Source organism: bacterium, assembly GCA_036382775.1.
GTDB lineage: Bacteria > Hydrothermota > Tepidihabitantia > SM23-42 > JAOAFX01 > DASVHD01.
In genome coordinates this window covers 1-108,801 of record DASVHD010000049.1, presented here as the reverse complement: position 1 = coordinate 108,801, position 108,801 = coordinate 1, and the positions used below count along the sequence as shown (strand labels likewise).

At 50.8% G+C, this 108,801-nt stretch carries 86 protein-coding genes; 50 read left to right on the top strand and 36 right to left on the bottom strand.

Annotated elements, in window-relative coordinates:
- Positions 1-169: 169 nt before the first annotated feature.
- Positions 170-1,033, bottom strand: coding sequence for an RluA family pseudouridine synthase (locus tag VF399_12940; GenBank protein ID HEX7321248.1), 864 nt, complete (start codon positions 1,031-1,033; stop codon positions 170-172).
- 118 nt (positions 1,034-1,151) lie between these two features.
- On the opposite strand from VF399_12940, the gene VF399_12935 reads away from it, so the two are divergent.
- From VF399_12935 to VF399_12895, 9 genes are all read left to right on the top strand, one after another.
- Positions 1,152-3,767 (top strand): cation-translocating P-type ATPase, encoded by a 2,616-nt coding sequence (locus VF399_12935; GenBank protein HEX7321247.1) that lies wholly within the window; start codon positions 1,152-1,154, stop codon positions 3,765-3,767.
- Positions 3,768-3,989: 222 nt separating this feature from the next.
- Complete coding sequence (gene lolA / locus VF399_12930) at positions 3,990-4,619, top strand: outer membrane lipoprotein chaperone LolA (GenBank protein HEX7321246.1); 630 nt, start codon at positions 3,990-3,992, stop codon at positions 4,617-4,619.
- Positions 4,609-5,928 (top strand): 30S ribosomal protein S12 methylthiotransferase RimO, encoded by a 1,320-nt coding sequence (rimO, locus tag VF399_12925; GenBank protein HEX7321245.1) that lies wholly within the window; start codon positions 4,609-4,611, stop codon positions 5,926-5,928. Before lolA ends, rimO begins: the two co-directional genes overlap by 11 nt.
- 7 nt (positions 5,929-5,935) lie before the next feature.
- Positions 5,936-6,718: a hypothetical protein gene (locus tag VF399_12920; GenBank protein HEX7321244.1), complete on the top strand. Its 783-nt coding sequence runs from the start codon at positions 5,936-5,938 to the stop codon at positions 6,716-6,718.
- On the top strand, positions 6,688-8,310 hold the full coding sequence (locus VF399_12915) for a tetratricopeptide repeat protein (protein HEX7321243.1): 1,623 nt from the start codon (positions 6,688-6,690) through the stop codon (positions 8,308-8,310). Before VF399_12920 ends, VF399_12915 begins: the two co-directional genes overlap by 31 nt.
- The gene (locus VF399_12910; GenBank protein ID HEX7321242.1) at positions 8,307-9,620 is read left to right on the top strand and encodes a tryptophanase; all 1,314 of its coding nucleotides are present in this window, start codon (positions 8,307-8,309) and stop codon (positions 9,618-9,620) included. The genes VF399_12915 and VF399_12910 overlap by 4 nt, the downstream gene beginning before the upstream one ends.
- Before the next feature lie 183 nt (positions 9,621-9,803).
- A complete protein-coding gene (locus VF399_12905) occupies positions 9,804-12,179 on the top strand; it encodes an ATP-dependent Clp protease ATP-binding subunit (GenBank protein HEX7321241.1) in 2,376 nt (791 codons plus the stop codon).
- Positions 12,176-14,374, top strand: coding sequence for an outer membrane protein assembly factor BamA (gene bamA, locus VF399_12900; GenBank protein ID HEX7321240.1), 2,199 nt, complete (start codon positions 12,176-12,178; stop codon positions 14,372-14,374). The genes VF399_12905 and bamA overlap by 4 nt, the downstream gene beginning before the upstream one ends.
- Positions 14,375-14,393: 19 nt before the next feature.
- On the top strand, positions 14,394-15,332 hold the full coding sequence (locus VF399_12895; GenBank protein ID HEX7321239.1) for an OmpH family outer membrane protein: 939 nt from the start codon (positions 14,394-14,396) through the stop codon (positions 15,330-15,332).
- A gap of 61 nt (positions 15,333-15,393) precedes the next feature.
- Here the strand turns inward: VF399_12895 and VF399_12890 are convergent, their stop codons facing one another.
- From VF399_12890 to VF399_12870, 5 genes are all read right to left on the bottom strand, one after another.
- Entirely contained in the window at positions 15,394-15,855 is a 462-nt protein-coding gene (locus VF399_12890; protein HEX7321238.1) for a hypothetical protein, read from the bottom strand.
- Between the two features lie 39 nt (positions 15,856-15,894).
- Positions 15,895-16,443: a zf-HC2 domain-containing protein gene (locus tag VF399_12885; GenBank protein ID HEX7321237.1), complete on the bottom strand. Its 549-nt coding sequence runs from the start codon at positions 16,441-16,443 to the stop codon at positions 15,895-15,897.
- The gene (locus VF399_12880) at positions 16,440-16,964 is read right to left on the bottom strand and encodes an RNA polymerase sigma factor (GenBank protein ID HEX7321236.1); all 525 of its coding nucleotides are present in this window, start codon (positions 16,962-16,964) and stop codon (positions 16,440-16,442) included. The genes VF399_12885 and VF399_12880 overlap by 4 nt, the downstream gene beginning before the upstream one ends.
- Positions 16,965-17,103: 139 nt before the next feature.
- Positions 17,104-17,277: a rubredoxin gene (locus VF399_12875; protein HEX7321235.1), complete on the bottom strand. Its 174-nt coding sequence runs from the start codon at positions 17,275-17,277 to the stop codon at positions 17,104-17,106.
- 58 nt (positions 17,278-17,335) lie between these two features.
- Entirely contained in the window at positions 17,336-17,680 is a 345-nt protein-coding gene (locus VF399_12870; protein HEX7321234.1) for a hypothetical protein, read from the bottom strand.
- A gap of 116 nt (positions 17,681-17,796) precedes the next feature.
- Between VF399_12870 and truB the strand changes: the two genes are divergently transcribed.
- Positions 17,797-18,471 (top strand): tRNA pseudouridine(55) synthase TruB, encoded by a 675-nt coding sequence (gene truB / locus VF399_12865; GenBank protein ID HEX7321233.1) that lies wholly within the window; start codon positions 17,797-17,799, stop codon positions 18,469-18,471.
- On the opposite strand, the gene VF399_12860 is transcribed toward truB, so the two are convergent.
- The 12 genes from VF399_12860 to VF399_12805 all read right to left on the bottom strand — a co-directional run bounded on the left by VF399_12860 (position 18,468) and on the right by VF399_12805 (position 30,211).
- Positions 18,468-18,668, bottom strand: coding sequence for a hypothetical protein (locus VF399_12860; GenBank protein HEX7321232.1), 201 nt, complete (start codon positions 18,666-18,668; stop codon positions 18,468-18,470). The two genes, truB and VF399_12860, sit on opposite strands and share 4 nt — an antisense overlap.
- Before the next feature lie 326 nt (positions 18,669-18,994).
- On the bottom strand, positions 18,995-19,249 hold the full coding sequence (locus VF399_12855; GenBank protein ID HEX7321231.1) for a helix-turn-helix transcriptional regulator: 255 nt from the start codon (positions 19,247-19,249) through the stop codon (positions 18,995-18,997).
- A gap of 285 nt (positions 19,250-19,534) precedes the next feature.
- Entirely contained in the window at positions 19,535-20,521 is a 987-nt protein-coding gene (locus tag VF399_12850; protein HEX7321230.1) for an IS30 family transposase, read from the bottom strand.
- A gap of 375 nt (positions 20,522-20,896) precedes the next feature.
- Entirely contained in the window at positions 20,897-21,622 is a 726-nt protein-coding gene (locus VF399_12845; GenBank protein HEX7321229.1) for a tetratricopeptide repeat protein, read from the bottom strand.
- Positions 21,619-23,472 (bottom strand): BatD family protein, encoded by a 1,854-nt coding sequence (locus tag VF399_12840; GenBank protein HEX7321228.1) that lies wholly within the window; start codon positions 23,470-23,472, stop codon positions 21,619-21,621. The genes VF399_12845 and VF399_12840 overlap by 4 nt, the downstream gene beginning before the upstream one ends.
- Positions 23,453-24,040: a tetratricopeptide repeat protein gene (locus tag VF399_12835; GenBank protein HEX7321227.1), complete on the bottom strand. Its 588-nt coding sequence runs from the start codon at positions 24,038-24,040 to the stop codon at positions 23,453-23,455. The genes VF399_12840 and VF399_12835 overlap by 20 nt, the downstream gene beginning before the upstream one ends.
- An 82-nt stretch (positions 24,041-24,122) precedes the next feature.
- On the bottom strand, positions 24,123-25,190 hold the full coding sequence (locus tag VF399_12830) for a VWA domain-containing protein (GenBank protein ID HEX7321226.1): 1,068 nt from the start codon (positions 25,188-25,190) through the stop codon (positions 24,123-24,125).
- A complete protein-coding gene (locus tag VF399_12825; GenBank protein HEX7321225.1) occupies positions 25,187-26,164 on the bottom strand; it encodes a VWA domain-containing protein in 978 nt (325 codons plus the stop codon). The genes VF399_12830 and VF399_12825 overlap by 4 nt, the downstream gene beginning before the upstream one ends.
- Positions 26,161-27,036, bottom strand: a complete 876-nt coding sequence (locus tag VF399_12820; GenBank protein HEX7321224.1) for a hypothetical protein — start codon at positions 27,034-27,036, stop codon at positions 26,161-26,163. Before VF399_12820 ends, VF399_12825 begins: the two co-directional genes overlap by 4 nt.
- Positions 27,036-27,929: a DUF58 domain-containing protein gene (locus VF399_12815; protein HEX7321223.1), complete on the bottom strand. Its 894-nt coding sequence runs from the start codon at positions 27,927-27,929 to the stop codon at positions 27,036-27,038. The genes VF399_12820 and VF399_12815 overlap by 1 nt, the downstream gene beginning before the upstream one ends.
- A 76-nt stretch (positions 27,930-28,005) precedes the next feature.
- Positions 28,006-28,995 carry a MoxR family ATPase gene (locus VF399_12810; protein ID HEX7321222.1) on the bottom strand — a complete coding sequence of 330 codons (990 nt, stop codon included), beginning with the start codon at positions 28,993-28,995 and terminating at the stop codon, positions 28,006-28,008.
- Between the two features lie 424 nt (positions 28,996-29,419).
- Positions 29,420-30,211: a DDE-type integrase/transposase/recombinase gene (locus VF399_12805; protein ID HEX7321221.1), complete on the bottom strand. Its 792-nt coding sequence runs from the start codon at positions 30,209-30,211 to the stop codon at positions 29,420-29,422.
- Positions 30,212-30,456: 245 nt separating this feature from the next.
- On the opposite strand from VF399_12805, the gene VF399_12800 reads away from it, so the two are divergent.
- The 10 genes from VF399_12800 (at position 30,457) to VF399_12755 (ending at position 41,548) form a co-directional block, all read left to right on the top strand.
- Entirely contained in the window at positions 30,457-31,698 is a 1,242-nt protein-coding gene (locus VF399_12800; GenBank protein ID HEX7321220.1) for a TolC family protein, read from the top strand.
- A 197-nt stretch (positions 31,699-31,895) separates the two neighbouring features.
- On the top strand, positions 31,896-33,185 hold the full coding sequence (locus VF399_12795) for an efflux RND transporter periplasmic adaptor subunit (GenBank protein HEX7321219.1): 1,290 nt from the start codon (positions 31,896-31,898) through the stop codon (positions 33,183-33,185).
- Positions 33,186-33,195: 10 nt separating this feature from the next.
- Positions 33,196-33,960 carry an ABC transporter ATP-binding protein gene (locus VF399_12790; GenBank protein ID HEX7321218.1) on the top strand — a complete coding sequence of 255 codons (765 nt, stop codon included), beginning with the start codon at positions 33,196-33,198 and terminating at the stop codon, positions 33,958-33,960.
- 4 nt (positions 33,961-33,964) lie between these two features.
- Entirely contained in the window at positions 33,965-35,182 is a 1,218-nt protein-coding gene (locus VF399_12785) for an ABC transporter permease (protein HEX7321217.1), read from the top strand.
- Positions 35,175-35,795, top strand: coding sequence for a sigma-70 family RNA polymerase sigma factor (locus VF399_12780; protein ID HEX7321216.1), 621 nt, complete (start codon positions 35,175-35,177; stop codon positions 35,793-35,795). The genes VF399_12785 and VF399_12780 overlap by 8 nt, the downstream gene beginning before the upstream one ends.
- Positions 35,796-35,862: 67 nt before the next feature.
- The gene (locus VF399_12775) at positions 35,863-36,342 is read left to right on the top strand and encodes an anti-sigma factor (protein HEX7321215.1); all 480 of its coding nucleotides are present in this window, start codon (positions 35,863-35,865) and stop codon (positions 36,340-36,342) included.
- Positions 36,339-36,857: a Spy/CpxP family protein refolding chaperone gene (locus VF399_12770; GenBank protein HEX7321214.1), complete on the top strand. Its 519-nt coding sequence runs from the start codon at positions 36,339-36,341 to the stop codon at positions 36,855-36,857. Before VF399_12775 ends, VF399_12770 begins: the two co-directional genes overlap by 4 nt.
- 15 nt (positions 36,858-36,872) lie before the next feature.
- On the top strand, positions 36,873-37,796 hold the full coding sequence (locus VF399_12765; GenBank protein ID HEX7321213.1) for a hypothetical protein: 924 nt from the start codon (positions 36,873-36,875) through the stop codon (positions 37,794-37,796).
- Between the two features lie 193 nt (positions 37,797-37,989).
- Entirely contained in the window at positions 37,990-38,760 is a 771-nt protein-coding gene (locus VF399_12760) for a formylglycine-generating enzyme family protein (GenBank protein ID HEX7321212.1), read from the top strand.
- 19 nt (positions 38,761-38,779) lie between these two features.
- Complete coding sequence (locus VF399_12755) at positions 38,780-41,548, top strand: hypothetical protein (GenBank protein HEX7321211.1); 2,769 nt, start codon at positions 38,780-38,782, stop codon at positions 41,546-41,548.
- Between the two features lie 351 nt (positions 41,549-41,899).
- Here VF399_12755 and VF399_12750 read toward each other — a convergent pair whose 3' ends face one another.
- Both VF399_12750 and VF399_12745 read right to left on the bottom strand, forming a co-directional pair.
- A complete protein-coding gene (locus VF399_12750) occupies positions 41,900-43,546 on the bottom strand; it encodes an NAD+ synthase (GenBank protein ID HEX7321210.1) in 1,647 nt (548 codons plus the stop codon).
- A gap of 97 nt (positions 43,547-43,643) precedes the next feature.
- Positions 43,644-44,792, bottom strand: coding sequence for a T9SS type A sorting domain-containing protein (locus tag VF399_12745; GenBank protein HEX7321209.1), 1,149 nt, complete (start codon positions 44,790-44,792; stop codon positions 43,644-43,646).
- Positions 44,793-44,902: 110 nt separating this feature from the next.
- Here VF399_12745 and VF399_12740 point away from each other — a divergent pair, with 110 nt between their 5' ends.
- The 11 genes from VF399_12740 (at position 44,903) to VF399_12690 (ending at position 58,088) form a co-directional block, all read left to right on the top strand.
- Positions 44,903-45,916, top strand: coding sequence for a M42 family metallopeptidase (locus VF399_12740; protein ID HEX7321208.1), 1,014 nt, complete (start codon positions 44,903-44,905; stop codon positions 45,914-45,916).
- Between the two features lie 34 nt (positions 45,917-45,950).
- Positions 45,951-46,952: a M42 family metallopeptidase gene (locus VF399_12735; protein HEX7321207.1), complete on the top strand. Its 1,002-nt coding sequence runs from the start codon at positions 45,951-45,953 to the stop codon at positions 46,950-46,952.
- A 3-nt stretch (positions 46,953-46,955) separates the two neighbouring features.
- The gene (locus tag VF399_12730) at positions 46,956-47,708 is read left to right on the top strand and encodes a M23 family metallopeptidase (GenBank protein ID HEX7321206.1); all 753 of its coding nucleotides are present in this window, start codon (positions 46,956-46,958) and stop codon (positions 47,706-47,708) included.
- Between the two features lie 6 nt (positions 47,709-47,714).
- Complete coding sequence (locus VF399_12725; protein HEX7321205.1) at positions 47,715-48,671, top strand: GDP-mannose 4,6-dehydratase; 957 nt, start codon at positions 47,715-47,717, stop codon at positions 48,669-48,671.
- Complete coding sequence (locus VF399_12720; protein ID HEX7321204.1) at positions 48,668-49,588, top strand: GDP-mannose 4,6-dehydratase; 921 nt, start codon at positions 48,668-48,670, stop codon at positions 49,586-49,588. The genes VF399_12725 and VF399_12720 overlap by 4 nt, the downstream gene beginning before the upstream one ends.
- 18 nt (positions 49,589-49,606) lie before the next feature.
- Positions 49,607-50,695, top strand: a complete 1,089-nt coding sequence (locus VF399_12715) for a glycosyltransferase family 4 protein (protein HEX7321203.1) — start codon at positions 49,607-49,609, stop codon at positions 50,693-50,695.
- Positions 50,590-52,950: a tetratricopeptide repeat protein gene (locus tag VF399_12710; protein HEX7321202.1), complete on the top strand. Its 2,361-nt coding sequence runs from the start codon at positions 50,590-50,592 to the stop codon at positions 52,948-52,950. Before VF399_12715 ends, VF399_12710 begins: the two co-directional genes overlap by 106 nt.
- Positions 52,947-53,498, top strand: a complete 552-nt coding sequence (locus tag VF399_12705; GenBank protein ID HEX7321201.1) for an LptE family protein — start codon at positions 52,947-52,949, stop codon at positions 53,496-53,498. Before VF399_12710 ends, VF399_12705 begins: the two co-directional genes overlap by 4 nt.
- Before the next feature lie 99 nt (positions 53,499-53,597).
- On the top strand, positions 53,598-54,005 hold the full coding sequence (locus tag VF399_12700; protein HEX7321200.1) for a hypothetical protein: 408 nt from the start codon (positions 53,598-53,600) through the stop codon (positions 54,003-54,005).
- 40 nt (positions 54,006-54,045) lie between these two features.
- Positions 54,046-56,022 (top strand): S9 family peptidase, encoded by a 1,977-nt coding sequence (locus VF399_12695; GenBank protein ID HEX7321199.1) that lies wholly within the window; start codon positions 54,046-54,048, stop codon positions 56,020-56,022.
- Between the two features lie 20 nt (positions 56,023-56,042).
- On the top strand, positions 56,043-58,088 hold the full coding sequence (locus VF399_12690) for a glycosyltransferase (protein ID HEX7321198.1): 2,046 nt from the start codon (positions 56,043-56,045) through the stop codon (positions 58,086-58,088).
- An 11-nt stretch (positions 58,089-58,099) separates the two neighbouring features.
- Here VF399_12690 and priA read toward each other — a convergent pair whose 3' ends face one another.
- On the bottom strand, positions 58,100-60,094 hold the full coding sequence (gene priA, locus VF399_12685; protein HEX7321197.1) for a primosomal protein N': 1,995 nt from the start codon (positions 60,092-60,094) through the stop codon (positions 58,100-58,102).
- 164 nt (positions 60,095-60,258) lie between these two features.
- The gene (gene mgtA / locus VF399_12680; GenBank protein ID HEX7321196.1) at positions 60,259-62,745 is read right to left on the bottom strand and encodes a magnesium-translocating P-type ATPase; all 2,487 of its coding nucleotides are present in this window, start codon (positions 62,743-62,745) and stop codon (positions 60,259-60,261) included.
- Positions 62,746-62,987: 242 nt separating this feature from the next.
- Between mgtA and VF399_12675 the strand changes: the two genes are divergently transcribed.
- From VF399_12675 to VF399_12660, 4 genes are all read left to right on the top strand, one after another.
- The gene (locus VF399_12675) at positions 62,988-63,440 is read left to right on the top strand and encodes a transcriptional repressor (protein HEX7321195.1); all 453 of its coding nucleotides are present in this window, start codon (positions 62,988-62,990) and stop codon (positions 63,438-63,440) included.
- A 70-nt stretch (positions 63,441-63,510) separates the two neighbouring features.
- Positions 63,511-65,019 carry a catalase gene (locus VF399_12670; GenBank protein ID HEX7321194.1) on the top strand — a complete coding sequence of 503 codons (1,509 nt, stop codon included), beginning with the start codon at positions 63,511-63,513 and terminating at the stop codon, positions 65,017-65,019.
- Positions 65,020-65,253: 234 nt separating this feature from the next.
- Positions 65,254-65,808 carry a hypothetical protein gene (locus VF399_12665; GenBank protein ID HEX7321193.1) on the top strand — a complete coding sequence of 185 codons (555 nt, stop codon included), beginning with the start codon at positions 65,254-65,256 and terminating at the stop codon, positions 65,806-65,808.
- Positions 65,809-65,961: 153 nt separating this feature from the next.
- Positions 65,962-67,377, top strand: a complete 1,416-nt coding sequence (locus VF399_12660) for a T9SS type A sorting domain-containing protein (GenBank protein HEX7321192.1) — start codon at positions 65,962-65,964, stop codon at positions 67,375-67,377.
- An 80-nt stretch (positions 67,378-67,457) separates the two neighbouring features.
- On the opposite strand, the gene VF399_12655 is transcribed toward VF399_12660, so the two are convergent.
- The 6 genes from VF399_12655 to VF399_12630 all read right to left on the bottom strand — a co-directional run bounded on the left by VF399_12655 (position 67,458) and on the right by VF399_12630 (position 77,338).
- Positions 67,458-69,413 (bottom strand): DUF4118 domain-containing protein, encoded by a 1,956-nt coding sequence (locus tag VF399_12655; protein ID HEX7321191.1) that lies wholly within the window; start codon positions 69,411-69,413, stop codon positions 67,458-67,460.
- Positions 69,410-69,988, bottom strand: a complete 579-nt coding sequence (gene kdpC, locus VF399_12650; protein HEX7321190.1) for a potassium-transporting ATPase subunit KdpC — start codon at positions 69,986-69,988, stop codon at positions 69,410-69,412. The genes VF399_12655 and kdpC overlap by 4 nt, the downstream gene beginning before the upstream one ends.
- Positions 69,989-69,999: 11 nt before the next feature.
- The gene (gene kdpB / locus VF399_12645; protein ID HEX7321189.1) at positions 70,000-72,030 is read right to left on the bottom strand and encodes a potassium-transporting ATPase subunit KdpB; all 2,031 of its coding nucleotides are present in this window, start codon (positions 72,028-72,030) and stop codon (positions 70,000-70,002) included.
- Between the two features lie 10 nt (positions 72,031-72,040).
- Positions 72,041-73,726 (bottom strand): potassium-transporting ATPase subunit KdpA, encoded by a 1,686-nt coding sequence (gene kdpA / locus VF399_12640; protein HEX7321188.1) that lies wholly within the window; start codon positions 73,724-73,726, stop codon positions 72,041-72,043.
- 116 nt (positions 73,727-73,842) lie between these two features.
- Positions 73,843-74,997 carry a nucleotide excision repair endonuclease gene (locus tag VF399_12635; GenBank protein ID HEX7321187.1) on the bottom strand — a complete coding sequence of 385 codons (1,155 nt, stop codon included), beginning with the start codon at positions 74,995-74,997 and terminating at the stop codon, positions 73,843-73,845.
- Between the two features lie 4 nt (positions 74,998-75,001).
- Positions 75,002-77,338, bottom strand: a complete 2,337-nt coding sequence (locus VF399_12630) for a helicase C-terminal domain-containing protein (protein ID HEX7321186.1) — start codon at positions 77,336-77,338, stop codon at positions 75,002-75,004.
- A gap of 163 nt (positions 77,339-77,501) precedes the next feature.
- Here VF399_12630 and VF399_12625 point away from each other — a divergent pair, with 163 nt between their 5' ends.
- From VF399_12625 to VF399_12600, 6 genes are all read left to right on the top strand, one after another.
- On the top strand, positions 77,502-78,317 hold the full coding sequence (locus VF399_12625; GenBank protein ID HEX7321185.1) for a hypothetical protein: 816 nt from the start codon (positions 77,502-77,504) through the stop codon (positions 78,315-78,317).
- Between the two features lie 63 nt (positions 78,318-78,380).
- The gene (locus VF399_12620; GenBank protein HEX7321184.1) at positions 78,381-79,856 is read left to right on the top strand and encodes an NAD(P)/FAD-dependent oxidoreductase; all 1,476 of its coding nucleotides are present in this window, start codon (positions 78,381-78,383) and stop codon (positions 79,854-79,856) included.
- A 96-nt stretch (positions 79,857-79,952) separates the two neighbouring features.
- On the top strand, positions 79,953-81,071 hold the full coding sequence (locus VF399_12615; protein ID HEX7321183.1) for a hypothetical protein: 1,119 nt from the start codon (positions 79,953-79,955) through the stop codon (positions 81,069-81,071).
- Positions 81,072-81,084: 13 nt separating this feature from the next.
- Positions 81,085-82,899, top strand: a complete 1,815-nt coding sequence (locus tag VF399_12610) for a glycosyl hydrolase (GenBank protein HEX7321182.1) — start codon at positions 81,085-81,087, stop codon at positions 82,897-82,899.
- A gap of 3 nt (positions 82,900-82,902) precedes the next feature.
- On the top strand, positions 82,903-83,706 hold the full coding sequence (gene rhaD, locus VF399_12605; protein ID HEX7321181.1) for a rhamnulose-1-phosphate aldolase: 804 nt from the start codon (positions 82,903-82,905) through the stop codon (positions 83,704-83,706).
- Positions 83,707-83,791: 85 nt separating this feature from the next.
- On the top strand, positions 83,792-84,949 hold the full coding sequence (locus VF399_12600; protein ID HEX7321180.1) for a cysteine synthase family protein: 1,158 nt from the start codon (positions 83,792-83,794) through the stop codon (positions 84,947-84,949).
- 16 nt (positions 84,950-84,965) lie between these two features.
- Here the strand turns inward: VF399_12600 and VF399_12595 are convergent, their stop codons facing one another.
- Positions 84,966-86,384, bottom strand: a complete 1,419-nt coding sequence (locus VF399_12595) for a hypothetical protein (protein HEX7321179.1) — start codon at positions 86,382-86,384, stop codon at positions 84,966-84,968.
- Between the two features lie 191 nt (positions 86,385-86,575).
- The gene (locus VF399_12590) at positions 86,576-87,826 is read right to left on the bottom strand and encodes an adenylosuccinate synthase (GenBank protein ID HEX7321178.1); all 1,251 of its coding nucleotides are present in this window, start codon (positions 87,824-87,826) and stop codon (positions 86,576-86,578) included.
- A 118-nt stretch (positions 87,827-87,944) separates the two neighbouring features.
- Between VF399_12590 and VF399_12585 the strand changes: the two genes are divergently transcribed.
- The 4 genes from VF399_12585 to VF399_12570 all read left to right on the top strand — a co-directional run bounded on the left by VF399_12585 (position 87,945) and on the right by VF399_12570 (position 93,412).
- The gene (locus VF399_12585; protein ID HEX7321177.1) at positions 87,945-89,405 is read left to right on the top strand and encodes a hypothetical protein; all 1,461 of its coding nucleotides are present in this window, start codon (positions 87,945-87,947) and stop codon (positions 89,403-89,405) included.
- A gap of 33 nt (positions 89,406-89,438) precedes the next feature.
- Positions 89,439-90,728 carry a radical SAM protein gene (locus VF399_12580; protein HEX7321176.1) on the top strand — a complete coding sequence of 430 codons (1,290 nt, stop codon included), beginning with the start codon at positions 89,439-89,441 and terminating at the stop codon, positions 90,726-90,728.
- A gap of 175 nt (positions 90,729-90,903) precedes the next feature.
- Positions 90,904-92,151 (top strand): diaminopimelate decarboxylase, encoded by a 1,248-nt coding sequence (lysA, locus tag VF399_12575; protein HEX7321175.1) that lies wholly within the window; start codon positions 90,904-90,906, stop codon positions 92,149-92,151.
- 16 nt (positions 92,152-92,167) lie between these two features.
- Positions 92,168-93,412: a hypothetical protein gene (locus VF399_12570; GenBank protein HEX7321174.1), complete on the top strand. Its 1,245-nt coding sequence runs from the start codon at positions 92,168-92,170 to the stop codon at positions 93,410-93,412.
- Here the strand turns inward: VF399_12570 and VF399_12565 are convergent.
- Positions 93,398-94,381, bottom strand: a complete 984-nt coding sequence (locus VF399_12565) for a hypothetical protein (GenBank protein HEX7321173.1) — start codon at positions 94,379-94,381, stop codon at positions 93,398-93,400. The genes VF399_12570 and VF399_12565 overlap by 15 nt on opposite strands.
- A gap of 579 nt (positions 94,382-94,960) precedes the next feature.
- The gene (locus VF399_12560) at positions 94,961-96,391 is read right to left on the bottom strand and encodes a PQQ-binding-like beta-propeller repeat protein (protein ID HEX7321172.1); all 1,431 of its coding nucleotides are present in this window, start codon (positions 96,389-96,391) and stop codon (positions 94,961-94,963) included.
- Positions 96,392-96,583: 192 nt separating this feature from the next.
- Between VF399_12560 and VF399_12555 the strand changes: the two genes are divergently transcribed.
- Entirely contained in the window at positions 96,584-97,768 is a 1,185-nt protein-coding gene (locus VF399_12555) for a DUF401 family protein (protein HEX7321171.1), read from the top strand.
- A 6-nt stretch (positions 97,769-97,774) separates the two neighbouring features.
- Here the strand turns inward: VF399_12555 and VF399_12550 are convergent, their stop codons facing one another.
- Positions 97,775-98,476, bottom strand: a complete 702-nt coding sequence (locus VF399_12550) for an energy transducer TonB (GenBank protein ID HEX7321170.1) — start codon at positions 98,474-98,476, stop codon at positions 97,775-97,777.
- Positions 98,477-99,165: 689 nt separating this feature from the next.
- On the opposite strand from VF399_12550, the gene VF399_12545 reads away from it, so the two are divergent.
- From VF399_12545 to VF399_12530, 4 genes are read left to right on the top strand one after another with little or no spacing between them, the layout of a single operon-like run.
- Complete coding sequence (locus tag VF399_12545) at positions 99,166-99,657, top strand: 4Fe-4S dicluster domain-containing protein (protein ID HEX7321169.1); 492 nt, start codon at positions 99,166-99,168, stop codon at positions 99,655-99,657.
- Positions 99,654-100,523 carry a CoB--CoM heterodisulfide reductase iron-sulfur subunit B family protein gene (locus VF399_12540; GenBank protein HEX7321168.1) on the top strand — a complete coding sequence of 290 codons (870 nt, stop codon included), beginning with the start codon at positions 99,654-99,656 and terminating at the stop codon, positions 100,521-100,523. Before VF399_12545 ends, VF399_12540 begins: the two co-directional genes overlap by 4 nt.
- A gap of 12 nt (positions 100,524-100,535) precedes the next feature.
- Positions 100,536-102,644, top strand: a complete 2,109-nt coding sequence (locus VF399_12535; protein ID HEX7321167.1) for an FAD-dependent oxidoreductase — start codon at positions 100,536-100,538, stop codon at positions 102,642-102,644.
- A complete protein-coding gene (locus VF399_12530) occupies positions 102,640-103,194 on the top strand; it encodes an RNA polymerase sigma factor (protein ID HEX7321166.1) in 555 nt (184 codons plus the stop codon). The genes VF399_12535 and VF399_12530 overlap by 5 nt, the downstream gene beginning before the upstream one ends.
- 40 nt (positions 103,195-103,234) lie before the next feature.
- Here VF399_12530 and VF399_12525 read toward each other — a convergent pair whose 3' ends face one another.
- The 3 genes from VF399_12525 to VF399_12515 all read right to left on the bottom strand — a co-directional run.
- Positions 103,235-104,818: a M14 family zinc carboxypeptidase gene (locus VF399_12525; GenBank protein HEX7321165.1), complete on the bottom strand. Its 1,584-nt coding sequence runs from the start codon at positions 104,816-104,818 to the stop codon at positions 103,235-103,237.
- 211 nt (positions 104,819-105,029) lie between these two features.
- Entirely contained in the window at positions 105,030-108,125 is a 3,096-nt protein-coding gene (locus VF399_12520; GenBank protein HEX7321164.1) for a C25 family cysteine peptidase, read from the bottom strand.
- 171 nt (positions 108,126-108,296) lie between these two features.
- Positions 108,297-108,801 (bottom strand): T9SS type A sorting domain-containing protein (locus tag VF399_12515; GenBank protein HEX7321163.1); only part of this gene is annotated, 505 nt, incomplete at its 5' end.

The following is a 108,801-nucleotide window of genomic DNA, read 5'->3' as shown; positions in this document are numbered from 1 at the left end:
TAAATTCTTTTACGGTCATCGCCCCGGCTCATGATATGGTATAGACAGTTTTCACTGCGTAATCGATAGGGACGCGCCATACTCTCATTATATTCTTTTTCCTGATTTTGTCAATTACTTTCTAATTTCGAGGGCTGACCCCAATTATTTTCAATCATGAATAAATTAATCAAAGTGTCTCCACCAGCTGTTTCATATCTTCCGGCATGGGCGCCTCGCACGTGACCCATTGCCCGGTACGGGGATGAGTGAACCATATCTGCCGCGCATGGAGCGCGGCCCTCGGAAAAACGATGCTCGACCGCAGCCTGCCCGGAATATATTTCTTCTCCCCGACCAGACAGCAGCCCATCGCGAGAAGCTGAAGGCGGATCTGGTTCGTTCTGCCGGTATGCGGCATGAACTCAACTATGCTTGCGCGGGATAATTTCTTTATCACACGGAAACTCGTCTGGCCGAATTCATGCGTTTTCACAAGGTCGCCCCTGATCACGCCGTCCGATCTTTTTATGTCTCCCTCCACGATTCCGATATAGACTTTTGTCACTGACCGCTGTTTGAACTGACGCTCCAGGTCCTTCAAAGCCTGCACGGTTTTTGCAAAAACGAGCACACCCGATGTTTCGCGGTCCAGGCGGTGCGCCGGAAAGACCGTTTTACCCGTTTTCTTGAGCACGTCGGAAACAGATAGCCCGCGTTCAGAAGCGCTCCGGCACGTGAGATATCCCGCCGGTTTATCGACCACCAGAATATCACCATCTTCCATAAGTATAGGAATAGCCTCGGCTTTCCGCATCCCGGCGTCCTTTTTTTGCGAATCTATAAAAATAACTATTTCATCACCCAAACTCACCTTTCTGGATCCGAACGTCGCTTTCATGCCTTTACACAACACCATTCCTGATTCGACGAGAGCTTTGGCGTCTTTGCGCGAAATGTCAAGAAACAGCGAAACAACGTGGTCCAAGCGCATATCGGCCATGCGGGCAGGGACAAAAAAACGTTTGTGCGGCAGATCTTTACCGTAGACCATTATCAACATGATATACAACCGTCATCGCAAGTCAATGCCAGCGGGATCTTTTATGCCAGGCTATTGACCATTCATTTAAAATGGCTATATTAAAAGAATTAAAGGCAATTGATAATTCATGAACTATCATAGCATTGATATCGGACAGATCCTGGGCGACCTTGATGCCACCCTGAACGGGTTAAACCATGACCAGGCCTCAAAGCGGCTTGCCGAAGTCGGGACCAATGAGATAAAAAGTTTGAAAAAAAGAACGCCGTTTGAAATGCTGCTCGCGCAGTTCAAGGATTTCATGATCATGGTCTTGATCGCCGCGGCGATCATATCAGGCATTGTCGGCGAACCGATCGATACGATCGCCATCATTGTCATCGTCGTCGTCAACGCGGTCATCGGGTTCCTTCAGGAATACCGGGCGGAAAAGGCCATTGAAGCTCTAAAGAAAATGGCATCGCCCAATGCCACGGTCATACGTGATGGCCAGCACCATGTCATTCCGGCAACCGAGATCGTGCCTGGAGATATCGCCTATATTGAAGCCGGTAATATCGTGCCGGCTGACCTGCGGTTGATCGAGAGCTTTCAGTTGAAAATAAACGAATCCGCCCTCACCGGTGAATCGATAACCGTTGATAAACACACGAGGGTGATCCCCGATGCTGACATTCCCCTTGGTGACCGCCGGAACATGGTGTACAAAAGCACCATGGTAACGAACGGACGCGCTATGGGTGTTGTTGTCGCGACCGGCATGAAGACCGAGATCGGCAAGATCGCCACCATGCTGCAGGAGGAAGAAGAAGTAAAAACCCCTATGCAAAAGCGGCTGGCGTCTTTTGGCCGCAGACTGGCGATCGCTTTTCTTGTCATTTGTGCGATCGTGTTCGTGGCCGGCATGCTGCGCGGTGAAAAAGTGACGCTCATGTTCCTGACCGCGGTCAGCCTTGCCGTGGCGGCAATCCCGGAAGCGCTGCCTGCGGTTTCAACTATCGCGCTGGCGCTCGGCGCCAAGGGATTGGTCAAACAGAACGCGTTGATCAGAAAACTGCCGGCGGTCGAGACGCTCGGCTCGGTCACGTATATATGCTCGGATAAAACCGGGACCCTGACCCAGAACCGGATGGTCGTGCAGGAAGTGTTCATCAACGGCCGGGTGATAAAAAAAGGCGAATCCGTAGTCCATGAATTCCCTTATCACGATGTGTATCTGGCGATGGCGCTGAACAACGACGCGCGCAAGGATAAGGACGGTGACCTCATCGGCGACCCGACCGAGACCTGCCTTTATGTCGCTGCCGATGAAGCCGGCTTTAATAAAGAACAACTGGCTGTAAAATACCCGCGGCTGGCCGAGATTCCGTTCGATTCTGACCGCAAATGCATGACCACCTTCCACCGCACGCCCGAGGACCGGATCGTATCCTATACCAAGGGCGCCATCGAAGTGCTCATGAATAAGTACAAGAAAATCCTCACGGCGAAAGGCATCGTGGTAGACAAGGATAAGATCCATGTAATCAACGAAAAAATGGCGGCCGGCGGACTGCGCGTACTGGGGATCGGCATGCGTGAATGGGACCATGTCCCCGAAGATCTTTCACCGGAATCGGTTGAACGCGATTTGCTCATCCTGGGGCTCATCGGCCTCGAAGACCCGCCGCGGGACGAAGTGAAAAATGCCGTCGAGTTGTGCAAGACCGCCGGCATCAAACCGGTCATGATAACGGGTGACCACCCGATAACTGCCCGCGCCATCGCCCGCCGGCTGGGTATCATTGATGAGGACTACGACATAGCCGAAATATTGTCGGGAAAAGAATTGCAGGACCTGTCGCTGGAGGAATTCGAAAACCGGGTGGAGCATATCCTGGTGTACGCGCGCGTGGCGCCCGAACAGAAACTTAAGATAATCAAGGCCCTGCAGGACAAGGGGCAGTTCGCGGCGATGACCGGTGACGGCGTCAACGACGCGCCGGCGCTCAGGCGGGCCGATATCGGCGTCGCCATGGGCATTACCGGCACAGATGTGGCAAAAGAAGCTTCCCATATGATCCTGCTCGACGACAATTTCGCGACCATCGTCAAAGCGATCAAAGAAGGCCGGCGGATCTTCGATAATATCAGGAAATTCATTAAATATGTCATGGCATGCAATTTCGGTGAGATCTGGACGATCTTCCTGGCTCCCTTTTTCGGTATGCCGATCCCGCTGCTGCCGATCCATCTGTTGTGGATCAACCTTGTCACCGACGGCCTTCCAGGTCTGGCAATAACCGCAGAGCCGGCTGAAAAAGGTATAATGCAGCGGCCGCCCCGGCACCCTCAGGAAAGCATCTTTGCCCAGTGGCTGGGTTATCATATTTCCTGGGTGGGGTTGCTGATGGGGTTCATCTGCATTGGCACCCAGGCTTGGTCGATACACATCGGTGACGCGCACTGGCAAACCATGGTCTTCACGGTATTGTGTCTGAGCCAGATGGGGCATGTGCTCGCCATCCGTTCGGAACGGGAATCGCTCTTTACGATCGGGCTATTTTCCAACCTTCCGCTACTGGGCGCTGTCGCACTTACCATTGTGCTCCAGTTAATGACGATCTATGTACCGTTCTTAAATCCGTTGTTCAGAACGCAACCCCTTTCGCTGGAGGAATTAGGCATATGCCTGCTGTTATCCTCCGTCATTTTCTTCGCGGTCGAGATCGAAAAGATCTTTAAGAGAGCTAAAAAAAAGTAACCGGCGCTCTCAAGATCACAGTGATAACATGAAGATGACATTGATATCTCTATGGCGTTTATCGCTGCACTGATATTTGTGTCCTGTTTCATCAGATTGGAGTTTAATAAAAAAACGGGGTAATCTGCCTTGAATCACTGTCAGTTGACATTCACCGAGTTATATATAGAATTACCCAGCAACGCTTTATTTCATGATTAAGATTATGAAAAAGGAGAAAAAATGAACACAATAATATCAGGTATTAAATGCCTGGCTATTTCCGGATTAGTCTTGCTGTCGGCTTACGCCCAGACCATGGATGAAGTGATCGCAAAAACAGTAAAAAGATACGATAATCTAAAAACTTTTCAGACCGAATTCACGCAGACCCTATGCGATGAAGCGGCCGGGATGTGCAGCATTTACGAAGGTAAGCTGTCTTTTCTGAAACCCAACTTTTTCCGCATGGAAATCGAGAAACCGGCGCAAGTTTATGTCGGCGACAGCGTTTCGCTATGGATCTACATGCCGGACAAAAAAAAGGCGATCCGCCAGGCCATTGGCCAGATACCATTCGCGATCAATCCCAACATGTTCCTGGAAGACTACCAGGAACACTTCAATGCGGAGTTTGCCAGCGCCGATGACGGCTATGAAATAACGCTGAAACCCAGGGAAGAGACCGAAATATACTCCATGATCACCCTGCTTATCGATAAGAAAAAATACGATATCATGATGATATCCATCATCGATGGCGCGGGGACCGAGAACAAGTTCGTCTTCAGTAACACGCGCATCAACAAGAATATTTCCCGCGACGTCTTCCTTTTCCAACCGCCTGAAGGAACCGAGATAATTGACCAGTAGCTCAAGCCGCAGCAGACTCCACAATCCAAAACCGACTAGAACCGGACCCGGCCGGGTCCATTTCATTTCTCTGGGTTGCGCGAAGAATCTGGTGGATTCAGAACGGCTGATCGGCGCCATGGGTAAGTGCGGCGCGGTCATGGCGCCGCGCCCGGCGGATGCGGACACGATCATCATCAACACCTGCGGTTTTATCCAGCCTGCGGTCGATGAGACCGAACAGGAGATCGCGCGCGCGCTGCGCCACGGGGGTAAAAGCGTTTACGTATACGGCTGCGCGGTGAACCGTTTTGCCGGCGCGCTTAAAAAGAAATTTCCAGAAGTGACCGGGTGGTTTTCGATCGAGAAGAAAAACGATTTGCTCAGAAGCCTGGCGTCGGATACCGAAGAATCAAACGTCCGCTGTCTGACCACGCGGGGGTATGCATACCTGAAGATCGCCGATGGATGTTCCAACCGCTGTTCATACTGCACCATCCCCGCGATCAAAGGCCCATTTCGCAGCGTTCCGAGCGAAACGATCGTCCGTGAAGCTCGCGAGCTTGTCCGGCTGGGAGCGAACGAACTGATCCTGATCGGACAGGACACGACGCGCTACGGACTGGACCTGTACGGCAAACCCATGCTGCCGGAGCTCCTGGCCGCGCTTTCCAGGATCAAGCAGGTCAGATGGCTCAGGATCATGTACGCGCATCCAGCATCCATAAATAATGCGGTGATCGATGCCATCGCGAATAATCCTAGGATCTGCAAATATCTTGACTTGCCTATCCAGCACATCAGCGACCGCGTTCTGAGATCAATGAACCGCGGCGTCACCCGGCGTCAGATCGAAACTCTGTTGACGCGTCTTGAACGGATAAAAAATATCGCGCTGCGCACTACGGTCATGACCGGGTACCCCGGCGAGACCGATAAAGAATTTGAAGAACTCCACGCCTTTTTGAGCCTTGGGCATTTCGACTATGTCGGCGTTTTCCCGTATTGCCGTGAGAGTGGAACGCAAGCCTCGCGGCTGTGCCAAGTTCTAAATGATGTGATCCAAACCCGATATCGCAGGCTTTTGCGGCTCCAGCAGAAATTGCTGACCGCGGCAAACAAGCGCCGGCTTCACATGACCTGGCCGGTGCTGGTACACGACCGGGACGGGAATTACATCGGCCACGCTGAATTCAACGCTCCGGACGTTGACAGCCGGATATTGTGCAGGTCCAAAAAAATGGCATTTGGCAGATTTTACCAGCTGAAACTGACCGCTTTAAAGGGGACAGACCTTTATGGCCGGGCATCCAAAGGCAACAAGGCCTGAGATCAATATGATTTTTAACCGCGGCCTGCTTTCTATCCTTGTGCTCGCGTCATTCTGCGGGGCAGTTGAGTTCCCGCTTGACCTGTATGGCCGCGCGCACTTCGGTAAATACTTAAACAGCGACACCTCGCTCTATTATCTTGATGTCTCGACGGATTTCTACTGCACCGTGATGCGTCACCGCTCGGCGTCGGTGTTCATCCGTTACCGCGACGATCTGGACGTTGCCGGATCGCCCCAAAACGGCGTCCTCTTCGACCCGCGGCGGCTACACTACTATTTCGTCCTGGGAACCGAGTACCGCTGCGCGCCGGCACTGTTTACCCTGTATTTCATGCACGACTGCGTCCATCTCATCGACGTCGAATCGGGGATAAAACCGATCTTCAACCGTCTCAAGCTTTCGGCCGGCGCCCCTGATTTCCAGGTAAGCCGCGAAATGAGGACAACGCAGAAGATCCTCTGGCAACTGACGGTGGGATGGTATCCCGGCTGGCAGTACCACAGCTGGTCGATCAATTCCGGGGCCGATTACAAATGGGATGCATTCGGCGACCTCCGGGTCGGACTGATCAAAGGAACGAATTATGCGGTCCGCTTTCTGACCACGCTTGGCGCGGCGATCGCCGACAGTAGCAATTACTATCAAACGACCGTAGGCGCCGAATGCTGCTACCTCAGCGCGCGCGGCAACGCGGCTGGTCTGAATCTGACCTATACCCTGTATAATAACGATCCGATAAAAAGTACGGACAAATTATGGCTGCTCTCGGCATTCTTCCAGTTCTAGTTCTTCTCCTCGGCTCGCAGACCGGGGAAACGGCCTATGAGCTTTACAGCATCGGCAATGATCTCGAGCTTGCCGGGAATGCAAAGCAGGCGATCGAATATTACGCAAGAGCGCTGGCGATCGATCCCGGAGCGACCGAGATCTACCTTACGCTTGCCAATACTTATTACAAGATCCAGCATTACGACGACGGTATCCAATGGGCAGAGCGAGCCTTGCCCTTCAATGGCGAAACGGACAAGATCTATATACTCATCGGCACCGGGTATATCGGAAAGGGTGATTATAAAAAAGCCCTTGAGGCATATCAAAATGCGTCTTTGGCGAAACCCGATGACATCGAGTTGAAAGCGGCGATCGCCACACTTTACGAAGTCAACGGCGATCCGGTCAAGGCGCGCCGGGTGCTTTCCGACATTCCCGATGAACAAAAGACAGCCGATGTATACAATCAGCTCGCGGAGATAGCCGGGCGGCAGAAGGATCACACCGGCGCGGTCGATTTCTACCGGCTGGCATACGGCGCTGACAGCATGGATATAACAGCCCTGGTCGGAGTGGGCACGGGCTTTGACCTGCTCGGGATCAAGGACTCGAGCATTTATTACTACGAAAAAGCCGTCAGTCGCGAGACCCTGCTCACGGTCAGGAAAAGACTCATCGACCTGTATGCCGATACTGAGCAGTATGAAAAACTGATTGCCGCGGCCCGCTTGTTGCTCCAGATCGATCCGGGCGAGACCTCGGTGCGCAGGAACCTGGGCTACGCGCTGTTCAAAACCGGCCTGGCCACCGAAGCCCTGAAAGAATTTCTGTTGACCTCCCGGCTGGAACCGGACGACACGTACTCGCGGTTCTACGTAGCGCGCATCTATCTGGAACAGGGCAAATACCTGGAGGCCAAAAACGAAGTATTGACAGCGCTCGGTATCAATTCTGACTTCATAGAACTATGGGTGTACCTGGGATTTATTGCCATGGACCTGAAGGAATACGGGCTGGCATCCGATGCTTTCAACGAAGCCGCCCACCGCGGCGGCGATCTTGTCCAGATCTACTACCTTCAAGGCGTTATCGCCGAAATGCAAAATATGGAGATCGAAGCTTATTTCGATTACCAGAAGTCGCTGGCTATCGATCCCCGTACGATCCCGGCGCGGGAAGCGCTTGCCAACCTTTGCGACCGCATGGGGCGCAAAAATGAGGCGTTCGATCATTTCCGGAAGATCATCGAGATCGATTCCGCCAGCGCGGTAGCGCTCAACTACGTCGGCTATACATACGCTGAACGCGCGGAAAGCCTGGCTTGCGCTCTTGAGCTCATAGAAAAAGCGCTGTCGTTCGAACCGGATAACGGTTACTACCTCGACTCCCGCGGGTGGGTCTATTTCCAGATGCAACAATACGACTCGGCCCTGGTCGATATCGAAAGGGCCGTATTGCTGGTCGAAGACGCCGTCATTTTGGCGCATCTCGGTGACGTGCACCTTCGGCTGGGCAATATCGATAAAGCCAGGGAAGCTTATCAAAAAGCCCTCAATGACGATCCCGGCAATAAGATCTTGTTGCGGAAACTGCGTCAGGTGCAATGAAAAAAGTCAGCGTGCCGTCAAAGAATCCGGCTTCCCGACACAATGACCAGCAGCCGTTCGTAATGGAGCCGTATCGTGTCAAGGTCATAGAACCGCTGTCCTTTCTGACCAGAGCACAGCGCGTCAAGATCATCAAAAAAGCCGGATTCAATACATTCCTGGTCCCGGCTCAGTCGGTATTGATCGACCTCATCTCGGATTCCGGGACCGGCGCCATGAGTTCTGCGCAATGGGCGCGAATGTTCGAGGCCCGCGAGGATTTCTCTGGCCAGACCTCAAGCGCGGATTTTATCAAAACCGCCCGGGAAATTACCCGCCTGCCTAATATCCAGATCGTTCATCAGGGACGGGTTGCCGAAAACATTTTGTTCAGGGCTTTGCTGAAAAGCGGCGAAATGGTCCTGTCAAACACGCATTTTGAGACCACCAGAGGGAACATTGAAACTATGGGGTGCTCGGCGTGCGACCTTCTAAAGCCGGAGCCGCCGTTTTACGGCAATTTCGATATCGAACGCGCTCGGCGCATGATCAAGAAAACTCAAAAGGTCAGGGCGGTGATCATGACCATAACTAATAATATAAACGGCGGGCAGGCTGTGGCGTACGACAACATCAAAGACACGGCCGCGCTGGCGCGCAAACACGGTTTGTATCTCATTCTCGACGCCTGCCGGTTCGCTGACAACGCTTTCTTGAACAAGGAATACGAGCGCAGGCCGGAAAGCATCCTGCGCCTTTGCCAGCAGACTTTCGGACTATGCGATATCGCATACATGAGCAATAAAAAAGACGCGCTTACCAACATCGGCGGGTTCATCGGCACCCGCGACCACAGGCTCTTCAGCCGCATCCAGCACGAGATCATCAAGCAGGAATCATATCCGAGTTCAGGCGGTATGGCCGCGCGTGACATCGCGGCAATGCGGAACGGTCTATTGGAAGCGGTGAATGAAGACTTTATCCGCAGCCATATCGCGAGCCTGCGCTATTTTGCGGACCGTCTTCGTAATCACCGCGTCAGGATCTTCGAGCCGGTCGGTGGTCACGGTATCGTGGTCCGCCCTAAGGGCGCGGCGAAGTACGCGGCTTTCGCGCTGGCGGCAAAAGTCTTCACCGAAACCGGTATCCGCGGCGGCGTCTTCAACTGTGAATTCCGGCTCGCCTTGCCTCGCCGGGTCTACACGACGCGTCACCTTGAATACGCGGCAAATGCGATCGCCGGTGTATATCACAAGGATTTGCCGGTCCTTAAGTGCACCTGTGAACCACCTCATTTCTTTAACTTTTTTGCCCGATTTACGCTATCGTAGTTACCAACGCTTTACATTTCAACCCATTGTGTTGTCTAATCTTATATTATATGAAGTTCTTGAAAGTGAAGATTTCTGGATTTTTTCAGAAATCTCTGTGCCCCTGCTTGACAGAAGTACTATTTTATATACAATGTTGTACTATTAAAAGGAGCTATTGTGCAGGAACGTTTTACTGAAAGAGTGAGAAAAATCTTACACATTGCCCGCGAAGAGGCTCTGCGATTCAGGCATAATTTCATCGGTACTGAGCACCTTCTTCTGTCCATGATCAAGGAAGGAGAGGGCGTCGGGGCGATGGTTCTGATAAATTTGGGGATCGAACTGAATGAACTGCATAAAAGCATCGAAACTTCCATGGGCGTGGGCGTCAGTTCAAAGATGGACGTCACCCTTGGCAATGAAGCCAAGGTGTGCCTTAATTACGCCATGGAAGAAGCTAAAAATTTTGGTCATTCCTACGTTGGTACCGAGCACCTGCTCCTGGGAATCATCAGGACCGAAGGCAGCCTGGGAACGCAGATACTGGAATCGATCGGCATTGATTACGAAACCGCCAAGAACGAAATAATCCAGCTGCTCAGGCCAGAAGGGGTTGCCGCCGGCAAGAGCAAAGCCAAGAACCGCGGTTCTGCCCTTGAACTTTTTTCGCGCGACCTGACCCAGATGGCGAGGGATGGCAAACTTGACCCCATCATCGGCCGGGAAAAGGAGATCGAACGCGTGATCCAAATCCTGTCGCGCCGCAAGAAAAACAACCCGGTGCTGATCGGGGAAGCCGGCGTCGGCAAGACCGCGATCGTCGAGGGACTGGCGCAAGATATCATCGCGCAGAATGTTCCCGATTCGCTCTATGATAAACGGGTCATCGCCCTCGACATGGCATCGATCGTCGCCGGAACAAAATACCGGGGGCAGTTCGAAGAGCGCCTTAAAGCGGTCATCACCGAAGTGACCAAGAACAAAGATATCATTATTTTTATCGATGAGCTCCATACGATCGTCGGGGCTGGAGCTGCGGAAGGTGCCATCGACGCTTCCAACATGCTGAAGCCGGCACTGGCGCGCGGCGAGCTCCAATGCATCGGGGCGACCACGCTTGAGGATTATCGCCGCTATATTGAAAAGAACGGCGCACTGGAACGCCGGTTCCAGCCCATTATCGTCAATCCTCCGACCGTGCAGGAAACGATCGGCATTCTGCATGGTCTAAAAAAGAATTATGAAGACCATCATCACGTGACCTACAGCGAGGAGTCTTTGCAGGCCGCTGCGTACCTCTCGGACCGGTATATCACGGACCGGTTCCTGCCGGACAAGGCGATCGACGTCATCGACGAAGCCGGCGCAAAGGTCAAACTGTCCAAGGTTATCAAGGATCCAAAAATTCTGGAACTGGAAGCAAAACTCAAAGAGATCAAAGAGAACAAAGAGCGCATGGTCATCGAACAGAAGTACGAAGAAGCCGCCGAACTGCATAAAGAAGAACAAAAAATACTGGAACAATTAAAGAAAAAAGAAACTGTCCTGTCCCCCACGCGTCCGGCGGTCGTCGAGGAAGACATCGCGTTCGTCGTTTCGCGGTGGACCGGCATCCCGGTCTCCAAGATCGAAGAGAAAGAATCCAAACGCCTGCTCAAGATGGAAGATGAACTCAGGAAAAAGATCGTAGGACAGGACACGGCGATCGCGGCCATCGCCAAAGCGGTAAGACGCAGCCGCGCCGGGGTGAAAGACCCGAGGAGACCGATCGGTTCATTTATTTTCCTGGGTCCTACCGGCGTTGGAAAAACAGAACTGGCGCGCCGGCTGGCCGAATTTCTGTTCGACGATATCAACTCTCTGATCGCCCTTGACATGTCCGAATACATGGAAAAATTCAACGTCTCCCGCCTGATCGGCGCACCGCCGGGGTACGTGGGCTATGAAGAAGGCGGCCAGCTCACCGAAAAGGTGAAGCGCAAGCCTTATTCGGTCGTGCTGTTCGATGAAGTGGAAAAGGCGCATCCCGATGTCTTCAACATCCTGCTCCAGATCCTCGAAGACGGACAGTTGACCGATTCATACGGACGAAAAATTGACTTCAAGAACACCGTGATAATCATGACCTCGAACATCGGCACGGCCGAGATCCAGCGGAATGACGGCATTGGTTTTACCAAAATCGACAATGCCCTGTCCCACGAAAAAATGAGCGACCGCCTCATGGAAGAGGTCAGAAAACTTTTCTCGCCTGAATTTTTAAACCGGATCGACGAGATCATCGTCTTCCGCCAGCTCAGCAAGCAGGATATGATAAAGATCGTTGACATCCTCATCTCCGAGGTTGAAGAACGGCTGCACGAGAAGAAAATGATCCTGGAGCTCGATGAGTCAAGCAGGGAACTGCTCGTGGAAGAGGGATTTAACCCGCAGTACGGCGCGCGTCCCATCAAGAGAACTATCCGCCGCCTCATCGAAGACCCGCTTTCCGAAGAGATCTTGAAAGGCAATATCAAGGACGGCCGTCACATAAAACTGGTCCGGGTCGGGGACCGATTAGAGTTCAAGACAAAGTGATACTCGCATACTTTCTTTTCGCTTACACTATCGCCGATATCAGGGTAGAATCCCAGTGGACGGATAAATCGCTTATCCTGCAGACGATCGGCTGCAAGACGGGCGATGAATTCAGGGACGCGATGATCCCCCAGATTATATACAGCCTCAATAAACTGCGGCTCTTCAATGGGATCGCGGTTGATACGACGATCGTTGCCGACGGTATTTTCATTGTCATAAGGATCGACGAAGCACCGTTCCTGGCCGGCGATCCTTTATTTTACGGCAACAAAAAGATCAAAAGCAAGGACCTTCTCAAGCGCTGCGAACTAAAATCGGGCCAGATCCTGACCGATCGCGTCGGGTTCAATGCCAAGCGCAGAATCATCGATCTTTATGAAGAAAAAACGTACTATAATACCGTTGTCCGCGACAGCGTTGTCGCCGACACGTCGAACCGGGTCTCGCTGGTGTTTGTCATCGAAGAAGGAACGACACTGCGGATCGGCAAAATAACGATCGACGGGAACGAGGCCTTTTCCGACAGCAAACTCAAGCGTAAAATGTCGACCAAGGAAAAAGGGTTCCTGCGCAGCGGCAAACTCAACAAAGAAAAATTAAAAGAGGACATCGACAAGATCTCGAATTACTACAAGGAAAACGGTTACCTGGACGTGCAGATCGAAGAACCGCAGATCACAGCGGATAATAACCGGCTGGTCATCGCGATCACACTCACCGAGAACAGGAAATATTACGTCGGCGATATCACTTTCAGCGGGAACGAACTGTTCACGACACCCCAGCTGATGAAAGTGCTGCAATTCACGACGAACGATGTTTACGACATGGCCATGGCGCAGAAGACCTTGCAGGATATGGGATCATTATATGCCGATGAAGGTTATATCTACTGTTCGATCGGACCCGTGGAAACAGTCCGGGACAGTATCGTTGACATTGTATACGTCATCCAGGAAGGATCGCCCGCCAGCATCAACCGGGTGATCATTACCGGCAACTTGAGGACCCGTGAAAAAGTCATCCGGCGCGAAATCGTCACGATACCGGGCGAACGCGTGCGCCAATCACAGGTTTTAAGGTCCATGCGTGAAGTCTTCAATCTCGGTTATTTCGAGGATATCAAGCCGGCGACCGGTTCTCCCGATGACAGCGGCAATGTCGACGTTATCTACAGTGTCAAGGAGAAGGAAGGCGTGGGTTCGGTCGGCGCCGGCATGGCTTATTCTGCGCAGGATAAGATCACCGGCTACATCGAACTTTCGCATCCCAACATCTTCGGCCGGGGACAAAGGATCTACACCAAGCTGGAAGTCGGCGGCAGGCTGACAAATGTCCAGCTGGGTTTCACGGAACCGTGGCTCTTTGACACGCGCACCTCGGTGGGTGCAGAACTTTACTACACGAATCGGTTGTGGGATTACTATACGAAACGGGATATCGGCATGGCAGCGAACTTCTCTTTCCCGTTTTATCTGGACTACACCCGTTTGGGTTACACCTTCCGGATCGAACGGACACAGATCTTCGACATTGCCGGCTCGTACTCGCCCCCTTCGAGCGGTTACAGCCTGTACGACGACACCATTCCGAAATGGACGGTGGGCAACAGTTTCGGTCTGACCCGGGATACACGGGATTATATTTTCAATCCTTCGAGCGGCTCATTGTTATTGCTCCAGAGCGAGTTCGCCAAAAAGTTCCTCTTTGCCAATATCGACTATAACCGGGTGACCTTTGAGGCGCGCACGTATTTCCCGCTATTCTGGAAATTCATCCTCGTGAACCGCCTGAGGACCGGTGTGGTTACCAGCGTCGATGAAGTCCCGTACTACAAGCGTTTTTACGCAGGCGGGGTCGGCGAGGACGGCGTACGCGGCTACCCCGACCGGTCACTGTCACCCACAGACGACGGAAGGACCGTCGGCGGAGACGCCATTTTTGTGAACAATCTCGAAGTGAAACTGAAGCTCTCGCAAGGGCTTGCTTTCCTGTTGTTCTATGACATGGGGAACGCTTTCCCCTCGTACCGCGATATCAATCTTTATAACCTGTCGCGCGGCGCGGGCGCGGGCGTCCGGATCGAGATCCCGATGATGGGTGTCATCGGTTTTGACCTGGGTTATGGATTTGACCGTGATCATCCGGGATTTGAACCTCATTTTCAGATCAATCCCTTCGGTATATTTTAGTCTAACAGGAGGCGTATCCATGAAAAGATGGGCACTTATTTTCATCCCGCTTTTGATGTTTTCCAAGGAAGCAAAGATCGGCTTTGTGGAATCATCAAAGATATTCGCCGAATACCAGGCAACAGCGGCGGCTAACAGCCAGTTCAACATGTTCGTCAGCACGTACCGGGAGTCGGCGGCGGTCCTGCAACAGAACATTGAAAAAATGAAGTCCGAGCTCGAAGCCCAGAAACTCCTCCTGTCAGAAGAAGCGCGCCTTAAAAAACTGGATGAGATCGAAACGTCGACGCGTACCTATAACCAGTTCCTGCAGGAGGCGTTCGGTACCGACGGCAAGATCGAACAAAAAAACAGCGAATTAATGGCACCGCTGTTGAAAAAGATAAACGATGCGGTCACCAAGATCGCCCTGCAGGAAGGCTTTTCCATTGTTCTCGACCTCTCCCAGGGCGTATTTTACGCATCGAGCGAACTCAACATCACCGACATTGTCGTCAGCGAGCTTAACCGCGAATTCGGACCTGCAACCGTACCCGGCAGCGAGATCAAGAAAGCGATCGGGATATTCCCGCTGCGCGAGGAAAACACGGAAGCCATGACGACGGAACTCGGACAGAAATGCCAAACCGAACTCTACAATGCGCTCAATGCTTATTCACAGCAGTATAAGATCGTGAGCAGCTCGACCATCAGGGCGGAGATCGCCCGCCGCCAGCTCGGGCGGAACATCGATGACGGCCAGGCGCTGAACATGGCGCTCACGCCGTTGCTTTGTGATTATATTGTAACCGGGCAGGTGACGAAGTTCTCGACAAAGATCGATTATACGCTGACGTTCATCGACGTCAGCACCAAGCAGGAGATCGACAAGCGCGTGAACAGCATCACCGATGACATAAAACTCCAGGAAGCCCTTGCCAACGACCTGCGGGCAATGATGTCAAAGCTCAAAGAGTGACCGCCGCCGTGCTTGAAAAGGTTTAGCTCGTTCAGACCTTTAAAACCGGCTCCGCTCGTCGTTATTTAGGCGGAGACGGTCGGTGTTCGCGTACCGCTTTTATAACCTCCCTTATCTCCCGCTCAAATTCCTCCTGGAAAATAAGGAACCGCGCCTGCTGCTGCGGTGACAGGATATCGCGCATTTCATCCATGACTTCGGCCTGAGCCTGCTGTTTTTCATCCTGGCTGTTCTTCAACCGGTCGATCACGACAATAAGCTCCTTATCGGCGGCGTTGTTTTTTAAGAGCTCCTTGAGCTCCTTGATTATCTCAAGGCGTTCCTCGAAAAATTTCTGCTCTGCCTTCCTGATCTCGTTGAGCTTGGGGAAAAATTTGACGGCCTGTTCCGTTGTCAAATCCAGCTCCTGCGTCAGACGGTACATCCTGACTTTTTCGATGATCTCGCGCGGGTCGTCCTTATCCGGTGGTCCCTGAGCGAAGACTAAACAACCCAGCAGACCGATCACAATCAAACGCCACATAGAACCTCCTTCCTGATCTTATGACTGAAATTGCCAATATCATATTTTGCCATATTTTTCATTGAGCTTTTTGACAAGCTCGCTCCTTTCGGTTTCGCTCATCTCGCCGATATTCTCGTCGATATCGGTCGTGACATAGTCTTCCAGTTCTTCAAACTGCGCCGTCAGGTCATTATCCACGATCTTTGACAGAACCAACCGGCTGACATCAGCATCATGCATGAACCCGGACATGTCGACCGATATCTCGACCGTATCCCTGGCTTTCCCCATTTCGCCTATCAATACGAAAACAAATACCGCGGCGGCCGCGGCCGGAACCAGAGCTGCCGGGAAAACCCACCAGCGCAAAGGTTTTTTCTTTTCCGGCGTCTGCCGGACGCGCACCTTAAGATCTTCAAAGTAATTGCTGTCCGGCAATGGCACTTCATCCAAACTCATGATCTCAATGACTTTTCTGTGTTCAGCGCATTCGCGCTGACAGGAAGGGCAGGCATCCAGATGGCGCTGGAACGTTTCCCTTTTTCCGGGATCGAGCACGCCATCAGCATAATCGATGACGAACCGGCTGAAACCGCACCTACTCATAACCATTCCTTAAGGTATTCACGGAGTTTTTTGACCGCCTGATGGTAATGGGCTTTAGCAGCACCGGATGTAATGCGCATGATCGCTCCGACCTCGGTGAAGGTATGACCATCATAATGATGCAATATGAAGGTCATACGCTGTCTTTGGGGAACTTTCTCAAGCGCATCATCGACGGCGATCTTCATGCGTACTTTTTTATCCAGGCTGCAATCCGTGACGGGATCTCCTGCGGCAGCCTGCGCGTCCCGGTTCTGTTTCCGATGGAAAGAAATGCACGTATTGACGGCGATGCGATATAGCCACGTGAAGAATTTCGACCGCTCATTGAATCGCCGGATATTATGGTAAACCTTGATAAAAACATCCTGGGTGAGCTCGCGTGCATCCGCGTCGTTCCGGGCGTAGCGGAAACAGATCGAATATACCGGGGTTCGATATTTATCAAAAAGCAGGTCGAATGCTTTTTCATCACCTTGTTTAAAATCAAAAATAAGTCGTGCATCATCAACACCGTTCATTAAAGTTAGACGATCCTGGCGGTTCAAAGGTTTAACCCCCATGCCAACCTGGTTTTAGCCCGTAGGATCTTATGATATTTGGTACGGAAATACGTGCGTTTTACGGTATGAAGCCTTGAATACCTCACATTGGGTCTATTTAAAACTCTTCCTCGGCATAGGGTTCAAACTGGTCTCGTTCAGCTCCGCATTCGGGACACACCCACTCTTCAGGGAGGTCCTCAAAGGCTGTCGTCGGTTCGACACCATTGTCTGGGTCACCAAATTCAGGATCATATATATAACCGCAGATGGTGCACTGCCATTTTCCCATGAAATCCTCCTTTTGGTTCCCAATTGTATTTAAAAAAAATTTATTGTCAAGTACAATATCAATAGTGATACGGACACATAACCTTACCGGTCTCCCGGTCGTACCGATAAGGCTCACGCGTGACCGGGCAGAAAAGACTTTCACCCTCCAATTCCGGGATATCGGTCAGCCGTAGCGGATAATAACCGCTGTCGGCGTTGAACATTGCGACCGCGGTCGAAAATTTTCTAACCTTACTCAGGCATTCGATCCCCTGAGCTCTTGGGATCGCGGCCTTGATTTCAGTCCCGCGGTCCCGCCTATTACCAGTGAATAAAATAATGGCCGTGACGATCAGTATCAGCGACACGATTAGCGAGATCGCGATCGAAACGTATGACATGCCCCGTCCGCGTACCGCCATGCAGCATTATAGTATTTAATCAATGTTTGTCAATCTGCTAATGCCCCGGGCAGTTCTCCATGAGCCGCCGGGCAACGCCCCACTTGCAATCACGCGCTGTTTTGATACAATGACCCATGGCTGATTTGCCAGACGATGCGATCGTTCCGGTCAACAAACCGATCTCATTCTCGACTTATGACCTGGTCAGGATCTTTAAGAGGGAAACGGGATTCCCTCACAAGATCGGTCATGGCGGCACGCTTGATCCTTTTGCCACGGGTGTCGTGCTCCTGCTCCTGGGCAAAGCGACCAGCCGGTTTGAAGAGATCAGGACCTGGGAAAAGGTCTACCTGGCCGGCATAAGGCTGGGAGCAGTATCGTCTACCCAGGATATTGCCGGTCAGATCGAAACTGCAGAGCGCTGCGATCACGGATCCATAAACAGGTCGAGTATTAGTAACATACTTGAACGCTTTGTCGGAAGCTTTGTTCAAAAAGTGCCGGCCTATTCTGCGGCCAAGCATGAGGGTGTTCCCATGTACAAACTCGCCGCCAAGGGTGTGGCGGTCGCTAAATCCAAGACCGTTACCATTATGTCAATTGAGATCGTCAATTTAAAATGGCCGCTGCTCAGCATCAGGGTGCGGTGCACCGGGGGCGTGTATATCCGGCAGCTCGCCGCCGATATCGGTGAGGCGCTGGATCTCGGGGGTTTCCTGTATTTTCTGGAGCGTGAAAAAATCGGTGAATATACGCTCAAGGACTGCGCGAGCATTTCTGAATTCAGGACAAAATACGCGTCGGTTTAGGAAACCGCCGCTCTATCCTGCTGAGCTACAGTGGTTGCACTTAATTTCGACACTTTTTGCATCTTTTCTGCACTTTTTCTGTGCATCAAAACAGCTTGTGCCATGTCTGTGCCACATTTTATACCCATATTCAACCTTAAAAAGGCATACCGATTTTGCCCTTTTTTGGCAGTCAGAGCATTCTTTTGAACCTTCATTTTTCTAGTCATGTCCAATGAAATACTATATTCCTTAATGTTGGAAAGTCAACGAGTCAATTAAGAAAAAAGGGGAGACAAGCTTATAATGACTCATCTCCCCCATGGATTTTTACGATTCATAGAGATGGTTTCAATTTCTTCAGCTGCTTGTCTAAGTTGGATTAGTCACGAATTGTGTTGACAATATAAATTTGCTTAATTACGGGAGTCAGTTTGCACCAACGCGCCTTTCTCTCCTTGTGCTGACTTCCCACCAAAACCCATGGTAGCACACAGAACAACGGTAACTGATAGAATAGTTTTAACAATGTAAATCGAAATATTCACTCAGCCTGTCTCATCTTCAAGAATTGTTTAATTTTCAGCATATTCCTTTTGCTCGGCTCAACCCTGCCCTTCTCCCAGTAAGTAACCGTATCTGTGGACACGCCAATGAGCTTGGCGACATCCTTTTGAAATAACCCCATGTCCATTCTCTTCTTTTTGAGCTTCTCCCCGATTGTTTTTGGTTTTACCTGGTTTCCTTTGGGATGATATTTCGGGCGTTTTACGGTAATATGAAGTTTCGGTTTTGTCAAGAAATTGCAATGAACCCCTGCCCGTATGTTGCCTTTTTTTAACAAAGTTTTATTTATTCCGCAACTGACGGAAATAATGAATTCAGATAATTAACGCATTACTACTCCACGGTGCGATTTGTTTAAGTGTTGAAAAATCAAGCATTTTTGCCATCGTCATAGTACTTGTGCCAAAATATAATAATATTCTCATTGGCACGTACTATTAAATTATGGCAGGTTATCATTTAACTGATGCCAAGAATTTATTATTAAGAATTATAATCCTAATAAATGATGCCACATTCAACCAGTAAGTGCAACACATGATAACTGTCGAGAGACTTCAAACGGCGTTCGATAAGCCAGGCATTTTCGCGGCCTGGAATTTAGCCGATTTTCGATGGCCATGATCCGATCCTTGCGCATTTTACTTAAATCCGTCCGTTTTGGCAAGTACCGCCGGATCAAGCCAATTAGGTTCTCGACCGTTCCTTTTTCCCAGCTATGATACGGATTGCAGAAAAAGGACATCGTGCCCAGCTTTTGGTTGATCCATTCATGTTCCACGTTTTCATGGCCGTTATCATAGGTGATGGTATGCCGGAGATCAACCGGATACGCGCCCAGCATCCCCGAAATCGCCTGGCGGACAGCGGCGGACGTGGTCTGCCGGATCTTGCGGATGCGCACTAGCCGGCTGGCCCGGTCGCCCAGCACCTGTAAGGCCGCTTTACTCTGGCGGGAGATCACCGTATCCGCCTCCCAGTCGCCTGCGCGCTCCCGTTGCGCCACCCCGGCTGGCCGGACGGCAATGGCGACGCGGTTCGGGATGTGGCTCTGCTGGTGCTTACGGCTGTGGCCCCGGCACCGGCGTTTCTTGTTATGGCGGACCAGGTACCGAATAAGCTCCCGGTGCGTGGCATAAATATACTTGTAAATCGCCTCATGGTTGATCCGGACATCCGGATGGTCAAGTGGCAGGCGGCCAGCGATCAGCTCGGGCGATAAACCCGCCTTAAGGCCTTGCACCACATAAGCTTGGATGATCGGGCTTTTGAGACGAGCCCGGATATGTGCGGTGCCCCAACGGCCTTGCGCTCGCTCCTGCGCCTTATGGCTGAGATAATACCACTTACGGATTTCCGGAGCGTTCCTTTGCAGCTCCCTTGAAATGGTCGCTTTATCCCGGCCTAATTTCCCCCCAATTTCCCGTAACGAGCACCCTTGGGCCTTATAAACCGTAATCAAGTCCCGTTCCTCCTTGGATAAGTGCTGGTAATGTGCTCCCATAACGCTTTGACCTCCTCAAACCTATTATATCCATTATTGCCAAAGCGTTGCACTTGCTCATTGAACTCGTGAAAAAAATGAAACACCAATCAAAATTTTCGAAAAAATCGGAACTATAGTGTGCCATGTTCCCCGTTGTGTGATTGATCATAATAATGTAATGGGACTATAGTACGCCATGTTGGCCCGTAAAAAGTAAAAGGCTTAATAGATGAGATTGCTTCGTTCCGTGTAGACGGAACTCGCAATGACCCCGATTAGACACTTTGCATCAAACGGGGCAAGCAGGGAGAGATGACAGAAGCGGGAAACCAGTGACCTTTGGTATGTGAGACCAACGCTCTATTCGAGGAGAAGCATTTTGTGCTGGACTGATTAGGGATACAGGAACTCGACTGTCTGAGCATTCACCCAGCCGCCTAACCCGCCCGGCAGCTGGATCAAAAGGTAATCACCGCGAACGTCTTTGACCTGCATTTCAGTTCCATCGTGGAGTAATAGGATTTCTTTATATTCGATCCCCGGTCCGCTCATAGCGTGCGCCTCGCGCGCGATGACAATGGCATACATGCCGGATCGCTCGCCGCGCCACGTGACAAACCCGGCTCCGAAATACATGAATGCTATGAAAAGCGGGATTACCAGGTACGCGAAGATCCTCTTGCGCAAGGACCGGTAGAGGGAAAAGGCGACCGCGCACAAAAGGGCTAGGATCGCGGCTGCCGTGAAAGATTCACGATACGAAAAATAATGCAGCCAGCTGGACAACAGATCGGCGAGCGGGCTGACCGCGTTGGCCGAGCGGTCCAGCCGGTATTGTCGGGCGAACAGCAGGTTGTAATTGATGTCGGGATCACGGGGCGCTAGAAAATGGGCGCGCCGATAACTGGCGACGGCTTTGCCGATGTCTCCGGCCTTGAAATAGGCATTCCCAAGGTTGTAATGCAGGACCGCAGCATTTAAGCCCTGGAGGGCTTGCGCATACGACGCGACCGCGCCTGCGTAGTCCTTCTCGGCAAACGCTTTGTTTCCCTGGTTGTAAAGTTCCACCGGCGTCACAGCCGCGGTCAGCAGGGCAACGCACATCGCCAAGTCGATCATAACGCTTTCAGCAGTTTCTTTGCTACTTTGAACAGCTCGCCCGGGTCCTTTGTCGCCGTGATGGCCGGTGAAAACCTGGCCTGGTCGCAATGGTCGATGATGTCAAGGAGCTGCTGCAGACATTGCGGATCGATGCCCTGCTGCACGCAGGCCGATTTGAGCCGGTCCCGGGTCAGGGCGCCGGTCTCCAGGTTGTAGCGGTCGCCCAGGTAGTTTTGGATCGACTGGGATAGGCAGGCGTAGTACTCATTGACCTGCTGTTTCTTTAAATGGTGCATGACCTTGGTCAACCATTTGTTCAATGCCCTTTTGCACTGAGCCCGCCGGGCATAAGCGCGGTCACCGGCCAGCCGGTCCTGCCGGTTCCGGAAAAAGAGCGCGGCCGCGATGAATGCCGCCGAGATCCCGTAGAGGATCCATAGCCGCGGGTCGGAGTCAAAGGATTCGTTTTGCAGCGAGGGCGCGTCCGGTTTGGTGAAGCGGATATCCGTGCCGAGCACTTTTAGTCCGCCCTGGTTGTCGGTAAGCCCTGCCTGTTTGGTCCCCGTTGCCACGAATACGAGTTTTCCAGTTTCCACGGTCTTGTAAGAGCTGCTCTTAGGATCAAAATACGCGATCCGGATCGAAGGGATCTCATAGTTACCGTCGGCTTGCGGCAGGATCGGATAGCGGAATTCATTCGTTCCCTTGATGATATCATTGGCGGTCTGGATATTTTCCTTCACTTCAGGCTCGAGGATCCTGATGCCAGGTATCGAAGGGATGTGCGGCTTTTCGATCAGCGGGATGTTCCCGGTTCCGTTTATCACCACTTTAAGGTCGATGGGCTCTCCATTGTCAGAGGAAGCGCGGCTCAACGATGCACTTATCGCGAAGGAACCAACGCCGCCGTTGAATTCCGGGGGTCGGCCCTGTAAGGGGAGGGGCAGGACCGTGATAGTAACCGGCTTTGATTCGACTGTGACATTCTGTATAGTCCCGAAAACGTCAAAAAAATCGCGTGGCGGCATAACGACCGCGACGACGATGCTTAAGGGATCGACGATGAGTTTACCTGAAGACATTGGGAATAAGGCGCTTTTTCCTATGACCGCGACATCATAGGGTTTGTTGTTGTATGTTAAGGGCTTGAAGACTATCCTTCCCGATGTGAGTAGCGGTTCAACCCAAAATCCATTCAGGGTCGGCATTTTTGGCGGGCTAAGATCATTGATATTCCGCCGGCTATAAAGATTATACTCTGCCGTGACCTGTTCCCCTTGGTAAACGGTCTTCTTGCTGACCGTGGCAATGACCATCAGTTCGCCTTCCAGCGACGTGCCCGGTTCTACCGGTGTCGTACCTGGCGGCGCGACCGTTGCCGGCGGACCGCCCGTAGATCCCTTGATAACCTGGACCGCGACCGGCTGTGTTTCATAGGTTTTACCATCGTACGTAAGCTTGCAGACACCGATCGTAAAATTTCCTTCTTTGACCGGGCTGAGATAATAGACAAAGCTGATCGAACCCTGCTGGGTCATTTTGCCGTTGATGAACTGGATGCTGGTCGATTGGGAAGACGAACGGTTGGTGACGGTAAAATCCTGCGTGGACGGCAGTTCCGGCGTCGGGATGTTGCCAATGTTCTCGCCGCATACGGTCACGGTGAGCACGACCTGTTCTCCCAGTCCCACGGTTGAGCGGTCTACCGATGCCGAGAAATTGAGCTCCGCAGCGACCGCGAAAACCTGTAGTAAAATCGCGGTTGTCCAGATTTTAAAAAATTGTGATTTGGATATTTGATATTGTTTGGGATTTAGTGCTTGGGGTTTGGAATTTGCCATCAGGATTTTACCAGTCTTTTTCCACATGTTCTTTCTCGATCGGTTCTTTCTTGTTCTTCATGTTCTCTTTTTCGCGGTTCTTCATTGCCTGGATTAGCCGGTTCGCTTCATCCTTGCCGATCTGGTCCGGCTGTGGCTGCGCCTGACCCGGCGGATTCTGTTGCGGTTGCGGCTGCTTCTGCTGGGTCGAATCGCCCTGTGGCTGGCTCTTCATCTTGTCCTTCAGCTGCAGGCAGAACTCAAGATTTTGTTTCGTTTTGACATCGCGCGGATCAAGGATCAGGGCGGTCGTGTACGAGTTTATGGCGGCGTCAAGCTGCTGTTGTTTGAACTGGCAGTTGCCGATATTAAAAAAAGTGTTTGCCTGCGATCTTTTGTTTTTAGTCATGAGCGCCAGTTGGAATTCGCTTATCGCCTCTGGTAGTTTACTCATTTTGTAAAGAGCGCGGCCGATGTTATAGTGAATATCGGTGTTGTCAGGTTCCTGAACCAGCGCTTCCTGGTACTTCTTGTAGGCTTCCTCGTAACTGCCTTTTTTGTAAAGGGCGTTGCCCCGGCGCATGCTGGAACCGACATCCCCATTGAGTAGACTCAATGGGAATGCCAAAAACCAAATCCCCAATACCAAATAAATTTCAAATTCAAAATCCCCAATTTTCAAAAAGGATTTCAGGTAGTTAGACATGTGCGTTTCTCCGCAGGCCCGACCGGATCAAATTCTTGATAAAGGCCGTTGCATGGTCTGGTAACCAAGGCCCGCGCCGGTCGCTGATAAAGAGCCCGGCGAGGATGAAAAGAAACGCGGCGAGCAGGAAGTATTGATAGCGCTCGATATATTCGACGTATTCGCCGCCGCCGATCTCTTTTTTCCTCATCCCTTCGAGTTCGTTGAGAAGGCGGTTTATGTAGAGACCGTCGCTCCGGTAATATCGGCCGTTGCCGGCCTTGGCAATGATCATGAGTTCCCGGTCGGCAAGTCTTGAGATCACGATATTGTTTTCCCTGTCCTTCTTGTACTGGGTAAGGTTACCCTGGGCGTCAGTGACCGGTACCGGCGCGCCTTCGAGCGTGCCCATGCCGATCGTGAATATCCTTATACCCTGGCTAGTTGCGTAATCAACTGCCGGGAGCGGGTTGCCTTCAAGATTATCGCCGTCTGTAATCAGGATCAGCGCTTTGTGGGCGTCCTCCTTGGGGTCGAACAGCGAAGCGGATACGGCCACGGCTTTTTCAAGGTTTGTGCCGGGACGGGGCACCGTGTTCGGGTCGATAATATCCAGAAAAAGTTTGGCCGCTTCGATGTCCGTGGTCATCGGGCACATCACGTAGCAGTCGCCGGCGAACGCCGTGATGCCGACCTGGTTGGTGGATAGGTTGTCAAGCAGTGCAGACAGGTCGGTTTTTGCACGCTCGATCCGGCTGGGCTTGATATCCTGGGCCAGCATGCTTTTTGAAGCGTCGAGTGCCACCACGATGTCAATGCCCTTGCCCTTGTAGATCTGCAACTTTTCACCCCACTTGGGACGGGCCGCGCTGATCAGCAGGCATGCCAGTCCGGCAACGATGAGCGCGTGTTTTAACCACCAAAGCCAGGTATTATAAGATGCGGTAAGCCCGGCGATCAGCGGCCGGTCGATGAAACGCTCCAGGCGTTTTTTCTTCCGGTGATAGCTGATCGCGAGGAGCGCTATGATCCCGGGTACAGCCAGCAAGAGGTACAAAAATTGGGGAGCGCCGTATTTCATGGTAGCCTGCGCAGCAGCGCCGAAGATAAGAACAGCGCGATTCCCAGCAGGATCACGGCAGGGAGCATGAAAATCCCGGCCCTTTCCTGGTACAAGGTATGTTTCGCCACCTTGAAGGTAGTCGGCTCCAGCTTGTCGATCTCATCATATATTGCTTTCAGGGCATCGCTGTCAGTTGCCAGGAAAGCTTGGCCGCTGGTGAGCGCGGAGATCTCATTGAGCATGTTCATGTCAAGGTCAACTTCCACCCGCGCATACTGCTTGCCGAAGACCGGATCGTACACCGGTATCGGCACCGGTCCCTTTGAACCGACACCGATGCAGTAGATCTTGATGCCGTATGCTTGCGCCAGCTGCGCCGCGGTCAGCGGGGCGATCTCGCCCGTGTTGTTCAGACCGTCGGTGAGCAGAATTATGATCTTTTCCTTGGCTTTGGAATCTCTGAGCCGCGCTGCCGCTGTTGCCAGGCCCATGCCGATGGCGGTCCCGTCCTGGATGATCCCCAGGTCAACGCGGTCGATAAGATCAGTGAGCACTTTGTGATCGGTGGTTAGGGGGCACTGGGTCAATGCCTGGCTGGCAAAGATGACCAATCCAATACGGTCGCCAGCTCGTTTGCTGACAAAGACCTTGGCGCGTTCCTTGGCGACATATAGACGGTTGAGCGGGCTGAAATCCTCAGCCTGCATCGTGCCCGATATGTCGAGGCATAGCATTATATCCACACCTTTAGTTTCCTGTTCCTCGTAGATGCGGCCTTTCTGGGGCCGGGCGAGCGCAATGACGATCAGGACGAGGGTGGCGGTGTAGAACGCCAGCGGCATATGCTTGAGGACTCGGCCGCGCCGCGCTGCGGTTTTAAAAAAATCCAGGTTCGAAAAGCTGATGCTGCTTTCCTTTTTTGTCAGCTCCCAGATGACCAGGAGTACTATGGGCACGAGTAGCAACAGGTATGCCGGATGCGCGAAACTCATGCGTCCGCCTTTTCAGTCTGCGGCTTTGTTCCGTTTACCAGGTCCCGCGCCACGATGACCGCGCGCGCCAGTTCTTCGCCCGGTGGCATTACCTTGGCGTACTTGATGAGATCGGCACGAGTGAAGAAGGCGCCGAAATTATCGCGCAATCCAACCCCGCGCAATTTGAGATTATGCAGGATCTCGGTGGTCGTCTGCTCGGCCGCGCTGAATTCGAACCGCCGTTCCAGGTACCGCTTGATGATCTCGGTAAGCGCGTAATAATATTTCTTGACCAGTCCTTTGCCCGTCCATTCCTGCCAGGGCAGCGCGTCGATAGCCTTGAGCGCTTCATCCCAGGGCGGTACCGGCGGTTCAGCATGAACCCTTGATCTCCTGATATTTTTCCAGAGCCTGGACCCGATGATGCCCAGGGCGGCAATGCCGATGGTCAGCGCCATGATCACGAGCAGCGCGTAATTCGGGAATTCGACCGCGGGTTTGAGATCGTTGATGTCTTTCATCCCGGCTGGGAGCACGCTGGCGATCGTCACTTTTACGGGATCGCTGCTAAGCGTATCCACGATCGTGTCGCGTTTGACCAGGAACCTGATCGGCGGGACCATTAGATCGCCGGTGCTGAAAGCTGCGGTCCTCAGCCGGTAGGTGCTGGTGACCGTTCCTTTTTCCTGCACGATCTTGTTCCTGGTGTCAAGAATGACGAATGGCGTCAGCGAGTCGGCATATGGTCCGGATATGCTCTCTGCGGCATCATATTTCAGGGTCAGAATTACTTCAAAGGGATCACCGATGGTAAGTTTCTTGTGCGCGTAAGACGGGGAGAGCTGGGCCGAGATATTAGCCGTCATCAATAACAGTACGAGCATGGTCATTAGCGATATCTCCTCGCCCGGGCCTCAAAGAACGAGCGAAGCTTGTGCGTGTAGTCCTCGGCCGTGCCTAAATCGATTGTATCGATGCTCAGCGACCGGAGCAGCTGGTCGCGCGCGTCAAAACGGGACTGGTTGTACGCGCGGAAACCGTCGATCAGGTTCTGGTTGGACATGTCGACGGTCAATATCTGACCGGTTTCGCGGTCCTCGAGGTCGACCAGGCCAATGGCGGGAATCGCATGCTCCAGGGGATCGGTGATGCTGATGACCACGAGATCATGACGCCGTGCTGCTACTCCCAGCGGGATGCGGATGGTTTCAGTCCGGAAACCATCACCGATAAAATCGCTGATGAAAAAAATGATCGCCCGGTGTTTCAGGATATGCATGAGGAATTCAAGTGCCAGGCCCGGGTCGGTGCCCTTGTGCGCAGGCTGGAAATAGAGGATATCGCGGATCAACCGCAGAGCATGAAATCTGCCTTTGCAGGGCGGGATATACTTCTCCACCTGGTCCGTGAAGAACACAAGGCCGACCTTGTCATTATTTTTCACCGCTGAAAATGCCAGCGTCGCCGCCACTTTGGCGGCCTGTTCGATCTTGAACTGACCGCGTGTGCCGAAGTGGGCTGAACCCGAGGCATCAACGCACAGAATGACTGTCAGTTCGCGCTCTTCAGCGAATTTTTTGACGAACGGCTTTCCCATGCGTGCCGTGACCTTCCAGTCGATCGAGCGGATGTCATCGCCCAGCAGGTATTCACGGACATCAAGGAATTCTATGCCCGTACCCTTGAAGGTCGATTTGTACTCGCCGGCGAAGACAGTATTAACGATCTTCTTGGTGCGGATCTCGATCTCGCGGATCTTTCGGATGAATTCCTTGGAAAGCATAATGGCGAATTATACGAATGGCAACAAATCTATCGAATTCGTGTTATTCGATGTCATTAGTTCCATTCGAAGAGTTTCATGGGACTTCCACGCCGGCCAGGATTTTCTGGATGACCGCATCGGTTGTTATCTCTTCTGCTTCCGCTTCGTACGTCAAGATAATGCGGTGCCTGAGAACATCAGGGGCCAGTTCTTTGATATCTTCCGGGATTACGAAGCCCCGGCGTTTAAGAAAAGCCATCGCCCGCGCCGTGGTCGTAAGATATATGGACGCGCGCGGCGATGCGCCGTACCGGATCAGCCCGGATATTTCCTTGAGCCCGTATTTCTCTGGCTCCCGGGTCGCGAATACAAGTTCCACGATGTAATCCTTTATTTTCTGGTCGATGTAGATCTTTTTGCAGAGTTCGCGCGCGTTGATTATCGCTTTTGGGCTTATGACCGCTTCGATCTTTGGCTCGCCCTGGACCGCGATCCGGTCGACGATCACCTTCTCTTCATCTTTGGTGGGGTAGGTAATGTTGACCTTCAGCAGGAATCGGTCGATCTGCGCTTCAGGCAGGGGATAGGTGCCCTCCTGCTCGATAGGATTCTGCGTGGCCAGGACCAGGAACGGGTCGTCCAACCGGTACGTTTCCTCGCCGATCGTGACCTGGCGTTCCTGCATCGCCTCCAGCAGCGCGCTCTGAACCTTGGGCGGCGTCCGGTTTATCTCATCGGCCAGGATCAGGTTCGAGAAAATCGGTCCCTTGCTGGTCGTGAACTCGCCCGTTCGCTGGTTATAGATCATGGTGCCGACGATATCGGCGGGCAGCAGGTCCGGCGTGAACTGAATGCGCTGGAACCCGGCTTTGATCGCCGCGGCCAGCGTGCGAACGGCGTAAGTCTTGGCGAGCCCGGGAACCCCTTCGATGAGGATGTGACCGTTGGCGAGCAGACCGATGAGCAACCGGTTGATCAGGTAATTCTGGCCGACGATTGCCTTGCTTATTTCCGCAGTCAGAGTCTGGACAATGATGCTTTCTTTCTCGATCTCTTCATGGATCTTTTTGATCTCGTCCTTGATTTCTTCCATGACAATCAGCTCCTTTCTACCTTGCAGGTCGATGACAGTAATGAAAACGCTTGATTACAGTGATATGAGAAAACAAAATAAAATGGCGTTTTCCCAGGCGATTATTCAATTCACGCGACCGTATAATATAATTTGATTATATTCATTTTGACACGGTTTTTCAATATGGGTTTAGTCCAATTCGGCGTCAACCCGCTGGCACCCCTCCGGCAGTTGACGCTGAGCAGATTTTGGATATAACGATGTGTGCGTATCCAGAACCTGGCGTTTGTTCTATTAATACTCACTGTTAACTGCATACCTAAGTGTTGAACATCAGCGACCATTGGAAAAGTCAAGGGGTAATTTAGTAGAGGTGTTATGTTTCTGCGTAAATCGGACATTTTGCCCGCACATTATTGGAGACTTTTCAAGTTTACCGACCATATTCTTTTTCTCTCAGCGCCTTATTATATAACCGACGCCGCTCGATTGTCAAGGCCTTCTTTTCCGACCGTAACTTAAGGATCTCCTCCTTCCGCCCCAGATAAACATCCAAAGGACTTACGTTCTTTAACGCGGTATGCGGCGTCTGCGCGTAGTTTGTGATCGCCGCATCGATCCCCTGCTTCAGTTCCTCCGGCGAGCAGTACACGATCAGGCAGACATGCGCCTTGATCGACCGGTGGAAGCGCTCGATCTTGCCCTGGGTCTGGGGATGATAGGGCGCGCCGAAGATATGGGATACGCCATGAGCGTCCAGGTACTCGGCCAGAACAAACGACGTGAAGCCGGGGCCGTTGTCCGATAAGAGCTGGGGCTTGCGACCGTCCAGGAGATGCCCCAGGATCCAGGCGTTTTCCAGAGCCTTCTCGAAGACCGTGCTGATGCTGAACGCGGTCTCGTCCGGTAGCAGATCCCAGGCCAGGGGATTGCGGGAGTGGTCATCCAGCACCGTGATCTGCTTGTAAAAACCCCAGTTGACCACGAAGTAATGGGTCGCATCGCACTGCCAGATTTCATCCACTGCTTGGGTCTTATGCTGCCATTCCTTCTTGGCTGGCAGGTCCTCGATCGGCAGTTCTTTGCGGAAACCTTCGAGCACGATCCGGATCTTCTCCTCGGCGGTGAACCTGCGCTCGGTCGCCTTCCGGACCCGGCGGATTAATTTGGCCGTGCTGCCCGGCGGTGTTTGTTCTTCAACCGCGGTGTTGGTAACTTCGTCCATAAAACCTCCTCAAAGGGTATAATATTATACCCGGGTTTATGGCCGGTTCAACCTCTCAAGTCTCCAACTAATAAATGTATTTTGTCCAATGGTCGCTGAAACAGAACAATATTGCCCAACACCTGCGTTAAAACCTATTCGGTAGTTCTAGCGTCTAACTAAATGATATGAAACAAATTACAGCAAGTTTTTAACAATAATATCAGTCTAATAGATATTAGATTAGCAGAAATTATTATGAAATAATGATGATATTTTTACTGTCATTTTTAGCAATCGACTCTTTATCTTTAGCGCAGGTCGTTGATATTGCCTTATCTCAGAGTCCGATTTACTATGAATCGAAAATTGCTCTAGATAAATCACGGATCCAATTCTATCAGGCGTTTTCAAATCTTCTGCCGACACTATCCGCAACCGCCGATTACACAAGTTCTAAAAGCGATGGTTCCGAGACCAACTTATATTCAGGTAAGCTGACACTTACGCAGCCGGTTTTTGACCTTGATATCATTAGTTCGATCCTTGTTAGTCATCACCAGTTGAAGAGTACTAATATTCAACACGCAGCGGATATTTCAGGACTGGTTCTGGATGTGGAGAAAGCCTATTACAACCTTATCTATACTAATGGATTATTGAAATCATCAGAGACCGCGATTAAAAGGGTCGACGAAAACAAGCAACTAATCGAGACAAAATATAGAATCGGTGCGGCATCGAAATTTGACGCGCTGCAGGCAGAAGTATCTTACCTGAGTGCTTTACAGGACCAGGCTAAGGCGAAAACCCTTCAGATCACTGCCCAGGAAGAACTGAAAACGCTTCTTGCCACGGACAACTACATCTATCCTATTGATACTCTATCACCGCCGCTTACTTTTGAATTACCTTCGATTGATTCGCTTGCGGCAGTGCTTGTGGAGGTAAATAACAGCATTCATATTGCTCAGGAGTTAGAACATGTGGCACAATTGGATTTAATATCATCTTATCTGGCCTTCGTGCCGAAAGTATCGCTATTTTATGGCTACACATATACTAGTGATGAACTGGTATTTGATTTCCAGCAGTGGAGAGGCGATGCCATTAAAAACTATGGGATCAGTGTCTCCTTCCCGATTCTCGAAATAAAGTCACTTATTTTTAACAATCTCAATGCACGGAAAGAGCTCCAGCTTCAAAAATTTTCAAAAAAGCGGATTATATTAGAAAGTGAGAAATCTTTGCATACCGCTTATTATGGCTTGCTCGAAGCTCATGATCGACTGCAATACGCGTCCAAAGGCCTAGACGCGGCTACCGAAGCAGCAACCATCGCCAGACAGCAATATGCCCTTGGTCTTGTTTCATTTCTCGAGCTGTTGACGACTGAGGACAATCTAAATGCAACCGCGGTTGCACTCGCCTCGGCGATAAGTGATTTCCATGTACAAAGGGCTACTCTATCATATCTCTTGGGCGAGAAAGTGTTAAACAAGGACTAAAAATGTTTGTCTACATTATTTATTCTAAACAAGGATTCTCAGAATCACCGATTAAGTTAGAATGTTGTTGTGAAATTCAATCCGCTCTGGAAGTGGCTGAAAAATTAAAAGCAGAATATTATAATGTTGTCATTGCACAAGAGGTCGCTGAATATCGTTGCGGGGTCAAAATTAGATAAGGAGAAAAGATGATACACATGAAGAAGATAAAAAGAAGAACATGGATTATCATTGGCATCGTCATACTAGTGATCAGTATCGCTTTCTACGTGACGATAAAGAGGCGTTCAAACAGTTTTTTACAATACACCTTCGCACCGGTCGAACGGGGCGATATCGAAAATACAATATCCAGTACCGGCACACTCAGTGCAAAAGGCACGGTCGAGGTTGGCACCCAGGTTTCGGGCACGATCGACAAAATTTATGTGGATTTTAATGATAAAATCCGTAAAGGGCAAGTTTTGGCGGTGCTGGATACTACGACATTGGCCGCTTCGGTCCGTGATGCTGAAGCCAATCTCCTCAAAGTACAAGCTCAGCATGATCTTTCATTGACAAAATATGAAGATGCGCAAGAACTTTACCAAAGCAATTTAATATCAGAGATTGACTTCAAAACGGCAAAAACCGATTATGAAGTTGCCCATGCGGCATTGTTATCTGCCCAGGCAAATTATGAGCGCGCCCGCGTAAATTTCAAATATGCGGTCATTCGCTCACCCATCGATGGAACCATCATTAATCGGAATATTGAACCGGGTCAGACTATGGCCGCAAGTTTTTCAACCCCCACGCTCTTTGTCATTACCAAAGACCTCTCTCAAATGGAAATACATGCCTATGTGGATGAAAGTGACATTGGTCAAATCAAAAAAGGACAAGCAGTGCGATTTACCGTAGATGCGTATCCGGATGAGACATTTAACGGCACGGTCAGGCAAATCAGACTCCAACCGGAGACGATCCAAAATGTGGTCAACTATACCGTTGTGGTGGATGCCGCAAATGATAAGGAATTGATGCTCCCGGGGATGACGGCCACGGTGGATTTTATCGTTGAGCAGAGACAGCACGTGCTCCTCATTTCGAATGCGGCACTTCAGTTCCAACCGACTCAAAAAATGCTCGCTGACTTTCGAAAGAACATGCGGGAAAAAATTGGCCCACCGCCCGATTCGATAAAGCAGGAGATGAAAAACAGGTTACCGCAGGGCGGATTTCCTGGGATGGACGCACAATCTCAAGAAGAGCTGCCCGAGGATGCTGCAATGTTATGGTATTTTGACCATAAGAATACATTGAACATGATGCCCGTCCGTACGGGTGCCACCGATGGCAAGAATACCGAAATCGTTGAGGGGCGAGGTATTACGGAAAGCATGGAATTTATCAGTGGTATTGCGCAGCAAGGAAAACCTAAGGGTACTACAACAAATAATCAGCAGCAAAAGAATCGTGCGCCGGGACCGCCGCCCATTTTTTAAAGGAGTATCAATGGATACTGCCGTGATCAGGATGGAAAAAATAGTCAAGTCTTACGACCTGGGTAGCATTATGGTGAGGGCTCTGCAAGGTGTTAATTTAACGATAAAGAGCAGTGAGTTTGTTGCTATCATGGGCGCTTCGGGTTCGGGCAAATCTACATTGATGAACATTATTGGCTGTCTTGACCAACCGACTTCGGGCAATTATTACTTTGAAGGCATGAACACCAACGTCCTGTCCCGCAATGAATATGCGGACATACGAAACAAGAAAATTGGATTTGTTTTTCAAGGTTTTAACCTGCTGCCCAGGACATCGGCCCTGGAAAATGTTGAACTGCCCTTATTTTATGACCGGACGGGTAGGGTCAAAGACCCAAGAAAGAGAGCTATCGAAGCTTTAGATCGGGTCGGGTTAGGGGACCGTATTGGCCACAAATCTAACCAGCTTTCCGGTGGTGAACAACAGCGTGTGGCAATCGCCCGGGCACTTGTGAATCAACCGTCAATTGTACTCGCCGATGAGCCCACTGGAAATCTTGATTCCCTGACATCAATCGATGTGATGTCGGTATTTCAGGAACTCAATGAACAAAAAATCACCATCGTTGTTATAACGCATGAGCCGGATATCGCTCTTTACGCAAAAAGAATCATTACCTTACGCGATGGCATTGTGCTCCAAGATGCCGTTGTGCAGGAACAACGCAATGCTTTGTCGAACCTGCAAAATCTGCAGCAGGAAAAAGAGAAAATACGCGCGGGGATAGCATAGGACTATGAACTGGAAAAATATGCAACTGATCGCCTTAAGAAGCATAATGAGAAACCGGATGAGAAGCCTGCTTACATCCTTAGGCATTGTCATTGGTGTCTGTTCCGTGATTGTCATGGTTGCAATAGGCCAGGGATCCCAGCGCAGAATAATCAACGAAATCGCGTCGCTCGGTACCAACCTGCTCATGGTCAGACCCGGAACAAGCCGGGCCGGTGGCATTAGTCGAGGAGTCGGGAGTCAAAACCGCTTGACGCTGGACGACGCTGACAAGATTGCCAAAGGATCACAATATGTCAAAGCTGTATCCCCAATGATTAACATTAGTGCTCAGGTGATTGGCGGCGGTAATAACTGGAATAGTTCAGTCAATGGCGTTTCCGCTGACTATCTTGAGATCAAAGATTGGGATCTGGAGAGTGGCGAATTCTTTAATGATAAAGATGTTCAAGCAAGAAAAAAGGTCGCCATCCTGGGAAAAACGGTCGCCGATGAACTTTTTCCGGGACAGGATCCGATCGGCGAAAAGATCCGCATTCAGAACACGCCGTTTACAGTCATGGGGGTGTTAAAACAGAAAGGACAGAGCTCATTTGGTATGGATGCGGATGATGTGATACTGGTACCTTCCACAACCGCTTTATACCGGCTCAAAGGCGGGACTTATATCAACATGATCTTTGTCAGTGCGGTTTCATCGAAACTTATGGATGCGGCTGAAGAAGAGGTCAGCCAACTGCTTCGCCAGGCTCATCGAATAAGACCAGGAGAAGATGATGACTTTTCAATTAATAATCAGACAGAAATAATGGCCATGGCATCCTCGATATTTAAGACATTGACCTTGCTGTTAGGGGCAATTGCCGCGGTATCGTTGCTGGTTGGTGGTATCGGAATAATGAATATCATGTTGGTCTCGGTAACGGAGCGCACGCGAGAAATCGGCATACGATTATCGGTTGGCGCCCGCAGTTTTGATATTTTGACTCAATTTCTTGTTGAGGCAGTTGTGCTCAGTTTGAGTGGAGGGTTAATCGGGGTGCTCGCCGCTTTTGGTCTGACCTTTATCCTAAACACATTTGTCAAAATGAGCACGGTCATTTATCCCCTGACCATTTTTATGGCGGTTACATTCGCCGCGGCAATCGGTATATTCTTCGGTTTCTACCCTGCACGAAAGGCTTCAAATCTCAATCCCATCGATGCCCTCAGGTATGAATAACAATAACGACACTCACCGCAATGAAGATACAGATGCACAAACGGTCAAAGAAGTAATGCAAGGGGATGAAAATGCTTTTGAGCGATTGGTAAAGAAATACCAGCAGCCGGTTTTTAATATAGTCTACCGGTACGTGGGGAATTATGATGATGCAGAAGAGGTTGCCCAGGAAGTCTTTATGAAAGTATGGCACCATGCCAAGGGTTTCAAGGGAAAATCTAAGTTTTCGACCTGGCTCTTCCGAATTGCAGTAAATCAATGCCTGGACCACCGGCACAAAAACAAACGTCCAGTTGAATCACTTGATAACATAATACAAAAAGAAATAACTCCGGAATCGCTCAAATATGAACGTAATGCTGAACTTGAAAGCAAGCGAAAAATCGTGAGAAAGGCAATTGATGAATTACCAGAGAGACAGAGAATGGCGCTTGTTTTATCCAAGTTTGAGGAAAAACCATACAAGGAAATAGCCCAAATCATGGGCACATCCCTATCATCCGTGGAATCCCTGATTTTTCGAGCTAAAGGTAATTTAAAAAAGAAATTACTTCCGCTTAAGGAAAATGGTAAGATCAAACCCCGCATCTGCAAGGATGCATTATTGTGCTAGAATTCAGGTGTATGGTGAATCGCAAGTTTTTGGAAAATATCACAGTCAAAATAAGTAGGAGAAGAAAATGAAATGCGCAAAGATAAGAAAAAGACTTTCTGCGTTCATGGATGGTGAAGTATCTGAAGAAGAAAAACTGCAGATTTCGATACATCTGGAGTTTTGTGACCGGTGCCAGCAGGAACTGGTTGAACTAACGCAAGTTGCGGACACTCTCAGTCTTATCGAAAAGGCACAGGTCTCCCCATATTTCATGGCCCGATTAAATCAGAGGATTGCTGAAGAAAAACCAAGACGTCATGTCTACTGGTCACTTTGGGAGACAATAAAGCATGCCGTCATCCCGGTTACCGCTGCTGTCCTGGTTATTTTCTCTTTTGTATTAGGTCATAGTTTGGGAAAAGCAATATGTCAGACAAAGATCACAAATGCATCAAAAGCCCAAGCTGAATTGACTAATCTCATGGGCATTTCTTCATTCGACAGACTCACCGAAGGTTCTTTGACTAGAACCTACATTGATTTGGTGAGCGGGGAGGAACAATGAGCAAGAAACTTTTAATTATCATACTCCTTGTTTCGGTCGCCATAAACCTGGGAGTCATTTTTACATTTGGTTATAATCTATGGCAGGAACACAATTTTCGAAGAGGCCACGGTCCGGGTCCGGATATGATGGGTCCGATGCCAGACTGGCGGCATAGCCCCTTGCGATACGAACTCAACCTCACTGATGAACAAATTGAGAAACTAAATATCATACAGGAAGAGATGCAGCCGATAATGTCTTTGTCGATGCAGGAAATGTTGAAAACCAGGAAAGAACTGGTCACCCTATGGATGGAATCTGAAACCGATTCCACTAAGGCCGATTCCCTGTTTCAAAAGCTGACCACGGCGCAGATCGAAATGGAAAAACAGATGCTGACGCACCTCAAGAAAATAAGCGAGGTGCTTACTCCGGAACAACGAAAACGGCTATTTACATTTTTCGAGAGAGGACCGATGTCTCCCAAGATGGCACCCGGGGCAATGAGGCCGGGTAAAGGCGAAATAAGATAAAGGAGAATTCAAATTATGAAGCACAGTCAAAATAGATACTATCACTCCGGTGCTGATGGCTATCCATTATCAGCGCATGCGACAGCAAGAATCTATCATGTTATACGATCGGCTGCAGTTTTTTCAATCTTATTGGCGACTGGATGCGCCCAGCCGATCGAACTCAGCAGCCGATGGCGGGATTGTGATATTGCCATTGGTGAAATCGATTCGGACTGGGGAATCGCCACGATGTATGTTCCAAAAGCCAAAATTGCGGTGACGATGATTAATGATGAAGAATATCTATATGTACGTCTCGCTTCAAGGGATCGCAGCGTGCAAGCTCAGGTGATGGGCATGGGCCTTACATTATGGTTTGATCCACGCGGTAGTAAGGGCAAGACATTCGGAATCCATTTTCCTCTTGGAAAACAAGATTCGGATATGCCTCTTATGACCGGAGGCAGGGAAGGCGATCCGAAAAAATTTGAAGAAATGCTGCGAGAGACAATGAATAAACTGGAAATTTTGGGTCCAGGTAAAGAGGAAATCCGCAGGATGTCAACCGGAACCGCCGAGGCGCAAGGACTGAATATCACAGTAGGGATGTCGAAGGGCAATCTTATTTATGAATTGAGAATTCCGCTGACTCAAGACGAATGTCACTCAATTGCGGTGGGGATTAATCCCAGTGACACTGATACAATTAAGGCAATTGGCATTGGGTTCGAAACGCCCGAGTTTGACATTAGTAAAATAAAGAAAAGGACAGAATCAGAAGGAGAAAAGCCGGAAGGAATGCCGGCTGAAGGAGGTTCGGGTCCGCCACCAGGAGGCATGGGTCGTATGCCTGGTGGCGGGGTGCCTGGTGGCGGACCACCTAGTGGAGCTAAACCCGAGCGCCTTAATGTCTGGACGGTTTTAAAATTGGCTTCACGGCCATCGACTGCTGAATAATTCCTACATGTCATCGCGAGCTCGCATGATAACTATACTACTCAGCACTCTCGTGTTGTTTCCCGCCAGAGCTTCATTAACAATTGATGAAAAAGTCGAAAATATAAGTTTTTCTATTACTTCCTTTAATTTCTTTAGAAAAAACACCAAAGGATATGAAGAATATCGATATGAGAAGGATAGTACGATCTTTGTGAAAATACCGGCTGGTGAATTTTGGATGGGTTCATGCCCAGGTAATGGAGAAGAAGACGAACATCCGCAGCATAAGGTGAATCTTGATGAATATTACATCGCAAAATACGAGGTGACAAACGAGCAATTTGAGAAATTTATCATAGAAACCGGCTATAAAACCGATGCTGAAAAAAATGAATATGGATTTGTTTACAACGGCTACAAATGGGAATCTAAAACCAATGTAAATTGGCGTTATTACTATTCAAAAAGCCGGGAGAGACATCCGGTGGTCATGATCTCCTGGAATGACGCCAAAGCCTATTGTGACTGGGCAGGATTACAGTTGCCAACCGAGGCAGAATGGGAGAAGGCAGCAAGAGGTACTAATGAACGTGAATACCCCTGGGGTAATGAATGGTCTCCATCAAAATGCGCTGCGCTTGGAACAGACATCGGCCTGCTGAGATCAAAACCCGGCTATATGGATATGGGTGGCGGTCACAGCACAATACCGGTTGGTCATTTTATTGACGGGGTTTCTCCCTACGGTTGTTATGATATGGCAGGCAATGCCTGGGAGTGGTGCGCAGACCGGTATGATTCCTGCTATTATTCATCCAGTCAATATTGTAATCCGACCGGACCCTTGACCGGCGGTTACCATGTTCTCCGGGGCGGGTCGTGGCAGGCGGTGTCCTGGAACTGCCGTTCGGCGTTCCGGATCTGGTCGGTACCGCACTTCCAGCGCTCGATATATGGGTTTCGTGTGGCGTACTCCCTATAGCATAGCCCAGGAGTCTGACATGCCAAATATCATATACTGTATTGTTATACTTGCTCAGACCTTCGGACAGAACAAAGTCCAGTATAAGGATCTTAGCTACCAGATCCTCAGCACTGAGCATTTCGACATATATTTCTCGCAAAGTGGCAGTGATCTCGCAGCATTTGCCGAAGAAGTTCTCGAGGGCGGATATGCGATGCTTGCCGAGAACCTCGGTATTGAAGTCGGATTCAGGATACCCGTAATTCTGTATAATTGTCCCAACGATTTTTCCCAGACAAACGTAACCTTAGAACTGATTGAAGAATCCACCGGGGGTTTTACAGAAACGCTGAAAAACCGAATGGTCATTCCATTTACCGGTGATTACGAAGACTTCCGGCATGTTCTGGTCCATGAACTCAGCCATGTTTTTCAGTTTAAAATTTTCTTCCCGTCGAAATTAGGGGCGATTCTCTCCGGCGATCTTTTCTACTCGATTCCACTGTGGGCAATGGAAGGATATGCCGAATTTTCATCAGTAGGGTGGGACATGGAAGCCGATATATTCATGCGCGATTTGATAATGAACCACGAGGTGATACCCCTTCCTGCGTTAAGCGACTATAATGGGTATATTATATACAAAGAGGGCCAGGCATTTTATGCATACATTAATGACAGGTACGGTCCGGAAAAGGTTGGCGAGTTCCTGCACGCTATCAAGACAAAAGAGAATCTTGACGCGGTTTTCATTAAACTTTTTGGCGTAACGGCCGATGATTTTAACAAACAGTGGATCAGATATTATGAAATGAAATATTTCCCCAAGATAAAGCTGCAGGATAATTTTGACAACTTAGCGCGGATAGTATACGACCACAAGAAGACTAATTCCCTTTACAATACGTCGACCGCGATTTCTTCCAAAGGCGACAAGATTGCATTCATCAGTGACCGGTCAGGGGTTGCTGAAGTTATAATTGTATCGAGTATTGATGGCAAGGTGCTTAAAAACCTGGTAAGGGCTGAATATTCCTCTGGGTATGAAGGTCTGCATCTTTATCAAGGAGGTCTTTCCTGGTCTCCGGACGATGAATATTTGACCTTTTCGGCGAAATCAAAGGGTAAGGATGTTCTATATGTTTTCAACGCTCAAAATGGCAGCCTTCAAAAAAAATGGGAGTTTAACCTGGATGGAATCTATTTGCCGAAGTTTTCCCCTGACGGCGAGCAAATTGTTTTCTCGGGATTGAAAGATGGCTACTCAGATATTTACCTTCTGGATATAAAATCCGGTGCAGTCAAGAAAACAACCGATGATGTCTACACTGATAAATATCCGAGTTTTTCTTCCGACGAGAAGATGGCATTCGTTTCTGATCGTCCTGATTCCACCGAAGAGTATGACTATGGCAACTATGCTGTCTTTACTTGCGCTAATGGCATTATTTCACGTTTAACTCCAAGAACAAGTTACGTGGCATCACCCTTCTTTAATCCGGAGGGTGGTATATTTTTCGTTGCTGATTATGATAGTGCGTATAATCTTTACTGGTTTTCAAACGACAGTCTTAAGATCATTAAAAAAACCGATATCCTTACCGGTATCTACTACCCGACAATTTCAGCAGATGGCACCAAAATCGCCTTTTCCTACTTTAACGATTTTGGTTATGACATCTGTGTGGTCAAAGAACCGTTGACAAAAATGGATGAAAGGGAAACGCCGAAAGACATGATAGGGGAATTTGCTTATGATAAAACCGCATTGGATAATGAAATGGTCAAAAATTATACACCAAAATTTACCGTTGATTATTTTTCACTGGGCGCCTCTTATTACTCATCAATAGGGGTCTCAGGACTTTGCGAAATTGGCTTAAGCGATATCCTGGGCAATCATCACGTCGAAATAGCGTTTGATCTCTATGGAGACCTGCTGAATTCTGACATGCACCTAAATTACTGGTATCTTAAAAAGAAAATGGACTTTGGATTTGGGTTGTTTCAATATCTTAATTATTTCAGTGAGGGCTATGATTTATTTGTTTGGAAATACGTAGGATGTGGTGGGATCATGCAATACCCATTTGACCGATTCTTTAGAGCTGAATTAGGACTCTACGCTTTCAAGATCTATGAATCTCGGTGGGTAAACTATTTCCCATGGTACTCTTCTGATGTCTGTATTGAAAATAATTACAACTTCTTTTATCCAAGCATAGCATTTGTTTGGGATAACGCGAAGTGGGGTCAAACTGGTCCGAGTGACGGGCACCGGGTGAGACTTGAAGGTTACGCTACTATATGGAGTGATTTTAAAATTAGAAGCTGCGTATTAGATTACAGAAGATATTTCCGATTATCACCACGGGCGAGTTTTGCCGTGAGATTAGTGGGTGTAACCAGTTTTGGCCCGGATGTTGAGCACTGGTCAATTGGTGGCTCGTATTCACTTCGGGGTTTTGATAACTATGCCTTCGGTGGTTCGAAATTGGCGTTTGCCAATTTTGAGTATCGATTTCCTTTTATTGACCGTTTAAACATTGCCTTTCCCCTACCACTAGAGTTCAGAAATATTCGGAGTGCTCTTTTTGCTGATTTTGGTGGAGTGTACACAGACTCATTTGCAGTATACAATACCAGCGGCGGGTTTCACCTACAGGATCTTAAAATGGGTATCGGAGCAGGGTTAAGATTCGATTTTCTGTCGATGATATGGCAATTTGATGTTGCTCGGGCATATAATTTTCAGGAATTCACTGATGACTGGAAATTCCATTTTATTATTGGCTCAGAATGGTAATGACATGTCGTCCTTAATCATCGTATTACCATTCAATGGCCGTTGGAATATTTCCATTATGTGCTTGGCGGTTTACTACTTCGCTATATCAAACCCATAAATTCAGAAAAATCAGGTATTTTTCACCCTGGTGCTAAATCTGTGCCATCTTTTCACCAAAATACATTACCATAGACAGAATTCACGGTAATAGACAGAATTGTGCAAACGCTGAACTGGATTTCATCCATGCGATTTTCAATGATTTTTAGGGAGTTTGAAAAAGTATTGAAATCGGTTTATCTCTCAACACAAATTTCGAGACGTGCCGGGAAACCGCTGCACTATTCCTTTAAAAATTATGAAACAGAGTTACGTTGTGATCATTGCCGCGACCGGCATCCGGCGGCCGGCACCGAAAGCCTTCGATGTTACTTTAAGTCCGGGCGCCGCCTGCAGTCTTTTATACTCGCTTTTATGGACCGCCCGGACCACCCAGGCGACGGTTTTGGCGTCATACCCGAGTTTGACGATCTCATCCACTGATTTTCCCTCTTCGACATAATGCTGCAGTATCGGGTCCAGGACCTCGTAGGGCGGCAGAGTGTCCTGGTCTTTCTGGTTAGGGCGGAGTTCTGCCGAAGGGGGCTTATCGATGACCTCCTGCGGTATGATCTGGGACTGACGGTTCACGTGGTGAGCCAGCCTGTAGACCATGGTCTTGGGAACATCCGATATGACCGCCAGACCGCCGCTCATATCGCCGTAAAGCGTGCAATAGCCGACCGCGATCTCGCTTTTGTTCCCGGTCGTAAGCACCAGATGACCGGACTTGTTCGATATTGCCATGAGAATATTACCCCGGATACGCGCCTGGACATTTTCCTCGGCGACACCCATGGGCGTATTCGCGAACTGCTCCCGCAGTGTCTTGAGGTATGAATCAAAAACGCTCATTATCGGTATGATCTCATATTTTATGCCCAGGTTGTTCGCGGTCTTCCGTGAATCCTCGATGCTCCCCTTGGTTGAATATGGTCCCGGCATGGTCACGCCCAGGACATTGGATGCACCGATCGCATCACGGGCAATGACCGCCACAAGTACAGAGTCAATGCCGCCGGACAGCCCGATGACCGCCTTTTGAAAACCGCATTTTCTCATGTAATCGGAAAGACCCAGCACCAGTGCGTCATAGACCGAACTGATACGGTCGCATGGCTCGTACCCCCTGGGGTTACCGGCCTGCGCAGTATCGATCACACTGACCGACTCCTTAAAAGACGGCAGTATCGTGATCACGCCACCGCTGCTGTCCAGACACATGGACCGGCCGTCGAAGACCAGCTCATCATTGCCGCCGATCTGGTTGACGAACACAAAGGGCTTTTGGTGCTTCTGGCAATGACCGCGTATCAGTTTGTACCGGACTTCCTCTTTTCCCATGCAGAAAGGCGACGCGGCAATGTTAATCATCATGGTCGCCCCCTTTCCGGCCAGCTCGGCGACCGGATCGCGGGCATATATGCTCCTTGGCCAAAGCTCAGGGCTGTTCCACGCATCCTCGCATATTGAAAGCCCCAGTTTTTCGTTCTTGAATGGCATCGGATCAGCCGGCGGTCCCGGATCAAAATACCGTGCTTCGTCAAAAACATCGTATGTGGGCAGGAGGACCTTGCAGTGCATTCCGATCTTATGACCCCTGAAGACAAGCAGGCCGGCATTATACAAACCCCGTCCTGTATCCTGACCGGTCATTTGCGGCGCGCCGAAAATGATGCCGGTTTCCGGATAGCCATTCGATATCTTGACGACCTCTTCAACCGCGTCCTGCGCTGTTCTTACAAACCAACTGCGCTCGAGCAGGTCCTGCGGCGGATACCCCGTTAGGAACAGTTCCGGGAAGACGACCAGATCTAACCTTTCATTTTTGTACCTGTTCATCGTTTCGATAAGCCGGGCAAGGTTGCCCTTGATGTCGCCGACCACCGGGTTCAGTTGCGCCAGCGCCACTTTCATAGAAAGATTATAGTAATCACTGATGAGTTGTCAATATGCGCCGGGCTTCCCGCGTCCCACTCTGGGACATGATCCGGATCCTGACCGGTCACGCTTTTCACCTGGCCAGGACAACCGGATAAAAAACCTTTTGATTTAAACAGATAAAATAGACGCCGTTTTCTAGCTTGGACAGGTCAAGCACGGCGTGACTTGCCGCCAAGCTCTTTTGTATATTGTTCATGGGAACGATCCGGCCTGTTCTGTCAAAGATCACAAGATCAGTGCCGGGACCGATTGCCCGTGGTTCTAGATAGATCAGACCCGATGTAGGATTTGGCCAGAGATTCGTCGCCAGGGATCCGGTTCCATTGCGCTGCGGACCGGGGATCAACACTTCTTCGACCGCGATGACCGAGCCGACATAGATCGAACCCGAACTGCCGTTCTCGCCGTCACCGTATCCGCCTGTGCCGCCGCTGCCGCCATCAACGCTCATTGCAAGGTCTGTGGTGTCAAGCACGGTGCTGTATAGCAATTTGATGCGGCCACCACCGGCCCCGCCGCCGCCCCCGAACGACGCGCTGCCGCCGTATCCGCCGTCAGCGTAAAGCGATGACAGGTGGGAAGTCAGGGTATCTGTCCTTATCAGAATGCCTCCCCCAGAACCGCCGCCGCCGTCTTCCATTGAAGCATCCGCCCCATTCGCCCCGTTTGCCATTATGCCTGATGAATCAATGATAACCCGGCGCGCCTTCAGATAGACCCTGGCGCCTCCGTTGCCTCCCCACCCTTCAACCTGACTGAGCCTGCCCGCACCACCGCCGCTCCCCCGCTCGATGATCGTATCAATCGGGTCACCGTATGATGGACCGCCGATGCCGGGGTTCGTGTCACCGCCATCACCGCCGACTCCGCCATATCCGGCACCTCCGCCTCCGCCGCTCGTACCTGATTGACCGGCGCCCGGTCCCCAGCCGTCAGAATGTGAGTTAGTTCCACCAGGAAAGCCCAATCCGGTCCCGTAGATCATGGATGAATCATGAATATGAATAGTATTTGCATGAAGCATTAACCATCCGAGCGTATCCGCGCTCACGGCACTGCCGGGCCTTACTCTGAGCCGGCCGCCGTTTACTAAATGGACTTTCAGATTGTAGTTGTGAACCCCGCAGATGACCAGACTGTCGTTGTTAGATACAAGCAAACTGTCTGCATCCTGGTATACATAATTGAATAGGCAACAACACAGCAACAATATTGGCATAATACCTCCCATGTTCTAGTCTTATTCAATATACCGCTTTTCAGGCCTCTGGTCAAGGTATGAAACACCCCTTATGTTGACTTTTTTTTGCTAATATATATAATATTAGCATGCTCAAGGAGCTATCCGAGCTTCCCGGCGTCAGCGGTGACGAACATCTGGTCAGTGATTACATCAAAAATGCGATCAGCGGCCATGTTTCGGAGATCACCGAGGACGACTATGGTAATCTGATCGTCCGGAAAGGGGATCCTGCCCGGCCGCGCATTATGCTGGCTGCGCATATGGATGAGGTAGGATTCATGATCACGGGCATAGAAAAAAGCGGCCTTTTAAAATTCAAAACCATCGGCCTGAGCCCGCAAGTCGTGCCGGGTAAGAGGGTGATCATCGGCAGGAACAAAGTTCCCGGCGTTATCGGGAATAAGCCGATCCATCACAGCAAAAAAGATGATTTGGAAAAAATACAGGAAATAAAGACTTTAAGCATCGATATCGGAGCGAATTCGAAAGAAACCGCTCAAAAGATCGTGGAGATCGGCGAGCTGGGTACATTTGATACGGAGTTCCGAGAACAGGGCGATATCATATACGGCAAGGCTTTTGACAACCGATTGGGATGCTACATGCTGATGCAGATGATACTGCAGACAGACCTGCCGCTTTACTACGCTTTCACGGTACAGGAAGAAGCCGGTCTGCGCGGCGCGCGGATCGCCGCGTACCGGGTGTCCCCGGATCTCGGGATCGCGGTGGATACGACGAGCTCCGGCGAGTGGCCGTCAGAAAAGGACGTGCCGTTGTATCCGGTGCTCGGCAAAGGACCGGCCGTGACGATCACCGATTCGTCGCTCATCTGCGACCGGAATCTGGTACGGCTGATTGAAAAAACTGCCGCTGATCATAACCTGCCCTACCAGATAAAACGACCCATGATCGGCGGTACCGACGCCGGGCCGATCCACCTGACCAAGGAAGGGGTCCCCAGTGCGGTGGTCGCGGTGCCTGCGCGTTATATCCACTCACCCATGTCCATTGCCTCCAAAAAGGATGTGGATACCGGGATCAAGCTGCTTTCATTATCGGTCGAGAACATGCTGAAGGAATACGCGGTCAAGAGTTAGCCCTTTGCACAAAAAACAAGAAAAAGGAGCGCACATGACCCTACTGGACACTCTCTGCACGGCATACGGCCCGTCAGGGCGCGAAGACAAAGTGCGTCAGATCATAGAAAATGAGGTTGGGTCTTTGGGTGTGGAGATCAAAACCGACCCCATGGGCAACCTCATATGCCGCAGATCACCCAAAGCCGCCCGCGCGCGTGGCAAGAAGATCATGTTCTGCGCTCATATGGACGAGATCGGTGTTATTGTAACGCATATCGACAAAAACGGCTTTTTGCGATTTACCGGCGTAGGCGGTGTTTTTCCGGAACACATCCCGTATCAGCACGTGATCTTTGAAAGCGGCTTGACAGGTGTGATCGGCCTGGAACCCCGCCGGGATCAGACCAAGCCGTTGCTCCTTGAGAACATGTATATCGATATCGGCGCCCGCGACAAGGACGACGCGCTGAAAAACGTCAGGATCGGCGATATCGCGGCATTTAACCGTTCTGCGTCGCGTATCGGCGATCGGTTCACCGGCAAAGCGCTGGACGACCGCGTCGGATGTTTCTGCCTTATTGAAACGCTCAAGCGACTCAAGAAAAACGATAACGACCTCTATTTCGTCTTCTCGGTGCAGGAAGAAGTCGGCCTCAGGGGCGCCCGGACCGGCGCCTACGCCATCGAGCCTGCGTATGCGATCGCTGTTGATGTTACCCTTACGGGCGACGCGCCGGAAGCCGAAAAAATGGAAGTCGGCCTTGGCAAGGGGACAGCTATCAAGGTCAAGGACAGTTCGTTCATCGCCCATCCTGTTGTCAAAGACAAACTGGTCAGTATCGCCGACCGGTTAAAGATCCCTTACCAGCTCGAAGTATTGAACCGCGGGACAACGGACGCGGCCGTGATCCAGCTTATTAAAGAAGGTGTCGTGAGCGGTGTCGTCAGCATACCCACGAGATATGTCCACACCACGTGCGAGACATGCGATCTCGGAGATGTGGACTGGACCATCAAACTCATTACCGCGGTCGCCGAGTCCGGTCTTGAATAGAGCATGAAGCAAGGACTTTCGATCGTAGTGACAGCGACGGACTCCCAGGGGTCCCGTCACTTTTTCATACCCCGCAAGGGACTTTACCTCCTTGGCGCAGCGGCTTTTATAATAATCATTATCCTGGTGGTCGCCACGATCAGCTACGGACGCCTTTCTTACAAAGCGGTGGAAGCCGAGGTCCTGCGGAAACGGAACGCAGAGATCGAAAAGGAATTCGAAAAGATAAACGAGATAAAGAAAAACCTTGAGATCGTCGAACTTAACAATAAAAAATTGAAGACGATGCTCGGCATCGAAAAAACGCCCGAGGTGGTCCAACCGATCATCTCCGTTACGCGCGAGGCGGTCGTGCCGTCTGAATCCCTTGCCGGTGATGACAAGAACATCCCCGCGCTGATGCCGACCAATGGGCAGATATCCAAAGCTTTCGAGATCGGCCATGAGGCCCTTGATATCGCCGCCCCTCTTTTCACACCGGTGATCGCCACGGCCGCGGGTACGGTCACCGAAACCGGCTGGGATTCGCTGTACGGAAACTATGTCATCATCGAGCACAGCAGGAATTATTCCACTCTTTACGGCCATCTCAATTCCATTGTCAGTGACAAAAAACGCACCGTCAAACCTGGAGAAATGATCGGCACGGTCGGCTCATCGGGGAGGTCAACATCGCCCCATCTTCACTATGAGATCCGATTCCGGAACACAAGGGTCGACCCGATGGCTTATCTTCCCTATTTTTTTGAAAAGTGAGGTGAAATGAAAATATTAATAACAGGCATATCTGGCTTCGTGGGCAGTCATCTGGCGGAGTATTTACTGTCGCAGGGCGAGCACAAGGTATTCGGCACAATAAAATGGCGCTCCCGGCTTGACAACATTGAATCCATCCGGAACAAGATTTCCCTGTGTGAATGCGACATCAAGGATGCGTTCGCGCTGCGCACGGTCCTTACCGAGATCCAGCCTGATTATATTTTCCATCTTGCCGCACAGAGTTATGTACCGTTCTCATGGCGCGCGCCCGTGGAGTCAATGCACACCAACGTGATCGGAGAGATTAACCTCATGGAAACGGTCAAAGACCTGAAGTTAAAATCAAGGATCCACGTCGCCGGTTCCAGCGAGGAATATGGCATGGTTCTGCCGTCGGAGGTGCCCATCACCGAAGAGAATCCATTAAGACCGCTCAGCCCTTACGGTGTAAGCAAAGTCGCCCAGGACCTTCTCGGCTACCAGTATTTCAAAAGTTACCACCTGCATGTCGTGCGCACCCGCGCCTTCAACCACACGGGACCGCGGCGCGGCGACGTCTTCGTGACTTCCAATTTTGCCAAGCAGATCGTGGAGATCGAAAAAGGACTCCGGGAACCGGTGATCAAGGTCGGTAATCTCGACGCGGTCAGGGATTTCCTGGACGTGCGGGACGTTGCCCGCGCTTATTTCCTGTCCCTTGCAAAGGGCGAGGCTGGAGAGGTCTACAATATTGCCTCTGGTAAAGGCTACAAGATCAAAGAGGTGCTTGATAAACTCCTCGCCCTGTCAAAGGCGAAGGTCAAAGTCGAGCAGGATCCCGAGCGGCTAAGACCATCGGATGTCGAGCTTTTGATCGGTTCCGCTGAAAAGTTCAAGACCGCCACCGGCTGGCAGCCTCAGATCCCTTTTGACACGACCCTGCGGGATCTACTCGACTACTGGCGCGAACGGGTATCATGAAGTCGATCCTGGTGACCGGCAGCGAAGGTTTTGTCGGCAGCCATTTAGTTAAAACGCTGAAAGAAACGCTGTATAAGATCGTTCCGGTATGCCATCCGCTCCTGGTCCCCAAACGCGGCCGATATGTGCCCCTCGACATCACCAATGCCGAGTCGACCCGGGAAGTCATGAAGGCCTACAAACCGGATATCGTTTTTCATCTTGCTGCGGTCAGCTCAGTAGCCAAATCGTTCAATGACCGGCCGCTCACTTACAGCACCAATATCATGGGTACTTTGCACCTGCTGGAAAGTGCAAAACAGCTGGACAAGCCGGTCCGGTTCTTTTTCGTCTCGACCTGCGAGGTTTACGGCGGCGGTGAGAACCTTACGGAAACCGCGCCCATTGTACTGAAGAACCCGTATGCGATAAGCAAGTACGCCGCTGAACTGATATGCCGCGACGACGGGGTCGAGAATATCGGGTGGATCATCCTGCGCCCGTTCACTCATACGGGACCCGGGCAGGGTGACAATTTTGTCCTGCCGACCATTGCCCGGCAGGTAGTGGAGATCGAAAAAGGGAAACGTCCACCCCTGGTCGAGATCGGCAACACCGAGATCACGCGTGAATTTATGAACATCGGGGATATTGTCAGCGCCTATAAATTATCGGTCGAAAAATGCCAGGTCCAGGAGATCTATAACATTGCTTGCAGCAAAGGGCACACGCTGGGCCAGGCCATCCAGATCCTCCAGAGCGTCTCGAAGAAGAAATTCGAGGTCAAGGTGGACGCAGCGAAACTTCGAAAAGTCGATATCCCGGTCTTGACGGGCAATGGCGAGAAATTTTCCCGCACCGCCGGCTGGCATCCCAGGATCAAGTTCGAAAAAACCCTGGAAGACCTCCTGAACTACTGGAGAGCGCAGGTCAGATAGTCAAAACTGCATGCCGGCATGAACATCCTTATTATCAATTGGCAGGACTGGCTCAACCCGCTGACGGGAGGGGCGGAAGTGTATTTGTACGAGATCTTTTCGCGAATGGTGAAGAAGGGTCACCGGATCGTCATGCTATGCAGCCGCGCGCGCGGGCAAAGTCGACAAGAAGTGATCGACGGATTTGAGATATTCCGTGTCGGCCGGCGGGGAAATTTCAATTTTTTTGCCCCCCTGGCTTTGCGGGCGCTTTTGCGCCATCAAAAGATCGACGTTATCGTTGACGACCTCAACAAGATCCCGTTTTTTTCGCCTCTGTACACCCGCAAGAAGGTCTATGCTTTGCTCATGCACGTATTCCGCGGCACCATTTACCGCGAGACCAATCCGCTGGCTGCGTCCTATGTTTTTTTCACGGAACGGCTGATCCCTTTTTTCTATCGCAATTCTTGTTTCATAGCTATTTCAAACAGCTCCGCATCTGACCTGAATCATATGGGCGTCAGGAACGACATTAGCGTTGTCCAGAGCGGGATCCCGAATATCCCGTCCCAGGCGGCCATCAAAAGGATCGCCGGTCTTGTCGTTTATGTCGGCCGGGTCAAAAGATATAAATCCATCGATCACTTTGTGAACATGATCGCCCGCTTGAAAAAAAATAATGACGTGAAAGCGATGATCGTCGGCGACGGTGATGCACTGCCGGATCTGAAATCCCTGAATCGGAAACTCGGAACCGGGATCGAATTCACTGGTTTCGTGAGCGAGCGTGAAAAGTTCCGGATATATTCCAGCGCCATGATCGTGGTGCAGCCATCCATAAAGGAAGGCTGGGGGCTCACCGCCATCGAAGCCCAGGCCTGCGGGACCCCGGTGGTTTGCGCCGATTCTCCGGGCCTCAACGAGGTGGTGGCCGACGGCAGAACCGGATATCTATATCCTTACGGCGACATCGAATCCATGAGCGCCAGGATCAAAGATCTTTTAACCGATCATAAAAAGTGGCAGGATTTTTCATCGGCGGCGAAGACATGGTCGGCCCGGTTCTCATGGGATATCGCTGCGAACAAGATGGAAAAGATCCTGATCCAAAGCTTGTCATCATGACGACAATGGCGCCGTTTTTAATCCTGTGTTCGATCGCGTTCGCGCAAGACGGAGCTGCCGACTATTTTACCGCGCGGCATAATTTCGAACAAAACAATTACGCCATTGCCCGGTCATTCTTTGAAGAATTCATACGCGAACGTCCCGAAGATATCCTTGTGCCCAACGCGCGGTACTACTTGATCCGCATCAGCCAGGCTGACGGCAACACCACTGAGATGCTCGCGCAGGGGTTCCAGTACCTTCAACGTCAATTTTACGGTGAACGCCGGCAGGAGGTCTTCAACCTCATGCTTTCGGAGTTGATCGATCAAAAGGCATATTTATTGGCGTTTGACTGCCTCAAGCGGTACGACTACCTTAAACCGGATTCCACCCTGCTTTGGGAGATCTGCCTTCATCTCGTCGAACAACCGCTTTACAGCGACAAGATTTGGCCTTATTGCCCGCGCCAGGATACCTTCAAGTTCCTCCGCGCACAAGCGATCGTGGACCCGACCGAAAAAGCGGAGCTATATGGACATATCAAAGGGATAAAAGGTGAATTATACTTGACCGATTTTTTTCTCGGATTCGGCGACACCCTTAAAGCATACGATCTCTATAGAAAGATCACCATGGAGAGCATGAAAATACCCCTGCCCTTACCCCTCCTCTACCGGGCGGCAAAAGTAAGTCGGTTGTTTGACGCAGACTTGTTCAAAAGCCAGATCGCCGAGTTGTCCATGAGCGCTGACTTTTCCCGGAAGGCAAAACTGCTCAAAGCCCTGCAAACGGGCGTCCTGGAAACCGAGATTACGCCTTCGGATCCTGAAGAGACAAATATGCTTTTGCAATACTACCGTCTCGATACGGTCGCTGTCGGACTCCCCGAAGATATTGATCGCGAAGGGTTGTTTGCCGACACCACCAATTTCTTGCAGAATATTCAGATGCTGCGTAAAAAATACCGCGATGTTTTTTCGCTGGATTCGCTTTATGCCGAGGCGCTACTTGAACAAGATTTGTACCAGGACGCGTACAATGTTTTGCTAAAATACGGCAAATACGTCAACGTTAAACCATATCTTCGACGCGTAAAAACGTATGCCGACTTTTACTACCAACGTTATGAACAGGCACTCTGCAATGTGCTCATCATGCAATCCAGGGACCCAAACCTGCTTTATATTGCGGCCCGAAGCAAGGAACAACTCGATCAAAACCCCCTGGACCTGTACGCGAAGGTCATGGAACTCGCCGGTGACACCCTGCTCAAACGCAAAGCGTTCAATAACTATTTAAAAAGCGCCTACAAGTATCAGCGGTACCAGACAATAGCTGGTTACGATCCATCATATTTCACAACCGCCGACGATAAGTTGTTTGAAATCTATCTCTACAGCCAGGTACGCACCGGCAATAAAGCAAAAGCCGATTCGTTGTTTGGAAGCTTCGTAAGAGAGTACAGCATGGAATTCACGAAAGATTATGTAAACGCTTATGGAGAATACCTTGTCGAAGGCAAGAAATACGACCTGGCTATCAGCTACTACGATAGCATAATGCAATGCGCGCCTGGTTATCTCACAGATAAAATGTCCTATAATTATGCATTGTCACTGTTCATGAAACAAAACTATACTGCCGCGGAGTCGCTTTTCCATCTTATTTTTACCCAATACAGGAATAGCGATAAATACGCTGCCGCCGCGTTCAAAATCGCCACTATTAAGTACGTTAACGGTGACTTTGATTCGGCCGGGTTTTACTATCATATCGCCGGCGCTGACACGACGCTTAAGCAGAACGCGCTGCAAAACGAGTTGATCGCGTACAAGAAATCCGAGGACTGGAACAAGGTCATCCGGTCGGGCACGAACCTGCTTGCCATGCTGCCGGATGATGCCGGCGATGAAACGCTGTTCGAGATCGGTTACGCCTATCTCCGCCGGGCTGATGCCCCGCGCGCCATCGAGTATCTAAAGCGCGCGATCGCTGTCAAACCCAGTCCTGAACACCATTACTGGCTGGCCGAAGCGTACCTGGGCCGGGGTGATTTTATCCGTGCCCTGTACCATTACCAGGCGATCGTGGCCGATTTTGCCCGGGATGAGATGTGGATGCCGACTGCCGAGTTCAAATCCGGCCTCGCCCTGGAATTCCTGGGCGAAGTGGAGCAGGCACGGGCACTTTACCGGGATCTCATCAAGAAACGCGGGGTTGCCGACGTTTGGGGTGGTGAGGCTAAAAAAAGATTGGAACTGATTAAATGATAAAAAGACCGCAGGAAACGCAGGATCATGTTATTTGCAGGAACCGTCAAAGGATACAAAAATTCATTGGCCACATAGCTGTCTACTGTTTACTTTCCACCGTCTATTGTCTCCTCAGCAGTTGCTGCGGCTACACTACCCGTTCGCTCCTGCCTGGCTATATGAAAAAAGTGAACATCAAGCTCTTTGATAACCAGACGATCAAAGCCGGTCTGGATGAGCTGGCAACGCTGGCTGTCAACGATGCCTTCCGCAGCGGTTCCGGATTGCGCATAGTCGATGAAAAACAGGCGGATCTGGTCATTGAGGGATCCGTGACCGGCTATGACAAAGAACCATATATTTACACGGGTTCGACCAGTGTTTCTCAGTATAAGATTACGGTGAGATTCTCGGTTCGCTGCATTGATCAGATCACTAACGACGTCTTCTGGGAAGGGGAAGTTTCTGAATGGACGATCTGCGAGAACAATGAAGATGAAGGCATCCGGGATGCAATGCGCAAGACCGCGGACCGGCTGGTAACTGCCATCCTGACGAACTGGTAGCATGGAAACACTGATTGACATTACGCGCAACGGCGTGTACTATAATAATATTAGGTTCATGCGGCAAGCATGGATCAAGTATCGGCCAAGGAGGCTTACGTGAAAAAAATCCTTATTCTGGGGACGCTCGCGCTTATCGCGGCGGCCTGCCAGCGCAATCCCCTCGTTGGGCAATGGGAACGGTATGGCGATGACGCGGCGGGTTCGATCGTTGAGGTTGAAGGTTCCGGTGGCAAATTTTTCGGCAAGCTTGTCAAGGTCTCGGGCGTTCTGGAGCGGCTTGAATTTGAAGAAAACGACATCAAATGGCGCGACATCGAACTGATGGGCGCAAGCAAATGGAGCGGCCAGGACCTGATTAAGGAGATTGATTCAACCGGAGCGATCGTGTCGGTCGGTTATAAGGATGTTTATTTTGTCCTGATCAACGATTCCGAACTCGAAGTGCGCTGGTTTGCCAAGGAAAAAGAATTCGTCGGAACCGTTCAGCGCTGGCGAAAATTGTGATGCGACATTGCCATAATACTGCAATAAGACAGGAAAGCAGATGACCAAAAAAAACGTACTCATCGATGACCTGTACCGAATCCGTTACCTCCGGGAGATCGCGCTGTCACCGGACGCGGACCGTATCGCTTATACCGTCGAGTGGATGGACAAGAAGAAGAATAAATACTTTTCCAATCTCTACGTGATTGATAGCCGCGGCAAGGTGCGCCACTTTATACGAGGCGACAAAACTGTCGGCAGCCCGCAATGGTCGCCGGATGGCTCATTGTTGGCTTTTCTTGCCACCGAGAAAGAAAAGACAAACCTGTGGGCGATACCCGTCAATGGCGGTGAAGCCTATCAGATCACCGATGCCAATGGCTATTTTGGCACTTATCACTGGATGCCCGACGGTAAAAACATCATTTGCGAATTCACCAGGAAAGATGAAGACAAGGATCGGATCACGGAGAAAGGCAAACCGCCTTTGTTCTACTATATTACAAAAGCTTTCTATAAAGAAGATAATGTCGGAATACTGCCGGCGGACAGAACGCATATCTGGAAGGTCAAAGTCAAAAATGGTGTGATGACACAGCTGACCTATGGACCGAACGGCGACAGGGAGCCCGGTATTTCACCAGACGGATCCGCGATCGCTTTTGTTACTAACCGGAACCCGGATTACGAAGAAAAATTCCTATACCTGGATATCTACGTCATCGACCAGGATGGAAAGAACGAACGCCGTATTAATACGCTGACCGGACCCAAAGGCGCGCCGGAATTCAGCCCGAGCGGGACCCATATCGCGTTTATCGCCCGCGGATATCCTGAAGAACACGTTGGCTGGAGACAATGGTCCATCTGGTACGCACCCTTGCGGGCTGGAAAATCGGTCAAAATCACTCCATCTTTTAAAGACGCGATCGGCGATGATATTATCGATGATTGCGGGCATTTTGCACGATTTCGTCTGCGTTTTATCAATAACGGCAGGTCCCTCGTATTCCCGGCGACCCAAACAGGCCGCACCTTGCTCTGTCGCGTAGATATCAGGAAGCGCACGGTCGAAAAATACATTGATCCGGGCAACCGGATCTACGCGTACGACCACGACGGTGAAAATTCATGCGCCCTCGCGATCAGTAATTACCGGGACCCCGGAAACCTTTACCTGTGGCGAAGCGGCGTGCTCATGAAAATGACCGACATCAACCTTGAGTATGCCAAGCGCCGTAATTTCTCGGTACCGGTCCAGTTCACGTACAAAGGTTACAAAAACCATCAAGTCCAGGGATGGCTCATGAAACCAACGCGTACTGATCATGGTAAAAAGTACCCGCTCTGCCTTGAGATCCACGGGGGACCGCACGTTGCCTATGGCCAGTCGTTCTTTCACGAATTCCAGGTGCTGGCCGGACAGGGCTACGCGGTTTTTTATTCAAACCCGCACGGCAGCACCGGATATGGCGAGCGGTTCGCCCGGGAGCTGCACCTGCGCTGGGGGAAACCTGATTATATCGATCACATGAAAGCCATCGCCGCTTTAAGAAAATACAAATTCATCGATTTTAAAAAAATGGCCGTGATGGGCGGCAGTTACGGCGGTTTCATGACTAACTGGATCATCGGTCACACCGACATCTTTAAGGCTGCCATTTCCATGCGCAGCGTTGTCAACATGTTATCTTTTTTCAACACTGATTTTGGTTTCGATCTTCACAAAGAATTTGTCGGCGACCTTTGGAAGAAGAAAAATTTCCGGTTCTACTGGGACATGTCGCCGCTGAAATACGCTCCCAGGATAAATACGCCCCTGCTCATCATGCACAGCGAGCAGGACCACCGCTGTCCGATCGGGCAGGCCGAAGAACTGTTCACGGCCCTGAAGATCCTTAAAAAGAGCGTGGTCATGGCGCGGTTCCCCGAGGAAAGCCATGAGCTTTCCCGGCATGGCACGCCGAGGCGACGCGAAAAAAGACTCGAACTCATGCTGCGATTCCTGCGGCAGCAGCTGACGAAACGAAAGTGAAAAAAAGGAGACAATAGTCCGTGCAGCCGGACCTATCGATCATCATTGTTAACTACAATGTCAAGCACTTCCTGGAACAGTGCCTGATGGCGATCGAGAAAGCCCGGCACGGTCTGCAGGTCGAGATCTTCGTCGTCGATAACGCTTCGGTCGACGGCAGCCAGGGATTGCTGAAAAAGAAATTTCCCTACGTTAAACTCATAGAGAACCATAAAAATCTGGGCTTTTCAAAAGCCAATAACCAGGCGCTGCGGCAGGCGAACGCCGCTTATATTCTGATGCTGAACCCCGACACGCTTATCCAGGAAGACACTCTGATCACGTTGAAGAAGTTCCTGGATGAGCACCCACAAACCGGTGCTGTCGGCTGCAAGCTGATAAATCCGGATGGTACTTTTCAGATCGCCTGCCGCCGCAGCATCCCGACCCCGTGGATCGCCTTCACCAGGATCGTAGGTCTAAGTAAGATCTTTCCTAAAAGCCCGGTGTTCGGCAAGTACAACCTGACGTACCTGGATCCCGACTTGCAGCACGAAGTTGATGTCCTGTCGGGTTCGCTGATGATGGTCCGCAAGGATATCATCTCACGCATCGGTTATTTCGACGAGGACTACTTCATGTATGGCGAGGACATCGACCTGTGCTACCGGATAAAGAAAGCGGGAATGAAGGTTTTTTACGTTCCGACCACGAAAGCGATCCATTACAAAGGCGAAAGCACCAAAAAGGGCGAATTCCCCTTCATTTCCAACTTCTACACCGCCATGCTTTTGTTCATCAATAAACATTTCAAGAACCACTATTCGATCGTGTTGAAACTACTCCTGATCGCAGGCATCTACATACGGGCTGCGGTGGCCTATCTCTATCTAATGTTCAAAAGTCTACTGCCGTCACTGATCGATGCCGTATTGGTCGTTGCCTGCATTTACCTGAGCATCAAGATCTGGCTGCCGCATTATTCTCTGGAACGGTTTGGCGTCATATATCCGATCTACACCGTCATCTGGCTTGTCAGCATGTATCTGGCCGGTGCCTACCATGCGCGGGGCAAGTATCATATAAAACCGGTGCTCAACGGCACCTTATTTGGACTTCTGCTAAACGCGACGTTCACCTATTTTTTCAACCAGTTCGCATATTCGAGGGTCGTTGTAATCATTTCATTCCTCTTGATAACCGCCGTGCTCAGCACATGGCGCCTGCTCTACCGCGTGCTGATCCCTCAGGCCATGAAACACTCCCTTTCCAAGTTACGACGTGTCATTATCGTCGGCGTCGGCAAGGAAGGCGAGCGCATCTTGAAAAAACTCAGGACGCGACCTGATCTGCCGTTCGAGATCTGCGGCTTCGTTGATTTTGACGAGAACAACATCGGTAAGGAGATCGACGGTACCGAGGTCCTTGCAACGACCGAGAACATAAAGGACCTTATCAGGGTCGAAAAGATCGATGACATCATATTTTCCAGCGACCGGCTGACCAACGTGCAGATCCTGGAAACGATAGCAAACGCCCAGGGCAGCGGTGTTGTTTTCCGGATCGTACCCCATAAACTCGAATTCATCATCGCCAAATCCGTGGTTGATGAGTTCGATTCGATGCCACTGCTTGATTTTCTTAATGTCTACGATCCCGTCGATTCGATGGTCAAACGGTTCATTGATATATTCGTCTCTTTCCTGGTCTCGACCGTGACCGCGCCTTTAGTTCTGATCAACTGGCTCATCGGAGCCAGACTCATAAGCGACCGGATCATCACGGAAAAGGGACAGATCAAAGAGATCATGCAGTATAAAAGAGGAATCCCCTTCCTTAAGAACGTACCCCTATTCTGGCATATTTTCAAAGGAACGATCAGCCTGGTCGGTGCAGAGTATATTAATCCGCACACCACGACGCGCCGGCCTGTTTACAAATCAGGGATAACTGGTTTGAATCAACTGCGGGCTAAACAAAAGAAGAAACAATTAACGCAGCAGGAAAAAGATTATTATGATCTTTATTATCTCAGGAACCGATCAGTTATTACAGACCTGCAGATCCTGATCAAATCGATATTCTGATCCGGTCGCACTTAGCAAATATCCAGAGGATCGACATCGATCTCAAGAATCACATCCCGCAGGTCAATTTCTCTCAAAAATTCAATCCTTTTCCTGTTAAACTTTGAAAAAGCCTTAAGCAGAATAAATACCCTGAAATCATCTCGTATGCGGTAATAATACGAATTGTTTGGACCGTAGATCTTCAAACCCTGTACATTCTGGATCCGTTCATACAAACGTCGTGCTTCATGCCAAACGCGTTCCTCCTTTTTCCCTTTCAGTCTTAACAAAACAAGTTTGGTATAAGGCGGAAACTCAAGTTCCTTTCTTAACTGCATTTCCTGGGCGAAAAAGTTAGGGTAATTTTGCAGCTGCCCGAAAATGATCGAGTACTGTTCCGGATGAAAGGTCTGGACGAGTACAGTGCCGGGCTTTTCTCCCCTCCCGGCCCGGCCCGCAACCTGTGTCAGTAGCTGGAATGTCCGTTCCCCGCTCCTGAAGTCAGGTAAGTTGAGAACCGTATCGGCGTTGATCACGCCCACGAGCGTCACTTCAGGAAAATCGAGCCCTTTGGTCACGAGCTGCGTGCCGATCAGGATCTGCGCTTCGCCGGTCTCCAATGTGTGCAGGATCCGGTCCGCTTCTCCCCTCTTGCGGACCGAATCACGGTCCATGCGGACGGCAGAATAGGGCTCGTCATCAGGCTGCCTGGGCATACGGTTGATCAACCGCCGCACCAGTTCCTCTATACGCTGGGTCCCGGCCCCTTTATAAAGCAGTGTTTTCTTCCCACACCGGGGACAAACCGACACCAGGCGGCTGCGGTGGTCGCAGGTGTGGCAGGATAGATATGACGGCTTGCCTGGTCTGGCGCTTCGGTGACTGACCATGGGCAGCTTGCAGAGCGGGCATTGCGCGATAAAACCGCAGTTCGGGCATATAAGATTGGGCGCATATCCCCGGCGGTTCAAAAAGAGGATAACCTGTTCGCGGCTCGAGATGGTCTCTGCCAGCTTCTGCTCCAGGCGGCTGGAAATATATTTGTGATGCTCGTTGCGGACATCAATGATCTCGATCACTGGCATGGGTCGGTTGTCGATCCGGTTTTCCAGCTTCAATAACCGGTACTTCCCGACCGCTGCGTTGTGAAACGTCTCGATCTGCGGCGTCGCGCTCCCAAGCACGACGCTGATCCCTTCGATGCTGCCTTTCATCACCGCCGTATCCCGCGCGTTATACCGCACGGTCCGCTGGTGTTCCTTGTAGGACTGGTCATGTTCCTCATCGACGATAATGATCTTGAGATCTGGGATGGGCAGGAAGATCGACGAACGGGGACCGATCACCACTCTATAGACGCCGTTCTTTATCATATTCCATAGCGTTCTCCTGGCGTTCGCGGTCAGCGAGGAATGGATCGTGGCCGCCTGGGTGCCAAATCTTTCGGCGAAGCGGTTAAGCAGGAGCGGGGTCATCGATATTTCCGGGACCAGGACCAGCGCACGGCCTCCATGCTCCAGCACCTCCTGCACAGCTCGGATATAGACCTCTGTTTTGCCGCTGCTCGTGACACCCCAGAGAAGGAATGTGCAGTATCTATCATTTCTCAACGCGCCGGTGATCTCGTCCAGCGCCTGTTTCTGCTGGTCGGTAAGTTTGAGCGTTTTATGCCGGTCGACAGTCGGTGGAGGTTGCTGAGTAATTGTGTGTTCATCCGCGGCATCCATGTCAAGCACACCGGCCGGCATAGCGAGGGTCATGACCTCGCCCAGCGTTCCCATATAGTATTCGGCGATCCACTGGTACAACTTTATCAACGAACCGGACAAGAATGCGGAGTGAACTACGCTTTTGATGCTTCTAATACCCCGCACGCTCCGGCTGACATTGGTCCTGACTACGATGCCGTGGCGGTCCTTCTGCCTGAGCGGCACGAGAACCAGGTCGCCGACTGCTATTTTCTCATCGGTCTCGTAGGTCAGAAAATCGAATTTCGTCTTCGGGATCGCGACGTCGACCAGCATTGGTTATTACTGTTTCCTTGCCAGTTCTGCCATCGGTTCCGACGGAACCACATCGTCTTTTTTTAGCGATATAAACATTTCACGTTCTCTCCATTTAGTATATTGGATTGCGGAATAAAGTCAATCGTAATACCCATGGATCACTGTAATAGATTTTCGTTACCTTAAAATTTAACCGCTTTGTAAAATATTTTTTTTATTATCTCCGCGATAATGATATAGAGAACCATTACGATCCCCAATAATATAAGAAAAGAACTGGGCAGCGGACCAAAACCGAACAATTTCCCAATCGGTGTGAACGCGATAAGAAAAGCAATCCCAATGACCATGAAGGTTGCAAATATTAGATATGAACCGGGAATACTTTTGAAAAAAGGCTTGCGGGTCCGGATAACCAGCACGATCACCGCGGCTGATACGATTGACTCCAAAAACCAGCCGGTTCGGAACTGGGCCGGTGATGCCTGCAGCATGAATAATAGAACTCCAAAGGTCAAATAATCAAATACGGAACTCAAAAGTCCAAAAACGATCATGAACTTGCGGATGAAGCTGATGTTCCAGCGTCTGGGTTCATCGACCATTTGCCTGTCGACGCGATCGGTCGCGATAGTCATCTCCGGGAAATCGGTCAATAAATTAAGGAGCAAAATCTGTTTAGGCAGCAGGGGCAGGAAACGCAGAAAGACAGATGCGCCCGCCAGGCTGAACATATTGCCGAAATTAGCGCTCGTTGCCATGAAGACATACTTGAGCGTATTGGCAAAAGTGCTTCTCCCTTCCTGAACACCCTGGCTGAGGACCCCCAAATCTTTTTCTAACAGGACAATATCAGCCGCATCCTTGGCGGCATCCACACCGCTGTCAACTGAAATGCCAACATCAGCCGTATGGAGCGCTGAGACGTCATTAAGACCGTCGCCGATAAATCCGACTACATGGCTTGACTTCTTGAGTGCCAGAATGATCCGTTCTTTTTGATTTGGTTCAATTTCGGCAAAAACCCGGGTATCTGACACAACCAGAGTAAGTGCCTCGTCGGTCATTTGATGAAGGTCTGAGCCGGTGAGGATTTCAGCGTCTCCCAAGCCTATTTTTTGAGCCATATTGAAGGCAACAAGCCGGTTATCGCCGGTGATTATTTTAAGCGTAATACCCAACTTTTCCAATTGCCCGATGGTCTCAGCGATTTGAGGTTTGGGCGGATCAAAGAACACGATCAAACCAAGGAAGATCATGTCGGTTTCGCTTTCTTTGGTAATGATCGTTTGTTCGCCCATAAGACGATAAGCAATGCCCAATACGCGATTACCGCGATTACTATAGGTTTCGAATAGTTTTTGGATCTGGTCCTGCACCCTTGTCATATCTACAATTCCCTCTGCCGGGACCTCGGCCGAGGAACAAATAGCCAGGACATTCGCAAGCGCGCCTTTGGTGATCATCAGGTGAGTTTTATCTTTTGACAATAGAATGCTGAGTCTTTTGCGAACGAAATCGTAAGGCACCTCGTCCAGTTTTCTGCAGTCCGAGATGTCGAACTCTCTTGCCTTACGTATTGCTACATCAATAGGATTGGCTAAACCGGTTTCAAAAGAAGCGTTGAGAAAAGCATAAAAAAGTGCTTTCTCACTATCCTGGCCAATTACATTAAGACCGGCGTTTAACTCCACAACGCCTTCAGTGAGCGTGCCGGTTTTGTCGGAACAGAGCACGTCCATGCTCCCGAAGTTTTCAATCGAGGCGAGACGCTTGATAATTACTTTTTTCTTAGCCATAGCTTTAGCCCCATGGGCAAGGTTCACGCTGATAATGGCCGGTAAAAGCTGCGGCGTCAAGCCAATAGCCAAGGCCAGAGAGAAGAGAAAAGAATCAAGGACGGGCCGGGCCAAAAATACATTGATGGCGAAGATTGCGATCACTAATAAAAGCGTTATCTCCATCAATAAATAGCCGAATCGCCTTACCCCGCGTTCAAATTCGGTCTCGGGCGGCCGCAGCCGCAGCCGCGCGGAAATTTTGCCGAATTCGGTTTCTTTGCCAGTATAAACAACGACGGCCCGGGCTGTTCCGCTGACGACATTGGTACCCATAAGAAGCGTGTTTACTTGCGGCCCGGGCAATGTTTCCGAGGTCAGCTCCTTAGCTTCCTTTTCAACCGGATAGGTTTCGCCGGTCAAAGTTGCTTCATTAATGAACAGGTCTTTCGATTCCAGGAGCCGGCAATCTGCGGGGATCACATCACCGGCTTTAAGCAAGATAATATCGCCCGGGACAACCTCGTCGATCGGGATTTCTTTTACCTGACTGTCGCGCAGCACCTCAGGTTTTATTTGAACTACCGACAGCAATTTTTCTACTGCCCGGGACGCTCCCCGCTCTTGCCAGAATCCCAGGAACCCGCTTACCATGACTATTATCAAAATGATCAGGGCATCGATGTGCTCATGCAGAAAGTATGACAACAATACGGCAAAGAGGAGGATAAGGATGATCGGACTTTTAAACTGGGAGAGAAAAATGGTGAGGTCGTCCGGCCGCTTTTTTGTTTTTAGTAAATTTGCCCGATTACCGGCGTAGCGTTTTTGGGCTTCCTCACTAGTGAGACCTTCCGGCGCCGTTTTTAGTTGTTGCAATAAATCGCGCAATGATAGGCGCCCAAATTCTTGTATGCCTTCATCCATGTTTTGTTATCTTTGCCCTTTCCAGTATTACAGAGCGGAAACGTTTTTTGGCATTTCTAAACATTTTTTGTTATCGTATTATATGAGCTTTTTAAATAAAGTCAACCTTTTAAGAAAAATACACCTGTCATGCATTTCACCCCTTGACAAATTGAAGTAATTACTATATAATAGCAGGTATTAATAAGGAGATCGCTGACGCTGAAATGGATATCGATATAAAAGAAAAGCTCCAGGCGTTTAAAAAATGCTGTCATGGGCATGGTTTGAGGATCACGCCGCAGCGTATCGCTATTTACAAAAAGCTGTCAGCATCCGACAAACACCCTTCGGCGACTGAAATTTACAGGCAAATCAAAAACAAGTTCCCGAGCGTTTCTCTGGGGACCGTAAACAGTACTCTTATCACATTCACAAAAATTGGCCTTGCGCGCATTGTAGAAGCATCCGGGGATCCCAAACGTTTTGATCCCGATACTAAACCGCATCATCATTTCCGCTGCCTTAAATGCAGTAGAATAATCGATTTTTATAATACAGCCTACGATAATATCAAAGTTCCTGAGGAAATCGCAGAAAAATGTTTCGTTTCAAGAAAAAAGGTGTACTTGGAAGGATTATGTGATAGGTGCCGCAATAAGGCGAAAGCCTGTCCATGATACGCCCGAACAATTGTTTATTTCTTGTCTCTTCTGTTTGCCAAATAAATAAAATATAAGGAGGTATACCATGGCAAAAGAACAAAAAAAACTGACTACTAATTTTGGGAGACCGGTCGATAATGACCAGGACAGCATAACCGTCGGTATCCCAGGACCCACCATACTTGAAGACATCCACCTTGCCGAAAAACTCGCCCACTTCAACCGCGAACGGATCCCCGAGCGCGTTGTGCACGCTAAGGGCGCGGGCGCGGGCGGATATTTCGAGGTCATGCATGACGTTACGAAATACACCCGGGCAAAATTCCTGTCCGAAATCGGCAAGCGTACCGAAGTTTTTGCCAGGTTTTCCACGGTCGGCGGAGAAAAAGGCTCGGCGGATACAGCGCGCGATCCCCGCGGGTTTGCCGTAAAATTATACACGGAAGAAGGAAATTACGATATAGTAGGCAATAACACACCAGTTTTCTTTATCCGCGATGTCATCAAATTCCCCGATTTCATTCATACCCAGAAACGCAATCCCGCTACGAATGCCAAAGACCCGGATATGTTCTGGGATTTTCTCTCTCTTACCCCGGAATCAATACATCAGGTTACGATCCTCTTCTCAGACCGCGGTACGCCTAAGAGTTACCGCCACATGCATGGTTTTGGCGGTCACACCTTTAAGTGGTGGAACGCGAAAGGTGAATATTTCTGGGTGAAAATTCATTTTAAGACTGCGCAGGGCATCCAAAATTACAACCGGCAAGAGGCGTCACGCCTTGCCGGCGAGAACCCCGATATCGCGACCGACGATTTATTTCAGGCGATCAAACGTGGTGAATATCCGGCCTGGGACGTGCAGATCCAGATCATGAAATCCGAACAAACCAAAGACTACAAGTTCAATCCCTTCGACGTGACCAAGGTTCTGCCCCACGGCGATTTCCCGGTCATTCCGGTGGGCCGCATGGTACTCAACCGGAACCCGCAAAATTACTTTGCCGAGGTGGAACAATCGGCTTTTTGCCCTGGCAACTTTGTCCCGGGGATCGGTCCTTCTCCCGATAAGATGCTGCAGGGTCGGATCATTTTCTATCATGACGCCCATCGTTACCGTCTGGGTCCAAACTACCACTTGATACCGGTCAACTCGCCAAAAGGAGTCATGGCCAATAACTATCAGCGTGACGGCGCTATGCGGGTGGATGAAAACGGCGGCGGTGGTCCGAATTACTACCCAAACAGCTTTGAAGGTCCCCAACCACAGCCGGAGATGGCAGAACCGTCACTTGAATTTTCCGGCAAAGGCGCCCGGCAACCTTATGTCCATCCCAACGACGATTTTGTGCAAGCCGGTGACCTCTATCGTAAAGTCATGACCGATGAGGACCGGGAGCACTTGATCGGGAATATCGTTGACCATTTAGGTAAGGCGCAAAAACGTATTCAGATCCGCCAAACAGCGCTTTTCTACAAGGTTGATCCTGAATACGGAACCAGGATTGCACAGGGATTGAAGCTTGATGTAAAAGAGGTTGAGCTCCTGGCGAAAATGTCACAGGAGGAGCGGGCGAAAGCGACTAAATAATACCGGTTAAGTCTTTGATTTTTAAAAATACCGTTAATATTTCGCCTGGTGTCAGGAAATAGATTACCGTTTTTATAGTTCTTGTATCTCTGACCTTCGGCGCCCTCACCGGGAAGATCAATTTAATACTTGACAACCAATGAATTTGTATTATACTTAAGTATATTTGTTATTTAAGGTTTTTAAGATATTGGTAATGGATAATTTCACGTTAAACGACCAAAAGGAGGATGTATGGTAAAATCCATGGCAGCCCTGCTCGTAGCTGCATGTTTTGTCAGCGCGTCCAACCTCACAGTAAACGGCGACTTTGAATTGCCTTTTACTACCGGATGGATCGATACCGCCAGTAATCTCACGGCGACTTTCACTCAGGCGACCACTTTTGATGCGGATCCCAACTATGAAGCATGTGTCGAGGTCGGCACGGCCGCGGGTTATGCTACATTGCTGCAAGTCGTCGAACTGCCGTCCACTAATGTCAATTTCTCGGTCAATGCCAAGCTTTACGCTTACGATAACCACGCGAGCGCGTGGACCGGTGCCGCTGTGGTGCTCACGTATCTAAACAGATTCGGCAGCCGGATCGGTTCTACCAGGATCTGTGCGCGCTCGACTGAAAATCCATGGGTGAACACCTCAACCATGCATATCATTCCGGCAGCCGATTCATTGTGGCATGCCTACGCCTTCAATATCAATACCGAACTTGGCAATCTTCCGGGTATCAACCCCTCGGACGTACAGCAGATCGAAGTCTCGCTTTTTGACACTACCTACCACTGCTGAGGGGCGACCGAATCGGCGAAGGTCTTCGCCGACGACATCATCCTTGACTTCACGGTCAGCGGAATCTACCTGTACAACCTCAGCGAGACGGTCCACGATCAGGCCGGAAATAATAACGGGTACCTCGATCCGGGCGAAAATGCAAACCTGACCGTGCTGCTGAAGAATTACGGCACAGCACAAGCGAACAATACCGCTGGCACGCTCGCTTCTTCATCACCTTATGTCACGGTCAACGATAATGCCGGTTCCTGGGGCAACATCCCGGCCGGCGGTACGGTTGAAAACCTGAGCAATCCGTTCGGCGTAACGCTTGGTTCTTCAACTCCCCTCGGCGCGGTCATTGATTTTTCGATGATCATCACGTCCGCGCTGCGATACCAGGATACACTTTACTTCAGCCTTATCGCGGGTGGCCCGGGTAACGACTATATCACGCATGACTGCGGTAATGTTAAACTCTCGATGACTCGCTACGGCACGCTGGGTTACATGTCGGCTTACGCACCCATTGCCGGCGATGGATTTTGCTACCCGGTTGCCAGCGCAAGTCATTTGTTCTATGGCACGTTCGCAGTCGGCAACGCGGCGACATACTGCATTGACCGATATTTCAAGGGCGGGACCTGTGACGACGACTGGCATACTTCCAGTGTACCCGATGGTTCAATGAGAATGAGCGAGCCGGGCCCGGGCAGTTATGATGAATACGCGACCGGTCAGTTTGACGACTCTGGTCATCCGTTCTTCATAGGGCTAGCGTGCGAGCAATCTTCTTGGGCATATAATGATCCAACAGCCAACGACTTCGTGACGGTCCGCTACTTGCTGCGCAATGGCGGCAGCGCGACCATTACTAATCTCTACGCGGCTCTGTTCATGGACTGGGACGTCGGTGTTGCAACAAGTGATCAGGGTTCATCTGATCCCGTTCGGAAGTTAACCTGGCTCTTTCAAAACACGCCTTATGTCGGTGTGGCTATACTGGACCCTCCCCGGACAGTCCCCGCTGCCAACCTGTCGATGGTTAGCCATTTGGTCTACGTCTACCCGCTAAATGGATTGCCCGACAGCATGATTATCAAATTCATGAACGGAACTATCCAGCAGCCGTCAACCGACACGATCTACGACTGGACGGCGTGCAATTCAAGCGGTCCATTCACATTAACGCCTGGTCAGACCTATATAGCAGCATTTGCCGTGCTCGCAGGCGATAATCTTTCGGACCTGCAGGCGAACGCGGATACGGCATACAACCGTTACTGGGGTGCGATCGGCGCTGAAGAACACAAAGCAGCAAATGCGCCATCATCGCATATCAGGATCATTCCGGCGATTACGCGCAATAAGAACTGCGCGGTCTGCTACGATTTCCAGCATGAAACGCCCGTGTTGATAAAAATTTACAACTCTACCGGACAGGTGATCGCCGAGTCAGATCATGGCATGTGCCGGGGCAGCAGTGAGATCTCCATCGACATGAAGCCCTTTGCGCAGGGTATCTATTTTGTGGCGGTTCAAACCGACCAAAGCGTCACTACGTCCAAGATCATCTGGCTAAAATAACCAGCGTTTCAACCAGAACAAAAAGGGGGCATGCGCCCCCTTTTTGTTTGCATTTTTACACGCCGTCAAGAAGTTAAGACTCAGTCAAAATCCTTAAGGCTTAAAGCAACGATGTTTAGAAATGACTCGAGCAGCTGCTGTTTTTCAAACGTCAGCATGGATTGGGGATTATGGGGTTTGATCGCCAGTATGCCCAGCACCTTGTTCTGATAGGTCAAAGGGTTGAACTGCCAGAGAGATGACACCAGGGTGCCCGTGCCAAAACCAGCCCGTTTTTTGTTTTGAAACGACCACTGGGCAATCCCTGTCTCACGCTCCCCAAAAGCGCATTTGGGATCTGATTTGCAGCTTATGGCTATTTTGTTATCGCCCGGCAAGAACAGTACGGTTTCGGTTTCGAAAAGCTCCGATACATTCCGGACGATGCTCTGGCGCAATGCCGGAAGATTCCCGGTATAAAGTAATTTCCTGCTGAATTCATACAGCATCTGGATAAATTTCTCCCGGCGTTTGGCATTTTCGCCCTGGCGTTTGACGATATCTGCCAGGATACTCGCCACCACGCCGGCAAACAGCAGAATAGTAAAGGTCAGTAAAAACCGGATATCGCTAATGGCGAACGTATGATAAGGAGGAACAAAAAAGAAATTGAAACAGGCTACCGCAAAGACCGATGCGAGAATGCCGCCGGTCAATCCCACGGTAATACCGGTCAGAACGATAGGAATGATATATAGTAGCACAATGTCATGCGTATTCAAAACATGGCGCAGCAACAATCCGATCCCGGTCGTAATGGTTATGCTTGCAACGCTAATCAATATGATTGCGAAATTGAAGCGCTCATTTTTCTTCGCCTGATGCGATTGTGAATCCTGACGTTGGTGTGAACCGGGAACGACCAGGACCTGAATCGGGTCGCTTTTTTCCACAACATCGCTGACGATCGATCCCTTTATCAATGCCTCGAATCTTGAGCGTTTCGAAAAACCGACCACGATCAGCGATACATTTTTGGCATGCGCGAACGCGATGATTTCATTTGCCGCATCATTACCGCTCAATCTGGTGATTCCCGCACCCAACGTCTGCGCCAAATTCAGATTTTTATCTAGCTGTAACTGGTCGCTGGATTTCAATGGTGGCAAGCGCGGTGATTCGACATAGACCGCGAACCACTCGCATTGCAACTCATCGGCCAGCCGCTGGGTCGTACGGATGACATCGGCCGATGAATAACTGGGGCTCACGCCGACCAGCAGCCGGGAACCGGTCGGGATAGCCGTTTTGATGCCCTGTTCGTGCTTGTAGTCCATCATGTCGCTGTCGATCCGGTGCGCCGTGTAACGCAGCGCGATTTCCCTTAATGCCAGCAAATTTGACTGTTTAAAGAACCTGCGCATCGCCACCTTGGCTTTTTCGGGAATGTAGACCTTGCCTTCCTGTAAACGCTGCAGCAGTTCTTCGGTTGGCAGGTCGACAAGCTCGATCTTATCCGCCATTTCCAGGATCCGGTTTGGAATCGTCTCCTGCACGCGTATGCCAGTGATGTGGTACACCAGATCGTTTATGCTCTCCAGGTGCTGGACATTTAGGCATGTATAAACGTTTATGCCGGCGCTGAGCAATTCTTCAACATCTTCATAGCGTTTATCGTGCCTTGATCCGGGCGCGTTGGTGTGAGCAAGTTCATCGACCATTACATATTCAGGCTTCTGCCGCAGTACTTCGTCCAGATCCAGTTCCTCAAGCATGATCTTCCCGTACGGGATCTGCTTTTTATATATCACCGGGATGCCGGATAACAAAGCGTTGATTTCATCCCGGTCATGGGTTTCTACTACCGCGATACGTACATTGTGACCAGCCGATATCAGGTGCCGCGCTTCGTGCAGCATGCGGTATGTTTTTCCGACACCGGCCGCGTACCCAAAAAAAACTTTCAAGTAACCGCGTTTTCTATCATGCTGCGCATCTTCCTGTTTGATGCGCTTCAGCAGTTCATCCGGATCTGGGCGTTGATGTTCATCGTTCATGGCTGCTTCCTTTTATTTGTCATTTCATAATCATCCAATGCTAAATTCAATTTGAGCACATTAACGCAATGCGGTCCGAAAAAAGGTTTTTCTGCATTTTCTATAACTAACGACCGGATCAAGGTCTCATCAAGACTCCGCGCCTGTGCTATCCGGGGGATCTGGGTCATGGCCGCTTCAATGCTGATGTGCGGATCCAGGCCGCTTGCCGAAGCGGTTACCAGATCCGGCGGGATCGATCGAAGTGATGAAAGTATTTTGAAGTGCGCATCCTCCTGGATTCTCACGTTCACAAGTTCTAGCCATTTTTCCGAAGTCGGACCTAAATTCGACCCGCTGCTTGAACCGCCATCGTAATCGCAAGCCGATGGACGTCCCCGGAAATACCGCTGGCTTAAGAATTTCTGACCGATCAGTTCCGAGCCGATGATTCTACCTTTTTTGATTATCAAGCTGCCATTAGCCCGGAAGTGAAAAACCGCCTGCGCAATACCCGTGATCATCAGAGGATACACCAATCCGAGAACCGCGGACATTAACGCGAACAAAATTAGTGCCGCTTTTAGTGTTTTCATTTTTGCCGTCTTTATACCAGATGCAGGAAAGTCAGCATCAGGTCAATGATCTTGATACCGATAAACGGCAGGACCAGCCCGCCCAGGCCATAGATCAAAATATTCCGCGTCAGCAGTTCAGATATCGACTTGACGCGGTATTTTACGCCGCGCAATGCCAGAGGGATCAGCATCGGAATGATCAGGGCATTAAAAATGACCGCCGACAGAACGGCGCTTCTGGGGGTTGCCAGCTGCATGATGTTCAGCACGCCCAGTACCGGATACGCGGCGGCGAATAAGGCCGGAATGATCGCGAAATACTTGGCCACGTCATTGGCGATGCTGAAGGTGGTCAATGCGCCCCGCGTTATCAGGATCTCTTTCCCGATCTCAACGATATCCAGTAGTTTTGTCGGCGAGGAGTCGAGGTCGACCATGTTCGCGGCTTCGCGGGCGGCTTGCGTGCCGGCATTCATGGCTACGCCCACGTCGGCCTGTGCCAGCGCCGGCGCATCATTGGTGCCATCTCCGATCATGGCGACAAGGTAGCCTTCCTCCTGGTATTGACGGATCGCCTTGAGTTTCGTCTCCGGCTTCGCTTCGGAAATGACATCATCCATTCCAGATTCTGCGCCAATCGATAATGCCGTATACAGGTTGTCGCCGGTGATCATGATCGAGGTGATACCCATTTTCCGCAAATGCTGGATCCTCTGGGCAATCCCTTCTTTGACCACATCCTTCAGTCGTATTATACCCAGCACGCGGCCGTTTTCAGCGACCACGAGCGGCGTATCGCCATCGGTTCCGATATCATCGGTGAGTTGTTGTATCACGTCCGGCACCGAACCGCCATGCAATTGTACAAACGCTTCGATGGCGTCGGCTGAACCTTTCCTGATCTCACGTTTGCCGATGTCGACACCACTCATCCGGGATTGAGGCGTGAACGGCACAAACCGCGAGTTCTGGGGAGCCCGGATATCACGGCCGCTGACCTGTAATTCCCTTTTTGCCAGTACGAGTATGCTCCTGCCCTCAGGCGTCTCATCCGCCAGCGAAGACAGCAAAGCCGATTCAATAAAGGTAGTTTTTTCCAAACCAACCGCCGGTATGAACTCGCTCGCCATCCGGTTGCCCAGGGTGATGGTGCCGGTTTTATCAAGAAGCATGACATTCACGTCACCAGCGGCCTCGACCGCCCGTCCGCTCAAAGCGATGACATTGTGCTGGATCAACCGGTTCATTCCGGCAATGCCGATCGCCGGCAGTAACCCGCCGATCGTAGTCGGCATCAGGCATACGAGAAGCGAAACAAGAACGACAACTGAAACAGCTACGCCCATATACCGCGCGAACACCGGAAGCACTACGACCACGGTAATAAACAGAACCGTCAAAACGATCAGCAGGATCTCCAGCGCGATCTCATTGGGCGTTTTTTGGCGCTTGGCGCTTTCAACCATCGCGATCATGTGGTCCAGGAAAGTATCCCCGGGATCGGTCGTAATGCGCACTTTGACCGTGCCGGAAAGGATTTTTGTGCCGCCGGTGACGCCACACCGGTCACCGCCGGCTTCGCGTATCACCGGCGCAGATTCACCCGTTATCGCCGACTCGTCGACCAGGGCCGTCCCCTCGATGATATCGCCGTCACCGGGGATTGTCTCATCCTCATTGACCAGGATAATGTCTCCTTTACGCAGGTCAAGCGCGGAAACGACCTCGATCGTTTGTTTCCCATTCACCAGTTTCTTCGCGTCCAGCTTGACCCGCGACTGGCGCAATGAATGCGCCCGGGCTTTGCCATGGATTTCAGCCAGCGCTCCGGCGAAATTGGCAAAAACAATAGTCAACCACAACCATAGGCTTATTTGCAGTTCGAATCCGAACCATTTTCCCATAATCCCGTTCTGGACCATGAAATATGTCGTTATGAGAGCCCCTATCTCAACCACGAACATCACCGGATTTTTCCACATCCTTACCGGATTCAGGTTTATTAACGACGCCCTAACAGCCTGTTTGACATAATTCGGATGCCATATCGACTGGTTCATAATTCACCGCTCAATGATACATCAGAAAGTGTTCAAGCACAGGTCCGATCGAATAAAAAGGGAAAAAGGTCAAAGCCCCGACGATCACAATAACGGCTATGACCATGACTATGAACAGTAAACCGGTGGTGGGAAATGTCGCCGGCGTGACCGGAACGGTCTTCTTATTGGCCAGTGATCCGGCCACGGCGAGCGCGGGAAGGATCGTGGTGAACCGGCAGATCAGCATGCCGAAACCAAGAAGAATATTATAAAAAGGGGTATTGGCGCTCAAACCGGCGAACGCCGAACCGTTGTTTCCGCAGACTGATGAGGCGGCGTAAAGGATCTCGGACAAACCATGACTGCCGGTATTGTACAAACCTGCTAAACCGGCGCGCGTCATCAGCGCGATCCCGGTGATCACCAACAGCACGATCATCGATCCGAGCGTCGCAATGGCAGCCATTACCATTTCAAAGGGTCCGAGTTTCTTGCCCAGGTATTCGGGCGTCCGCCCGATCATCAATCCGGCAATGAACATGGACAAAAAGATATAAAAGATCATACCGATAAGACCCACGCCCACGCCGCCAAATATCACCTCCCCGATCCCCATATTGAACATATAGACAAGCCCTGTCAATGGATTCGCGCTGTCATGCATGCAGTTGACCGAGCCGTTGGACGTCACCGTCGTAGCCATGCCCCAGAGCACCGAATGCAACGTTCCAAACCGCATCTCTTTGCCTTCCATGCTAGACCCATGACTAACGCCTGAATGCCCCAGAAACGGATTTCCCTGATACTCTGCCAGCAGGACGATGGCCAGGCCGACGGCGAACATCACAGCCATCAAGGTAAAAATCGCTTGCCCTTGCTTTTGGTCTTTTACCATATAACCAAAAAGAAAAACACATGCGACCGGCAGCCACAGGATGGCAAAAGTCTCGAAGAAATTCGAAATCAGATTTGGGTTCTCAAGGGGATGCGCTGAATTTGCGTTGAAAAATCCGCCGCCGTTTGAACCCAGCTGTTTGATCGCGACCTGTGAAGCGGCCGGACCGACCGCGATCGTCTGCTTGACGCCTTCGATCGTTTCCGCGATTACCGGCGAACCAAGCGTCTGCACAACCCCCTGCGACGCCAATAATACGGACATTACGATAGAAAAAGGAACGAGTACATAAAGCACAACCCTTGTTAGATCGACCCAGAAATTCCCGACAAACTTGGTATTTTTGCGAATAAATCCCCGGCCCAGAGCCAATAACGCGGCAATGCCCGTAGCCGCCGATAAAAAATTCTGTACAGTCAGTCCCAGCATCTGGGTGAGATAGCTCATAGTCGTCTCGCCGCGATAAGATTGCCAGTTTGTATTGGTCACAAATGAAATGGCTGTATTCAGCGCGGTGTCCCAGCGAACCGCACCAAGATGCCCGGGGTTTAATGGCAACATTCCCTGCACAAGCTGCAGAAAAAACAGAAAGACCAGACCCAGGCCGTTAAAGACCAACAACGCCAGAGCGTAAGTTTTCCAATCCATTTCCTGCGAAGCATCGATCCCGGCGATCCGGTAAACGCCTTTCTCAATCCGGACAAACCATGAGAAAAACCATCTATTGTTATCCTGGGTATCAGGCCGGTCAAGCAAAACGCGTGCCATGTATTTGGCGACCGCAATCCCCCCGACGACTACCGCGGTACCAAATATCAAACAATATAATATGTTATTGAACATTTTATTCCTTTAATTAAAGAGCCATTATAGTCCGATCCAAACAGAAGTCAACAGACATAGTTCATCGCATTTTTCCTCTTTATTTATGTTTTTCATATCCACTTCAGCGTTCTGGCGATCCGGTCGCGATCCATGATAACTTTGGGCGAAAGACGCAGGCAGATCCAGCGCCTGCTTGTGATGATGCGTTTCATCTCCGATGTCAGGACCTTCATTCGGTCGATCGCAGAGCGGTCCAGACTTCTCTGCCTTTCCGCGCGTTTTCGCCAGTGACCGGGAGGCACGGGGATCGTGCGATCGGCCGCCAGATCGTCGCCCTGCGTCACTATTCCTTTCTCGACCACGATCACCCGGCGCTTGTATTTCCTGTTGACCCGCTCGGTCCACGCCAGCGACGATTCGGCAAGCAGCGAATACCAGCGCAGTCTCCTTATCTCCCAGGTACTGTAAACGATCCTCGATTCGACCGCCTTTCGGATGACCGCCGGAGTAGTCAAAACCGGCTGTTTATTGCCGCATATTTTCGCCGGCGTGTCTTCATTTTGATTTTCATTTTCATCGCCATCTTTTCCCCCGGAAACAGATGCGGCAAGGCGGTCACGCAGCCATAGCTCTTTGCCCAACAAGACGATCCGCTCTCCATAGGAACCGGGACCGCGCAGCGCGGTCAGGTATTGATCGCAGAACTCGCTCCAGGCTATTTCAAAATTCGCGGAATATTCAGCATACCTTGCCGGGATCATACGCAGCAGAAATTCGATATCCTCCGCCGGGCGCGCTTTCATGCCGGTGATCAGGTTCTTTACGATCGTCAGCACTTTGAACACGACTGGTGTTGTGACCGGTCCGATCGTGCACTTATTGCCTGGTTCGGGGCGGTACTCAGCGAGATCGCTGGAAGCGTACCACATTTGCTTATTCTTGTCCCGCAGCGCGATATTATAAGCAGGCGACAGCTTTTTGATTTCGTCAGCTTCAAGCACCGCGGCCTCAAGGACCGAACCCGTGACCGTATAATCTATTCTTTTAACCTTGGATGCCATTCTGAAAATGTGGTCCGCGTGCCTGTCCCCTCTTGTAAAATAGCTGCGGACCCTCTGCCTTAGGGACACTGCCTTGCCCACGTAAATCACGATGCCGCCCGCATTTATCATCCGGTAGACGCCCGGCCTGTCAGGCAGGTCACGCAGGATCTTATTATCGATCACGGGCAGGAAAAATTTGAGTTGTTTACGCGATAGCGCCATGATCCTACTGGTGCCAGAAACCTTTTATTATCATTTCAATATCAGCGACGCTGCTTACGCTTTTCGGCTGCCACTCGTCCGGCATCATTGACCGGTACGGTTCCCCGGCATACCGGGTGTCAATCAGCAAAACCACGCCCTGATCCGTTTCTGAGCGTATCACCCTTCCCGCTGCCTGCAGCACGCGGACCATGCCGGGGACCTGATATGCAAAGGCAAACCCGGAACTGTCCTTTTGATCATAATATTCCTTGATGATCTCGCGCTCAAGCGACAGCTGGGGCATGCCGACGCCGATAATGGCGGCGCCGGCAAGACGATCACCCATCAGGTCGATGGATTCGCTGAAAACACCGCCCATAACCGCAAAACCGATCAGGTGATCGACCGGTTCATGGCTGAATTGCGTTATAAAGCGTTCGCGCTCATGCTCGGTCATGTTCGGTAACTGCACCAGGGTCTTTATTGACGCATGTTCCTGCGCGAATATCGTGTGCACCATGTGCATGTATTGATACGAAGGGAAAAAGACAAGATAGTTGCCTTTTTTTTGCTCGATCATGGCGCTGATCGCGGCTACGACCTGGTGCTTGGTCCAGTCACGGTGTTTGTATAATGCCGATATGCGGCTCGCTATCAGCACGCACAGCTGTTCTGCGGGGAACGGCGACGGCAGAACCAGGGACTCAGCGTCATCATGGCAACCGAAGGATGTCACGAAATATTCGGTCGGGGTAAGAGTACCGGAAAAGAATATTGCGCTCAGGCCGCGTTGTAATCCTTCAGCGAGGTGCCGCGCCGGATCAACGCACAGAAGCTTCACGCTGACATCTCTTCCTGGCGCAGAAAAGCATGTGGCGTATGTTTCATCGTATCGTTGCGCGATCTTTAGAAATGCCTTCGCTTCAAAATAGAACTCAATAAATTCCTGTCTGAATATCGCCGGCTGATTCAATACCAGCCATTGCTCCGAGCGATCCGTAAAATCGCCGAGCAGCGCGCATAGTTTTTCCGGTTTGTCCTTCTCCGCAAAAGCACCCTGCTGCTCCACGCACCGTTTTTTTACCGACCGCAACCAGGTGTTGATCCTGGTCAAAGAACGCGTCACGGCTGGCAGCTGGCCGTGCAGCGCCCTTTTGACCGCAAGCACCGATCCTTTACTGAGTTCGGAAGAAAACATCTCCCGACCACGATCGACCAGATTATGCGCTTCGTCAACCAGGAATATGCAGTCGTCCTGACCCTCCGCAAAGAAACGGCGCAAATAAACGCGCGGATCGAACACGTAGTTATAATCGCAGATTAGAATATCGACCCATAAGGAAAGTTCCAGGGCAAATTCGAAAGGGCAGAGATCATGTTTTTTTGCCAGGGTCAATACGTGTTCGCGCGTCAACGCATCACTTTCAAGCGCATCGCCCGCTGCACTCTTCAAACGATCATAAAATCCGCGCGCATAAGCACATTCCGCGCCATTGCATACTTTGTCCGGGTTGAAACATACCTTCTCCTTTGCCACCAAGCTCAAGGATTTTAGCCGCAATCCCTGCTGCCGCAGGACGTCGAGTGTGGATTCTGCGGCTGCCCGACCCGTGGTCCTTGCCGTCAGGTAAAAAACGCGGGCTATCGAGCCCGCTGCCAATGCCTGTAAAGCAGGGAGCATTACTGCCACTGTCTTCCCGATGCCGGTCGGCGCGTGGATAAGAAGCTGTCCGTTCGCACTGACCGTCTCAGCCACCCTATCGATCATCGTTTCCTGGCCCGGGCGAAAACCGGCAAATGGAAAACGCAAAGCCTGGATCGATGCGTCGCGCGTATCGATCCAGGCTGACGTCCGGTCCGCCCATGCGGTGTAATTTAGCACCAGGGATTCAAAAAAGACCTTAAGGTCATTGACGCCGGCCGTTCGCCTTAATTCCCTGATCTCCCGTGTTTCGGTGCTGTAATATGTCAGCTGGATCGTTATCGTCATCAGATTATGCTGCAAGGCGTAAATATAGGCGTAGCATTTGACCTGTCCCCAGTGAAATGGGTTATCAGTTTCTTCCAGCCTGCGCAGATCTCTGGCTGTTGTTTTAACTTCCTCAATGACGACCGCGCCATTTGTCACGGAAAGGCTGTCGATCCGCCCGGATATCATCAGCACGTAGTTATCGCGTTCAATATCGTGCCGCACCGGAACTTCATACTGGGATTCAGCGCCCCGCGACCGTTGGATCTTATTATGCAGGTAGACCGCATCTACACCGGGCAATGTCCCGAAAGTGGTCAGATCAAGGTCGCCGGAACGGAGGGAGTATTCCACGAGGTTTCGTACCGATAGATGCAGTCTGTCTTTCAACCATCACCTCTTGATATCGGCAGTCCGCCACGTGATATAGACCATTAAAGAGATCCGGTATTTTATTGTACTTACTTTTCCATGCCTTTCAAGCCCGTGTCATTGACAAACAGCAATTTATGATTAAAATTAACGAATATAACAAGCAAACAAAGGAGGCTTGATGAAAAAACTACTGTGCTTGGCAACCGGCATCGCTCTCGTCTTTGTCAGCTGCGGTGGCGGAGAACGCGCGTCCATCCTGGCCTATATACAGGTCTATGAGGCTGGCACGGATACAATCGTAAAGGACTTCGGAATTGATATGTACAAGTACAACGGATTCAAAGAAATCCCGCTCGTTACCCTAAACGATGATACGGTTCATATCCCTCTTGATATGTATTACGTGGGAGTCACCAGCTTTGATTACAACGGCGAGGCGCCATGGCTCAGCACCGGCGCCGAGTGCAGGTTTAAAGCGGATTACGGCGAGGGCTCGGGCGAAGCCAAAGACACAATCCCGGCCGAGTTTCAGATCAGCAGCCCGGATCCAGGATACATACTGACCCAGGGCAGCAACCTGTCTATCGCCTGGGGATCATCCAACGGCGCGCAATGGTACTGGCTGTACGTGGATATCTCATATTACTACATGGACAATTCCGGCGGATTCGATGATTTCGACCTAGAACTGGACACCATTATCGAAGGCACATCGTTCACGCTGCCCGCGAGCCGTTTGTTCCCTTCTGACGTGGATACGGTGCTGTACGGCAGCGGCTACGTCGATATCGAGGCATATTCCGGTCCCAAAATAGTTGCCGGCGAAGAAGGCAATATAAAGGGCAGCGCGGTCGGATTTTTCTGGGGGATCTACGCGCCGGATGCGGTTGGTTTCGGGATCGAAGCGCCGGCCAATGCCCCTCCCGATGATCAGCGTCAAGAAACCTTTCAGAAACATCTCAAGGTCCTTAGCGACTACGCGGCTGAAAACTAACTCTGGTAATGATCATGCATATAAAGGGGGGCGATCAGCCCCCCTTTTTTTAAGGAGTACTCCATGAAGCAGATCGTCATCATCGGCGCCGGCATCGGCGGGCTCACCGCCGGCAACCTGCTCGCCAAGAAGGGACACAAGGTCACCATCTTCGAAAAACACGCGGCGCCGGGCGGTTATACCGCCGGTTTCTGGCGCGATGGGTTCTATTTCGAAAGCGGAACGCTGTCGTTCGAATCATCAGCCGCGGTTTTCAAAATCATGAAAGAGATCGGCGTCTTTGATAAAATCAGATTCATTCGACAGGTGACCACTATCAGAACGCATGCCATGGATGCGGTTTGCCGCAATTTCAGAGATGTTAAACAAGCCGTGTACGCGGCGTATCCAAGGGACGAAAAAAAGCTCGACAAATATTTCGGTGACATCGACATGATGATGGGTACCCTGATGGCGGTCATGGGACCAAATTCCCTCCTTGGCTATCTTGCTTATCCCGTGAACGTCGCGAGGTTCCTGTACCTTTACTTCAAATATAAGAATGAAACCGTCACCGACTTCACCGCCCGTTATTTTGACCCCGGCAGCGACCTGAACCGGTTCTTCAATAGCCTGGGTTATCCCGATATGTCAGCCGCCATCGTTCCCGCCGCTTATATGTCCTTTTTTGACGACTACTGGACAGTGCAGAACGGCATGCAGTCCTGGGCGGATGCGCTGGCTGATAATTTCAGGCAACAGAACGGTGAACTGCTCGTAAATTCGCCGGTTGATAAAATTCTGATTGAGAACAATCGGGCGGTTGGGGTCATTGCCAAGGGCAGGCGATATCCTGCTGATTTTGTCATATCCTCATGCGATTATAAAAAAACATTTCTCAACCTCCTTGACGATCCCGCGGCGCTGCCCCCGGATTACCGCGACCGGATCGCGGGGACCGCGGTATCCGAAGGCATATTCGTGGTTTATCTCGGGCTTAGGCTGGGCAACGAAGAACTCAGGCGCCATATGAAATCTGCCCACGTTCACCTGCATGACGCCAGTGCCGGTGCGGATATCCGCGATTCCGACGACCTGGAATATTTCAGTAAAACCTCGCTACTGCTTTACTCACCTTCCCTGCACAGTGCCCGGCTCGCCCCGGAAGGAAAATCGTCGCTCATGCTCCAGACCATGGCGCCTTTCCACTGGCTCAATAACTGGGGCGGCGGCGACAAAAAGCAGTATGAAGATCTAAAACAACAAGCGAAGAAAGCAATGATCAAAAAAGCGCAAAAAGTCATCCCGGACCTGCCGCGGTATATCGAAGTCGAAGATGCGGCCACGCCGCTGACCTTTGAGCGTTATACCGGGAATACGGATGGCGCGACCTCGGCCTGGAGCTGGAACCCGAAGAATAAGTTCTATGGCGATTTCATAAGCGTCAATATCAACACGCCGTTCAAAAACCTGCTGATCGGTTCCTGCTGGTCATGCCAGATCGGCGGGGTGCCCAGCGCGATCACCGCGGCCGTCAAGTGCGCCAAAAAGATCGGGTAACACCGGATCATAACCGACGGATGCGGTCAGCCTTGAAATTATCGGTCTTGTGACGGTTCATTGACTTAACGTAAAATGTTGATATAATTATCTGCAATGAATCTTCAGGTAGAACGCGTCACCGACAAGAAGCAACTTGATGATTTTATTATGCTGCCCTGGAGCGTATACAAGGGCAACCAGTGCTGGATACCACCCCTGATCAATGAAGTAAAAGAAACCCTGTCATTGGAGGAAAATCCTTTCTGGCAGCACGCCCGGCGCGAACTCTTCCTTGCCACCGACAATGGAAAACCCGTCGGCCGGATCGCGGCGATCGTTGATGAAAATCATTTACGGTTCCATGAAGAGAAAACCGGCTTCTTCGGGTTCTTCGAATGCATCAATGACCAGGAGTGCGCGGATGGGTTATGGAAAAAAGCGAACGACTGGCTCCGGGGAGAAAAAATGACCATCATGCGCGGCCCAACCAACCCCAGCATGAACGACGAGAACGCGTTCTTATTGGAAGGATTTGATCTGCCGCCAACGGTGATGATGCCTTATACGCACAAATATTATCTTGATCTGGCCGATCAGCACGGCTTGAAAAAAGCCAAAGACCTGTACGCGCTCATTAAGTATGCCAAGGATGGGATCCCGGCCCGTATCGATAAAATGATCGAACGGATAAAAACAAGGACCGGTGTAACGGTCAGGCATTTCGACATGAGAAATTTCGAAAGGGACGCTCAATTTCTAAAAGATATTTATAACGCAGGATGGGAAAAGAACTGGGGATTCGTGCCTATGACCGACGCTGAAATGAATCTCGCTGCCAAGAAATTAAAACAATTCGTTGATCCTGAACTTGTGCTTTTCGCGGAAATGGATGGCAAGCCCGTAGGCGTAACCGTCACCGTTCCCGACGTCAACCAAGTGCTGAAAAAATTGAATGGTCGTATGGGGCTTCTGGAAATGCTTAAATTTTTATATTACAAACGGCGGGTCACGGGCGTTCGTTCTCTGATTGGTGGTGTTCTGAAGGAATACCGCGAAACCGGCATTATCGCGGTCCTTTATTATGAATCGGAAAAGGCGAATATCCGGCTGGGTTATGATTGGTGCGAACTTGGCTGGAACCTGGAGGATAACGATTTGATAAACAAGTTTGACCTCGCGATCGGTGGCAAGATCTATAAAAAGTATCGCATATACGAAATGACGGTCCAATAACGATGCCTTAACATTGCAGACTTCAATATCACTATACCGGAATTCAAAACCCTACACCCGGTGGTGGTGGTTCTCCGGGCAAATACGCAAAAAGGATATCGTAGACCAGCTGCGGTGGCTTAAAAAAAACGGCTTTGGCGGCGTGGAAGTTGCATGGGTATATCCTTTGCCGGATTCCCGGCCGGGTCCCCGGTGGCTGTCCAGGGAATGGACCGAACTGGCGGCCTTTACCAAACGGCGGTCGACCGATCTTGGTCTTGGCTGTGATTTTACGTTCGGCACGCTCTGGCCCTTTGGCGGCTCCAACGTGCGACGCCCAGACGCGGCGTTGACCTACCGGGGATTATCCACCCAGCGCCTCGACCGGTCATGGGAAATGCCGCACTCGAGTCCGGGTTACATATTGAACCATCTCAGCCGAAAAGCGCTTGGCAATTACTCCCGCAAAATGGCGGCGGCGCTGAAACCGGCGCTGCGCGGAAAACCCTCTGCCCTGTTCTGCGATTCATGGGAGGCCGATACACACGGCTTATGGGCCAGGGGTTTTGATAAACGATTCAGACGGGTTTACGGATATGATGTGCGCGGGTACATGCCCAGGATCGACTCATATCCTGATGTCCGCTATGACTACCGGAAACTACTTGCCGATTACGTACTCAACGAATTCTACCGGTCCTTCACAAAGATCTGTCGCCGCTTGAATTCTATTTCGCGCGTCCAGTGCCATGGCGCGCCGACCGACCTTGTAGCCGCATATGCTGCGGTCGATGTGCCGGAAAGCGAAGCGATACTTTTCGACCCGTCATTCTCGCGGTTCGCGGCTTCGGCCGCTGCGCTCAGTGATAAAGCAATAGTTTCAGCCGAAACATTCACTTGCCTGTACGGATGGAAACCGTATCCCAGGTCCGGTCCGTACCATAAAATGGAAAAGATCCGGGACCTTAAACTGCTGGCCGATGCGATGTTCGCCAATGGCATTAATTTTATCGTCTGGCACGGCATGCCGTTCAATCCCGTCGGGAGTTCGAACGAATTTTATGCCACGGTCCATGTCGGTCCTGACAGCGCTTTTGCACCTTGCATCAAATCCTTCAACAAGTACCTGAAGCGCATCAGCAGCATGATGAGGCGCGGCAAGGTCTACACAGATATTGCTGTCTACCTCCCGCTCGAGGAAGCGTGGATGAAAAATGAGCTCCCGGCGAAACTTCAAAAGATCAGCAGCCGGTATTACTGGGAACATCAGGAGACCAAAATACCTGAAGAACTGAAGGGCTTTCAACCATTATGGATATCGCCGTATTTTCTGCGTCAAGCCGATTACCGGCAGGGCAAACTTCGCTGCGGCACAACGATATTCGACATGCTGTATATAGCGGCACAATACCTTGATCTTGACATGCTGCGCCATATCCTCAGACTGGCAAGACGCGGCTGCCCGGTCCGTTTAAGAACGGTGCCGCACCAGCCCGGGCACATTAAATCAGTTCGCTATGGGCGCATGATCGGCGAGTTGTTATCCCTGTCCAATGTCCGGCGTTCGTTTCAAGGATTACGCCGCCCGGTCCCTTTGATCCAGGGCAAAGAGATCCCCGAATTCTGGGTACGGCAGGTTAAGAAAAAGTTGTTGATATTTTTCGCCCACCCTATGACCAGGAGCATCACTTATCCAATGCCGTACCAGCGTCCGGTCAAAAAAATATACCGCGTGCCATTAACGCTTAACTACAACGGACGGCACCGGAAGATCACCCTTAAGTTTAAGCCGTACCAGTCGATCATGATGAGCATAAGCAATAAAGGTACAGTCCTGATAAGGAGGTAGTGAATGCGAATCAGCCGGAAATTGAAAAAAGTTATCCAGGACGTCGCCGTGGTCGCCCAATGGCTGTGGATGAAAGGATGGGCTGAGCAGAATGCGGGGAATATTTCGGTTGATGTTACCGATATGATATCGGCGCGGCCAGCAGGTCGTTTTAAGTTATTCAAACCTTCTATGCGCATTGATCCGGCACTTTCGCAGCGGTGCCTTCTTGTAACCGTTGCCGGCTCGCGCATGCGCGATATCTTAAAAGCGCCAACCAGGAACCTCATGCTGATAAAGTTGTCAGCATCCGGTAAAAGATACACCTTGTTATGGGGCGGTAACGGCGATAAGTCGCGGCCCACGTCGGAGATCGACAGCCATCTTGCCGTACACGCGCTGATGCGCCATGAACACAAAAGCCAGAAAGTCTTTATGCACACCCATCCGATCCATCTCATCGCACTTAGCCATATCCCCGATTACGCCGTCAGTGAGAAGGCTCTTAACGATCTGCTGTTTTCGGCCCATCCGGAAGTAGCGATCGCCCTGCCTGAGGGCATCGGACTGGCGCCATACCGGTGCCCGGGAACCAAGGAACTGTCAGCCGTGACCATGTCAGCTCTGACGCGGCACCGGGTAGTTCTCTGGGAAAAACACGGGTGCGCAGCGGTCGGTGACAATGTCTTCCAGGCATTAGATCTCATCGATGTGGCGAATAAAGCTGCGGCGATATATCTGCTTTGCCGGGCCTCGGGGAACAAGTTCCAGGGATTGACCAAAAAACAGATCGGGGATGTGATAAGGCGGTTCGTTCCGGATTCTTAAACACGGTGAAGGTTATTTTTTGGTGCCTTGCGATCCGATCCGGGCTTTATTGACTCGGAGCGTAATCGGGATATAATTAAACCACATGCCTAAAAGGAAAACACCAGTCGGAAAAAATGTTCGGGTACAAAAAGAAGCGGGCTACACTGAAATATGCAAATCGAACTCAGTGGCTGAGACTTTCGGGAAACTTCGCCACCTCATCGGGAACACGCCGTTGCTGGAACTCCATTTCATATACCGCGGCGGACCGCGTGTGGTGTACGCCAAGGCCGAATACCTGAATTTTACGGGCAGCATCAAGGACCGCATGGCACTGCATATCCTTAAACGCGCGTACGAAAAGGGTGCCATCCATCAGGGCGACTGCATTGCCGAAGCTACCAGCGGGAACACCGGTATCGCTTTTTCAGCGATCGGCCGGTGCCTCGGTCATCCGGTCGTTATTTTCATGCCCAACTGGATGAGCCACGAACGGATCGAATTGATAAAAAGCCTGGGCGCCGATATCCGTCTCGTAACCCGCGAGCAGGGCGGTTTTCTCGGCAGCATCCGCCTGACCGAAGAACTGGCAAAGTGCGAACATGGTATTTTTCTGCCATGCCAGTTTTCCAACGAAGCGAACATTGAAGCTCACGAAACCACGACCGGACCTGAGATCTGGTGGCAGCTCGCATCCCGGCAGTTGCAGCCCGGTGCGTTCGTCGCCGGTGTCGGCACGGGCGGAACGATCATGGGCGTAGGCCGGTATTTCAAACGGATGAAGCCGGATGTAAAGATCCACCCTCTGGAGCCGGCTGAATCGCCCACCCTCTCGACGGGTCATAAGGTCGGTGTTCACCGGATCCAGGGCATATCCGACGAATTCATTCCAGCGATCGTCAAACTCGATGAACTGGACGGCGTTGTCTCTGTTTGCGATGGCGACGCGATCCTCGCGGCACAGAAGATCAGCGCTCAGCTGGGGTTAGCAGTCGGCATATCATCAGGCGCGAATTTTCTTGGCGCTCTAAAGATCCAGGAACTCATGGGCCCCGGGAAAATTGTCGTCACGGTCTTCGCCGACGACAACAAAAAATATCTGAGCACCGATCTCATGAAGCAGGAACCGGTCAAGGATGGATACCTGACGCCGTCGGTGGAATTCACCGGTCTGCGCGCCTTGAAAAGGGATTGCCACGTGTGTTGCGACGGTGAAGACTGCTTTCAGCGGCAGCTGCGTGACCAGAGAAAATCCGGTTAGAACCGTTCGCAGACCGCTATTTAAGAACCGTAACCTTCTTAGTTTCCCGTAAAAACTCAGTTTCCAATTGTATAAAATAAACGCCAGCAGGAACCTTTCTACCGACCTCATCGGTACCAGACCATGTGATTCGGTTAAATGGTTGAATTCCGCCAAACTGCTTGGCGGATAAACGGTTAAATTGCTTCACCAACCTACCGGTCGCGTCGAATATCTTGAGGCAGGGCAAACCTTCGGGTTTGCGTAATCGAGCAAGGCTAAAGCCCCGCTGTGCGGGATCATGACCTTGCCCTGCATGGTTACTGGATCCGGTAACATGGATCCTGTATCGGATATCAATCCTTGTTCTGAATGGATTTGGATAAACAGAGAGAGCCAGCGATCCGATCTCCCGCTCTTTTGCTTCAGCGACGTTTGTGGGATCCGGACCGATCTTGATTACATAGGCATCATTTTCACCCGCGCCGAATGAATTGGTCACGCCGGCAATAATATATCCGCCATCGGAGGTGACCTCAATTGAATAAGCGCAGTCCGTGTAATCGCCGCCATAGAACTGGGCCCAGTAATTAAGCCCCATTGTATCGGTTCGCGCAAGATACATCTCAAAACTGAAATTACCGGCATAAACATAGCCGCCGGTCCGTACGGAGCGCACAGCGTACGCGCAATCGGCATTCAAACTGCCATTACATTGGATCCATTCTTCATTATACAACGAATCCAATTTCACTAAAAGGAACTCATAATCCAGAAGCGAAAAAAACGATGTCCCTGAGATTATATATCCCCCGTCCGACGTGGACTGGATGCAATATCCCCGATTATCCGCTAAACCGCCATACGCCCGCGTGCACAGCGATTCGCCCTGCGCGTTTATCCTGACCAGATAAAGGTCGCCCTGGCCTGCGCCGAACGAATTCGTCGTACCCAGGACTAAAAATTCTCCGGCAGCATTCTCGGTAAGCGAACGAGCGTAGTCATTGTCAGTTCCGCCGAATGTACGCGTCCATACCGTGTCACCAGCGGAATCGGTCCGCACCACATAAACATCAAGGTAACCGGCACCGAAGGAGCGCGTGCTGCCCGCAACAATATAACCATGATCAGCCAGTTCCATGACATCAAAAGCCTGCTCATCTAAAACTCCGCCATAGACCCGCTGCCATAAGGCATTGCCGGTGGCGTCTGTCTTTACCAGAAATACGTCACTGCCGCCCGCACCGGATGATCGTGTTGATCCGGCAATGACAAGACCACTATCAAGTGTCTGCGCTAGCGCATATCCTTGATCATCTTCTGAACCACCATAAGTCTTGGTCCACAGCGTATCACCGTTAGGATTGATCCTGATAAGATACATGTCAGAACCACCATTACCCCATGATGCGGTTGAACCCGCTATGGCATAACCACTGTCCTGACATTCCATCACACAACGGGCTTCATCGCTGGCTGCGCCGCCGTAAGTGCGAGTCCACAGGGTGTCCGACCCCTGTGCGTGTAAAACATTAGGGATCAGGAAATTGGAATCTGGAAGTGGGAATGTAAGTAACAGAACGAACAAAATCAAGAATATCTTGCGATACACAAATATCCCCTTGCTATTATTTTTTTACCTAGAGTTTATTGCCTAACTACGACCGCTTCGCGGTCGGCCCCGACAGAAACACGGGTTATTTTCAGACCGGTATAATGTTCTATCAGCTTAATATAATCCTTTACTTCTTCGGGAAAGTCGTTGAAATTACGCACGTTTGTCAGATCCATGTTAAAGCCTGGCACTTCCTCGTAAACAGGTTCAAGTTTATCAGCAATGAACGGGTCAAATTCCGTTGCATTAGCATATCCAACTGCGATCTTTATCGTTTTCAAACCTGAGAGTACATCAAGCTTGGTCAGGAAAAGTTCGCGGGCGCCGGTCAACCGGGCCGCATATTTCACTACCGAGGCGTCGAACGCACCGCATCTCCTTGGCCTTCCGGTGGTTGAACCATACTCGTTGCCGCTGTCCCTTAAAGCCTTGCCACTGGCTCCGGTATCCTCGGTCGGGAAGGGACCCTGCCCAACCCTGGTCGTATACGCTTTTGCCACACCGATCACCCGTTCGATCGCGTAGGGCGGGATGCCCAGACCGATCGAAGCGCCGCCGCTGATCGTATGGGATGAAGTCACGTATGGGTAGGTTCCGAAATCAACATCAAGCAGCGCACCCTGGGCGCCTTCAAATATAATCCTCTTCTTGCTGTTTATCGCGTCAGTGAGATATTTCGAATCATCGACGATCATCGGTCTTAACTGTTCGGCATAGTTGGAATATTTGTCATAGATCTCCTCGTCGGAGAGGGGCTCGGCATGGAAGATCTCCATGAGCATCAGGTTCTTTCTTGATATATTGGCCCGGAGTTTGGTCTTGAAAGATTCGCCGTTGAAGAGATCGCCAACCCTCAAGCCGATCCGCGCGTATTTATCCTCATAAGCGATGCCGATCCCTTTTTTTGTCGTACCGATGCCTTGTTTGGATTCTTCCTTGATCTTATCGATCAGGATATGATAGGGCATGATCAAATGACAGAACCTGGAAATTTTAATGAATTTCTCGGCATCCGGCACTTGCTTTTTGATACCTGAAAGCTCTTCAAAAAAAACTTCAGGATCGAGCACGCATCCCGCGCCAATGACGCCCACGACATTCTTGTGCAGTATCCCGCACGGGATCTGATGAAATACTATTTTCTGACCACTCAGCCAGACCGTGTGACCGGCATTGGAACCGCCCTGAAAACGCACGTCGATGTCGCAATCACGCGCCAGGTGATCGACGACCTTGCCTTTTCCTTCATCACCCCATTGCAGTCCGACAATAGCGGTATTCATATTTTCTTAACCTTTCCATCGTTATTCTATATAAGCCCGCTTAAATGTCAATACCGCACAAACTCTCTTGACTTGTCTTTTTTTTTAGTGTAATATTTATCCTTGAATGGAGGTTCGCGTGGCATCCTTTGACGAAAAAGTTGAGGACCTGGTTTTAAAAATCGAAGAAAACAACAGCTGGCGACAGCAGGAATGCATTAATCTTATAACATCAGAAACAAGTGCGAGCGCGCTCGTCAAACTATGCGAGATATCAGACCCCTCGGGCAGGTACGCGGAGCACCGAACGATGAAGGGCGAAGAAGTCTATTTTTACCAGGGCATTGATTTCATCCGCGAAGTCGAAGAAAACTTACGGCGCGAAATGGCGCTGTATTTTGACTGCCCGAGCGTCGAGCTACGGCCGGTCAGCGGACAGATGGCGAACGAAGTCGTCTTCAAGGCGATGATGAAATTCATTAACCGGGGGAGAAAGGAAGGCGAGCAGTCCCGGCGCCTGAAACTGGTCATGAACAATGATCTGAACAAGGGCGGGCATTTGAGTTCCCAGCCCATGGGCGCGCTTTTCAATTTTGTCGAAGAAGACCCCGCTACTGGCAAGGAAAACGTCATCAATTTCCCCATCCGGTCCGATAACCTTTACAGGACCGATGCCAACCGCCTGAAAGAACTCTTGAAAGACAAAAAGCCCGAACTGATCGTGTTCGGCAAGAGCATGTTCCTGTACAGGGAACCGGTGCAATTCGTTTACGATATCGTGAAAAACTGGGATCCAAGACCGGTGATCATGTACGACATGGCTCACGTGCTCGGGCTCTACGGAGCATTCCAGGAACCTCTCAAGGAAGGCGCCGATATTGTCACGGGCAGCACGCATAAGACATTTTTCGGTCCCCAGCGCGGCGTCATCGTATCCACGATCGTAAAAGAAAGCCCCTTGTCCAAACTCTGGATCGAAATAAAAAACCGCGCTTTCCCGGGCTCGACGAGCAACCATCACCTTGGCACGCTGCTTGGCCTGCTGATGGCGACCTATGAAATGAACGCTTTCAAGCAGGAATACCAAATCCAGGTACTAAAGAACGCCAAGGCCTTTGCGCGCGCCCTGAAGGATTCCGGCGTTGACGTGCAGGGCGACACCGCTGACAGCTTTACCGAAACCCACCAGGTGATAATCCGCGTCCGGAAGCACGGCAGCGGGAACGAACTGGCCCGCCGGCTGGAAAACAACAACATCATCACTAACTACCAGGCTTTGCCCGATGATGAAAGCTTCCTGGATGCAAGCGGCATACGAATGGGTGTCCAGGAAATGACGCGTTTCGGCATGAAGGAAGATGATTTCCAGCCCCTGGCCGGCTTCATCGCCGACGTGCTGATCAGGGATAAGACCGTTAAGGAAGAAGTGAAAAAACTCCGCGGCAATTTCCTGCATATGCAGTATTGTCTTCCGGCCAAGGACGCCGCTCCCCTGGCGGCCCGGATCTTTGCGAGTCTATTCCCGGGCAAGGAATTTTTTGAACTTTTTGTCGACAATCTCAGCGCTAATGCAAAGAAGATGTTCGCGTCCTATCATTGACCTGCTGGTTCTGTAATCACGGCATCATAATCCATGCGAGCGCTGCTCGTTAATCCCTGGGTTTACGATTTTAAGGCGTTTGATTTCTGGAACAAACCCATGGGGTTGCTGGCAGTCTCGAGCATCCTTAAAAGATACGGGTTTAAAGTCGATCTTATCGATTGCATGGACCGTCGCAGCCCCTTTTACAGCACGAATACGCGCACCGATGCTTATGGACGGGGAAAATATATCTGGGAAGAAATAGAAAAGCCGGATATCTTCAAACATATCCCCCGGCGGTACAAGCGATATGGCATGCCCTTAGACGTTTTTAATAAAATAGTGAGGGAAATAAAACAACCGGACGTGATCTTCGTGTCATCGGCGATGACCTACTGGTACCCGGGCGTGTTCCAAGCGATCCGGATACTGCGTGACACCTTTCCCAAAACCAAGGTCATTCTGGGTGGTATCTACGCCACGTTGTGCGAAGCCCATGCCGTTAAATGCTCGGGCGCAGACCGGGTCATCCCCGGCCCGGCGGAAAATTCTCTGCCGGCCTATCTGCGGTCCGAAGGATACATCACCGGGCAAGCGCAAGAAGGATCAACATGGGTGATGCCGGATTTCGACCTTTACCGTGGACTCAACTACGGGGTAGTCCTGCCGTCCCATGGATGCCCTTTAACCTGCAGTTATTGCGCGACATACTTCCTGTCACCTGGGTATCAAACCGCACCCTGGCAGGCGATCTGCGACCAGCTGGCCGGGTTCGCGACGAGAACTGATAATGTCGCGTTCTTCGACGATGCCCTGCTCTTCAACAAGGACTTTGCCGTAATCCTGATTAATATTATCGATCGCCGCATCGAACTGAACTTGCACAGTTCCAATGGGCTGCATTGCCGGTATGTCGACGACCGTATCGCGCACCTTATGTACCAGGCGGGTTTCAAGACCATTTACCTCAGCCTGGAATCCATTAATCCCAAAACCCAGAAAAACACGGGCGGCAAGGTTTACACCGACGAATTCGAACGCGCGGTGACGGTCTTTAGAAATGCCGGTTTTTCCAAAAGACCGATGCACGTTTATCTTCTGTACGGCCTGCCCGGTCAGGATCACAAAGAGATCGTCGAATCGATACATTACTGCCGCAAACTTGGGGTTCGGCCTCACTTGTGCGAGTTCACGCCTATCCCCCACACTGACGAATATGAAAAAACCGGATTCGGCGAAAATGCCGATCCCCTTTATCATAATAATTTTTTCTATACCTGGTACTGGCCGGAGGCGAAACCCGAGATATACCGCCTCCTTAAAAGGGAACTGAGTGAATAGGGGATGGGGGAATACCGAAGGAGTTAACTCGTAAGAGTTTCAAAAAGCCTTACGGCTTAAATCCCGGGGATTCGGGGATGTAGGACTTTGTGGATAGAGGGATACGGGGATAGAAAAAGCAGGGCTAAAGCCCTGCCCTACTTGATTTCAAAGAAAAACTATATATATTTACGCCATGAATTATTTTAACTTCCGTCGCGGCGATCTCTACTGCGAGAACATTCGGCTGCTTGACATTACGCAAAAACACGGCACGCCATTGTATGTTTATTCGTATAACACGATCGTCAAGCACTACGAGCACATTATCAGATCGTGGCAGCCGTTGAAGATCATTATTGCCTATTCAATGAAGGCCAATTCCAACCTGGCCATTATTTCCATTTTGCGAAAGCTGAACAGCTGGATAGATGCGGTGTCTCAGGGCGAGATCTTCCGCGCGACGAGCGCCGGTTTTAAGCCCGAGCGCATGATCTTTGGCGGCGTCGGCAAGTCCAGGGAAGAGATCGAACACAGCATCAAGGCCGGGATCTTCATGATCGTTGCCGATTCGGTCGATGAGTTAAAATTGATCGATAAACTCTCAAAAAAATACCGGCGGCGGACGAGGGTGAGCATCCGGGTAAATCCGGACATCGACGCAGTCACGCATCCTTATATCACCACGGCGGTCAGGGAAAGCAAATTCGGTATCCCCATCGCCAGGGCACCGTTTGTTTTCAAGTTCGCAAACACCCTCCCCTATCTCGAAGTCGCCGGCGTCCAGCAGCATATCGGCTCGCAAATCATCGCGCTCACGCCCTTCCTCGAAGGTCTGAGAAAATTAAAACGTCTGGTCATTGGCTTAAAACGGGCCGGTATTAAAATAAAGTACCTGGATATCGGCGGCGGCATCGGTATCAAGTATAAAAAAGAAACGCCGTTCACCCTGGAAGATTACGCGCAGACCATAACCCGTATTATCAAGGACCTTGACTGTACCGTCATCCTCGAACCAGGCCGGGTTATCGTCGGCAATACCGGTGTTTTGATCACCAAAGTGCTGTACGTCAAGAAAGGCATCAACAAGAATTTCGTTATCGTCGATGCCGGCATGAACGATCTTATCAGGCCATCCTTGTACGGCGCTTACCATGAGATCGTCCCCCTGAAAAAAACAAAGGGAAAGATGATGGCGGACATTGTGGGACCGGTGTGTGAGTCAGGGGATTTCTTCGCCAAGAACCGCCGTATCCCCAAATTAAAAAGCGGTGATCACCTGGCTGTTATGAGTGCCGGCGCCTATGGGTTCTCTATGGCATCCAATTATAATTCGCGGCTCAGACCGGCCGAGGTCCTGGTACGGGATCACCATATGTACCTGGTGAGGAAACGCGAATCTTACCCTGATCTTACCAGAGGCGAGATCAGTTACTGGTTCTGATCCCAAAGGGGATAATATGAGGATCGTTGTTAAGTTCGGAGGCACAAGTCTGGCTACGGCCCAGCACATAAAGAACGCGGCCCGAAAAATTGGATCGTTGAAAAAGAACGGCCATGAAGTCGCGGTCGTGGTTTCGGCGATGGGTAACCAGACCTCAGAGCTGATGAAACTGCTGCATTCAGTGAATGATAGAACAAAAGATATCACCCGCATCACTGAAGTTATCGGCATGGGTGAAGTGATCAGCGCAAGGCTTATGGCGTTAGCATTGAACGAGAGCGGCGCGCCAGCGCAGGCGATAACGCCTGATTCCGGCAACTGGCCAGTACACGCCCGGGTCGTCGGCAAAAAGACGATATCCGCGGATAAAATCAACCAGGAAGGGATCGCGATCATCGATATGACAAAAACCGCTGAAGCCTGCGTGAGACATCTGGTGCCGTTGCTGAAGAAGAAGATCATTCCGGTGGTCTGCGGGTTTCTTGCCCGGGATGAAAACAATGGACTAATCGCCATCGGCCGCGGCGGCAGCGATATCACCGCAACCCTGCTGGGGCGTTGTTTAAACGCGGATAAGGTCATTATCGCAACTGATGTGCCCGGCATTATGGCCGGTGATCCCCGGCTCGTAAAGGTCAATCAGCACCTTAGAGAGATAACGGTCAAGGAAATAGAATATCTATCGCGCGGTGGCGCGCGGATCATACACCCTTCAGCCCTGCTTTATAAGCTGCCATCCCAGAAGGTCATGATCGCGGACTACAGGAGCGTCGATATCAACAGCGGCGGCACCGAGATCGTCGGTTCAGTCGGCGCCAGCGTGGTGACAACCAGAGAGACCCTGGCGTTCATCACGGTCGTGGGCAGGAAATTCCTTGCGACCGCTGGCTTGGTCCAGAAGATTTCCAGGCGGCTAAGCGAAAGAAAAATTTCCATCTACGGAATATCGCTAAGCGAGAATTACATTGGACTATACGTGGCGGAAAAGTTCGCCGAACAGGCATATCATGACATCTACTCGATAACTCATGCGGAACCGCGGTTCCGCGCCGTTTCTATTAGAAAAGGTGTGAACCGGCTTTGCGTGACAAGTCAGAGTTTTATCGAGGAACCGGGCGTCATCGGCCGTATCGGCGATCTGCTGGCGTTGAATAATATAAACATCATAGAAATGAATACTATCCAGTCCGACATTACCATCTTCCTGAACAAATCAGACGCCAGGAAAGCTTCTGATCTTTTAAAGTCAGTTAAATTTTAGCCGGCCGGCTGCCTTGAGCACTTGCAGGGCGTCAACCGTCACGTACAAGTTCATTTTCTTTTTACTGGTTCCGCCCCAGTCCACGCATGATATGTTGCTCCCCACTGGTTTAACCGCAACCGAGTAGTATCTCGACTCTGCCGGGAACCCTCCGTCTGCAAGCCTTTTTGACTCCAGCAGGTCAAGGGCGTCACTGCACGCCGGGTGTTTGATAAAATCCGCCTCGGCCATCACTTTGAGCCCGAAAAGAATGTCATAATGCCAATAACATGGATAATGCAGGAGCAGAAAATTCTTGTCCATTATCGAGCCGTCTGCTGAACGTTTGAACAGATTCCTTTTCAGGAAGACACTCGCGGCTTTTTGAGCAGCCTGTTGCGTCTCTTTGCTGCCGGTGATATCCGAATGCAGGGCCAGCGCCCGAAGCGGGATCAGCGTCTCCATGAACGACGATTTTGAAGCTCCGGGTCTTCTGTCGCAATTCCAGCCGCCGTCAGGCCATTGCCACTTAAGCAGATTCGCGACCAACTGTTCTGAACGTCCGTCATCTAATCCCAGCTTGAGTATCGAATAGAGCGCATTGCCCTCCTGGGAACCGCACCGACGCGCCCGACCACGGATCACCGGAACGCTGTTTATATGGTTGTCGCATAGCCACGCTTCAAGTGTTTGGTCTCTCAGCGGCCGCAGTCTCTTATCACCTGGAGGATAATCAAGGTCGGCGAGGAGCGCCAAAGTCCAGTGACTGCCGATCCATTTTTTATAGGCGTGGAAAGGTATCTTTCCGCTCTTACCTCGGACCGACAGCAACGTTTTAACCAGCCCCGATCTTTTCATCTTCTCTTGCAATTCCCGGTTCTCAGGCGATAACGGGTCTTCTGCAAGCACCCGCGTACGTACCTTGAACGCGATAAAGGGGTTAGGGGATGATTTCAGTTCATTGATAACGTTGTTATATTTATACAACATATGTTCGTTATATTATTTTGTAGTCTTAGAAGAAACTCCCAGGGCAGAACTCGAATCCGCCACCTGATTGGATGCTGAGCCTGTCGAAGCACTCCCCGGGCAGGACTCGAACCTGCAACCCTCCGGTTACATTGGCCTCTGATTTTCACCAGAGAATGGACTATCTCATTTCCGATACCCAGCGTAGAGTATTACGGAATCGGGCGCTTCCCTTTTTATCTAAAAGGTACTTCCTTGCGGAATAGTCTCTGCACCTTCCCATGGTTTTATGCGAACCTTGGGCTTGGCTCAGGATTGCCATAGTTAGCGAACGATCCGCTAGCCTTAGGTTTCCCTGAATTCACCCGATTTTTCAATCCGACTTTCATCGGAAAGCTGCAAATTTTATTACAGCCGGATGCTCTACCATTGAGCTACCGAGGATGAGAATAGTATATATACAAGATCCCTAAAGTCAAGGGTTGCAGGTTCGAGTCCTGCCCGGGGAGTTTTATTTTACTCCCCCTCCTCCCCCTTTTAAAAGGGGGATTAGAGGGGGATTTGCATTCTCAGCGATTTCAGAATCGATACGAATATTATTTATTTGTTATGCTCGGCGTTGCCGCCCCACATATACCAGCCATCATCCTTGGCGTCGCCGGTGTTGATCCCGTAAAGCATTCCGTTATCGCAGGAGACGAACACCATGCCCATGGCAACGGCCGGCTGGAAACTGACCGGGCCGTCGACCTTTTCCTTCCATTCGGTCTTGCCGTTTGAGGCATTGATGCTGAAAACTTCGCCGTTTCCCGACCCCAGGAAAAGCTTGCCGTTGGCGAACGAAGGCGGGGAAAAGTATCTTCCGCCGACGCCTTCAGTGTTCTGATCATAGGTCTTTGACCATACTTTCTTACCGTTTTCTATATCCAGGCACTGGATCTCGTTGCCCATGGCATTGTATGATTGCTTGTCGCGCACGACCGGTCTTGATCCCTGGTAAGCCCAGCAGCCTACGACCGAACCCTGCCCCACGTTATTTTTTGCCTGGTCGATCTTGGCCGAACCGGGCGCGCTGCCAAACCCGACGCTGGCATCAAGTTCTGCCTGCACGCCGGTATTGGCGCTCTGCCTGCCGTACACGAGATACTCAGCCTCGCGCCTTGCCCATAAATCCTTTTGCTGCTGGTTTCCGTTCGCGTTGTCCAGCGTGGCGACTCCTTCATACTGTTTGGTCGAATCCTTGCTGATGTTCACCGCTTCCCTTAACGTCACGAAGATCCGTTCATCGTAAATGGTCGGCGCGCAGGTCGCGTTCTTCTGCTGCGACCAGATCAATTTTCCATTGTCTGTGGCGTACCGATAGACCGTGCCGTCAAAGCATGTTATGTACACGGATCCTTTATCAATGATCGGTGCCGATATCAGGTCACCGGCGATCTTGACGTCCCAGACTTCTTTGCCGCTGAAGAGCTTCATGCAGCCAAGGTGATGAGAACCATCAGAACCTGGATATGCCATGTATACGTTCTCATCGTCCAGGGCCGGCTGGCTCATCAACGGATCGCCCAGCCATTTTTCCCACACTTTTTCGCCGGTTTTTGCTTTGAGGACGTAAATGATGCATGATTCAGTATTGAACACTACGTATCCCTTCTTCACCACGGCCGCGGTCGGTCCATCATCGCCGGTCTTGAACATCCAGGCGACATGTCCGGTCTTGGCTTCAATAGCGTAGAATTCATAACTGCCGTACCCGCCGCCAACAAATACCAGGCCGTCATCATATGCGACTGTGGCAAGAGGACGGTTACCCGGGATCTGGATCTTCCAACCGCTCCGGCCAGATAGAAATTTAACTTTTTCCGGTTGCGGATAGGCTGAGACATCGTTATTGTTGTTATTGCTGTTATCATTTTTGACTTCCTGTTCAGTCTGCGATTCGTTGAGCATCGCCTTTTTTGGTATATCCTCGATCTGTGAAAACCCGATACATATCAACGCGATACCGATAAGAATAAAATAACGCTTCATATTGGCCTCCTTGATATATGATAATACAGCGCTTCCAGTAATGTATTCCATAGATCTTGAATAAAGTATAGTTAACACCTGGTAAGAGTCAACCCCGCTGATGTCTTGATATTACGGCAGTTTTGGATACAATAAAGGCGTTATGACATCAAGTTTAATAAATAATTGCATTCAGCGGGGATTTATATAAACATGGTGGTCTTTGCCTGGATCGGTTTTGTCTCCTCGTTAGTTCTCGTTATCATTATTGCCCGTAAAAACCTTCCTCTTGCGCTTTTGTGTGGTACGATCGTGCTTGGTCTTTTTACCCTACCGTTCGTAGAACTGGGGAAAGCAATGCTGGGACCATTCCTTGACCTATCCGTCCTCATCCTTGCGCTGGCGGTCGGTTTCATACCCATGATCGGCGGGGTCATGAAAGACAGCGGGCAGATGGATAACCTGGTAAATAACCTGAGGATCGGCAAGCGCGGCATCATGGCGCTTGCGCCCGCGCTTATGGGTTTGCTGCCCATGCCGGGCGGAGCTTTGTTCTCAGCCCCGGTCCTCGAGAAAGCTGGACAAGGGGTTGCTGATGATCTGAAAGTCACGATCAATATCTGGTTCCGACACCTTCTGATCCTGGTATATCCCCTGAGTTCCGACCTGATCGCGTCGGTCAAGATCGCCAACCAAAACCTTTACGTTACGATCGCGCATTTCGTGCCCGTTTTCATTATCGCCCTGATCCTCGGATATGTGTTTTTTATCAGAAAGATCCATGGTTCAATCGCCTATACGGGCGCTTTCTCCCTGAAAAACCTGCTCGTGCCTCTGGTGATAATCATGGTCGCTCCGGTCATTGATTTTACTTTCAAAATCATCCCCGTCTTTACGATCAAAGAAACCGCGACTCTGCTCGGTGTCATTGCCGCCTTTGTCCTCTCGCTGCTTTTGAATCCGGTCAAACTCGATCTCTCAAGGACTATCGTCAAAATGAAACCATGGAATTTTTCGCTCATTATTATTGGGCTCTTCATGTTCCTCAATGTCTTCAAAGCGTCCAAAGTCGCCCTGCTCATTGCGGCGATCCCCTTGTCGCCTCTGCTCTTGTGCGTAATCGCGGGCTTCATCGTCGGCGTCGCCACGGGCCGGGTCCTGCTGCCGGCATCGGTTATTTTCCCGATCTACCTTTCCACCCGGACATTCACGCCGGTGACCTTTGCGATAATCTACGTGAGTATATACTTCGGTTATGTCCTGTCGCCGGTCCATCCGTGCGTTGCCATGACCTGCGAGTACTTCAAATCCCCGGTAAAAAATATGATCCGGCGGCTGGCTTTGCCCACCGGCATCATAATGATATTAATTCTTGTCTTAACCTTGTTATTGAGATGACGGGAATTATTCCTGGACCAGCCGCCGCAGCCGGTTCAGGAGCGAATCTCCTTCAGGCTGAGGCAGCGTGTTCTTTAATAACAGCGCTTCCTTTTCCAGGTATACATTAAGGTCTTGTTTAGCTAAATAGCTGGTGTAAGACTTTGGATAACGGTAAATGATATCCACGATCAGTATGATTTGCGCCGGCTGCACGCGCCAGAAACCGTCCCAGAGTCTTGCGGTTGAATCAAGGACCGCGTCCTTGATGAAATAGTTTATTTTGGTATCGACCGACCCCTTGGGCGCGTAAATGACCTGTTTGTACATATTGTAAAGCTCCTTGACCTTATCTTCTGAAAACGAATTTTTGATCGACTGCTGGAGGACGTTCAGCTCGGCAAGCCATATTTCTGGATTAGCCAATTCCAGCGTAAATTCAAGAGGTATTAATACCCATGATTTAACCGGTTTGTCACCGTGAATCCCCGGCGAGAAAACGAACGACCTCGCCGTATAGATGGCTGCGGAATCCAGCAGATTGTATCCCGAAGTTCTGGCGATCTTGGCATCAAGGCTCCTGCCCGACTCGTCGACCAGCACGCCGACCACGACCTTGCCTTCAAGACCGAGCCGGCGCGCCTCATCAGGATAGTAAAGTATGTAATCCAGCAGCACCGGCACGAAAATATCGCTTTTCTTGGGGCACGCCAGCAAAAGCAGAACCATGCTCACTAAGATCAATCTAGTCTTTATCATCATCTCGCTGGGATATTGTACTGATTTACAATATCGTGTCAATAATCCCTGGTCCTGAGTCCTCTCCACATTTCATCTTGACACTAAACACATGTCCTCCCCGTGGTTGCTTTTTAATATATTTCACCCTCCCCTCAGTCCCCTCTCCCTTACGGCACACCAGTTAACCCTCACCCCTACCCTCTCCCTTTCTAAGGGAGAGGAATAAGGTGAGGGTTTAGTCTTTAAGGTTGCCATCAAGGGAGGGAAATTATCAGAGGATTATGGAATTATTAAAGGAAAGAACTTAACATCCGGTCACCAAGTGATCACAAGGTCGGTATCCGGAAAGAATTGCTTTCGTACGATCGTAAAAACGTTATTATTACCGCATACCATTTTTTTTGCTACCGGATAATTTATTTTTAAGTACCGATCACGGGGCGCCGTGATCATGAATTTCGCTTCCTTTATCGGCCTTTTCCACTCCCGGGTGGTCGTGGTTATGTAACGGAAACGTCCTGTTTCATTATAATACAGTTTTTATAGATGTCAAGGTACGACCGTTAACGGGGTTGACACCTTAATGTTTATAATTATAATCTATTTTCTTTACGATACCCAATTATGTTTAAAAAATAAACATAATAATCCGTCAATGGGTTGACGGGAGGTTTAAAATGATCGATCTGAAAAATAGTGACCCGCAGTTTAAGTGGGAAATTTCAAGACTGGAAAGCGGCGAGGCGCTGCTCAAGTGCTTTGGATGCAGCGACTGCTCGGCCAGCTGCCCGGTCCGTTATTTTGACGAAAGGTACAACCCGCGGAAGATAATCCGGCTGACCCTGCTGGGTATGAAAAATGAGGTTCTGTCATCCCCGTTCTTGTGGTTGTGCGCGCACTGTCACGCGTGCACTGAGCGCTGCCCCCAGGGCATCAAGGTCGCCGAGCTCATCAACACCATCAAGAACTACGCGGTCACAAACGGATTCTGTCCCGACGGATTGAAAGTACAGTTAAAACTGCTCCGGGACCTCGGCCGGCTGTATGAACTCGAAGATTTTGACCTTAAAAAACGCCGGCGTCTGGGCTTGCCGGCGCTCAATAAAAAGATCCCGGACGTCGCGAAGATCCTGGAAAGCACGGGACTGCTCAAGAGAGTTACGCCATGAAAACAAAAAAATACGCGCTGTTCCTCGGCTGCACCGTGCCGGTCAGAGCTCAGCACTATGAATTGGCGGCTCGCGGTGTTGCCCAAGAACTGGGGATAGAACTCACCGATATCACTGACGGCTCGTGCTGCGGTTTTCCCTTGAAAGCGCTGGACGCTGAGACATCGCTCCTCATGGCTGCTCGTGACGTCGGCCTGGCTAGCGCCATGAACTGCGATGCCGTGACCCTCTGTAATTCATGCACGGCCATGCTTTCCGACGCCCAGATGCAGCTTGAGTCCGGGTCGCAGCATTTTTTCAACGCCTACAAATCTTTAGGCTTTTCATACCCTAACAAAGTGAAAGTCCGCCATTTCGTGCGCATGCTTTATGAAGACCTCGGTATCGATGCCATTGCCAGGGCGGTAAAAAAACCGTTGAAGAACGTAAGGATACTGACCCATTATGGGTGCCACTACCTGAGACCATCTTACCTGCATGCCTTTGACAATCCTGAGAACCCGCACACGCTGGACGAACTGGTCTCGGCGACCGGCGCGACTGCGATCGACTACCATGATAAGAAAATGTGCTGCGGCGGTTCGGTGCTCGGCGTTGATGAAAAACTGGCAGTGAAGATGGCAAATCATAAACTGGCGATCGCCAAGCAGGAAAGCGCCGATGCCATCATATCGATCTGCCCGTTCTGCACGGTCATGTACGAAGACAACCAGCGGAAAGCAGAAGCCAAGTTCAACGAAGTCTACAATCTCCCCGTTCTCTACTATCCCCAGCTCCTCGGTCTGGCACTGGGATTGTCCCCGGATGCGGTCGGATTGAAATTCAACCGCATTAAGGCTGACCGGGTGATCGAAAAGACCGCTTAAAAGGGGGTTGCCATGAGAGTCATCGCATGCCGGTGTAACGGGTTGATCAACATGCCTGATCCGGACCTGGGTCAGGATATCCGGATCGAATGGGTTGACAATATCTGCACCTTGAGGCCGACCATTGCCGAGTCTGAAAAGGTCGTCATTGCCGGCTGCAGCCCCGCGATCATGGAAGGGCTCTTTCCCGGGGTCGATGCGGAATTCGTGAACCTTAAGGAACACGTTATCCTCCAAAATCACCCGGTATCCAAGGCTCATGCTCTTCTACAGGCCGCGGTCCAGAAAACCGGGGCGTCGGCACTGTTGAAGAACAAGATCTTTCCAGTCCGGCATAAGCATGTCGTGATCATCGGGGGCGGTGTCGCCGGTATCGAGACGGCGCGGATCCTTGCCAACACCGGGATCAAGGTCACGGTGGTCGAAAAAGGCGCGTTCCTGGGCGGTACCGTCGCAAAACTTGACCGCCTTTATCCGGGAGGAACGCCGTACAGCCATACCGTAGTGCCGTTGATAAACACCATTCTCCAGAACAGCAACGTGAACATCATGCTGAACACGACGCTTGATAATTCTACCGGATCTCCGGGTGATTACACGTTGAAATTGACACAGGCATCGCGCGGTGTGATCGAATGTACCGAGTGCGGGAAATGCATCGATGTCTGCCCCGTCACGGTCAACGACGAAGGAAGATCAAGGAAGGCGGTCTATTACGCGCAGACGTACCCGGCGACCTATGCGATCGATTTCACGGCGTGCAACAAATGCGGGGAGTGCGTTAAAGTGTGCCCGGGAAAGATCGCCCTCGACGACAAGCCCAGGGAGCACGAGTTGAAGGCGGGTGCGCTGATAGTGGCAACGGGGCTTACGTCCTATGACGTCGCAAAAGTTGAAGAGTACGGATATGGCCGGCTTAGCGGCGTTATGAATACCCTTGAGTTCGAAAGGGCGATTTCAAGCGGCACGCTGCATCCCAAAAAAGTTGTTCTCATCTGCTGCGCCGGATCCCGCGACACAAAGCACCTGCCCTATTGCTCGAAAGTATGCTGCTTTCTTGCCCTCAAAGAAGCCAAGCTCGTAAAGGACCGCTATCCGGAAACCATGGTCTATGTCGTAGCCATGGACATGCGCAGTTACGGAAATTTCGAATATTTCTACAATAAGCTAAGGGAAGAAGGCATCTCTTTCATCAAAGGCAAACCATCCGAAGTATTCAGGAACAATGGCAGTCTCGTCGTCCGGACCGAAGACCTGTATACCGACGAACTGCTTGATATCGAAGCGGATACTGTGGTCCTGAGTAACGGTTTTGTACCAGACCAGGGAACTTTCGGAAAATTGGCCATCCGGCTGGACAATGATTTCCCGGTACTTCTGCAAAATAGCGATCTGGGGAACCCGGAACTGCCACGCGGGATCTTTTCCGCGGGGTCTGCAACCTTCCCCGGCGGCGTAACGGAAACACTCATTGATGCCCGCAAGGCAGCGTGCTCAGCACTTGGTTTTATCAGCAAGAATACGGTGCAAACACGGCAGGCAATGGCGCAGGTAAACTCTGAATCCTGCAGTACATGCCGTCTTTGCATCGGCACGTGTCCGTACAACGCGCTGTCCCTGGTCGAGGAAAAGATCAAGGTTCGGGAAGACCTGTGCATGGGCTGCGGGATCTGCTCGGCCACCTGTCCTTCGTCATCTAGCCAGCTGGAAAATTTCAATCCCGCGGGGGTGATCGCCTATATCAAAGCGCTGGTCAAACCCGGCGATATCCTTGCCATGCTGTGCCGGTGGTCTGCGTACAACGCGACCGATGCCGCTGCGTATGAACGGATCAGCTATCCGGAAAACGTGAAAATAATGCGCATCCCGTGCACTGGAGCGGTCGACCCGTCATGGGTCATACACGCCCTTGATCGCGGCGCCAAGGGCGTGCTCATCGGCGGCTGTTACCCTGATGCCTGTCACTATGCCAAAGGGAATTTCCGGGCGGTCGCGCGTGACCGCATGCTGAAGATAGTGCTTGATATGCTTGGTTATGATCGCCGGAAGATCAGGCTGGAATGGATCGGGAAGGACGAAGCCAAAAAATTCGCTGCCATTGTACAGGGAATGAACGATTAACGCAGACGGCGCAGCGGACGTAGACCAATCTCTCATTGCCCGGGCACTGGAGCATGACGAGACCGCGTGTCAGAAGATCCTCGACCTTTATAAGAACCGCGTGTTCAGCTTTGTATACCGTCTGGTCAAACACTATGATGACGCCGAAGAAATAACGCTTGATACGTTCGTGCGGTGTTTCAGATCGCTGGCAAAATACGACGTCTCCAGGCCTTTCACCACCTGGCTGTTCGCGATCGCCCATAACCTAGCGGTGGACCACCTGCGTAAGATAAAGATCCATTATGAACTTGATGAATCGATGATGCCTAACCCGATGCAAGACGATCTTGCTGGAAAATACGAAAAAAAACACAAAATGGAAAAAATCGAGATCGCCCTGTCCCGGTTGTCGCCAGCCGACCGGGAATTAGTTATATTATTCCACCGGGAAGAAAGATCTTACCGGGAGATCAGCGAGATCGTCAAAATGCCGGTGACCACGATAAAAGTACGGCTATATCGGGCAAGGAAAAAACTGGCGGAGACGGTGAGAAAAAAAGAACTTTAGGGGTTGTGGGGATAAGGGGATATAAAAAAATATAAAGATACTACCGTAAAAGCAGGACTTTGTCCATCAGTTTTTGCCTATCAATTTCCAACTTTATGAAATAAACACCGGCGGGGACCGGACGACCCGTATCATCTGAACCAGACCAGATGATCTGATTAAATGGTTGAATTCCGCCAAACTGTTTGGCGGATAAACGGCTAAATTGCTTCACCAATCGACCAGTCGCGTCATAGATCTTCAGGCATGGGAACTCCCCCTTTTGTCCCCCTTTAGTAAAGGGGGATAGAGGGGGATTTGGAATTTGAAATTTAATCGTCAGTTTTCTGGTAAAAGGATTGGGGTAAGCTTCCAGCCTGCCGTTGTCGACCTGGTGATCATCGCTCTCCGCAATTGCCAGCGGCCGCATTTTAACGTTCAGCACCGTGGGGATGCCAGGCTGCACAACTACGTTCCCAAAGGTCATTGATACATAACCGCTTTCAATAAAATGAACCGTGTACGTGCCGGCGTTTACGAGCTTGCGGTAGCGCCCGAACGTCGAATCGCTCAAGCGCGGAGGCAGTGTCGAGTCGTAATAAGATTCGATTCTGAATTCCGCCGCCAGCGGCTGGCCGGTCACGGAATCGGTGATCAATCCGGTTATGCCCGACCCGAGCACACGTTCCATCAGGTAGTATGCGCCAGGCATGTTCCGCATGCAAATGCTGTCGACCTTGTTACCGGGCGGATAGCAGGTGCGGCTGACTTCGATCGTATAGGCGTAGGTGCCGCATACGCCATAGAGCCAGTTGCGCGCGGTTCCCTCGTTGGCATAGCCGTATATTGGCACATACGTATTGGTGCCGGCGTCATTGATGATCTTCGCCGCCAGCGTGTCTACGATCTTCTTTATGAACGGGTAGTCCTTGCAGAACCCGACTCCCCATCGCCATGGGTAATATGCCAGTTCCCCCTCACCCGTGCGCACGTTGTGATAACAGATGTCAAAAACAAAATGGTTCTGCCGCGCCAGGTCCCTGATGCCGCGTGTTTCATTTTCCGAGAACGGCGAAGGTCCGCGGTAATTTTCCGATGATGGATCCGATGTTCCGCCCGAATCCCAGCAGAAATCGTAATTGCGGTTGAGATCAACGCCGTCCGAATCCAGGTCAAAAGATCCGTTGTTGTTATTGTCCCGTTTATTCTTCCGCCAGATGGAGTCAAGACCGGACATGACGATACCTTTTCCCTCAGGATTGAGCATGGGTACAATAAAGATCTCGGTTTCGTCTATCCATCGGTGTATAAGGGTGTCAGACGCATAGCGCGCCAAAAGGTCATTGATCAAGTATAGCGCCACCTCGCCGCCCAGCAGTTCTTCACCATGGTGCTGGCCGTTGTACAACAGTGCCGGTTCATCATCATCCGATGTGGGATTATCAGAGATTTTGATGACCGGTATGGCAAGGCTGTCGCGCGTCGATAAACATAGCGTGTCCAGCGCGGATATGGAGGGGTAAGTCAGCGCCAGCGAATCAAGTTCAGCCCAGACTTCATCATACGTATGGTATCGCGGATCTATCGGTCCGACCAAACTCACCATAAACGCAAAACGCGCCAGCAATCCGATTATTTGGATCATGGGTTTTGGTCCATATTGAAATCTATATAATTAAATGATAATGTCAAGTTAGTGCAGTAGTACTGCCTGGCGTACGACCTTCACCAATCCGGCCCGAATTCTGTTTTTGATTTGTCCCGATAAATATCGGGATCCACGAACCGCCGGAAGGCCTGCCCCGTAGTTCGTAGAACGACGGGGAACGCCCCGCGTTTTGATAAGAAATACGGGATTACCTTAGAAAAATTGTTTTTTCCGTGCATTTCTCCTCGGCCGCATCCAGTTGGATAAAATACACGCCCGCGGGGACACGACGGCCCATGTCATCTGAACCATCCCAGATGACATTAGCAGGTAGGATGGAGTAGGTGGCAGGTAGTTTGAACGACTTTACTAACCTGCCCGCGGCGTCAAAGATCTTGATGTAGGGCAAACCTTCAGGTTTGCTTGTCTTCCCTACGGAATTCTGCTGCTTACTACTTACTACATATTTAATTACTATCCGTCCAAAGGACGGATTCGGCGCCGCCGATAGCATCGTCCGACCAGTCCCGATGATCCCCAGCTCCTCCACCCCGCTCTCATTATGGATGAACAACGTGAAATACCCGTCCGCCTCGTACGACCCGCCGTTACAGACAAAATGAACCACGCAACCCACCACCGTATCCACCGGATTGGCCGCGATCGTGATCTCGAACGGATCCGTCATATTGCCCGCGGCACCACCGGCCGCGATATCCCCAAAACCCGCCACCGAATCAACCGGCACCACGCTCGATGACGCCGTCCGGATCGTACCCGCTACGCTCCCGGCCAGCGTATCCCCGCCGTTCGCCACGGTCAACGCCACCTGCACCGTCTCGCCGGGCTCCAGCACCCCGTCACCATCACCGCCCAGTGAATCCCCGGTCATATGCCCGGTCAGATGCAGCCACGGCTCATGAGCGCCATCGACCGGCGGCTTCGTCGTCACCAACAGGGCACGGCCGTTCTGAAGCGCTGCCGCGTTGATATCATAACTGTAATTATACACATACTGCAGTCCGCGCGTCTCGGTCTCATCCTCAATGCCGACCGTGCTGCTGATCACATCGGATACGGTTTTGTATAAAATAAGAAATTCGCCGTCGCCTGTCGGTGTCGGGTAATACGCCGGGTCGCGCAGGATTATCTGGAATGTCTCCCAGGGATGTGAACCATATCCCAGCGCCACCTGATAGAATTCCAGGATCCACCGGTGGTTCGTCGCGTTGTAATACTGATAGATGTCGCCATGCCCATTGTCATCAAACCCGGGATTGAGATCGTCCCAAAAAGGAGCGGCGAAACATCTCGCCCTGCCGGCCTGCGGGATGGGATCATTATTGCTGTACGGATAGTTCGCGATCCCTAATTCAACGACACCGTTTGACGATATGCCAATCAGGTTGTAATTGATGCCATAAAATTTGAATGTAAACGGCAGCGGCTTGGTCACGGTGTCCGCGTCCTCATCGGTGATCTCGGGGATAATGCTGCCCGGTCCTCCGGCTGGAGGTGCGATCTCTAACCAGTTGTATACGGGCGCATTGCCACTCGATGCATCCGTGTCATCATAGATGTAATAACCGTAAGCATCTGGACCCGAGCCGCCGCCATTATTGGCTGCGCTCGCGGTCATGACCATGAAGTTGCCGGTCCACGTATCGCCATCGGCATCCTGCATTAAAAGATCAAAACCGATGATATGCGCCTGGCTGCTGCTTGAAACACTGAAGATGAACGGGTTAAGACCAGTAGCAAGAGCACCTGCCGCAATGCTGCCAAAATACGCCACACTGTCGCTAAAATAGATCAAACTGTCATCCGTCCGCAAAATGGCTTTTACACCAACCGCGTTAACAGTACTGATGTTATGTATTGTTGCCAGAAGAATTATGGTCTCGCCGGGATCCACTACGCCGTCATCGTCACCAAGCGAATCCTCAATAACCCGGTCATGATACACGAGAAAAACCTCCCCGTTATTGACCGCTATTATTCCTTCATAAGGCTTTAAGTTCCTTCCCGATACCGTGATATCCATGGATCCCGCAAAAGGCGCGCTGCAGATGAAACTCATCTCGCCGTTCGAGTCGGTATAACCTGTCTGGTAGATGATCGTGTCAAATACAATACAGACGTAAGCTGATTCGACCGGATTGCTCTGGTATTGAACAGAAACATTGATCGTATCCATGACTCCGGCCGTTATTGCGGGATCATGGGTGACCGTGATCGCCCTGGGTTTATCGGTCCAGATGTTCATTGCCGGGTCGCCGATGGTCGTAAAACCGTTGTATTCTGAGACTGAGCCGTAAGTCTGATAAACGCGAAGCCGGCCATCCTCACAAGCCTGGCCGAACGTCAGGTCTTTGTTCACGAAAAGGCCGTCAAAGAAGCCCTTGGCAACGGCGCTCCTTAAATACGCCATGCCGAGGCCATGGGTGGTCGTGGCGAAATATCCGGCTGCTCCTCTTAGCGTGGCGGGTGTGCCGGTCAAGAACCATTTTTCAGCCTGCGTTGCCGTGGGACCCGTGCCCAGCGTGTTGCAGGTCAGCGAGAGGACGATCGGCAGTTTTTCGCCGTTGTTCAATACATCCCAGTTGCCGTTGAAAGGTTCGTACCAATTATTGGTGCCGCTACCGCGATACATGACAATACCAAGACCCTGATTGGTTAAATTGCACACCGAAGAGTATGTATCACCCTGATTGCGCGACAGAGTATCAATGCGCACATAGCCATTGGCGTACAGGTATCCGGCTGCGTATTCGGTATCATCCCAGTATATTGAATCGTCGCCGCTGCCATCATTGTCCTCACGCACGATCAAACACGCCTTTTTAAACCAAAGCGAGTCGCCCATCTCCGGCGATCGGTCGTAGGCGAGCATTTTGGTGACGACGGTCTGAGCTTCAAGCGTATTATGAACGGTCAGCCGTCCTGACAGGATTTCGTTATAAACATCGCCGTCCATGTCCGTGTAATAGTTATCCGTATATGTTCCATTGACCAGAGGGAAAGGCAGGTAATTGGGTGCGCCTACTAGCAGCACATACTCGGGAGGAGTTTGCCAGTTATTATAGGCGTTCAAAACATAAGCGCGGATGTCATCCGCGGTCGAGCCTATTTGAGACAGTTTCGCGATCCTCGTCCTCAAACCCTTCTTGTGCTTCCACTGGGCCAACGGCAGGATCGCGTCATAGTAATTATCGTGCGTGATGATCAGGTACTTGGCGCCAACGTCTTGCGCAAATAACGAAGCGCAGACCAAAGCAATCAAGATAAAAATATATTGTCTCATCTTTGGGATCACTTTAGCAGTATAGCTTTGCGTACGACTTTCTCCAATTCGGCTCAAATTCTATTTATGATTTGTCCCGATAAATATCGGGATCCACGAACCGTCGAAATGCCTGCCCCGTAGTGCGTAGAACAACGGGGAACGTCCCGTGTTTCGATAAGAAACACGGGATTACCTTAAAAGAATGATCTTTTCCGTGCATTTCTCCTCGCCCGTATCCAGTTGTATAAAATATACGCCCGCGGGCACAGAGCTGCCGATTTCATCGGTGCCGGACCATGTGATTTGGTTAAATGGTTGAATTCCGCCATGCTGATTGGCGGATAAATGGTTAAATTGTTTTATCAACCTGCCGGTTATATCGTAAATGTTTATTGAAATTTGAGATTTGGAATTTGTTTGGTCCGCCATACTGTGTGGCGGATTGGTGCTTGGAATTTGGAATTTCACCGTAAGGTTTCTGGTAAACGGATTCGGCAATACTGATAACATCATCCGTTTATCGGCGACCTGCCCCAGCTCCTCCACCCCGCTCTCATTATGGATGAATAACGTGAAATACCCGTCCGCCTCGTACGACCCGCCGTTACAGACAAAATGAACCACGCAACCCACCACCGTATCCACCGGATTGGCCGCGATCGTGATCTCGAACGGATCCGTCATATTGCCCGCG

Bases quoted from the DNA above. Each gene is read 5' to 3' on its own strand.
- VF399_12815 (HEX7321223.1), bottom strand. From the start codon at position 27,929: ATGCTTTCCAAGGAATTCATCCGAAAGATCCGCGAGATCGAGATCCGC.
- VF399_12800 (HEX7321220.1), top strand. From the start codon at position 30,457: ATGATGATATTTTTACTGTCATTTTTAGCAATCGACTCTTTATCTTTA.
- lolA (HEX7321246.1), top strand. From the start codon at position 3,990: ATGAACACAATAATATCAGGTATTAAATGCCTGGCTATTTCCGGATTA.
- VF399_12625 (HEX7321185.1), top strand. From the start codon at position 77,502: ATGAAAAAACTACTGTGCTTGGCAACCGGCATCGCTCTCGTCTTTGTC.
- VF399_12820 (HEX7321224.1), bottom strand. From the start codon at position 27,036: ATGACCATGCTCGTACTGTTATTGATGACGGCTAATATCTCGGCCCAG.
- VF399_12535 (HEX7321167.1), top strand. From the start codon at position 100,536: ATGAGAGTCATCGCATGCCGGTGTAACGGGTTGATCAACATGCCTGAT.
- VF399_12540 (HEX7321168.1), top strand. From the start codon at position 99,654: ATGAAAACAAAAAAATACGCGCTGTTCCTCGGCTGCACCGTGCCGGTC.
- VF399_12875 (HEX7321235.1), bottom strand. From the start codon at position 17,277: ATGGGAAAATGGCAGTGCACCATCTGCGGTTATATATATGATCCTGAA.
- VF399_12910 (HEX7321242.1), top strand. From the start codon at position 8,307: ATGAAAAAAGTCAGCGTGCCGTCAAAGAATCCGGCTTCCCGACACAAT.
- VF399_12620 (HEX7321184.1), top strand. From the start codon at position 78,381: ATGAAGCAGATCGTCATCATCGGCGCCGGCATCGGCGGGCTCACCGCC.
- VF399_12785 (HEX7321217.1), top strand. From the start codon at position 33,965: ATGAACTGGAAAAATATGCAACTGATCGCCTTAAGAAGCATAATGAGA.
- VF399_12555 (HEX7321171.1), top strand. From the start codon at position 96,584: ATGGTGGTCTTTGCCTGGATCGGTTTTGTCTCCTCGTTAGTTCTCGTT.
- priA (HEX7321197.1), bottom strand. From the start codon at position 60,094: ATGCTGGTCGACGTCGCGATCCCGAAGACGAAATTCGATTTTCTGACC.
- VF399_12715 (HEX7321203.1), top strand. From the start codon at position 49,607: ATGAACATCCTTATTATCAATTGGCAGGACTGGCTCAACCCGCTGACG.
- VF399_12525 (HEX7321165.1), bottom strand. From the start codon at position 104,818: ATGATCCAAATAATCGGATTGCTGGCGCGTTTTGCGTTTATGGTGAGT.
- VF399_12880 (HEX7321236.1), bottom strand. From the start codon at position 16,964: ATGAACGGTGTTGATGATGCACGACTTATTTTTGATTTTAAACAAGGT.
- VF399_12765 (HEX7321213.1), top strand. From the start codon at position 36,873: ATGAAGCACAGTCAAAATAGATACTATCACTCCGGTGCTGATGGCTAT.
- VF399_12695 (HEX7321199.1), top strand. From the start codon at position 54,046: ATGACCAAAAAAAACGTACTCATCGATGACCTGTACCGAATCCGTTAC.
- VF399_12550 (HEX7321170.1), bottom strand. From the start codon at position 98,476: ATGGTTCTGCTTTTGCTGGCGTGCCCCAAGAAAAGCGATATTTTCGTG.
- VF399_12860 (HEX7321232.1), bottom strand. From the start codon at position 18,668: ATGAAGGTTCAAAAGAATGCTCTGACTGCCAAAAAAGGGCAAAATCGG.
- truB (HEX7321233.1), top strand. From the start codon at position 17,797: ATGGCTGATTTGCCAGACGATGCGATCGTTCCGGTCAACAAACCGATC.
- VF399_12920 (HEX7321244.1), top strand. From the start codon at position 5,936: ATGATTTTTAACCGCGGCCTGCTTTCTATCCTTGTGCTCGCGTCATTC.
- VF399_12675 (HEX7321195.1), top strand. From the start codon at position 62,988: ATGGATATCGATATAAAAGAAAAGCTCCAGGCGTTTAAAAAATGCTGT.
- VF399_12755 (HEX7321211.1), top strand. From the start codon at position 38,780: ATGCCAAATATCATATACTGTATTGTTATACTTGCTCAGACCTTCGGA.
- VF399_12850 (HEX7321230.1), bottom strand. From the start codon at position 20,521: ATGGGAGCACATTACCAGCACTTATCCAAGGAGGAACGGGACTTGATT.
- VF399_12600 (HEX7321180.1), top strand. From the start codon at position 83,792: ATGCCTAAAAGGAAAACACCAGTCGGAAAAAATGTTCGGGTACAAAAA.
- VF399_12725 (HEX7321205.1), top strand. From the start codon at position 47,715: ATGAAAATATTAATAACAGGCATATCTGGCTTCGTGGGCAGTCATCTG.
- rhaD (HEX7321181.1), top strand. From the start codon at position 82,903: ATGCGAATCAGCCGGAAATTGAAAAAAGTTATCCAGGACGTCGCCGTG.
- VF399_12890 (HEX7321238.1), bottom strand. From the start codon at position 15,855: ATGTGGCGTTTGATTGTGATCGGTCTGCTGGGTTGTTTAGTCTTCGCT.
- VF399_12670 (HEX7321194.1), top strand. From the start codon at position 63,511: ATGGCAAAAGAACAAAAAAAACTGACTACTAATTTTGGGAGACCGGTC.
- VF399_12825 (HEX7321225.1), bottom strand. From the start codon at position 26,164: ATGAGTTTCGCGCATCCGGCATACCTGTTGCTACTCGTGCCCATAGTA.
- VF399_12790 (HEX7321218.1), top strand. From the start codon at position 33,196: ATGGATACTGCCGTGATCAGGATGGAAAAAATAGTCAAGTCTTACGAC.
- VF399_12915 (HEX7321243.1), top strand. From the start codon at position 6,688: ATGGCTGCTCTCGGCATTCTTCCAGTTCTAGTTCTTCTCCTCGGCTCG.
- VF399_12895 (HEX7321239.1), top strand. From the start codon at position 14,394: ATGAAAAGATGGGCACTTATTTTCATCCCGCTTTTGATGTTTTCCAAG.
- VF399_12780 (HEX7321216.1), top strand. From the start codon at position 35,175: ATGAATAACAATAACGACACTCACCGCAATGAAGATACAGATGCACAA.
- VF399_12580 (HEX7321176.1), top strand. From the start codon at position 89,439: ATGCGAGCGCTGCTCGTTAATCCCTGGGTTTACGATTTTAAGGCGTTT.
- kdpC (HEX7321190.1), bottom strand. From the start codon at position 69,988: ATGAAAACACTAAAAGCGGCACTAATTTTGTTCGCGTTAATGTCCGCG.
- VF399_12565 (HEX7321173.1), bottom strand. From the start codon at position 94,381: ATGTTGTATAAATATAACAACGTTATCAATGAACTGAAATCATCCCCT.
- VF399_12840 (HEX7321228.1), bottom strand. From the start codon at position 23,472: ATGTGGAAAAAGACTGGTAAAATCCTGATGGCAAATTCCAAACCCCAA.
- VF399_12775 (HEX7321215.1), top strand. From the start codon at position 35,863: ATGAAATGCGCAAAGATAAGAAAAAGACTTTCTGCGTTCATGGATGGT.
- VF399_12845 (HEX7321229.1), bottom strand. From the start codon at position 21,622: ATGATCGACTTGGCGATGTGCGTTGCCCTGCTGACCGCGGCTGTGACG.
- kdpB (HEX7321189.1), bottom strand. From the start codon at position 72,030: ATGAACCAGTCGATATGGCATCCGAATTATGTCAAACAGGCTGTTAGG.
- VF399_12720 (HEX7321204.1), top strand. From the start codon at position 48,668: ATGAAGTCGATCCTGGTGACCGGCAGCGAAGGTTTTGTCGGCAGCCAT.
- VF399_12590 (HEX7321178.1), bottom strand. From the start codon at position 87,826: ATGAATACCGCTATTGTCGGACTGCAATGGGGTGATGAAGGAAAAGGC.
- VF399_12545 (HEX7321169.1), top strand. From the start codon at position 99,166: ATGATCGATCTGAAAAATAGTGACCCGCAGTTTAAGTGGGAAATTTCA.
- VF399_12635 (HEX7321187.1), bottom strand. From the start codon at position 74,997: ATGGCGCTATCGCGTAAACAACTCAAATTTTTCCTGCCCGTGATCGAT.
- VF399_12520 (HEX7321164.1), bottom strand. From the start codon at position 108,125: ATGAGACAATATATTTTTATCTTGATTGCTTTGGTCTGCGCTTCGTTA.
- VF399_12655 (HEX7321191.1), bottom strand. From the start codon at position 69,413: ATGAACGATGAACATCAACGCCCAGATCCGGATGAACTGCTGAAGCGC.
- VF399_12735 (HEX7321207.1), top strand. From the start codon at position 45,951: ATGACCCTACTGGACACTCTCTGCACGGCATACGGCCCGTCAGGGCGC.
- lysA (HEX7321175.1), top strand. From the start codon at position 90,904: ATGAATTATTTTAACTTCCGTCGCGGCGATCTCTACTGCGAGAACATT.
- VF399_12570 (HEX7321174.1), top strand. From the start codon at position 92,168: ATGAGGATCGTTGTTAAGTTCGGAGGCACAAGTCTGGCTACGGCCCAG.
- VF399_12740 (HEX7321208.1), top strand. From the start codon at position 44,903: ATGCTCAAGGAGCTATCCGAGCTTCCCGGCGTCAGCGGTGACGAACAT.
- VF399_12705 (HEX7321201.1), top strand. From the start codon at position 52,947: ATGATAAAAAGACCGCAGGAAACGCAGGATCATGTTATTTGCAGGAAC.
- VF399_12870 (HEX7321234.1), bottom strand. From the start codon at position 17,680: ATGGCGGTACGCGGACGGGGCATGTCATACGTTTCGATCGCGATCTCG.
- VF399_12830 (HEX7321226.1), bottom strand. From the start codon at position 25,190: ATGAAATACGGCGCTCCCCAATTTTTGTACCTCTTGCTGGCTGTACCC.
- VF399_12805 (HEX7321221.1), bottom strand. From the start codon at position 30,211: ATGGACGAAGTTACCAACACCGCGGTTGAAGAACAAACACCGCCGGGC.
- VF399_12745 (HEX7321209.1), bottom strand. From the start codon at position 44,792: ATGCCAATATTGTTGCTGTGTTGTTGCCTATTCAATTATGTATACCAG.
- VF399_12770 (HEX7321214.1), top strand. From the start codon at position 36,339: ATGAGCAAGAAACTTTTAATTATCATACTCCTTGTTTCGGTCGCCATA.
- VF399_12615 (HEX7321183.1), top strand. From the start codon at position 79,953: ATGAATCTTCAGGTAGAACGCGTCACCGACAAGAAGCAACTTGATGAT.
- VF399_12885 (HEX7321237.1), bottom strand. From the start codon at position 16,443: ATGAGTAGGTGCGGTTTCAGCCGGTTCGTCATCGATTATGCTGATGGC.
- VF399_12935 (HEX7321247.1), top strand. From the start codon at position 1,152: ATGAACTATCATAGCATTGATATCGGACAGATCCTGGGCGACCTTGAT.
- VF399_12750 (HEX7321210.1), bottom strand. From the start codon at position 43,546: ATGAAAGTGGCGCTGGCGCAACTGAACCCGGTGGTCGGCGACATCAAG.
- VF399_12795 (HEX7321219.1), top strand. From the start codon at position 31,896: ATGAAGAAGATAAAAAGAAGAACATGGATTATCATTGGCATCGTCATA.
- VF399_12560 (HEX7321172.1), bottom strand. From the start codon at position 96,391: ATGAAGCGTTATTTTATTCTTATCGGTATCGCGTTGATATGTATCGGG.
- VF399_12665 (HEX7321193.1), top strand. From the start codon at position 65,254: ATGGTAAAATCCATGGCAGCCCTGCTCGTAGCTGCATGTTTTGTCAGC.
- VF399_12730 (HEX7321206.1), top strand. From the start codon at position 46,956: ATGAAGCAAGGACTTTCGATCGTAGTGACAGCGACGGACTCCCAGGGG.
- VF399_12940 (HEX7321248.1), bottom strand. From the start codon at position 1,033: ATGGTCTACGGTAAAGATCTGCCGCACAAACGTTTTTTTGTCCCTGCC.